The sequence below is a fragment of the Nocardia asteroides genome (genome assembly GCF_021183625.1).
GTDB lineage: Bacteria > Actinomycetota > Actinomycetes > Mycobacteriales > Mycobacteriaceae > Nocardia > Nocardia asteroides_A.
Map to the genome: position 1 here is coordinate 3,441,090 of NZ_CP089214.1, position 111,049 is coordinate 3,552,138.

Here is a 111,049-nt window from a genome sequence, read left to right on the forward strand (position 1 = left end):
GACGGGGTCGGGCGGCGTGCCACAGGCTCCTCTTTCGGTTTCGGGTACGGGCACCACACCTTACGCCGCGGCGACCCCCCGATCGTGGTCGGCGCCGGGCATATCCCCGGCAACCGTGCGGGCAGGCGGAATCGGCGCCGCCCAGGTTCGGGCGGCGCCGATTGCCGCGCGCGCTGGGGTCAGCGCACCGGCCGGCGACCGGTGACGAGCTTGACCAGGAACAGCAGGATGGCCGCGCCGGCGAGGCAGGTCAGGAAGCTGAAGATCAGGCCGCCGCCCTCGACGTCGACGCCGAAGAGCTTGAGCAGGAAGCCACCGAGCAGACCGCCGATGACACCGACGACGATATTGAGCAGGATGCCCTGCTGCGCGTCCGTCTTCATGATCTTGCTGGCGATCCAGCCGGCCAGGCCGCCGATGATGATCCAGCCGATAATCCCGAGACCGAGCATTGTGTCCTCGCATCGTTAGTTGGGTGCGCGCCGCTTCGAGCCATCGTCGCGCTGTCCATCGGATACCCCCGGTCGGGGGGATTACGCGCGCGTGTCAGTGGGGTGGAGATAATATGAGGAAGCCTCATGTCCAGCGTTCCGGACAACACCCGGCAACGCTGGACGGCAACCACCGACGCCACCCGCCGGCTCGGCCGTGGGGACAGGAGACGCACATGGTCGCTCGAATCGCCCAGACGACCGGAGTTGAGCACACCGCCATCCTCGGGCTGGGGGTGTACCGGCCCGCGCGCATCGTCACGAACGACGAGGTCGCGGGGGCGATCGACTCCAGCGACGAATGGATCCGCACCCGCTCCGGCATCCGGACCCGCCGCTTCGCCGACGACACCGAGACGGTGCGGAGCATGAGCGTCGCCGCCGCCGAGGGCGCGCTGGAGTCGGCGGGGGTCGCGGTCGACCAGGTGGACACCGTCATCGTCGCGACTTCGACGCACCTCCTGCTCACCCCAGCCGCCGCGCCGCAGATCGCCACCGAGCTCGGGATGAACGGCGCCGCCGCCTTCGACATCTCGGCGGGCTGCGCCGGCTTCTGTCACGCGCTCGCGCTCGCCTCGGACCTGGTGCGGTCGGGCACCGCGGGGCACGTGCTGGTGATCGGCGTGGAGAAGCTGACCGACACCATCAACAAGAACGACCGCTCCACCGCGTTCCTCTTCGCCGACGGCGCGGGCGCGGTGATCGTCGGCCCGGCCGAAGACCAGGGCATCGGCCCGACGGTGTGGGGCTCGGACGGCACCCAGAGCCACGCCATCCGGCAGGACAAGGACTGGCTGGAGTTCTTCGCCGAGATCGAGGAGAAGGGGCTGGACGCGGTCCGCCCCTACCTGACGATGGAGGGCACCGCGGTCTTCCGCTGGGCCGCGCACTCGCTGGAGAAGGTCTGCCGGGACGCCATCGACCGCGCCGGGCTCGCCACCGACGACCTGGACGCGATGATCCCGCACCAGGCCAACGGCCGGATCATCGAGATCATGGCCAGGGTGCTCAAGCTGCCGGAGAACTGCGCGCTCGCCAACGACATCGAGGAGACCGGCAACACCTCGGCCGCCTCGATCCCGCTGGCCATGGAGCAGCTGCTGCGCACCGGGCAGTCCAAGCCGGGCGACACCGCGCTGCTCATCGCCTTCGGCGCCGGACTGTCCTACGCCGCCCAGGTGGTCCGGCTGCCGAACTGGGTCTGATCGCCGCGCCGCGGCCCGGACCGCGCGTCCGGGCCGCGGTGCGGGTCAGCCGGGCGTCTCGACCGCCGCCTTGATGCCCGCGAGCGTCTGACGCATCCCGTCGACCAGCTTGACCTCGAACGACTCCTCGCCGCCGAGCACCGCGTTGATGGCGTTCCTGGAGAAGGCCGTCGTGCCGTCGGAGACGTCCCTGGTCTGGGTGAGCCGGGTGCCGTTCGCGGTGGGCTCCAGGGTGAAACGCCAGGTGCTGCGGTTCTCGGTGACCTTGAAGGCGAACTCCCGGTTCGGCTCGAAGGCCACGATGCGGGAGGTGGTCGGCCAGTACTTCCAGCCGTCCCGGTTCAGGTTGACGGTCCAGGTGCCCCGCTTCAGCGCGCCGAGCGGCTGCATCCGCACGCACTGCGGGCTGAACTCGGGAATCCGCTTGGGATCGGCCACCACGGCCCACACGCGCTCCGGCGGGGCGATGATGTCGACGGTCGCTTCCAGATTCTTCGGTACCCACTTCGGCAACGTTGCCTCCTGTTCGCGGTACTGCGGGACACACCAATTCTAGTCGGGCGATCTTCCGCTGTTCGCCCTGGGCAGAGCAATGCGACAGGTCGGTTCCCTGCGCGCATACTCGATGGGTGACTTCCCCCGCCGCCGATAAACCGCTCATTCTCAGCGTCGACGACGATCCTGGCGTCTCCCGCGCGGTCGTGCGCGATCTGCGCCGCCGCTACGGCGCCGAGTACCGGATCCTGCGGGCCGAGTCCGGGCCGTCCGCGCTGGAGGCGCTGCGCGAGGTGAAGCTGCGCGGCCAGCAGGTCGCGGTGCTCATCGCCGACTTCCGGATGCCCGGCATGGACGGCATCGAGTTCCTGGAGCAGGCCATGGACCTGCACCCCTTCGCGCGCCGGGTGCTGCTCACCGCCTACGCCGACACCACCGCCGCGATCAACGCCATCAACGTGGTCGACCTCGACCACTACCTGCTCAAGCCGTGGGACCCGCCGGAGGAGAAGCTCTACCCGGTGCTGGACGGCCTGCTCGAGGCGTGGCGCGGCGACGAGCAGCGCCCGGTGCACGGCACCAAGGTGATCGGCACCCGCTGGTCGCCTGCCTGCTCGCAGGTGCGCGAGTTCCTGGCCCGCAACCAGCTGCCGTACCGCTGGTACCCGGCGGACGAGCCGGAGGGCGCGAAGCTGCTCGCCGCGGCGGGCAAGGACATCAGCTGCTGTCCGGTGGTGATCACCGCCGAGGGCGAGCCGCTGGTGCAGCCGACCGATGGCGAGCTGGCCGAGCGGGTCGGGCTGAACACCACGCCCGCGGGCGAGTTCTACGACCTGATCGTGGTCGGCGGCGGCCCGGCCGGGCTCGGCGCCGCGGTGTACGGCGCCTCCGAGGGGCTGCGCACGGTGCTGGTCGAGCGCACCGCTACCGGCGGCCAGGCCGGGCAGAGCTCGCGGATCGAGAACTACCTCGGCTTCCCGGACGGCGTCTCCGGCGGCCAGCTGGCCGACCGGGCCAGGCGCCAGGCCGGGAAGTTCGGCGCGGAGCTGGTGACCACCCGCGAAGTGGTCGGGCTGGAGGTGAACGGCTCGGCGCGCACCGTTCGCTTCGCCGACGGCGGGCGGCTCTGCGCGCACACCGTGATCATCGCGACCGGCGTCGACTACCGCAGGCACCCGGCGCGCGGGGTGGACGAGTTCACCGGCCGCGGCGTCTACTACGGCTCGGCCATGACCGAGGCGGCGGAGTGCGCGGGCCACGAGGTCTACATCGTCGGCGGCGCCAACTCGGCCGGGCAGGCCGCGGTCTTCCTCTCCCGCAATGCCGGGCGGGTGCACCTGGTGGTGCGGGCCGACTCGCTGGACAAGTCCATGTCGCACTACCTGGTCCAGCAGATCGCGGGCATCGAGAACATCGAGGTGCACACCTGCACCGAGGTGATCGCGGCCGACGGCGACGACCACCTGCGCGGCATCGTGCTGCGCGACAACGAGACCGGGCGCGAGGAGAAGGCCGAGACCGAGCGGCTCTTCCTCTTCATCGGCGCCGCGCCGCAGACCGACTGGCTGGACGGCACGATCGCCCGCGACCCGGCCGGGTTCGTGCTGGCCGGGCCGGACCTCACCCCCGATGGCGGCCGTCCGGCGGGCTGGGACATTTCCCGCGCCCCGCACCACCTGGAGACCAGCGTGCCCGGCGTCTTCGTCGCCGGTGACGTGCACGCGGAGTCGGCGAAGCGGGTGGCCTCCGCCGTCGGCGAGGGGGCCATGGCCGTCATGTTCGTGCACCGTTATCTCGCCTGATCGGAAGGATTCATCGTGAGCGAGCTTGTCTGCGATCCGGCGGAGTTGCGTGAGCTCTTCCTGTTCGAGCGGCTGGACGACGAGCAGCTGGCCTGGCTGTGCCGGGACGGGCGGATCGAGCAGCTCGAGCCCGGCATCGCCTTCCGCGAGGGCGAGCCGGCCACCTGCTTCTACGTGCTCATGGACGGCGAGCTGCGGCTCACCAAGCTCTCCGCGGGCACCGAGATCGAGCTGACCCGCACCGACCACCGCGGCTCCTACGTCGGCGCCTGGACCGCGTACCTGGGCGACCGGGCGGACCAGAGCTACGTCTCGACCATGTACCTCACCCGGCCCTCGCGCTTCTTCGTGCTGGACGCCGCGACCTTCTCGGCCATGATGCGCGAGTGGTTCCCGATGGCGGTGCACCTGCTGGAGGGCGCCTTCTTCGGGAACCGGGACAAGCACGAGCGGGTGGCCGAGCGGGAGCGGCTGCTCGCGCTCGGCTCGCTCTCCGCCGGGCTCACGCACGAGCTGAACAACCCCGCCGCCGCCGCCGTGCGCGCCACCTCCGGGCTGCGCGAGCGGGTCGCCGGGATGCGGCACAAGCTCGGCATGATGGCGCAGGGCAAGTTCACCCCCGAGGTGCTGCTCACCCTGGTCCGGCTGCAGGAGGACGCGGCCGAGCTGGTGGCGAAGGCGCCCGAGCTCACCCCGCTGGAGGCCGCGGACCGCGAGGACGCCATCGGCGACTGGTTCGAGGAGCACGAGATCGCCGACGGCTGGAGCCTGGCGCCCAACTTCGTCCAGGCCGGCATCGACATCGACTGGCTGGAGCGGGTGGCGGGCACCCTCGAGGGCTGCACCGAGCAGGTCTTCGAGGGCGCGATCCGGTGGCTGAACTACACCATCGAGACCGAGCTGCTGATGAACGAGATCGCCGACTCCACCGCGCGGATCTCCACCCTGGTCGGCGCGGCCAAGCAGTACTCGCAGATGGACCGGGCCCCGTTCCAGGTGGTCGACGTGCACGAGCTGCTCGACAGCACCCTGGTGATGCTGAACCGCAAGCTCGGCGATGGCATCGCGCTGGTCAAGGAGTACGACCGCACGCTGCCGCCGATTCCGTGCTACGCGGCCGAGCTGAACCAGGTGTGGACCAACCTGATCGACAACGCGGTCTACGCCATGGCCGGCTCCGGCACGCTCACCATCCGCACCTACCGGGACGGCGAGTGCCTCGCGGTGTCGATCGGCGACACCGGCCCCGGCATCCCGGCCGACATCCGGCGCCGCATCTTCGAGCCGTTCTTCACCACCAAACCGGTCGGCGACGGCACCGGGCTCGGCCTCGACATCAGCTTCCGGATCGTGGTGAACAAGCACCACGGCGACATCGAGGTGCAGTCCGAGCCGGGCTCGACGGTGTTCACGGTTCGCATCCCGCTGGAGCGCCCCAGCGCGGCCGAATAGCCCCTCACCTGCAACAGGTTCCACTACACTCCCGACATGGAACGCCTCACCGGACTCGATGCCAGCTTCCTGTATCTGGAGACCGGGACGCAGCACCTGCACGTGTGCGCACTCCTTATGCTCGACCCCGCCGCGGACGGCGGCGGCTACTCGTTCGCCACCTTCAAGGCCGAGCTCGGGCGCAGGCTGGCCTTCGTCCCGCAGATGCGCCGGAAGCTGCGGGCGGTGCCGCTGGAGCTGGACTATCCGTACTGGGTGGAGGCGGGCGATTACGACCTGGACTACCACGTCCGGCGCTACGGCCTGCCCGCGCCGGGCGGCCGCGCGGAGCTGGCCGAGCTGGTCGGCGACATCGCGGGCACGCCGATGGACCGCAACCACCCGCTCTGGCAGGTGCGGGTGGTCGAGGGGGTCGAGGGCGACAAGGTCGCGGTGATCCTCAAGTACCACCACGCCGCGGTGGACGGCGTCACCGGCTCCGAGCTGCTGATGGCGCTGTGCGATGCCGAGCCGGGCAAGCGCGGGAACGAGGAGCAGGCCGCGCCGCTCGGTCGCGAGCCGGAGCCGAGCGACCTGCGGCTGCTCGCCGAGGCGGCGCTGCGCTTCCCGGCCCGCGCCGGGGTGCTGCGGATGGTGCCGAAGACCGTCGGCAGGCTGGCCGGGATGGTGCGCAGGCGCGTCGGGAACCGCTCCGGCATGGCGCTGCCGCTGACCGCGCCGCGCACCCCGTTCAACGGGGCCATCACCCCGCACCGCGCGGTGGCCTTCACCGAGGTCGAGCTGGCCACGGTGAAGCGGATCAAGAACGCCTTCGGGGTGAAGATCAACGACGTGGTGCTCGCGGTGGTCGGCGGCGCGCTCCGCGACTACCTGGCCGAGCGTGGCGAGCTGCCGGAGGAGAAGTCGCTGATCGCGACCATCCCGGTGTCGGTGCACGAGTCGTCGCGGCATACCAGGGGGATCAACAAGGTCTCCTCGATCTTCTGCCTGCTCGGCACCGATATCGCCGACCCCGTGCAGCGGCTGAAGCGGGTGGCGGAGGCGAACCGGGCCGCCAAGGAGGAGCACGAGGAGCTCATCGGCCCCGACTTCCTACAGGACTGGACGCAGTACGCGCCGCCGAACACCTTCCGGGTCGCCATGCGGCTGTACTCCTCGCTCGAGCTCGCGGAGCGCCACCCGGTGGTGCACAACCTGGTGGTCTCCAACGTCGCCGGGCCGCCGCTGCCGCTGTACTTCCTCGGGGTGCGGCTGCTCAGCTCGTACCCCTTCGGCCCGATCTTCCACGGCTCCGGGCTGAACATCACCGCGCTCTCCTACGACGGCAAACTCGACTTCGGGGTGATCGCCTGCCGGGAGCTGGTGCCCGACCTGGCCGAGCTGACCGACCGGATCCCCGGCGTGGTCGACGCACTGGCCGCGGCCGCCGAGCAGACGGCCTGAGCGGCACCCGGTACAGTGCTGCCGACGCGCCGGAGCCGCCGGTGCCGCGAACGACCCACGGGGGATCCATCATGCAGCGACTCTCCGCCGCCGTGCTCGCCGCCGGTGTGCTCGCCCTGGTCGTCAGCGGTTGCGGATCGGATGAATCGACCGACGCCAACGGGCTGCGCAAGGGGAGCACCGGCGCCGCCGCCGGCACCACCACGGCCGGTGCGCCCAGCAGCGCCGCGCCGAGCAGTGCGACGGCCGCGCCCGGCGAGGCCCCGAGCACGACGCCCGCCGCGGCGCCGAGCGGGTCGGGCGCCGACATCACCTGCGCCGAGTTCCGAAAACTCGACACCGAGCAGGAGAAGGCGGTGATCGAGCTGATCCTCGCCGCGAACCCGGACAGCCCGTTCACCGGCAGCCCGAATGTCGCGCTCGGCACCGCGAAGCTGGTCTGCCTCGCGCCCAGCGTCGCCGACGAGCCGGTGGCGACCGCCGCCGGGCTCGTCGCCGAGTAGGGACCCCCCGGGTGCCGTCGGCGCGCAGCGTCTCGCCCACGAGCGCGTGCCTGCGCGGCTGCTCGCCGCCGACAGGCGCCTCGCCACGGCGCCCATGCCCGCGCAGCGGGTAAGAATGGGGCGGTGGCCGAACTTGCGCTGACCGCCCGTCTCAACCCCTCCGCGGCCGATGCCAGGCGGGGGGTGGTTCGGCTGCATCCGGAGGCACTCGCCGCGCTCGGGCTGCGGGAGTGGGACGGGATCGCGCTGACCGGCTCCCGGCGCACCGCGGCGGTGGCCGGGCTGGCCCCGGCGGGCACCCCGGCCGGAGTCGCGCTGCTGGACGACGTCACGCTCTCCAACGCGGGGCTGCGCGAGGACGCCACCGTGGTGATCGCGCCCGCGACGGTGTTCGGGGCCAAGCAGATCCGGGTCAGCGGCTCGCTGCACGCCACCCGCTCGATCCCGGCGAACACGCTGCGCCAGGCGCTGCTCGGCAAGGTGGTGACGGTGGGCGACGCCGTTTCGCTGCTCCCCCGCGACCTCGGCCCCGACATCAGCTCGGCCGCCACCACCCAGGCGCTCTCCAGGACCTTCGGCATCGCCTGGACCACCGAGCTGCTCACCGTCACCGGCACCGAACCGGCCGGCCCGGTCAGCGTGCAGCCCAACTCGGCCGTCGACTGGGGTCCGGGCGTCGTGACCTCGGCCCTTCCGGGCGAGCCCGGCGCGGAGCTGCGACCGGGCGTCCCCGGGACGGAGGCGGCGGGATCTCGGCCGAGCGGATCGGGGCCGAGCTCACAGCCCGCCGACTTCGGGACGGGGTCCCAGCCCGGCGACTTCGGGACGGGGTCCCAGCCCGGCGACTTCGGGACAGGGTCCCAGCCCAGCGACTTCGGGACAGGGTCCCAGCCCAGCGACTTCGGGACAGGGCCACAGCTCGGCAACTTCGGGACGGGGGCGCAGCCGGGCGGGCCGGAGTCTATGTCGACTGCGGCCGGGGGTGACCGGATTCCGCTGCCCGCCACGGTGACCAGGGGCAGACCCGCCCCCGCCGCAGCCGACCTGATCGGCGTCCAGGGCCAGTCCGCCAAACTCGGCGAGTGGCTCGCGCTCGCCATCGACGAGCCGGAACTGCTGCGCACCCTTGGCGCCTCCCCGCACCTCGGGGTGCTGATCACCGGCCCGCACGGGGTCGGGAAGGCCACGCTGGCCAGGGCGGTCGCCGCCCCGCGCCGGGTCACGGAGCTGGACGGCCCCTCGGTCGGCGCGACGGAGAGCGGCACCCGGCTGCGCACGGTGGCCACCGCCGTAGCCGAGGTGAGCTCGGGGCAGGGCGGCATCCTGCTGGTCACCGATATCGACGCACTCCTACCGAGCGCAGCCGAACCGGTCGCCACGCTGATCCTGGACCAGCTCCGCGCCGCCGTCGCCACCCCGTGCGTCGCCTTCCTCGCCACCACCGCGCACCCGGGCGAGATCGACGCCAGGCTGCGCGCCCCCGACCTCTGCGACCGCGAGATCGCGCTCCCGCTGCCCACCGCCGCGGTCCGCGAGGCGCTGCTCGACTTCCTGCTCCGCGCGGTGCCGACCGGCGAGCTCCAGCTGGCCGAGATCGCCGCCCGCACCCCCGGTTTCGTCGTCTCCGACCTGGCCGCGCTCTGCCGCGAGGCCGCGCTGCGCGCCGCCTCCCGCACCGGCCGCGAACACACCGACCCGCGGCTGCTGCAGGCCGACCTGGCAGGCGCGCTCGAGGTGATCCGCCCACTCTCCCGCTCCGGTAGCGAGGAACTGGCGATCGGCAGCCTCGGCCTGGACGACGTCGGCGACATGGTGCAGACCAAGCAGGCACTCACCGAGGCCGTGCTCTGGCCGCTGCGCCACCCCGACTCCTTCGCCCGGCTCGGCATCGAGCCACCGCGCGGCGTGCTGCTCTACGGCCCGCCCGGCTGCGGCAAGACCTTCCTGGTCCGCGCTCTCGCCAGCACGGGGCAGCTCAGCGTGCACGCCGTGAAGGGCGCCGAGCTGATGGACAAGTGGGTCGGCGCGTCGGAGCGCGCGGTACGCGAGCTCTTCCAGCGGGCCAGGGACTCCGCGCCGTCGCTGATCTTCCTGGACGAGGTGGACGCGCTGGCCCCGCGCCGCGGCCAGAGCGGCGACTCCGGGGTCGGCGACCGGGTGGTCGCCGCGCTGCTCACCGAGCTCGACGGGGTCGAGCCGCTGCGCGACGTCGTCGTGCTCGGCGCCACCAACCGCCCGGAGCTGATCGACCCCGCGCTGCTCCGCCCCGGGCGGCTGGAGCGGCTGGTCTTCGTCCCGCCGCCGGACGCCGAGGCGCGGGTGGCGATCCTGCGCACCGCGGGCCGCCCAGTGCCGTTGGCCGCCGACGTCGACCTGGCCGCGCTGGCGAAGGAGCTGGACGGCTACTCCGCCGCCGACTGCGCCGCGCTGCTGCGCGAGGCCGCGCTCACCGCCATGCGCCGGGACATCGACGCCGCCGACGTGTCCGCCGCCGACATCGCCGCCGCGCGCGCCGCGGTGCGCCCCTCGCTCGACCCGGAGCAGGTGGAGGCGCTGCGCCGGTACGCGGAGAACCGCGGCTGACGCGGAGTGTGCCCGGAGCTTGCCGGAGGACCGGTGGAGTGACGAACGCCGCTCCGCCCAGCACCGGCAACGGTCCTGGCCACCCGCCCAAGTAGGATCGACCCGGACGACCGCCCGCCCGAGACGACGGAGCGTAGTTTGCTCGTAATCCTGCTCGCACATGCCCTCGCCGCCGTGGTGGCCCCGCTGTGCGTCCGGATCGCGGGTCGAAAAGCCTTCTATCCGCTCGCGGCGGTCCCGCTCGCCTGCCTCGGCTGGGTGGTGGCCCACTGGGGCACCACCCAGGTGGTCAGCGTGGCGTGGGCCCCCGCGATCGGGATGAACATCGACCTGCGATTCGATTCGCTCGCCGCCGTGATGGCGGTGCTGGTGCTCGGTATCGGCACCCTCATCCTCTGCTACTGCGCCCGCTACTTCGACGACGACGAACCGCGGCTCGGCGCCTTCGCGGCCCAGCTCGTCGGCTTCTCCGGCGCCATGTTCGGCGTCGTGACCAGCGACAACATGCTGCTGCTCTACGTCTTCTGGGAGATCACGACGGTGCTGTCGTTCCTCCTGGTCGGGCACAACGCGGACCGGGCGGCGAGCAGGCGCGCGGCCATCCAGGCGCTGCTCGTCACCGGCGCGGGCGGGCTCACCATGCTCACCGGCATCGTGCTGCTCGGCCACCTCTCCGGCAGCTTCCTGCTCTCCGACCTGCTGGACGGCGGGGCGCCGAGCGGGGTGGCGGCGAGCGTCGCGGTCGGGCTGATCCTGGTCGGCGCGCTGAGCAAGTCCGCCATCGTGCCGCTGCACTTCTGGCTCCCCGGCGCCATGGCCGCCCCGACCCCGGTGAGCGCCTACCTGCACGCGGCCGCCATGGTGAAGGCGGGCGTCTACCTGATCGCGCGGCTCGCGCCCGCCTTCGCCGAGTCGCCGGTCTGGCACCCGCTGGTGCTGACGCTCGGCGCGGTCTCGATGGTGCTGGCGGGCTGGCGCGCGCTGCAGGTGACCGACCTCAAGCTGGTGCTCGCCTTCGGCACCGTGAGCCAGCTCGGCTTCCTGGTCATGCTGGTCGGCATCGGCACCCCGGAGGCCGCGCTGGCAGGCATCGCCATGGTGGTGGCGCACGCGCTGTTCAAGGCCTGCCTGTTCATGGTGGTCGGCATCGTCGACCACGGCGCGGGCACCCGCGAGCTGGGCAGCCTCTCCGGGCTCGGCCGCCGCGAGCCGGTGCTCTTCGGCGCGGCCGCGCTGGCCGCGCTGAGCATGGCGGGCATCCCGCCGCTGCTCGGCTTCGTCGGCAAGGAGAGCGCGCTGGCCGCCGCGCAGCACGCGGAGGTGCTGGCCGGGCCGGTGCGGGTGGCGCTGCTGGCGGTCTTCGTGGTCGGCTCGATGCTGACCGTGGCCTACAGCGCCCGGTTCGTCTGGGGCGCCTTCGCCGACAAGGACGGCGTCGAGCCCCTGAAGCGCTGGCACGGCCCGGATCCCGCCTTCCTCGCTCCACCGGTGCTGCTCGCGCTGGCCGGGCTCGCCGCCGGGCTCGCCGCGCCCTGGGTCGACACGCTGCTCGCGCCCTACGCCCGCACGCTGCCCGGCCCCGCCCCCGAGCACCTGGCGCTCTGGCACGGCTTCACGCTGCCGCTGCTGCTCACCGTGGTCGTGGTGGCGGGCGGGCTCGCGGTCTTCGCGGTGCGGGGCCGGATCCACGAGTCGGCGCACCCGCGGCTCGGCAATGCCGACCGGGTCTACGACGCCACGCTCAAGCAGATGGACCGGCTCTCGCTGCGGATGACCGCCGCGACCCAGCGCGGCTCGCTGCCGCTGAACCAGGCCACCATCCTCGGCACCATGACGCTGCTGCCCGCGATCGCGCTGGCCATCGCCGGGCCGAGCGAATTCCGGATGCGGCTCTGGGACACCCCGATGCAGCTGGTGATCGCGCTGGTCATGATCGCCTCCGCGCTGGCGGCGACGGTGGCGCGGAACCGGCTGGCCGCGGTGCTCGTCGTCGGCGTCACCGGCTACGGCTGCGGCGTCATCTTCGCGCTGCACGGCGCCCCCGACCTCGCGCTCACCCAGTTCCTGGTGGAGACGCTGCTGCTGGTGGTGTTCGTGCTGGTGCTCCGGGCCTTCCCGGCGGAGATCGAGGAGAGCAGGCTGGCCGCCTCGAAGGGCAGCAGGGCGGTGCTCGGCATCGCGGTCGGCTCGGTGGTCGCTGTACTCGGCGCGGTGGCCGTCGCGGCACGCAGCGCGACGCCGATCTGGCAGCTCATCCCGGAGGCCGCCTACACCCTCGGCGGCGGCAAGAACGCGGTGAACGTGCTGCTCGTCGATATCCGCGCCTGGGACACCCTGGGCGAGATCTCGGTGCTGGTCGTCGCCGCGACCGGGGTGGCATCGCTGGTCTTCCGGGTGCGCCGGTTCGGCAGCGCCCCGCGCGCGGCGGACGCCCCCGACTACGACCCGGACCGGGTGGGCTGGCTCTCCGCGGGCCGCCTCATCTCCAGGGAGAACCGGTCGATGATCCTGCAGATCGCGACCAGGCTGGTGTTCCCGACGATCATGGTGCTCTCGGTCTACTTCTTCTTCTCCGGGCACAACGCGCCGGGCGGCGGCTTCGCGGGCGGGCTCACCGCCGGGCTCGCGCTCACCCTGCGCTACCTGGCGGGTGGCCGCTACGAGCTGGGCGAGGCGCTCCCGGTGGACGCCGGGCACATGCTCGGCGCCGGGCTCATCCTCGCGGCCGGCACCGCGGCGGCCTCGCTGCTGGTCGGGGCGCCGCCGCTCTCCTCGGCGATCATCGAGGTGACGCTGCCGCTCTTCGGCGAGATCAAGCTGGTGACGGCGCTCTTCTTCGACCTCGGCGTCTACCTGATCGTGGTCGGGCTGGTCCTCGACGTGCTGCGCTCGCTCGGCGCGCGCCTGGACAGCGAGCTCGACACGGACACGCCGGTCGGCGCGAAGGGAGGCTACGCGTGACCGCCAACCTCACCCTGCTCGTCGTCATCGGCGTGCTGGTGGCCTGCGGCGTCTACCTGATCCTGGAGCGCGCGGTCTCCAAGATGCTGCTCGGCATGATCCTCTTCGGCAACGCGGTGAACCTGCTGATCCTCACCGTCGGCGGCCCGGACGGAAACCCGCCGCTGCGCAACGCGGAGGCGGCCGACCAGGACATGGCCGACCCGCTGGCCCAGGCCATGGTGCTCACCGCCATCGTCATCACCATGGGGCTCACCGCCTTCGTGCTCGCCCTCGCCTACCGCGCGCGGATGCTCACCACCACCGACGACGTGCCCGACGACCCCGAGGACGCCGACGTCGCGGGGCGGCGCGAGCGAGAGGACCCGGAGGATTGAGCCCAGATTCCAGCCTGCTGTCCATACTGGCTCCCCTTCCGGTCCTCATCCCGCTGATCGCCGCCGCCATCACGCTGATCTTCGGCCGCAGGCCGCGGCTGCAGAGCCTGGTCACGCTGATCGCGCTGAGCGCGGTGGTCGCCGTCTGCGCGGCGCTGCTCTACCTGGCCGACCGCGACGGCACCACCGCCGTCCAGGTGGGCGGCTGGGACGTCCCGATCGGCATCACGCTGGTGGTGGACCGGCTCTCCGCGGTGATGATGCTGGTCTCCTCGATCGTGCTGCTCGTCGTCTCCGTCTACGGCGCGGGCCAGAACATCAGGGACGGCGACGAGCGCCAGCCCACCTCGATCTACCGCCCCACCTACCTGGTGCTGACCGCGGGCGTCGGCACCACCTTCCTCGCCGGTGACCTGTTCAACCTGTTCGTCGGCTTCGAGATCCTGCTCGCCGCCTCCTTCGTGCTGCTCACCGTCGGCGCGACCGCCGAGCGGGTGCGCGCCGGCGTCGCCTACGTCATGGTCTCCATGCTCAGCTCGCTGATCTTCCTGGTCGGCATCGCGCTGGCCTATGCGGCGACCGGGACGCTGAACCTGGCCCAGCTGGCGCTGCGGATCGGGGCGGCGCCGGAGGGCGTGCGCAACGCGGTGTACGCGATGCTGCTGGTGGCGTTCGGCATCAAGGCGGCGATCTTCCCGCTCTCCAACTGGCTCCCGGACTCCTACCCGACCGCGCCTGCGCCGGTCACCGCGGTCTTCGCCGGACTGCTCACCAAGGTCGGTGTCTACGCCATCATCCGGACGCACGCGCTCTTCTTCCCGGAGAGCGGCTTCGACACCCTGCTGCTCGTGGCCGGGTTGCTGACCATGCTGGTCGGCATCTTCGGCGCCATCGCGCAGAGCGACATCCGGCGGCTGCTCTCGTTCACCCTGGTCAGCCATATCGGCTACATGCTCTTCGGGATCGGGCTGGCCAGCGAGGCCGGGCTCGGCGGCGCGGTGTACTACGTGGCGCACCACATCCTCGTGCAGACCGCGCTCTTCCTCGTGGTCGGGCTGATCGAGCGGCAGGCCGGGTCGGTCTCGCTGCGCAGGCTCGGCGGGCTCGCCGGAGCGAGCCCGCTGCTGGGGTTGCTGTTCCTGATCCCGGCGCTGAACCTCGGCGGGATCCCGCCGTTCTCGGGGTTCATCGGGAAGGTCGCGCTGCTGCAGGCGGGCGCCGCGGACGGCGGCTGGCTGGCCTGGGTCCTGGTGGCCGGCGCGGTGACCACCAGCCTGCTGACGCTGTACGTGGTGGCGCTGGTCTGGAGCAAGGCGTTCTGGCGGCCGCGCTCCGAGGCGCCGGAGGGGCACCTGGCGATGGCCCGCCCCGCGAACCTGGTGGAGGAGACCACCGACGTGCTCTACGACGAACGCACCGACCCCGGCCGGATGCCCGCGCTCATGGTCGGCGCGACCGCGGCGCTGGTCCTCGTCGGCTTCGCGCTGACCGTGCTGGCCGGGCCGATCCTCGACATCACCGACCGGGCCGCCGCCGAGCTGGACAACCCAGGCGTCTACGTCAGCGCGGTGCTCGGCGACGACCCGGAGGCGTACCGGTGAGCCGGGAGAACCTCGGCCGGGTCGGCGTCGTGCTCTGGCTCGCGCTCGTCTACACGCTGCTCTGGGGCACGCTGACGCTGGGCAACCTGGTCGCCGGGCTGCTGATCGGGATCGTCATCGTAGTGGTGCTCCCGCTGCCGGCCATGCCGGTGACCGGCCGGTTCAACCCGATCGCCTTCGCCGAGCTGGTCGCGGTGAGCACCTACTACGCGCTGCACTCCAGCCTGCAGGTGGCCTGGCTCGGGATCCGGCCGGGGTCGCAGCCGGTCTCCGGGGTGCTGCGGGTGCGGCTGGACATCCAGTCCGAGCTGGTGCTCGCGCTCTGCGTCGACCTGCTCAACCTGATCCCGGGGACCATGGTGCTCGAGATCGACCGGGACCGCCGGGTGGTCTACGTGCACGTGCTGGACGTGGGGAGCGAGGCCGCGGTCGAGCAGTTCTACCGCACCACCCGCAGGCTGGAGCGGCTGCTCGTCTCGTCCTTCGAGCGGCGGCCCGAGCCGGAAACTTCCGCCGAGGAGGCGAAATCATGACCGTCGTCGCCGGTATCGCCGCGGTGCTGCTCTCGGTGGCCGCGCTGCTCACGCTGTTCCGGGTGCTGACCGGGCCGAGCACGCTGGACCGGGTGGTCGGGCTCGACTCGCTCACCGCCATCGCGGCGGCCGCGCTCGCGGTCTACGCGGCCTGGAGCAAGGAGACCTCGGTGGTGCCCGCCATCGTCGCGCTGGCGCTGGTCGGGTTCCTCGGGTCGGCCGCGGTCTCCCGCTTCCGGGTCAGGGACGACCGGTGAGCGCGCTGGAGTGGGTCTCCGCGGTCCTCATCCTCTTCGGCTCCACGCTGGCGCTGACCGCGGCCATCGCGCTGGTCCGCTTCCGGGACACCCTCGCCCGGATGCACGCCGCGACCAAGCCGCAGGTGGTCGGGCTGGTGCTGGTGCTGCTCGGCGCCGCCATCCAGGTGCGCGGTGACGTGAACGCCTGGATGCTCGTGCTGATGATGCTGTTCGTGCTGCTCACCGCACCGGTGATCGCGCACCTCATCGGGCGCACCGCCTACCGGGAGCAGCGCTACCGGGACGGGTTGCTCCAGATCAACGAGCTCGGCGACGAAGAAATGTAGTAGTTCCGGCCCGGCCGGAGGCGCGACCGCTCGCGGGCCTGATCAGCGGGCGGGCTCGGGGATGGCGGGCTCGGGGACGACGGACTTCGGCGCGGCGAACCAGGTCGCGTGGAACGCCGCGGCAACGGCGGCGAGCAGGGCGAGGATCGCCGTCCCGGCGAAGACCGGGTACTCCGCCATCGGCACCGCGAGGAAGCGGTAGGCGAGCAGCAGCGTCAGCAGGACGGCGGCGCCGAAGAGCACGAGGCGCCAGCGGAACCACCCGTACCCGCGCTCGGGATCGCGCAGCGCCGACTCGACGGCGAGGCAGAGCACGGCGCCCGCGACCAGGTCGACCCCGTAGTGGTACCCGAAGCCGAGCGTCGCGGTGAGCGTCGCGCAGAGCCAGAAGGTGCCGCCCCAGCGCAGCCAGCGCGGCGCGGGCGAGCCGTCCATACCCCGCCTGGTGTGCAGGAAGACGGCGAGCGCCCAGGCCGTGTGCATGGACGGCATGCAGTTGCGCGGCGTCACCCGGTCGAACGGGAGCACGCCCGGGCTGCGGTCGATCGGCGGAACGAACTGCGGCCAGTAGTTCCCCACCTGCAGCCCGTTCCCGTCCGCGCCGAAGGCGAACATCGGCCCGACCACGGGGAAGATCAGGTACACCACCGGCCCGGCCAGCCCGAGCACCAGGAAGGTGCGCACCAGGTAGTGCCCCGGCCAGCGCCCGGACGAGACCACCCGGCGCAGCTGCCACACGGCGACGACGATCGCCGCCAGCGGCAGCTCGATGTAGACCCAGTGCAGCACCGCGTAGACCACCGGCCCGAGCGCCTCGACGACCCGCCCGACCACCCAGGACGGATCGCCGAGCGCGTGGTCGGCCAGCATGACGTACTCGTCGAGCACCCCGGGGTGCGCGAGGATGGTGACGTGCAGCCAGACGTCGCCGACCTTGGTGGCCAGGATGAGCAGCGCGCCGAGCGCGACCGCGTGCAGCGCGGTCCGGCGCCGCAGCCCGCTCCAGCGCCACAGCGCGAGCACGGTGATCCCGGCGAGCACCCAGACCGGCCCGTTGCCGACGGTCGGCGGGTCACCGGCGAGCAGCCGCGCGCCCGCGCCGATCAGATCGATGCCGACCGCCGCGCCCGCCGCGACGAACCGGTCCCGCACGCGCAGCCCGACCAGGGCGAGCACCAGCCCGGCCCAGGGCACCGTCATCGACTTCGGGGTGCCGGCGAAGTCTTTCCAGAGGCTGGTCAGCGGCCCCTCGAAGCCCTGCCACAGCGCTACCGCCTGGAGCCCCGCCAGCAGCAGGCCGACCGCCGCGACGAGCACGATCGAGAGCTGCGCCCGGCGGCTGCGCCGGACAGGGTCCTCCACAAGCATCCGCCCATAGTAAACGGCGTGTGAACAGCACCGTCCCCGGTGCTTGAACGGGAGGTCTCCGTCAGGGATTCAGCTCGCGCACCAGCGAATCCACCACCGCGATCAGATCGCCCTGGCTGGCCGCCGCCACCCGGCGTTGCCGCTGGTAGTTGGCGCCGCCGCGCGGGATCTCGGCCACCGCGCGCAGCTCGTCGGCGCAGCCGAGCTTCGCGGCGGTCGGCTCCAGCCGGTTCAGCAGGTCGTCCAGGTCGTCGGTGACCAGCCGCTCGTTGCTGTCCGAGTCGGTGATGACGATGGCGTCCAGCCCGTACCTGGCCGCGCGCCACTTGTTCTCCTGCACATGCCATACCGGCAGTGTGGGCAGCGTCTCACCGGCCTCGACCCGATCGTCCAGGTCGACGATCAGGCAGTGGATGAACGCGGCCAGCGCGCCGAGCTCCCGGTGGGTGGAGACGCCGTCGCAGATCCGCACCTCGATCGTGCCCCACTTCGGCGCCGGCCTGATGTCCCAGTGCATGCCGCCGAGCTGCTCGAAGACCCCGGTCTTGAACTGGTCGTGCACGAACCCCTCGAACTGCGACCACTTCTCGAACTGGAACGGCAGCCCGGCGGTGGGCAGCTGCTGGAACATGAGGGCCCGGTTCGAGGCATAGCCGGTGTCCGAGCCGGACCACATGGGCGAGGAGGCGGAGAGCGCGAGCAGGTGCGGGTAGGAGGGAAGCATCGCGTTCAGGATCGGGAAGACCTTCTCCCGGTGCGACACTCCCACGTGCACGTGCACGCCCCAGATGAGCATCTGCCTGCCCCACCACTGGGTACGCTCGATCAGCTCGTCGTAGTGCTCGGAGCGGGTGAGCTGCTGCGCCGACCACTGCGCGAACGGGTGCGTGCCCGCGCAGAACAGGTCGACCCCGAGCGGGTCGGCGGCCCGGCGCAGCAGGTTCATGGTGCCGGTGAGGTCGTCCAGCGCGGCGCCGACGGTGTCGTGCACCCCGGTGACCAGCTCGACGGTGTTGCGCAGCAACTCCTTCGAGAGCTGCGGGGTGCCGTCGTGCGCGAGCACCTCGCCGACCTCGTCGAAGACCGCGGCGGCGGTGTTGGAGAGATCGCGGGTCACCTTGTCGACCAGCGCGATCTCCCACTCGATGCCGATGGTCGGCCGGGGCGAACCGTGGAACTCGACACTCGTTCCGCTGCCCCTGCGATCAGCCCCGGGCATACCGCTCCCCCTAGTGGACGACGCCACAGGCGACGCGGCCCCCCGCGTCACCGGTGGCGAGGGTGGCCTCGTCCGGCCCGGCGACGCCGTCGGCGCGCTGGTACCGGTTCGGGATGTTGCCGAAGTTGTCGGCGTCGGCGTGCACCACGATCGCCTTGTCCTTGATGTCGGCGAGCGTGACGGTGTCGGAGGTGGTGACCAGCGAGGCGGTGCCGTCGCCGCGCACCTGCAGCGACGTCAGATCGCCGCTGGCCGGGTGGCTGTTCGCGCTGCCGACCTGGAGGTGCCCGCCCGCTGAGAGGAAGTCGCCCGCGGGGCCGCCGGTGGGGGCCACCGAGTTCGCCTCGCACTTGCCGACCGAGTGGATGTGCAGCCCGTGGAAGCCGGGGCGCAGCCCGCGCGCCTCGACGGTGACCTGCAGGTGCCCGCCGACCTCGGCGAAGCTGACGGTGCCGACCGCCTGGCCCGACGCGTCCTTCAGATCGGCGCTCGCGCCCGACTCCGAACCGGAGTGCTCGCCGCCGCCGCCGTGCGCGGACTCGCCCGCGGGGGCGGGGGAGGCGGTGAAGACCGGCGGGGTGGTCCCCGTGACATCGGTCGACTCCTGGCTGTTGGAGCAGCCGGCCAGGCCGAACGCCGCGATCGCGAGTACCGGGGTCACGATCCGCCAGGACGGGCGACGGGACGGGGACGAGGCCATCGGAGTGACTCCTTCACGGATGTGGACGGGGTTCGTGCCGAGCACGATCTTGCCAGGTTCTGATGCGGCACGGCCGGGGGCCCTCCGTGGCTACGCTCCGCTCCCGCCTCCGGGCCTGACCCGGTCGTGCCCGGCGAGAGCAGCCGGATCGAGACAGGGTGACCCGCGTCTATGCCGCTCAGTTACCCGTGACGATGACGATCACACCCGGCTCGGAGCCCGAGATTCCGGCGAAGCGCGGTTCGGCGACCGCGCCGATCTCCGCGGCGATGGCCTCGGCGGCCGCCTGCTCGGCGGGGGAATCGCCGTAGAAGACGGTGGTTTTGGGGAGCGTGCCGCCCGCGTAGTTGCCGGTCCCGACATTGCTCCAGCCGTTCGCGCCCAGCTCGCTCGCGGTGCGCCCGGCCAGCCCGGCCACCAGGCTGTTGTTCAGCACCCGCACCGGCACCGCGCGGTTCACCGACGGCGCGGTGGGCGGGGGCGGAGGCGGCGGGGGCGCGGCGGTGGTGGTCTCGACCGCGGTCGGGGTCTCCGGCACCGTCGAGGTGGTGCTGGTGGCCGCCGCGGCGCTCGTCGTCGCGCGGGGGGCGGTGGTCGTCGGAGCGGCGGTGCTCGTCTCCGCGCCGGGAGCGTCCGCGCTGGAATCGGAGTCCGACAGCGACATCGCACCCAGCCCGGCGAACACGATGGCCAGCGCGATCAACACCATCGCCAGCGCGCGCAGCGGCGGACCGCCGGAGGTGGGATTCGGGTTGCTCACCCGCTCGACCCTAGTCGCTCCGACCGGCGTTCGAGGCCGGTGCCGCCGACACGCGGCACTGCGGGCTCAGACCTGAAAACCGAGGCGCCGCGCGGCCCTTGCCTTCTGCCTGCTCGCGCGCAGCCTGCGCAGCCGCTTCACCAGCATCGGGTCGGCGGCGAGCGCCTCCGGCCGGTCGACGACGGCGTTCAGCACCTGGTAGTAGCGGGTGGGGGACATACCGAACAGTTCGCGGATCGCCTCCTCCTTGGCACCCGCGTACTTCCACCACTGGCGCTCGAAGGCGAGGATCTCCTGATCGCGCCGGGAGAGGCCGCTCGCGTCCTCCAGCACCGGCTCGTCGGCATCATCCGGGGTGCCGGATGGATTCCGAGCAGCTGCGCCGTCCATCTCGCTCCCTCGGCCGAGTTCCCACCACGTGCTGGTCCGACCGGATCATTGAACCACGGGGTGCGGACGGATTCCGGCCGAGCACCCGGCGTGTTCTCTACCTTCCGGTAACCGCAATAATTGCCGCATGGCAATCCTCCCGATCGTGATCGTCGGCGACCCGGTGCTGCACAACCCGACCGAAAAGGTCACCGAGCCGCCGGAGGAGCTGGCGCCGCTGATCGCCGACATGTACGAGACCCTGGACGCCGCGAACGGCGTCGGGCTCGCGGCCAACCAGGTCGGCGTCGCCAAGCGGCTCTTCGTCTACGACTGCCCGGACCTGACCGCCGACGGCACGACCGTGCGGCGCAGGGGCGCCGTGGTGAACCCGATCCTGGAGACCTCCGCGCTGCCCGAGACCATGCCCGATCCGGACGATGACGACGAGGGCTGCCTCTCCGTCCCCGGCGAGCAGTACCCCACCGGCCGCGCCGACTGGGCGAAGGTCACCGGCACCGACGAGAAGGGCGAGCCGGTCGAGCTGGAGGGCACCGGCTTCTTCGCCAGGATGCTGCAGCACGAGGTCGGCCACCTGGACGGCTTCCTCTACGTGGACGTGCTGGTCGGCAGGCACGCCAGGGCCGCGAAGAAGGCGATCAAGCGGAACGGCTGGGGCACACCGGGGCTGAGCTGGCTCCCGGGTACCGTGCCCGACCCGTTCGGGCACGACTGATGAGCATCGAGCCGCCGACGGCCGAGCGGCTGCCCGCCGTCGGCGACCGGGTGGTCATGCGGTACCGGTTGCCCGAGGGGTACCCGCAGCCGCTCACCGACGTGCTCGGCGAGCTGGTCTCGGTCGAGCCACCGACCGTGCGCACCGCGGACGGCGCGCTGGTCGAGGTGGCGCCGGACAAGGTGGTCGCGCTGCGGGTGATTCCGTCCCGGCCCATCCGCACCTCGGAGATCAGGGCGCTGGAGTACGCGGGCGCGGCGGGCTGGCCGGGAGTGCAGCAGACCTGGCTGGACGGCTGGCTGCTGCGCGCGGGCCACGGCTACACGCACCGCGCCAATTCCGCGCTGCCGCTCGGTGATTCGAGCGGTCCGGCGATCGTCGGCCGGGACACGCTCTACCGGATCGGCGCCTGGTACACCGAGCACGGCCTCCCGGTGCAGCTCTGCCTGCCGGACCGGCTGGCCGCGACCCCGCCCGGCTGGCACACCTGGAACGAGACGGTCGTGCTCGGCATCGATATCGAGACCATGGTGTTGCCGCAGGGGCCGTCCATGGTGCGGGTCTCGCCCGCGCCCTCGCAGGCCTGGCTGGAGCTGTACCGGTACCGCGGCGGCATCCCGGACCCGGTCGTTCCCCCGCCGCCGCGGCCCGCGCCGGACGTGCTCAACGCCGTCCGGGACGGTTCGCTCGGGTTCGCCGTGCTCGGCGTCCCGCAGCCGATCGCGGTGGCCCGCGGCGCCGTCACGACCGCGCCGGACGGGCGGGTGTGGGTGGGGCTCTCCTGCGTCGCGGTCGCCACCGAGCACCGGCGGCACGGCCTCGGCGCGCTGGTCTGCGCGGAGCTGCTGCGCTGGGGTCGCGAGCGCGGGGCGGGGTACGCCTACGTGCAGGTGGCCGCGGACAACCCGGACGGGCTCGGGCTCTTCCGGGAGATGGGGTTCGTCGAGCACCACCGCTACCGGTACGCCGCCCCGCGGCACAACTGAAAGGTCACCCGTGCGGATCGCCACCTGGAACGTCAACTCCATTCGCTCCCGGATCGACCGGGTGATCGGCTTCTTGGACCGCAACGACGTCGACGTCCTCGCCATCCAGGAGACCAAGTGCCGGGACGACCAGTTCCCCTTCGAGCGGTTCGACGAGGCCGGATACGAGGTCGCGCACCTGGGCGTGAACCAGTGGAACGGGGTCGCCATCGCCTCCCGGATCGGGCTCGCCGACGTCGAGGCGGCCTTCCCCGGGCAGCCGGGGTTCGACAGGGATGCCGGGGAGTCGCTGCTCGGGGCGCCGGTGGTGGAGTCGCGGGCGCTCGGCGCGACCTGCGGCGGGGTCCGGGTGTGGAGCCTGTACGTGCCGAACGGCCGCGCGCTGGACGACCCGCACTACCGCTACAAGCTGGAGTGGCTCGACGCGCTGCGGCGCACCGGCGAGCGGTGGCTGAGCGCCGACCCGGCGGCGAAGATCGCGCTGGTCGGCGACTGGAATATCGCGCCGACCGACGACGACGTGTGGTCCCCGGAGTACTTCGAGAACAAAACGCACACCTCGCGGCCGGAGCGGGACGCCTTCGCCGCGATCGTCGGCGCCGGGTACACCGATGTCATGCGGCCCTTCGCGCCCGGGCCGGGCGTCTACACCTACTGGGACTACACCCAGCTGCGCTTCGCCAGGAAGGAGGGCATGCGGATCGATTTCGTGCTGGCCTCCCCCGCGCTCGCGGCCGGGGTCACCGACGCGGTGGTCGACCGGCAGGAGCGCAAGGGCAAGGGCGCGAGCGATCATGCCCCGGTGATCGTGGAGTTCACCGACTGAGACGGATCAACGCTGGTAGGAGCGTTTTCCGGTAAAACCATCCATCTGGTCTTGTTCCGCCACGTGACGGGTTCACGCTGCTAGGGTTACCGGCCATGGGTAGTGAGTCGGCCGTCCGGCCGCGGCAGCGGGCACAGCATCTCGGCCCGCAGCGCAGGCGGCCACAGGTGCTCGACACCGCCCTCACCCTCGCGGTCTCCGAGGGGCTCTCCGCCGTCACCATGGCATCCATCGCGGACCGGATGCGGGTCACCCGCCCGGTCGTCTACGCCTGCTTCGCGGACCGGGTGCAGCTGATCGACGCGCTGCGCCGCCGCGAGGAGAACTACCTGATCCACGACCTGCTCTCCACGCTCCCCGGCCGCGACCTCGGCGCGGACGAGACCGCCGTGGTCACCAGCTTCCGCACGCTGCTGCAGCTCACCGCCGCGCGCCCGGAGTCATGGCGCTTCCTCGCCGAGACCCCCGACCCGGTGATCTCCGCGGAGTTCGGCCGGGGCAGGCGGCTCGCGGTGAACCGCTGCACCGCGCTGCTGCGCGGCTCCATGCTCGGCTGGGGCACCACCGCCGCCGACCGCAAGCTGCCGGTCCTGGTCGACCAGTGGTTGGCCGCGGGCGAGGGCGCGGTGCAGACGCTGATGGCGGGCACCGCCGACTGGACACCGGAGGATCTCGGCGATTTCGTCGGGGGTCAGGTGTTCCGGATGCTGCGCGACGCGTAGCGGAATAACGAAGACCGATTCCGTGTAGTATCGGCTGCGAGCAAGGAACCGGTCCTCTGGGCTTCGAGCCCCGACAGCTGGTCTGGCCCTCGGTGTAGCTACGGCAGCCGGGGGCTGCTCTCTTTCCGGGTCAGGCGAGCGGGTCGACGAAGTGCACCCGATCCGCGATCAGGTCGAACAGCCGGTGGGTTCCGTCCCGGTGGGTGATGCGCCGCCGGTAGGCCGACGCGACCAGGTCCGGCAGCCACAGCAGTCGTTCCACGCTCGGGGAGGTCTGCAGGAGGCGGGTCTGCCGCGGCACCAGCCCGGCCGAGACCAGTTCCCGGTGATTGAGCTCGTCCCGCTTGCGAAAGTTGTGCTGATTGCGCTCCTCGAGGACCAGCAGCTCGACCGGGTCCCAGCCACTCTCGCAGCCGCCCGCGAGCGCAATGGCGAGGCTCCGGTAACAGGCCCGTCGGGCCGCCTCCCCGTCGTTGTCGGCCGCTTCGACCGGCACCTGGTAGGCAATGATGCAGGTCTCGGGCCCCTCGGCGAGAAACTCCAGCATGTCTCCGGCTCTTTCTCGACCCCGGGAGTGCTGCAGCGCCTCGGTCGTGTGCCAGAAGGTGTCGTCGGCGATCTTCGACAGCCCATCCCGCAGCTCCGCCATCTCCTTACGCTGCACGATCACCGCCGTGAAGATGTAGAACGTCGAGGTCGGAGCCACCACCGGGTCGGCCGTTTGATACGACTCGTCCAGGTAGGCCACCGGCCCTTTCGCCCGCCGATACGCCTCCTGCAGAACGCCCGATCTCCCCACCTCGCGCATCGGGCCATCCTAGGGCGCACGTCGAGATGGGCTGCGCGCGCTCGCAGATTCGGCCGGGGCAGAATCTGCGGTGACGCCCAGCGAGAGGACGATGCCGTGACCGACGCCTTCTACCTGCCCGATCCGGACGACGAGCAGCGCTACCACTCGACCGAGCTGACCCGCGGCCCGTGGTCCCCGGACGCGCAGCACGCGGGGCCGCCGTCGGCCCTGCTCGGGCACGTGCTGGAGCGGTGCGAGCCGAAGCCGGGGTTCCAGATCGGGCGGGTGGCGGTGGAGATTCTCGGGCCGGTGCCGCTGGCGCCGCTCACCGCGAAGGCGCGGCTGGTGCGGCCGGGGCGCAGTGTCGAGCTGCTGGAGGCCACGCTGGAGTCGGAGCGCGGGCCGGTGCTGCGAGCGAATGCCTGGCGGTTCAAGCTGGCCGAGCCGGAGCTGGACGTGCCCGCCGAGTTCCTGCCGACGGGCTCCCGGCCCGGCCCCGAGCAGGCGCCGGAGCCGGAGCCCTTCCCCTCGACCCAGGCGGTCGGCTTCCACACCGGCATCGAATACCGCTTCGCCAGCGGGTCGTTCGCGACGCCGGGCCCCGCGGTGTGCTGGATCCGGCTCAAATACCCGATCGTCGCGGGCACCACCCCGAGCCCGCTGGAGCGCGCCCTTGCCGCCGCCGACTCCGGCAACGGGGTCAGCGCCGTCCTCGACTGGAACGCCTACCTCTTCATCAACACCGACCTCACCGTCACCCTGCACCGCCACCCGGCGGGCGAATGGGTCTGCCTGGACGCCGTCACGCTCCCGCAGCGGCACGGCATCGGCCTCGCCGAATCCGCCCTCTTCGACGAGAAGGGCCCCCTCGGCCGCAGCACCCAGACCCTCCTCCTCGGCCGCCGCTGAGGCACTCACCGCTTCCCGCGGTACTCCCAGCGCCCGGCGAACTCCCCCGGCGCGGGCGGCGGCCCGGGCAACTCGGGCCCACCGGCTTCCATCCCGGCGATGAGTAGAGCCAATGTGCGCCTGCGTAACTCGACCGTCCGCGCCGGGTCCGGCACCGTGACGGCGGAGCACGCCTCCAGCACCAAACTCAGGTCGGACGCTTCGACGTCGGCGCGCAGCCGCCCGCTCTCGTGCGCCCGCCGCACCAGCGACGTGGCGATCTCCCCGGCCCGCCGCACATCCGGCAGTATCGATTCGTCCGGCGCGAAGGCGCCGGCCAGCCGCACGGTCAGCGAGTGCACATCCGCCTCGACCACGGACTCGAGAAACCGCACCAGCCCGGCCCACCCGTCGGGCACCTCGAGCGCGGCCGAACCGAGCGCGCAGTACTTCCGCAGCCCCTCGTAGCAGAGCGTGCGCAGCAGCACCTCCTTGCTCGGGTAGCGCCGGTACAGCGCGCTGATCCCCACCCCGGCCCGCTCGGCGACCGCCGAGATCGGCGCACCGGGATCGGCGAGGAACACCGCCCGCGCGGCATCGAGGATGAGCCCGTCATTGCGCGCGGCCTGTGCCTTGCGCCCGGGAAGCGATTCGACCATGCCCTCGAGATTACCACTTGAACGGAATGATCCGTTCCGCTAATGTGTGAACGGAACAAACCATTCCGTTCCAGAGATGAGGCACCCGATGAACCGCCCCTTCCGCATCGAGATCCCCCAGGCCGACCTGGACGACCTGCACACCCGCCTGGCCCGCACCCGCTGGGCCGACCAGCTCCCCGATGTCGGCGACTCCTACGGCGTGAGCACCGACCGCGTCCGCCACCTGGTCGAGCAGTGGCAGCGACTGGACTGGCGCGCACTGGAGGCGAAGCTCAACGAGCACCCGCAGTTCAGCACCGAAATCGACGGCCAGGACATCCACTTCCTGCACCTGAGGTCGCGGAGGGACACCGCTTTCCCGCTGCTCCTGCTGCACGGCTGGCCCGGCACCTTCGCCGAGTTCCTCGCCGTCGCGGGCCCGCTCACCGCGGCCGGCTACGACCTGGTGATCCCGTCCCTCCCCGGCTACGCCTTCTCCGGCCCGACCACCTCGACCGGCTGGAACGACCAGCGCACCGCCCGGGCACTCGCCGAGCTCATGAAGCGGCTCGGCTACGACCGCTTCGGCGTCGTCGGCAACGACCACGGCGCGCAGATCGCGCCGGAGCTGGGGCGGATCGCGCCGGTGTCGGGGGTGCACGTGTCGCAGGTGTTCTCGTTCCCCTCCGGCGACCCGGCCGAGTTCGCCGACCTCACCGAGGACGAGCAGGCCGCGCTCGCCACGCTCACCTGGTTCGCGGAGAACAAGATGAGCTTCAACACCCTGCACGCGCAGCAGCCGCAGACCCTCGCGCACGCCATCGTGGACTCACCCGCCGGGCTGGCCGGCTGGAACAGCCAGCTGCTCGGCCCCGACCTGGACGACGAATTCGTGCTCACGCACCTCGCGCTGCACTGGTTCTCCGGCAACGCGGGCTCGGCCATCCGGCAGTACTACGAGAACGCGAAGGCACCGCGGCAGGCCGAGCCGACCACGGTTCCGCTCGCGCTCTCCGGCTCGGTCGGCGACTTCCACGGCATCCGGCGCTTCGCCGAGCGCGACCACACCGCGATCGTCTCCTGGCGGGTGCACGACGTGCCCACCCACTACCTGCACCACGCCGCGCCGGAGCTCGCCGCCGCCGAGATCGCCGAATTCTTCGCCGAGTACCGCTGACCGCGGGCGGTGTCTTAGCTGCCGCTGCCGCGGGCGGAGATCTGCTGCACCGCCCAGCTGTTGCCATCCGGGTCGTCGAAGAAGAAGAAACCGACATTGTCCAGCGGGTCCGGCACCTCGCGCGGGTTCGCCCCGATCACCTGGACGTCGGAGACCGCGACCCCGCGCTCCAGCAGCTCGGCGTGCGCCGCGCGAACATCCGGCACCACCAGCTGCAGCCCCTTGAGCGAGCCGGGAACCATCTCCGGCACCGCCCCGCTGCCGATCACGATCGAGCACCCCGACCCGGGCGGGGTGAGCTGCACGATCCGGATCGCGGCGCCGTCCGGCGCCTGCCCGGTGGTGTCGTGGTCGATGTCGAAACCGACCCCTTCGGAGTAGAAACGCTTGGCCCGGTCGATATCGGACACCGGGACGACGACGACCTCGAGGGTCCACTTCACCGGCGGCACTCCCTTCACGCGATTGGTGCCGCCGACGCTACTGGAGCACCGCGCATGTTTCCGAGACTCCGGGCCATGTTCCGCCCGCGCGTCCGCCGGTGTACTGGAATCACCTCCCGCTCAACCCTTCCGAGCGGGATCGGACGAGGGAGCAGGATATGCGAATCGCGATTTTCGGAGCGACCGGGACGGTGGGCAGGCTGGTGGTCGAGCAGGGGCTGGAGCGCGGGCACGAGATCACCGCCTTCACCAGGAACGCGGCCGGCGTCGGCACCGCGCACCCGAACCTGCGGGTGGTCACCGGCGACGTGCTCGAGGTGGCGGCGGCGCGGCGCGCGGTCGACGGGCAGGACGCGGTGATCGTCGCGCTCGGCAACGGCCGCAAGGGCGTCGTCCGCGCGGAGGGCACCCGCACGGTCATGGAGGCCATGCGCCGGACCGGGGTCGAGCGGCTGGTCTGCCAGACCACGCTGGGGGCGGGCGACAGCAGGGCGAACCTGGATTTCCTCTGGAAGTACGTCATGTTCGGGCTGCTGCTGCGCCCCGCCTACGCCGACCACCAGCTCCAGGAGCGGTACGTCCGGGAGGCCACCGACCTGCGCTGGACCCTGGTCCGGCCGAGCGCCTTCACCGACGGCCCCGCCACCGGCACCTTCCAGCGCGGTTTCGGGGCCGAGGCAGCGGGGCTGGCGCTGAAGATCTCCAGGGCCGATATCGCCGGGTTCCTGCTGGACCAGGTCACCGACGAGACCTACCTGAACCGGGCCGTCGGGATCTCGGACTAGCCGAGCGCGTGGTTCGCCACGAAGGCTGCGCCCGGCGCGACCGCGTCCCTGACCCGGCAGAGCCGGGCCCAGTCCTCACCGTCGTACAGCCTGCCCGACTCCACCCGGTGCTCCGCGAAGGTCGGGACGAGGTTCGGCCGCGACCAGGCCGACATGGCCCGCACCACGCCGAACGCCGCCGCCCGGCCCGCGACCGCGGCCTGCGGGGTCGGCGCGACCGCCATCGTGAGCAGGGCGAACTCGCCGGGCACGTGCGCGAGCGCGCCGCCGTCGACGGCGGGCCTGCCGAGCGCGCCGCCGAGCTGCCGCAGCTCGGCGAAGAGCAGCCCGTGGTCGACCCCGTCGCCGACCCGGTCCAGGAAGGCCGCGACGGCGGCGGCATCGAGCGGGCCGAGCACGCTGTGGTCACCGACGACCGGGGTGGGGGCGGGCGGGTCCATGTGCGTGAAGAGCAGCTGGGCGGCCGGGATGCGGGCGAAGGTGTCGATCTCAGGGGCGAGCGCGCGCAGCGGGGCGATGACCGCGGCGGCCGCGTCGTCGTCGGCCAGGATCGCGCCGTCGACGATCACCAGGTCGCGCCCGGCCAGGAACGGCGGCAGCTCGGGCAGCGGCGGGAAGCTCATGATCCGCAGCGCGGTGGTCGCGGACTCCGGCGCGGTGCGGCTCCACTCGGCGTAGGCGGTGACCACCTCGGCGGCGCGGGCGCGATCCCAGAGCAGCATGCCCGCGAACACGTCGGCGTAGGGCAGCAGGTCGAACTCGACCGCCACCACCACGCCGAAGTTGCCGCCGCCGCCGCGCAGCGCCCAGAACAGGTCGGGGTGCTCGGTCGCGGTCGCCCGCACCAGCGTGCCGTCGTGCAGCACCACCTCGAGCGCGCGCACCGCGGTGGCCGCGACGCCGTGCTTGCGGGCGTAGAAGGAGAGCCCGCCGCCGAGCAGGTAGCCGATCACCCCGACGTCGGGGGCGCTGCCGTGCAGCGCGGTCAGGCCGTGCGCGGCCGCGGCCTCGATCACCGGCAGCCACGGCGTGCCGCCGAGCACCCGCGCCACCCGCGCCTCCGGGTCGATGGTGACGCCGGTGAACTCGGTGAGCCGGAGCAGCAGCACGTCGTCGAGCGGCCGCTCGCCCAGCGGGTTGGCGCCGTGCCCGGTGCTCTGCGGGGCCACCCGCAGCCCGGCCGCGCCCGCCGCGCGGACCAGCCCGGCCACCTCCGCCACGGTGCGCGGCAGCGCGACGGCGGCGGGCCGCAGGTCGACGGCGAGGTTCCACGGGGTGCGGGCCGCGTCGTACCCGGGCTCACCGGGCAGGTGCAGCTCGCCGTTGCCGCGGAGCGAGTCGATCGGGAGGGTGCTGGTCATGGTCGGGCCTTTCGATCGGTGCGATGCGCTCAACTCTGCGAGCCGCAGGCGGCGCGCGACATCCCGAGCCGTCGGGGAAAACCTACCCGTCGGTTCTGGTGGGTGCCGGTCCCCAGAGTTCTGGGATGGCGCAGGTCGGAGCGGTACCGCAGACTGATTTCATGGCCAGAGGACTCACCGCCGCCCGCGTTCGACAGGATGTGGACGTCGTCGCGCGCGCCGGCCTCGACCTGGACACCTTCCTGGCGGAGGCCAGCGCCTCGGTGGCGCGGGCGGTGCCGTGGGTGAGCGCCTGCATCGCCACCCAGGACCCGGTGACGCACATGCTCACCAGCGCCCGCAAATACGGTGACCTGCACAATCGCAACAGCCACGACGTGGAGTTCGGGCTCATCGAGTACGGCACGGTCGAGCCGACCGCCTTCACCGCGCTGGCCCGCGCCGAGGTGCCCGCGGCGGGCGTGCACCTGATGACCGACGGCGAGGTGGAGCGCTCCGGCCGGATGAGCGGCTTCATGAAGCCGCGCTTCGGCTACGCCGACGAGGCCAGGCTCGCCTTCCGCGACGGCACCGAGGTGTGGGGCGCGATGGCGATCTTCCGCGGGGACGAGGACGCCCCGTTCGACGCCGCCGAGATCGACTTCCTTGCCTCGCTGGCGGCGCCCTTCGCGCACGGGGTGCGCACCGGCATGCTGGCCCAGCTGGCCGAGGCGCGTCCGTCGGCCACCGTCACCGGACCGGCCGTGGTGATCGTCGGCGCGGACGACCAGATCGCGCAGATGAGCCTCGGCGCCGAGCAGCGCATCGCGGACCTGGATCAGGGCGCGAACGGCGGCGATCCGCTCTCCCCGATCGGCGCGCTGATCGGCGCGGCCCGCCGCTACGGCCGCGGCGAGACCACGGTGCCCCCGCGCTGCCGGCTGCGCACCGGCTCCGGCATGTGGCTCGTGCTGCACGCGGGCCCGCTGACCACCCGCGACGGCAGGCAGGGCGAGGTGGTGATCACGATCGAGGAGGCCCGCCCGCCGGAGATCGTCGCCATCGTGGTCGCCGCCTACGGCCTCTCGCCGCGCGAGCGCGACGTGGTGCAGCTGGTGCTGCAGGGCGTCGACACGAAGGAGATCGCGGGGACACTGCACCTCTCCACCTACACGGTGCAGGACCACCTGAAGTCGGTCTTCGACAAGGCCGGTGTGCGGTCGCGGCGGGAGCTGATCTCGAAGGTGTACTTCGATCAGTACGTGCCGCGGATGGGCGCGGAGCTCTCACCCAGCGGGTGGTTCGTCGCCTAGGCGCTCTCCAGGAAAGGGCGTGGCCGGTCTCCGTGAGCCGGAAGGGGGCGCGGACCCGCCGAGCGCGGCGAGGCAAGATGAGCACATGCACTTGCTGCCCTTGCCCGGGGACGGGCAGACCCCGGTCCGCGTTCTCACCATCGCGGGCACCGACTCCGGCGGCGGCGCCGGGATCCAGGCCGATTCCCGCACCATGGCGCTCTGCGGGGTGCACGCCTGCGTGGCGGTGGCCGCGGTGACGGTGCAGAACACGCTCGGGGTCAGCGGGTTCCACGAGATTCCGGCAGACGTGGTGGCGGCGCAGGTACGCACGGTTGTCGCCGATATCGGGGTCGGGGCGGCCAAGACCGGGATGCTCGCCTCCACCGCGATCATCGAGGCGGTGGCCGGGGTCTGCCGCGAGGTCGGGATCGGGCGGGACGCGGCGGTGCCGCTGGTGGTCGATCCGGTCGCGGCCTCCATGCACGGCGATCCGCTGCTGCACGCCGAGGCGCTGGATGCCGTGCGGCACACGTTGATTCCGATCGCCACGCTGGTCACCCCGAACCTGGACGAGGTGCGGCTGCTCACCGGCATAGCGGTGGTGGACGATGCCACCGCGCGCGCGGCCGCCGAGGCGCTGCACGCGCTCGGGCCGCGGTGGGCCATCGTCAAGGGCGGGCATCTGCGCTCGTCGGCGATCAGCAAGGATCTGCTCTTCGACGGGGAGCGGTTCCACGAGTTCAGCGCGGCGCGGATTCCGACCGCGAACGATCACGGGGGTGGGGACACGCTGGCGGCGGCGGTCGCCTGCGCGCTCGCGCACGGGTATTCGGTGCCGGAGGCGGTGGAGTTCGCCAAGGAGTGGACTCGGCGCTGCCTCGAAGCCGCCTACGATCTCGGCGCCGGGCACGGGCCGGTTTCGCCGCTCTGGAGGTTGGGAGTCGCGCCCGGCGCATAGGCCGCACGAGCGCGGCCGATCCCGCCCACGGCGGGCGGGTGGGCCGCCGCGCGGCGGGGCACCACGGCGGGCGGGTGGGCCGCCGCGCGGCGGGGCGTCGCCCGGCGGCGGGGCGGCCGCAGTGCGGAGCCGCGGCCACGCGGGTGCGGTCCGGCGACCGTGATTCAGCCGGGTTCGACGGCGCCGCCGAGAGCGGCCTCGAGATCCAGCACGATCCCGTGCAGTCGCGAACCCGCCTCGATCAGCGCCGTGACCATCGTCCCGAGATAGCTCACGAACCGCTCGACCGGCATGGGCGCGGGCTCGGCGCGATCGGCACCCAACCACCAGTCGGTGGCCGAGGCGACCGCCCCGAACACGGAGTAGTTCACCAGCTCCAGCCCGGAGACGTCGATCCCTGGATCGCCGACGACGGCGGCGACCAGCTCCGCCGCCCAGCGGGCGGAGCGCCGGGCCGAGCGCAGCGCGCGCTCGGATTCGCCCGCGTTCCTGGTGAAGTGGCTGTGCAGCAGGAACCGGAAGACATTCGGGTGCTGGTCGACCACGAGCACGTACTCGGTGACGGCGCGGCCGATCAGCACCCGGACCGGGTCGGCGGTCAGGTCGGCGCCTGCCGCGATCCTGGTCCAGAGCAGCTCGCGCATCCGGTCGACGACGGCGTCGTAGAGGTCGGTCTTGTCCTCGAAGTGCCGGTACAGCTTGGGCTTGGCCGCCCCCGCCTCGCGGGCGATATCGCCCATGCTGACGCCGGGGCCGAGCGCGTCCAGCGCGCGGATCGCCGCGTCGACGAACTCCTCGCGCATGCGCACCCGATGCGCCCGCCAGCGTTCGGTGCGGGCGTCGACCCGGATGCTGCGCGTCATCCCCGCAGCCTACTTTTTTGCCGGTTCGGCACGGAAAGTGGCGGGAGCGGAGCGGGCGGCGGCAGCATGCGACCATGCACGATCACCACGCGGCCCCGCCCGCCGAGATTTCCACCCGGGAGCACTGGGACACCTTCTACCGGGATCGTGACCAGGTCTGGAGCGGCAACCCGAACCCGATCCTGGTCCGCGAGGCCGGTGCGCTGCCGCCGGGCACCGCGCTCGACCTCGGCTCCGGCGAGGGCGGCGACGCCATCTGGCTGGCCGGGCTCGGCTGGCGGGTGACCGCGGTCGACGTCTCGCAGGTCGCGCTGGATCGCGCCGCCGGGCACGCCGCCGCGGCCGGGGTCGGGGACCGCATCACCTGGGCCGCGCACGACCTGCACACCGACTTCCCCGCCGGAGAGTTCGACCTGGTCTCCGCGCAGTTCCTGCACTCGCAGACGGCGCGGCCGGGGGAGCGCGATGCCATCCTGCGCCGGGCGGCATCCGCGGTCGCCGTCGGCGGCGCCCTCGTGATCGGCTCGCACCAGGGCTGGCCCAGCTGGATGGCGGAGCCGCCCTTCGCGCACGAGTTCCCCACCCTGGAGCAGGTGCGGCATGGTCTCGCGCTCGGCGACGACTGGCACGTGGTCACCGCCGACCTGATCGAGCGCGACGCCCCCGGCCCCGAGGGGCAGCCCGGCACCCGCGCCGACAGCGTGCTGCACCTCCGCCGCCTGCGTTAACCGGCGGCGCCCGCCCGCCGCGGGGCTGCGCGCTCGCAGGAACCTCACAGCCACAGCCCAGCCCGGTGGCAGCGGCGGCCGCGAGTCTCGAACCCATGACCGAGACCGTGACCGTCGCGCTGCCGGCGGATCGAAGCGTGACCACGGCGCACCCACCCGTGCTGGACGTGGTCGTCCCCGTCTACAACGAGGAGGCCGACCTCGGCCGCTGCGTCCGCCGCCTGCACGCCCACCTGCGCGCCGGCTTCCCCTTCCCGGCCCGCATCACCATCGCCGACAACGCCAGCACCGACGCCACGCTCGCGGTGGCCGAGGCGCTCGCGGGCGACCTGGACGGCGTCCGCGTCGTGCACCTGGACCGCAGGGGCCGCGGCCGCGCCCTGCGCACGGTGTGGGAGAACTCCGACGCCCGCGTGGTCGCCTACCTGGACGTCGACCTCTCCACCGACCTGAACGCCCTGCTCCCCCTGGTGGCCCCGCTGCTCTCCGGCCACTCCGACCTGGCCATCGGCACCCGCCTGGCCGGATCGTCCCGGGTGGTGCGCGGCCCGAAGCGCGAGTTCATCTCCCGCAGCTACAACCTGATCCTGCGCGCCTCGCTGCGCGCCCGCTTCTCCGACGCCCAGTGCGGCTTCAAGGCCATGCGCACCGAGGTCGCGCGCAGGCTGCTTCCCCTGGTCGAGGACGGCGAGTGGTTCTTCGACACCGAACTGCTCGTGCTCGCCGAGCGCGCCGGGCTGCGCATCCACGAGGTCCCGGTGGACTGGATCGACGACCCGGACTCCCGGGTCGACATCGTCGACACCGCCCGCAAGGACCTGCTCGGCGTCTGGCGGGTCGGCCGCGGCCTCGCCTCCGGCGCGCTGCCGATCGACGAGCTGCGCCTGGCCATCGGGCGCGAGCCGCTGGTGCCGGGGGTGCCGCTGGGCATGGTCGGCCAGCTGGTGCGGTTCGCCGTGATCGGTGTGCTCAGCACCGCCGCCTACCTGGTGCTCTACCTGCTGCTGCAACCCGCCGTCGGCCCGCAGGGCGCCAACTTCGCCGCCCTGCTGCTCACCGCGGTCGGCAATACCGCCGCCAACCGCGCCTGGACCTTCGGCGTGCGCGGCTCGACCGGCATGGCGGCGCACCAGTTCCAGGGGTTGCTGATCTTCGCGCTCGGCCTCGCGCTGACCAGCGGCTCGCTCTTCGCCCTGCACCACTGGGCGCCCGGCGCCCCGATCGCGCTCGAACTCTTCGTCCTCGTGCCTGCCAACCTGCTCGCGACGCTGAGCAGGTTCGTCGGCCTGCGCTGGGTGTTCCGCAATGCCGGCGCCCGCCCGAGCACCACCGGAGGAACCCGGTGACCGCCACCCTCGCCCCGCCCGCCGCCGAGGCACCACCCGCTGCTGCTCGCCGATCTCGTTGGGAGCGGCCCGCGCTGGGCGCACTGCTGCTCGGCACCCTCGTCGCCTATCTGATCAACCTCAACGCCAACGGCTGGGCCAACAGCTTCTACTCCGCGGCCGTGCAGGCCGGTTCGGAGTCCTGGACCGCGTTCTTCTTCGGCTCCTCGGACGCCGCCAACTCGATCACCGTCGACAAGCCGCCCGCCTCGCTGTGGCTGATGGAGCTCTCGGTGCGGCTGTTCGGGTTGCACAGCTGGAGCATTCTGGTGCCGCAGGTGCTGCTCGGCGTCGGCACCGTCACGGTGGTGTACGCGGCGGTGCGCAGGCCGTTCGGGGCGGGGGCCGGGTTGCTCGCCGGGCTGGTGCTCGCGGTGACGCCGGTGGCGGTGCTCATGTTCCGGTTCAACAATCCGGATGCGCTGCTCGTCTTTCTGATGGCGGGGGCGGCGTATGCCGTCGTGCGGGCGGTCGAGGACGGGCGGACGCGGTGGCTGGTGCTGTGCGGTGCGCTGATCGGGTTCGGGTTCCTGGCGAAGCAGTTGCAGGTGTTGCTGGTGGTGCCCGGGTTGGCTCTCGTCTATCTGTTCGCGGGGCCGCCGCGGCTCGGCAAGCGGGTGGCGCAGCTCTTCGCCGCGGGTGCGGCCATGGTTGTCGCCGCGGGGTGGTGGCTGCTGGCCGTCGAGCTGTGGCCGGCGGACTCGCGGCCGTGGATCGGGGGGTCGCAGCAGAATTCGATCCTGGAGCTGACGCTCGGGTACAACGGGCTCGGACGGTTGAACGGGGAGGAGACCGGGAGTGTCGGAGGCGGCGGTGGGGAGTTGCCCGCCGGGGGGAACGGGATGTGGGGCAGTACCGGTATCGGGCGGCTGTTCGAGGCGGCGCAGGGTGGGCAGATCGCGTGGCTCATTCCCGCTGCGCTGGTAGCCCTCGTCGTCGGAGTGTGGTTGCGCGGCAGGGCCGGTCGCGGGGATCGGCAGCGGGCCTCGCTGCTGCTGTGGGGTAGCTGGTTGCTGGTCACCGGGTTGGTGTTCAGCTTCATGGCGGGGATTTTTCACCAGTACTACACGGTGGCGCTGGCGCCCGCGGTCGCGGCGCTGGCCGGGATCGGGGCGGTGCTCGCCTGGCGGAATCGTTCCAGTGTCTGGGTCCGCCTCGCGACCGCGCTCGGTCTCGCCCTCACCACCGCGACCGCCTGGATGCTGCTCTCGCGCAGCGCGGAGTTCCTCCCCTGGCTCCGCTGGGCGGTGCTCGTCGCCGGTGCGCTCGCGACCGTCCTCGCGCTCTTCGCCCTCCCCCGCCGCGCCGCCGTCGGCTCCGCCCTGATCGCCGCCTTCGTCGCCCTTTCCGGGCCGGTCGCCTACAGCGTGCAGACGATCGGGAGCGCGCACACGGGTTCGATTCCGTCGGCCGGGCCGAATGTCGGGCGTGGCATGGGCGGTCCGGGCGGAATGCGCGACGGGCGCGATGGTGGAGGGGGCCCGGCCACCCTCCCCGGCGGAACGGGTCAGGGCACCGGACCCAATGGGTCGATACCGGGCGGAACCGCACCCGGCTCCGCTCCGGATGGCAGCGCGACGGGCACTGGCCCCGGCGGCACCGCTCAGGGCGGGAGCGTGAACGGCGGCCCCGCCACCACCGGCACCGACGGCGCCCGCACGGGCGGCGGCATGATGGGCGGCCTCCTCGGCAGCTCCGCCCCGACCCAGCAGGTCGTCGCCCTCCTGGAGAGCGACGCCGACTCCTACACCTGGGTCGCGGCAGCGGTCGGCTCGAACAGCGCCGCCGGCTTCCAGCTCGCCACCGAACTCCCGGTCATGCCCATCGGCGGCTTCAACGGCAGCGACCCGTCGCCCACGCTGGAGCGGTTCCAGGAGTACGTCCGGGACGGAAAGATCCACTACTTCATCGGCGGTAGCCGCGGCGGCCCCGGCGGCTCGAGCACCTCGTCCAGCTCCGCGATCGCCACCTGGGTGGAGCAGAACTTCACCGCCACCGAGGTCGACGGCGTCACCCTCTACGACCTCACGGCCGAGTAGCGACACCCCGGCGCGGCTCCCCGATGCGGCTCCCCCGGACGATGGACCTGCACAACCGTCCACATCCGTCCCCAGGAGAGCCCGTGACCCCCTACCTCTTCCTCGCAGGCGCGATCCTCGCCGAGGTCTTCGCCACCAGCCTCCTCGGCAGCACCCAGGGCTTCTCCCGGCTGTGGCCGACGGTGGCGGTGCTGACCGGCTACGGGATCGCGTTCGCGATGCTCGCCCAGGCCATCGCCAGGGACATGCAGGTGGGGATCGCGTACGCGCTGTGGTCGGGGGTCGGCACGATCCTGATCGTCGGGATCGGGATCCTGTTCCTGAAGGAGCCGCTCACGGCGGCGAAGGTGGCCGGGGTGGCGCTGGTGGTGGCGGGGGTGGTGATCCTCAACCTGGCCGGGAGCCACTGAGGTAGTCGGCGCCGCCGATGTAGACGGTGTGCCCGTCGGGGTGGCCTGCGTGCACCGCGTCCGCGACGGCGGCGCCGAACTCCTCGACGGTGGGCAGCGGCCCGCCGGAGCGCCGGGTGGCGACGGCGTCCGGATCACGGCGTTCGAGGAGCCGCACGATGATGGTGCCGTCGATCATGTCGCCGGATACCACGGTGAACCCGACCCCGCGCGCGGCGAACGCGGGAATCAACGCGCGCAGCGCGTCCTCCCCGGCCCGCTTGCTCGCCGCCACCGGCGCATAGTCGTCCGGCAGCGGGTGCCCGTCGCGCGCGAAGTGCGCCTGGTGACTGGTCACGAACACGATCCGCGACCCCGCCGGCATGAGCGGCAGCGCCGAGGTCGCCAGGTGAACCTGCGCATCCCGGTTCAACCGCATGGCATAGCCCGGATCGGCCCCGCGCTCCATCCCGCCGGAGGCGTTCAGCACCAGCCCGTCCAACCGCCCGGCCCGCGCCAGCAGCGCCTCGACGGCGGCCGGGTCGGCGAGATCGGCGCACTCGGCCGCCGCACTCCCACCCGCGGCGCGGATCTCGCCGACCACGCCCTCCGCGCGCTTCCGCTTCTCCCGGTAGTTCACCAGCACATGCGCACCGGCGCGGCCGAGTTGCCGGGCGGTCTCCGCCCCGATCCCCCTGGACGCCCCGGTCACCAGCACCACGCGCTTCGCCATCACTACCTCCGCTTCTGATTTCGAAGCAACTATGGTGCTTCGAAATGCGAAGCGCAAACCACGACGCCATCCTGGCCGCCATCGACCTGCTCGGTCAGCGCTGGATGCTGCGCGTGCTCTGGGAGCTGGAGCCGGGCCCGCTCGGCTTCCTCGAGCTGCGCAGACGCATGGGGAACTGCTCGTCGAGCGTGCTCTCCACCCGGCTGCAGCAACTGCAGGCCGCCGGGCTGGTGGAGAAGCACGGGACGCGCGGCAGCTACGGGCTCACACCGACCGCGGGGCGGCGGCTCGGCGAGGCGCTGCAGCCGGTGTGGGACTGGGCCGAGGCCGAGGGCTGATCAGGCCAGTACCCACTGCGGCTCGGCGGCGGGTCGATACCGGTCGGTGACGTCACCGACCAGCCCCGGTTCGACGGTCAGCTTCCGGCACTCGTCGAAATCGAGCTCCGTGAGCCGGGTCCAGATGATGTCCGGGCTGAACGAGGACTCGTAGGCGTACACCCCGCGGCCGAGGTCGGCGAGGGTGCGCCAGATCGTCGGCGCGATGTACGGGCGCTGCGGGTCCGGCGTGCCGAACGGCTGCGCGGCATTGCGCATGACGCTGAGCAGCGCGGCGTAGCCGCGGCCGGGGGTGCTGGCGGGGGGCAGCCGGTCCAGGTAGTACTCGGCCCGGACGAAGCGGTCGGCCGCCTCGGTGGTGCCCGGCAGCGGCTGGGTGCCACCGAACCCGGCGTAGCGGTTGCGCAGCTCGAGCTGCTGATCGAAGGGCGGCGAGTTGGTCATCACGGTGTAGGCGCGATCGTGGTGCAGCCGGGGCTTGCCGTCCAGGTGCTCGATGACGAGCGAATCACCGCTCGCGTCGTCCAGCGCGAGGTGCACGGTGCCGAGCCGCCCCGAGCGCGGCTCGACCAGCGGAATCACCTGCATCGGCTCCTCGTCCAGCAGCCGCACGCATTCGGCGACCGTGGCGCAGCGGTCGAGGAAGAGCTGCGGCCAGAGCGAGACGGCGAGCGCCGGCAACTCCGGAGCACGCTCCCCGAAGTCGGACTCGGCCAGCCAGAGCACATGCGCCGCGAGCCCACGCTCGTTGATGCCGTCGGTGCTCGCGCCATCCCAGACGGTGGTCACCACGCTCCCGTAGGTTGCCTTCCAGCGCAGCGGATTCGGGTCGCTGCCATGGCCGGTCCGCACGGCCCCCCGCGGCAGCGACCAGAGGTTGGTGTCCATCTCCTCGGGCCAGTCCATATTCCGCCCGACCAGTACGCCCTGCTCGCCAGCCGTCCACAACGCCCGTGTGCACATGCGCTCTCCTCGCGCTCAGCTATCGGTGAGTTACCTGGAGCACATGGTACTGCCGATCAGCCGTGCAGCGCGGTATGCAGGGTGGCGGCCCACTGCTGCACGATCAGCTTCCGCCGCACCGAATCGTCGGTGAGCACGTCGGCGAGCCCGAGCCCGCGGGCCAGATCCAGGGTGGCCTGGACCAGGTGGTGCGCCACCGGGTCGGAGTCGTCGACGCCGAGCGCCTCGACCGCGCGCCGGTGCGACACCCGGCCGAACTTGGCCTCCAGCGGGACGATGCGCTGGCTGAGCGCCGGGTCGGCGGCGGCGTGCGTCCAGACCTGCAGCGCCGCTTTGAAGAGCGGGCTGGTGTAGGACTCGACCAGCCCGGAGACCACCGCCTCGGTGCGCGCGACGCCGGAGGTGGCGGCGAGCGACGCCGCCTCCTCCGTCGCCTGGCCGTTGCGCACGTCGAACATGTACTCGAGCGCGGCGGTGATCAGGTCCTCGCGGGTCGGGAAGTGGTGCTGGGCGGCCCCGCGGGAGACCCCGGCGCGCTCCGCGACCACCGCGACCGTCGCCGCGGCCCAGCCGAATTCGGCCAGGCAGTCGATGGTCGCCTCGAGCAGCCGCTGCCGGGTGGCGCGGCTGCGGTCCTGCTTGGGTTCGTGCGGAGTCACCATGTGCTCATTCTGCCCAGGAGGGCGGGCGGCGCTGCAGGAAGGCCGTCATCCCCTCGCGCACCTCGGCGGTGCCGAAGAAGCTCGCCGAGCGCTCCGCGAGCTCCTCCGCGGTGCGGTCGAAACCGGCCAGGATATCGGCGTTGACCAGTCGTTTCGCCTCGGCCAGGCCCTGCGGTGCGCCCTTGCGCAGCTCGGCGCGCAAGCGGGCGATCTCGGCGCCGGGATCCTCGGCGGCAACGGTCACCAATCCGATCGCCGCCGCGACCTCCGGACCGAATTTCTCGCCGGTCAGGTAGTACCGGCTCGCGGCGCGCTGGTCCAGCCTGGGTAGCAGGGTCAGCGAGATCATGAACGGCGCGAGCCCGATTCGCACCTCGGTGAGCGCGAAGCTGCTGCCCGGGCCAGCCACCGCGAGGTCGCAGCCTGCCACGATGCCCATGCCGCCTGCCCGGACATTGCCGTCGATCCTGGCCAGCACCGGCTTGGGGATCTCGACCAGCCTGCGCAGCACCCCGATCATGCTCCGGGTGCGCTGATCCGCCGCGATAGCCGGATCGGCGTCGCTCGCCTCGCTGAGATCCGCACCGGCGCAGAAGGTGTTGCCGGTGTGCGCGAGCACGATGCCGCGCACGGCGTCGTCGGCGGCGGCGGCGTCCAGCCCGGCGAGCAGCTCGGCGACGAGCCTGCTGGAGAGCGCGTTCCGGTTGTGCGGCGAGTCGAGGGTGAGCGTGGCGAAACCCGCGGCCACCTCGTAGCGCACCAGCGGCTCGGCCATCAGTACGACTTCGGCAGGCCAAGCGAGTGCTGGGCGACGAAGTTGAGCACCATCTCCCGGCTCACCGGCGCGATCCGCGCGATCCTGGCCGCGGCCAGCATGGCGGCGAGCCCGACCTCCTTGGTGAGGCCGGCCCCGCCGTGCGTCTGCACCGCCTGGTCCAGCGCCTTGATGCTGGCCTCGCCCGCGGCGTACTTGGCCATGTTGGCGGCCTCGGCGGCGCCCATCTCGTCGCCGGTGTCGTAGAGCACGGCGGCCTTCTGCATCATCAGCTTGGCCAGCTCGACCTCGACCTTGGCCTGCGCCAGCGGGTGCGCGATGCCCTGGTGCGCGCCGATCGGGGTCTTCCACACGGTGCGCTCGCGGGCGTACGCGACGGCCCGGTCCAGCGCGTAGCGGCCCATGCCGACGGCCATGGCCGCGCCCATGATGCGCTCCGGGTTGAGCCCGGCGAAGAGCTGCATGAGCGCGGCGTCCTCGCTGCCGACCAGCGCGGTCGCGGGCAGCCGGACGTCGTCGAGGAAGAGCGTGAACTGGGTGTCCGGCTCGATGATGTCCATCTCCTGCGCCGTCTTCTCGAAGCCGGGGGCGTCGGTGGGCACGATGAAGAGCGCGGGCTTGAGCTTGCCGGTCTTGTGATCCTCGGTGCGGGCGACGATCAGCACCGCCTCGGCCTGGTCGACGCCGGAGATGTAGACCTTGCGGCCGTTCAGGATCCAGTCGCCGCCGTCCCTGCGGGCGGTGGTGGTGATCTGGTGCGAGTTGGAGCCCGCGTCCGGCTCGGTGATGCCGAAGACCATCGTCGCCGAGCCGTCGGCGAGCTTGGTCAGCCACTCCCGCTTCTGCTCCTCGGTGCCGTACCGGGTGATGATGGTGCCGCAGATGGCGGGCGAGACCACCATGAGCAGCAGCCCGGCGCCCTGCGCGGCGAGCTCCTCCATCACCAGCGCCAGCTCGTACATGCCCGCGCCGCCGCCGCCGTACTCCTCCGGCAGGTTCACGCCGAGGAAGCCGAGCTTGCCCGCCTCGTCCCAGAGTTCGCGCAGCGGTTCGTGGTTGCGCGCCTTCGGCAGGACGTAGTCCAGGTACGGGTACTTGCTCGCGAGCGCGGCGACGGCCTTGCGCAGCGACTTCTGCTCGTCGGTCTCGATGAAACTCATGCGTTCTCCTCGTGTTCCGCGGGGTCGACCACCGCGAGGACGGTGCCGACGTCGACCTGATCGCCGACGCCGACGTGCACGGCGCTGAGCACGCCGTCGGCCGGGGCCGCGATGGTGTGCTCCATCTTCATGGCCTCCAGCCAGAGAATCGGGGTGCCCGCGGTGACGGCGGCACCCACCTCGGCGCCGAGCCGGATCACGGTGCCCGGCATGGGGGCGAGCAGTGAGCCGGTGGCGACCAGGTCGGCGGGGTCGGTGAAGCGCGGCAGTTTGCGCAGTGCCACCGGGCCGAGCGGGGAGTCCACCGCGACCAGGTCGCCGTATCTCGCGATGGCGAACTGCCTGCGCACCGGGCCGCGTTCGCCGGGCACCGCGAGCACCACCCGGTCCGGGGCGGCTTCCAGCACCTCCAGCCCGTCGTGGCCGTCCACCGCGATCACCCCGCGGGTGACCAGGTAGCCGATCTCGTGCACGGCGCCGTCCCTGCCCTCGAACCGCTTGACCGTCGACTGCGAGGGCAGGTTGCGCCAGCCGCTCGGCAGCCCGGGCACCACCCGCGCCGCCGCGCGATTGGCGGCGGCGTCGGCGAGCGCGGCGGCGACGGCGGAGAGCTCGGTGCCGTCGGCGTCGGTGAGCGGGGCCGCGAGCGCGGCGAGGCCGTGCGTGGCGAAGAAGGCGGTGTCGGTGTCGCCTGCCAGGAAGGCGGGGTGCCGCAGCACCCGGACCAGCAGGTCGCGGTTGGTCACCAGGCCGTGCAGCTGCGCGCGCTGCAGGGCGTTCGCGAGCAGCCGGGCCGCCTCGGCGCGGGTCTCGCCGACCGAGATGACCTTGGCCAGCATGGGGTCGTAGTGCACGCCGACCACCGAGCCGTCGACCACGCCGGTGTCCAGCCGGATTCCGGAGCGGGCGGGCAGGTCGAACTCGGCGAGCACGCCGGGGATCGCGATCCGGTGCACGGTGCCGCTCTGCGGCTGCCAGTCCTGCGCCGGGTCCTCGGCGTAGAGCCGGACCTCGATCGAGTGGCCGACCTGGGCGGGCGGCCGCGCGGGCAGCGCGGCGCCGTCGGCGATCTCCAGCTGCCACCGGACCAGGTCCAGCCCGGTGGTGCACTCGGTGACCGGGTGCTCCACCTGCAGCCGGGTGTTCATCTCCAGGAAGAAGAAGTCGCCGCGCTCGTCGGCGAGGAACTCGACGGTGCCCGCGCCGGTGTAGCCGATCGCCTCGGCAGCGAGCACGGCCGCCGCGAAGAGCCGCGCGCGCATCCCGTCCACCCGCTCGACCAGCGGCGACGGTGCCTCCTCGATCACCTTCTGGTGCCTGCGCTGGATCGAGCACTCGCGCTCGCCGACCGCCCACACGGTGCCGTGCGTGTCGGCCAGCACCTGCACCTCGATGTGCCTGCCGGTCTCCAGGTAGCGCTCGCAGAAGACGGTGGGGTCGCCGAAGGCGGACTGCGCCTCGCGGCGGGCGCCCGCCAGCTGCGGCTCCAGCTCGGCGAGCTCGCGGACGACGCGCATGCCGCGGCCGCCGCCGCCCGCCGACGCCTTGATCAGCACCGGCAGCATGTCGGCGGTGACCTGCGCTGGGTCCAGCTCGGCCAGCACGGGGACCCCGGCGGCGTCCATCATCTTCTTGGCCGCGACCTTGGAGCCCATCTGCTCGATCGACTCGACCGGCGGGCCGATCCAGGTGAGGCCCGCCTGCTCGACCGCGCGGGCGAATTCGGCGTTCTCCGAGAGGAATCCGTAGCCGGGGTGTACCGCGTCGGCGCCCGCGGCGAGCGCGGCCTCGATGATGAGGTCGCCGCGCAGGTACGTCTCACCGGGGGTGCTTCCCGGAAGTCGCACGGCGGCATCGGCCTCCGCCACGTGCGGTGCGGCCGCGTCCGCGTCGGAGTACACCGCGACGGTGCCGAGCCCCATCCTCCGGCAGGTCGCGAAGACCCGCCGCGCGATCTCGCCCCGATTCGCTACCAGGACGCTGCTGACACTCATGCCGACCTCACAATCGTGCGCGCGACGGCGCTCAGGACGGTCCTGATCATTTCGCCCCCTACATCCGGAAGACGCCGAAGCCCGCGGCGCCCTCGATCGGTGCGGTGTGCACGGCGGAGAGCGCCATGCCGAGCACGGTGCGGGTATCGCGCGGGTCGATCACGCCGTCGTCGTAGAGCCGCCCGGACATGAACATGGCCAGCGACTCCGCCTCGATCTGCGCCTCGATCATGGCCCGCATCCCGGCATCGGCCTCCTCGTCGAAGCCCTGCCCGCGCGCCTCGGCGGCGGCCCTGCCCACGATGGAGATGACCCCGGCCAGCTGCGCCCCGCCCATGACCGCGGATTTCGCACTCGGCCAGGCGAAGACGAAGCGCGGGTCGTAGGCGCGCCCGCACATGCCGTAGTGCCCGGCCCCGTAGGAGGCGCCCATGAGCAGCGAGATGTGCGGCACCGTCGAGTTGGAGACGGCGTTGATCATCATCGAGCCGTGCTTGATGATGCCCTTCTGCTCGTACTCCTTGCCGACCATGTAGCCGGTGGTGTTGTGCAGGAACAGCAGCGGCGTGTTGCTCCGATTGGCCAGCTGGATGAACTGGGTCGCCTTCTGCGACTCCTCGGAGAAGAGCACGCCACGCGCGTTCGCCAGGATGCCGACCGGGTAGCCGTGCAGCTCGGCCCAGCCGGTGACCAGGCTGGAGCCGTAGAGCGGCTTGAACTCGTCGAATTCGGAGCCGTCCACGATCCGGGCGATCACCTCGCGCGGGTCGAACGGGATCTTGAGGTCGGGCGGGACGATGCCGAGCAGTTCTTCGGCGTCGAAGAGCGGTTCGAGCACCGCGGCGCGCGGCGCGGGCCCCCGCTTGCGCCAGTTCAGCCGCCGGACGATGGCGCGGCCGATCCGGATGGCGTCCTGCTCGTCCACCGCGTAGTAGTCGGCGAGCCCGGAGACCCTGGCGTGCATATCCGCGCCGCCGAGCGATTCGTCGTCGGACTCCTCGCCGGTCGCCATCTTGACCAGCGGCGGGCCGCCGAGGAAGACCTTGGAGCGCTCCTTGATCATGACCACGTGGTCGGACATGCCGGGGATGTACGCCCCGCCCGCCGTCGAGTTGCCGAAGACCAGCGCGATGGTGGGGATGCCTGCCGCGGAGGCGCGGGTGAGGTCGCGGAACATGCGCCCGCCGGGGACGAAGACCTCCTTCTGCGTCGGCAGGTCCGCGCCGCCGGACTCGACCAGCGAGATCACCGGCAGCCGGTTCTCCCGCACGATGTCGTTGACGCGCAGCGTCTTCCGCAGCGTCCAGGGGTTGGAGGTGCCGCCGCGCACGGTCGGGTCCGGGGCGACGATCATGCACTCGACGCCCTCGACCACGCCGATCCCGCAGACGGTGCTGCCGCCCACGTGGAACTCGCTGCCCCAGCCCGCCAGCGCGCAGAGCTCGAGGAACGGCGAGTCCTCGTCGATGAGCAGCTCGATGCGCTCGCGGGCGGTCAGCTTGCCGCGCCTGCGGTGCCTGGCCAGCTTGTCCGGCCCGCCGCCCGCGACGGCCTTGGCGAACTCCGCGCCGACCTCGAGCAGCTTCTCGCTCATGGCCGCGGCGGCCGCCTCGTACTCCGGCGCGGCGGTGTCGACGGTGCTGCGCAGCACGGTCATGACTGGTACCCCAATCGCTTCGCGGCCAGTGCGGTGAGGATCTCGGTGGTGCCTCCGCCGATACCGAGGATGCGGATATCACGGTACTGCCGCTCGACCTCGGCCTCGCGCATGTAGCCGAGCCCGCCGAAGAGCTGAACGGCCTGGTTGGCGACCCACTCGCCGGCCTCGACGGCGGTGTTCTTGGCGAAGCAGACCTCGGCGATCAGGTCGGTCTCGCCCGCCGCGGCCCGCTCGACCACGTGCCGGGTGTAGACCCGGGCGACGTCGGTCCGGCGGGCCATCTCGGCCAGCGTGTTCTGCACCGCCTGCCTGCTGATCAGCGGCCGGCCGAAGGTCTCCCGGTCGCGGCACCACCGCAGGGTCAGGTCGAGGCAGCGCTGTGCCTGGCTGTAGGCCTGGGCCGCCAGCCCGGCCCGCTCGCTCACGAAGGCCTGCGCGATCTGCGCGAAGCCGCTGTTCTCCCGGCCGACCAGGTTGCCGACCGGTACCCGGACGTCCACGTAGGAGAGCTCGGCGGTGTCCGAGGCGCGCCAGCCCATCTTGTCCAGCTTGCGGCTCACCGTGAAGCCGGGCGTCCCCTTCTCCACGACCAGCAGCGAGACGCCGCCCGCGCCCGGCCCGCCGGTGCGCACCGCGGTGACGACGAAGTCGGCGCGGCAGCCGGAGGTGATGTAGGTCTTGGCACCGTTGACGACGTAGTGGTCGCCGTCCCTGACCGCGGTGGTGGTCAGGTGCCCGACGTCGGAGCCGCCGCCCGGCTCGGTGATGGCGAGCGAGCCGATCAGCTCACCGGCCAGCGTCGGCCGCACCCAGCGTTCGAGCTGCTCCGGGTCGCCGGCCGCGGCCAGGTGCGGCACCGCGATGCCGCAGGTGAAGAGCGAGGCGAAGAGCCCGCCGGAGCCGCCCGCGTAGTGCATCTCCTCGCAGACCAGCGCGGCGTCGATGCCGTCGCCGCCCGCGCCGCCGACCGCCTCGGGGAACTGGATGCCGAGCAGCCCGAGCGCGCCCGCTTTCTTGTGCAGCTCGCGCGGGATCTCGCCGTCCCGCTCCCACTCGTCGAGGAACGGGAGCACCTCGCGCTCCACGAAACCGCGGACGGTGGCGCGCAGCTCGCGCCGCTCCGGGGTGGACCAGGGATTGTTCACAGCAGCTCCGTGGGGATCTCGACGTGCCGGGACCGCAGCCATTCGCCGAGTCCCTTCGCCTGGGGGTCGAATCGGGCCTGGTAGGCGACGCCCTTGCCGAGCAGGCCGTGGATGACGAAGTTCAGCGCGCGCAGGTTGGGCAGGACGGTCCTGGTGATCGGCAGCTCCGCCGCCTCCGGGAGCAGGGTGCGCAGCGCGTCGACGGTGAGGGTGTGCGCCAGCCAGCGCCACTGCTCGTCGGTGCGCACCCAGACGCCGACATTGGCATTGCCGCCCTTGTCGCCGCTGCGCGCCAGCGCGATGGTGCCGAGCGGGTGCGTCTCGGTGTCGGTTGCCTCGAGCGGCTCCGGCAGCTCGGGTTCGGCGAGCTCGAGCAGGTCGCGGGTGGCTCTCGGGGCACCGATCCGCACCACCGCGCCGTCCGGCAGGACCGCGGTGTGGCCGACCGCGTCGGCGGGCACGTACCCCGGCGTGAAGACGCCGTAGGGCGCGCCGTTTCCGGGCGGCGAGGTGAGCGTGAAGCCGGGGTAGCTCGCCAGCGCCAGCTCCACCGCGACGGCGGAGAAGGCGCGGCCGACCTTGTTCGGGTCGGGGTCACGGACCACGCAGCGCAGCAGCGCGGAGGCGCGCTCCTCGGTGTCGGCGTCCGGGCGGTCCAGCCGGGCCAGCGACCACTCCAGCTCGGCCGGGCGGACCGGCAGCCAGGTCTCCAGCTGCTTCCTGGTGAGCTCCGCCTTGGCCTCGATCTCCAGGCCGGTGAGGACGAAGGTCATCTCGTTGCGGAAGCCGTCCAGGGTGTTCAGCGAGACCTTGGTGGTCGGCGGCGGCGCCTCGCCGCGCACGTTGTCGATCCGCACCCGGTCCCGGCCGTCCGCGCTGAGCCGGATGCTGTCCAGCCGGGTGGTGACGTCCGGCCCGGCGTAGCGGGCGCCCTGGATCTCGTACACGAGCTGCGCCGCGACGGTGTCGACGGTGACGGCGCCGCCGGTCCCGGGGTGCTTGGTGATCACGCTGCTCCCGTCCCGGCGCAGCTCCGCGATCGGGAAGCCGGGGCGGCTCAGGTCCGCGATCTCGGTGAAGAAGGCGAAGTTGCCCCCGGTCGCCTGGGTGCCGCACTCGATGACGTGCCCGGCCACCACCGCGCCTGCCAGCGCGTCGTAGTCGTCGTCGGCCCAGCCGAAGTGCGCCGCCGCCGGGCCCGCCACCAGCGCGGCGTCGGTGACCCGGCCGGTGACCACGATGTCGGCGCCCGCCACCAGGCACTCGGCGATACCCTGGGCGCCCAGGTAGGCGTTGGCGGTGAGCGGGGTGCCGAGGCCGAGCTCGGCGGCGCGGCCGAGCAGGTCGTCGCCGGTGACGTAGGCGATCTTCGGCCGCAAGCCCAGCTGCTCCGCGACCGCGCGCAGCTTCTCGGCGAGCCCGGCCGGGTTCAGCCCGCCTGCGTTGGCGACCAGCTTCACGTGCCGGTCCATGGCGAGGCCGAGGCAGTCCTCGACCTGGCGCAGGAAGGTCTTGGCGTAGCCGAGCGCGGGGTCCTTCATCCGGTCCCTGCCCAGGATGAGCATGGTGAGCTCGGCCAGGTAGTCGCCGGTGAGGACGTCGAGTTCACCGCCCTCGAGCATCTCCCGCATGGCGACGGCGCGGTCACCGTAGAAGCCGGAACAGTTGCCGATCCGGAGCAGCTCCGGGTCGGCCGCGAGACTGGTCACGCGGGTGCCCTCCTGTGCAAGCGTCGTAGCGGTTACAGGGTCACACCGGGGCGATAAAAAAGCAAGCCCGCGTGCTTGTTAATGGGTTGGGTAGGCTGCGGGCGTGTCCTCCAACCTCACCGTACTTCTGCTTCTCGCGCTGGCCGGGTTCCTGCTCGGCGGGGCGATCACCCTGTGGAAGACCACGCGGTGGATGGCTGTTTCGCTCGGGGTTTGCGCGGTGCTCGCGGGGGTCGGGGCGTTCGTCTGGGGGCAGTAGTGCCCTCTCGGTTCGACGACGGCCACCTCCGTATACCAAGCGTCGCCAAAGCCTACGCTGGCTCGATGGCGTGGCATGTGGGAAAATCCCACATATGGACGGCAAGGTTCTAGGCGCGCGCATCGCGGCCGCGCGGACAAGCCTCGAACTCACGCAGGACAACCTCGCGAATCGCGCCGGTATCGAGCGGACCGCGCTCGTCCGGATCGAGAAGGGCGAGCGGAAGGTATCCGCGGTCGAACTCATATCCCTGGCCGCGGTACTCGAGACTCCGCTGGCATGGTTCGTTCGCGACCCGTTGCCCGCGGTGGTCAGCCGACGCTCCGAGACGGTGCCGACCCACGAGGTCACCGCTCGGCTGGACCGCGAACTCGAACTATTCGCCGGCGACGTCGCGGCGTTGCTGAGCAGAGGCGTGCTCGAGCGAGCCGCGGATCGCCCGACCTGGCCGACCCCACGCTCGCACGCGGAAAGCGAGCAGGTCGCGGGGGCAGTACGCAAACACCTCAGAGCAGGGCTGGATCCGCTGCGCGAACTCGGGCGGGTCGCTGAGGTCTTCGGTTTGTACTCGTGCTCGCTGCCGCTCGGCGCCGGTGGGGCGGACGGCGCGCTCGTCGAGGTCGCGGAGGGCTGTGGTGCGGCCGTCATCGACGGCGACGCCCAGTCGGGGCGACGCCGAATGTCCCTGGCGCACGAACTCGGGCACTGGCTGTTCGGAGACGCTTACGATGTGACAGCCGGCGATGCCGAGCGGATGATCAACTCCTTCGCCGCGTACCTTCTCGCCCCGCGAGCAGGTGTCGCCAAGTTACGGCGGGACAACCCCGGGGATTCCGTGCGCGACCGAGCGATCAGGGTCGCCGGCACGTACCGAATGTCATGGTCGGCCGTGATTCTGCACCTCCGGAACCTCAGCGAGATCACCGAAGACGACTATCGCGGCATGGAAGGGCGCATACCGGTGCCGGGCGAGTTCGCAAAGCTGGCGATCGTTCTCGATACCGACGAACTTCGCCCCCCATCGGTGTCCCCCGGCCTGACCGCCGCGATAGTCGCCGCGTACGTCGATCGGAAGATGACCGCAGCGCGCGCAGTGGAACTTCTGCGGGGCACGCTCGCCGACGAGCACGACCTACCACCGCAGCGTCAGGAAACGGCCGCCGATTACGCCAGCCTGTGACCGCACCGACCGAGGGCCGCTGGGTGATGGACACCTCGACCTTCACCCACTTCTGCCGAGCCGGCCGTGAAGATCTCCTCCGGCGACTGGCACCGCAGGGAGTCATCCTGCTTCCCGACACCGTCCTGACCGAGGTGGAAGCCGGGCGTGACCGCGGGTACGACATCCCGGCAATCGCGAGCTTCCCCTGGGTCGAGCGGGGGATTCTGACGCTCGCGGAGGAGTACACCCAACTTCTCATCAAGGTCGACATGCCGTCCAAGAAGTCGGACCCACCACGCAAACACCTCGGCGAGTGCGCGGTCCTGGCCTGCGCCAAGCATCGGGCGATGGTGGCCGTGATCGATGACGGCGACGCCCGGACCCAAGCCAGACAGCGTGAACTGCCCTACATCACGACGATGTGGATCGTCGCCGAGGCGCACAAGACTCTCGAAGACATCGACTGCGAAGCCACCGAGCAGATCTATCAGGATCTTCTGGACACGGAGATGAAACTGCCCGCAGCCGGCGCTTTCCACCCGTGGGCGACCCGGTTCGGCATGCTCGCCTGCACTCCGGAACCCTCCGCTGAGCAGAGCTGAGGTTCTCGACGCAACCCAGCGGCCAGCGGCGCGGCCCGTGACCACACGGACCGCGCCGGGCGGCTTCTACCCCGCCGGGGCGAGCTCCAGCAAGCGCCGGGCGCCGGTGACCTCCGCACCGGCCCAGAACGTCTCCGTACAACCGTCTCCCGACACCCGCGCACCGGACGCGCGCACCGCGCAGGACTTGAAGGCCCGTCCCGCGACGCTCACCCGGTGCCGGGCGGGGCGCATGCGGTACCCGAGTTCCTCGGGCGGCAGCCCGCCCCACAGCACCGTCTCCGAGTGGCCACCGCCGAGCGGCGGCACCAGATCGGAGCGGTAGCTGTCGACCGCGATGGCGAGTACGTCGGGCCGGATCTCGCGGACGGCGGCGGCGGGCCAGTGCTCCAGGTCGAGCGGGACGGCGCCGAGGATCTCCAGCGGGCGGACGGCGGCGGGGTCGGAGACGGGGACGATCACCTCCCACCCGGAGGCCCGCATGTCGAAGAGCCAGCCGCCGAGGTGGTGCACCACCTCGGTTACGTCGGGCGCGACGACCACTAATCGATAGCGCAGTTCGTAGCGGCGGGCGTGTGCCCGCCATTCGATCGGTGAGTAGGTGCCGAAACCACGTTCGGGCAGGTCCGCGGATCGTACTGCCATGTTCCATCCGTTCTCGATGCCACACCGGCGGCAGCTCGCCCGACCACGACCGCGCGGCACGAAGGCGCGCGCGATTCGCCTCGACGAGGTAAGGGCGACGACGCACCGGGACTGGGGGCTGGGGCGTCGCGCTCGGACGAAAGCGTGCCGCGTCCACGGTAACGGGGTTACTGCGATCGGATCGCGAAACGGCGGATTCCGACCGGTCCGCTGGATCCGGGACCCCGAGCGGTCACCAGGCGCACTGACCGATTGCGCCAATGAACTGCGGAAACCTTCCCCCTCGGCGATCCCGGCGAGCTGACACCGCGAGGGCTCACTTGCCGATAACCATGTTACTGTCCAGTTGGGTCTCTTCCGTGACCGGTCGCACTCGACCGGGCCCGGAGTGATCGACGACATTCCGGCGAAGGGGCCGGGGTGGTGGCCAGGGAGAATTCGGATGGATCGACAGCAGCGGCGCTCGCGGTGGCAGGGCCGGATGACGGCGGCGGCACTCGCGCTCGCCTGCGCCGCCGGGCTCACGGCGGCCGTGGCGGCACCGGCGACGGCCGAGCCGGTCAGCGCCTTCTACGTCCCGCCCGCGCAGGTCCCGGCCCAGCCGGGGACCGTCATCAAGACCCAGCCACTGTCGCTGTTCGCCACCCTGCCGACCGAGCAGGGCTGGCCGGGCAAGGGCGAGCTGATCATGTACACCAGCACGCTGCAGGACGGCTCACCGGTCGCCACCACCGGCACCTACATCGCCGCCGCCGGGCCGTGGCTCGGCCCCGGACCCCGCCCCACCGTGGTGATCGCGCCCGGCACCTCCGGGCAGGCCGATCGCTGCGCGATGTCGGTGGCCTTCTCCACCGGGCTGACCGCCTTCATGGACCCGTCGCCGAGCATCTCGGCCAACCAGGAGCTGCCCTCGTCGGCGGCCTGGGCCGGGCTCGGCGCGAACGTGGTGATCCCGGACTACATCGGGCTCGGCACCCCGGGCATGCACACCTACGGCAACCGGTTCGAGCAGGGCCACGCCGTGCTCGACGCCGCGCGCGCCGCCAACAGCCTCGCCGGCGTCGGCCCGGAGACCCCGCTGGTGTTCTGGGGCTACTCGCAGGGCGGCGGCGCCACCGCGGCCGCCAACGAGCTGCTGCCCGAGTACGCACCGGAGCTGAACCTCAAGGGCACCTGGGCGGGCGGCCCGACCGCCGACCTCTCCGCCATCCTGGACAAGATCGACGGCGCGCTGATCGGCGGCGCCATCGGCTACGCCATCAACGGCATGCTCGCCCGCTTCCCCGACCTGGAGCGGGCGCTGGTGCGGGTGAGCAGCCCGGCGGGCCAGAACATGCTCGCCACGCTCGGCGAGACCTGCATCGGCGACCTGATCTTCCGGCACCCGTTCCTGCGCACCAACTCGCTCACCGTCGACGGGCGCTCGCTGAGCGTGCACCTCGCCGACATGCCGGAGGCCGCCCCGGTGCTGGCCGAGCTGAAGGTCGGCAACCTGAAGCCGCACGCGCCGGTGCTGATCACCAGCGGGCGCAACGACGACACCGTGCCGTACGGCCAGGCCAAGCAGCTCGCGCACGACTGGTGCGGCCTCGGCGGCACCGTCGAGTTCCGGACCAACGAGCTGCCGCCGATCCTGCCGGGCTTCACCATCCCGAACCACTTCGGCCCCGAGCTGATCGACGGTTTCAGCCCGAACAGCGTGATCGCGTACCTGATCGACCGGCTCGCGGACAAGCCGATCTCCGGCTGCTCCATCGACTGATCGGAAACATCGTTCTAACATTCCGAGAATCAGAGTCTCGGATCGAGGGCGCAACATGAGAACGAGCCGAAGTCGCAGGGTCGCGGCGGTGCTGGCGGGGGCGATCCTGCTGCCGGTCGGGGTGGTGGCGGCGCAGCCGCCGCCCTCCGGGGTCAGGCACATCGCGACGGTCGCGGATGTCGCGGCCGCCCCGGCGGCCTGCGGCCCCGGCTCGGCGCCGGAGACCGGGCTGCAGGGCGAGGTGCCCGCCGCGGATCGCGCGAGCGGGCGCAGCGCAGCCGGGTACCGGTGCAACATCAGCCGGATCGGCGGCTTCGACGGGCCGGGCGGCGGCATCGTCTCGGCCGCCTTCGAGCACTGCGTCTACGTCGGCAGCTTCTTCCCCGGCAGCCTCACCGGACCGAGCCCGGGCGTGCAGGTGCTCGACGTCTCCGATCCGGCGAACCCGGTGCCGACCACCACCCTGACCGAACCGGCCATGCTGGCGGGCACCTGGGAGTCGCTCAAGGTGCACGAGGGGCGCAAGCTCCTGGTCGGTGCCGGGGTCCCGCTGCTCACCGGGGCCGGGCTGCTCTCGGTCTACGACCTCACCGACTGCGCGCACCCCCGGCTGCTCAACCCGGGGCCGGGCACCGCCGTCGACCAGCCGCTGCCGATCATCGCGCACGAGGGCGGCTTCTCCCCCGACGGCCGCACCTACTGGTCGTCGGGGACCGCGCCCGGCCTGCTCAGCGCCGTCGACCTCACCGACCCGGCGCAGCCGCGGATCGTCTGGCAGGGGATGCCGGGGCTCTCCGTGCACGGCATCGGCTTCAGCCCGGACGGCGACCGGCTCTACCTCGCCAACAACTTCGGCGGGCTCACCGTGCTCGACACCTCCGCGGTGCAGCGCCGCGACCCCGACCCGCGGGTGCCGACGCTCTCGGCCACCAGCTGGACCGACGGGTTCGCCAGCCAGCACGCCGTCCCGGTCACCTACGGCGGGGTACCGCACCTGTTCGTGGTGGACGAGGCCGGGTCCGGCGGGGTCAAGATCTTCGACGTCGCCGATCCGGCGCAGCCCCGGCAGCTCAACTCGATCAAGCTCGAGATCAACCTGCAGTCCAACCAGGACACCGCGCTCGGCTCCAGCTTCGGCGGTTCGCTGTTCGCCTACGACGCGCACTACTGCACCGCCGACCGGCCGCGCGACCCGACCGCGCTGGCCTGCGGGTGGCTCGCCTCCGGGATCCGGGTGTTCGACGTCCGCGACCCGGGCGCGGTCCGGGAGATCGCCTACTACAACCCGCCCGCGCGCATCGGGCAGCCGGCCGGGGCGAACTCGCCGCAGTCGCTCTTCTCGATCGCGGGGGTTCCGCTGCTGAACGCGGGCGCGCTCACCCAGGCGCTGGCCGCCGGGGTCTTCGATCCCGCGCAAGCGCTCGGCGGGGTGCGCGGCGACAAGCTCATCGGGGATCAATCCGCCGACCTGTGCTTCTCGCCGCCCACCTGGCGCGGCGACCAGCTCTGGGTGACTTGCTCGGACAACACCTTCCAGACGCTGCGGCTCGACCCGGCGGTGTACACACCGCCCGCGGACCAGCAGACGACGGTCGGCTCCTAGTCCCCGGCGGGGTCCCGCTTGCGGCCGGATCTCGGCCGCCGCGGGGTCGCCGCCGCGGCGGGATCACGCTGCGCGGCAGCGCCGTCGGGCGGGGTCGCGCGGTCGTCCCCCGCCGCGGCGTTCCGCGACCGCCTGCCGTTCGTCGCCCGCGCCTCGCTCCCGGTGACGGCCTTGCCCGCTTCCGGCGCGTCCTGCCCCCTACCCGGCCGCGGCTCCGCGCCCTTGCGCTCCTTCGACACCTTCGGCGCGGCGCCCGGCCGCGCACCCGGTTCACCGACGCTCAGCACGAAGAGCCGCAGATCCTCCGGCACCCCGCTGAGCGGCGCCGCGAAGAGGCCGCGGCGATACGGCTTGACCCGCCCGCCGAGCAACTCCAGCGTCTCCGGTCGCAGCGCGCGCAGGGTGGCCTCGGAGAGCATGGTGTTCCCGTTGCCGCCCGCCTCCATCACCCTGGCCGCGATGGTGACGTCGACGCCGAGCCAGTCACCGCCGATCTCGCGCGGCGAGCCGGTGTGCAGCCCCATCCGCATGCGCGGGCGGTAGTCGCCGAAGTCGACCGCGCCGAGCGCGCGCTTCATGGCGACGGCGGCGGCGAGCGCGTGGTCGGGGGAGTCGAAGACGGCCATGAGCCCGTCGCCCATCCGCTTCACCACGGTGCCGCCGCGCTCCACCACCGGCGGCTCGATGGCCAGCGCGACCCGGCGCAGCAGGTCGAGCGTGGCCTGGTCACCGGCGGTGAGCGACCAGCGGGAGAAGGCGACCAGGTCGGTGAAGAGCACCGTGACCTCTTCGCTGCCGCGGCCGCGGCCGACCCGCTCCAGCATGGCCTGCCACACCTGCAGCGCGCCGAAGCCGACCTCGCGGGCCGCGCTCGGGGTGTCGCCGACGAGCCGGTCGGCGGCGCGGGCGACGGCGCGCGGGCCACCGGGGCCGGTGACCGAGAGCGGATCCCCGAACGCCGGATCGCCGGGCAGCCGGTGCCTGGCCCGGCGCAGCGCGCCGATGATCTCCTGGCGCCGGTTCGCGGAGTGCATCAGCTCGGCCAGCCGCGCGCGGCGGCCGAACGCGGAGGCGTCGGTAACCGCCTCCGGCTCCGGCTCGGGATCGGCACCGCCGGATGTCGGTCTCACGGTGCGAGGGTATCGCAGGGCATCGGCGGAGAGCGGGGCCGAAGGTCACAGGTATCCGGGAAACGGCAGCGCGACGGCGGAAAACGGCGATGAACGCACCGGGCCCGGTGTGGCTGGTGCCACACCGGGCCGGCGGCGACGACCACCGGGCAGTGGTGGCCGATGCGGGGCCGCGACCTCGGGGAGATCACGGCCGCACCCGAGCGGCGAGGGACGTGGGCTCGGGTGGCTCGGAGGTTGCTCCCATTCGGGGAGTAACCGATTATGCGCGGTTCAGGCGTCCCTGCGGTCCGCGTACACCAGGGCGGCGACGTAGACCACCGCGACGAACGCGATGAAGTAGAGCAGGCTGCCCCACACGCCCCAGTGCCAATTGCCGCCGACCTCGGTGACGGTCAGGAACCGGTTGATGTTCTGGAAGGGCAGGAAGGGTCCCACATTACGCCCGAAGTTGCCGAACGCACTCAGCAGCGGCTCCAGCAGCAGCGACCAGAGCACGATCAGCGAGATCGCCGCGGCCGACTGCCGAACCAGCACGCCGACACCGACCGCGAGCACCACCGCGAGGAAGGCGTAGATCGGGATTCCGTAGATAGCCCGCCATTGGCCGTCGAAGGTCAGCGCGACCGTGGCCTCGGCACCGCCGACCACCTTGGCCACCGCGACCGCGCCGAGCGCGACCAGGGTGCTCAGCGCCGCCCCGTACAGCCCGACCAGCCCGGCCTTGGTGAGCAGCACGGTGTACCGGTTCGGCACCGCCTGGAAGGTGGTCCGCATGACGCCGAAGCGGTACTCGCTGGTGACGGTGAGCGCCGCCAGGATCATCAGCACCATGATCCCGAAGCCGGTGACGCCCGAGGTCGCGGTGCTGATGTCGAGCGCGGGCATGCCGACCTCCGGGTCATCGGCCGAGGTCCGCACCACGAGCGCGAAGAGCGCGGCGAGGCCGAGGCCGAGCGCCACGATCACCGCGGAGCACCACCAGGGCGACCTGGTCGAGGTGAGTTTGATCCGTTCCGCTGCCAGCACGCCCATCAGAGCGCACCTCCCATCACCTGGTCGACTCCGCTGCCGTGGTATTCGACCGCGCCACCGGTCATCCGCATGAAGGCGTCCTCCAGCGAGGCGCGCTGCGGCGCCAGCTCCAGGAGGGTGATGGCGTTCTGCCCGGCCAGCGTGCCGACGGCATCGCTGGTGACCCCGGCGACCACGAGCGCGGGGCCGTCCTGGCCCGCGCCGTCCTCGCGCACGGTCATCCCCGCCGAGGTGAGCAGGCTGCGCAGCTGGTCCAGCTGCGGGCTGCGCACCCGGACGGTCGCCTCCGAGGCCCGCTCGATGAACTCCTGCGTGCTGGAGTAGGAGATCAGCTCGCCGCGGCCGATCACGACCAGGTGGTCGGCGGTCTGCGCCATCTCGGAGAGCAGGTGGCTGGAGACCAGCACGGTCCGGCCCTCGCCTGCCAGCCGCTGCATGAAGCGGCGGATCCAGAGGATGCCCTCGGGGTCGAGGCCGTTCACCGGCTCGTCGAAGAGCAGCACCTCGGGGTCGCCGAGCAGCGCACCCGCCAGGCCGAGCCGCTGCGACATGCCGAGCGAGAAGCCGCCCGCCGCCTTGTTCGCCACCTCGGAGAGGCCGACCAGCCGCAGCACCTCCTCCACCCGGTCCTTGCCGATGCCGTTGGAGGCGGCCATCCAGTGCAGGTGCGAGCGGGCGGAGCGGTTCGGGTGCACCCACTTGGCGTCGAGCAGCGCGCCGACGGTGCGCAGCGGGTTCTTCAGCTGCCGGTACGGCACCCCTTTCACCAGCGCGGTCCCGGAGGTGGGGGTGTCCAGTCCGAGGATCATCCGCATGGTGGTGGATTTACCCGCACCGTTCGGCCCGAGGAACCCGGTCACCTGCCCGGGCCGGACGGTGAACGTCAGATCCCGTACCGCGACCGTCTGGCCGTACCGCTTGGTCAGACCCTTCAGTTCGATCATGCCGCCAAGCATTCCGCACCGGGGGTGCTCCGCGCGTCGGCAGCAAGTCGCGGCGCGCGTCATCCTCGCGGAGGACCCGCCCGGACTACAGCTCCGGGGAGGAGGCCTGCGCCCAGAAGCGCTTGGGGATCCGCCCGGCCAGCCGGGCGGCGTGCCCGGCGCGCACCGCGTCGGCCATGGCGGCGGCCATCAGCGCCGGTTTGCGGGCCCTGGTGACGGCGGTGGCGAGCAGCACGGCTGAGCAGCCGAGCTCCATGGCGAGCGCGGCGTCGCTCGCGGTGCCGATACCGGCGTCCAGGATGACCGGGACCTCGGCTCCGGCCACGATCATCTCGATATTGTGCGGGTTGCCGATGCCGAGGCCGGTGCCGATCGGCGAGCCGAGCGGCATCACCGCGGCGCAGCCCGCCTCCTCGAGCCTGCGCGCCAGGATCGGGTCGTCGTTGGTGTAGGGCAGCACGGTGAAGCCGGCGTCGACCAGCTGCTCGGCGGCGCTGAGCAGCTCGACCGGGTCCGGGAGCAGGGTGCGCTCGTCGGCGACCACCTCCAGCTTCACCCAGTCGGTCTCCAGCGCCTCGGCGGCGAGCTGCGCGGTGAGCACCGCCTCGGCGGCGGTGCGGCAGCCCGCGGTGTTCGGCAGCGGCGCGATGCCGAGCCGCTTCAGCAGGTCGAGCACGCCGGTGCCGCCCGCGGCGTCGATCCGGCGCATGGCGACCGTGGTGAGTTCGGTGCCCGAGGCGAGCAGCGCCTCCTCCAGCACGGTCAGGTTCTCGGCGCCGCCGGTGCCCATCACCAGCCGGGAGCCGAACTCCCGGCCTGCGATGCGCAGCGGCTCGAACTCGGCGGCCTGGACCGCGGTGGCCTCGGGTGTGGCGAGTTCAGCCACCCTGGACCGCCGTCAGAACCTCGATGGTCCAGCCGCGGCCGACCGGCTCGTCCCAGCGCGACTTGGCGAACACCGCGCCGTCGACGGCGAGCGCGATCCCCTTCGTCGGCAGCTCCAGCCGGTCGAGCAGCTCGCGCACCGAGAGCGGCTCGGCGAACTCGTGATCGGCGCCGTTCACGGTCACCCCGATCGGGATGGATGTCGTCATCCGATTCCTCCTGTGTCTGTGCGGGGCCCGTCGCCGGGCCGATCAGCGGCCGCCGCAGCGCCGGTCGCCGCCCGGGCCAGGAACCGCCCCGGGTCGGCCACCTCGGCCGCGGGCAGCGAATCACCGTCGAGCAGCGCGAGTACGGCCTCCGCGGTGAGCGGAACGGCGAGCATGCCGTTGCGGCCGTGCCCGGTGGCGGCGATCACCCGGTCGTCGAGCGCGCCGATGAGCGGCAGGTTGTCCGGGCTGCCCGGGCGGGAACCGGCGCTCGCCTCGGCGAACTCGTACTCGGCGATGGCCGGGAACACCGCCTCGGCGTCGGCGATCAGATCGCGCACCCCGCCGACGGTGACCGCGGTGTCGAAGCCAGCCTCGTACTGGGTGGCGCCGACCACGATCCCGTCGCCGCGCGGCACCAGGTAGAGCGCGCGTCCGTGCACCCTGGCCCGGATCACCCGGCCGGGCGCGGGCGCGGCGCCCGGCCGGTGCCGCAGCCGCAGGATCTCGCCCTTGACCGGCCGCACCGGCAGCCCGGGCCAGAGCCGGGCGGAGGCGGCGCCCGCGGCGAGCACCACCCGGTCGGCGTCGAGCGCGGCGAGGTCGTCCACCCGGTCGGCGTCGACCCGGACCCCGGCCATCTCGGCGGCGGCGCGCAGCGCGGTGATCAGCGCCCGGTTGTCGATGGCGGGCTCGTCGGCGAGCAGCCCGGCGCGCACCGTGCGGGCCAGCCCGGACTCCCGCTCGCGCACCCCGGCGCGGTCGAGCAGCCGGAGGTCGTGGCCGTACCCGGCGACGAAGTCGGCGATCGTGCGCAGGTCGGCGGCGTCGGCCTGGTCCAGCGCGACGGTCAGCGTCTGGTCGGCGACGAAGAGCGGGATGCCGGTGCGCGCGGTGAGCCGCTCGGCGAAGCCGGGCCAGCGGGCGAGCGCGGCGGCGCCGAAGCCGAGCACCAGCTCCTCGCCCGGCCAGCCCTCGGAGAGCGGGGCGAGCATGCCGCCGGCCACCCAGGATGCCCCCGCGGCGATCTCCGGGTCGGAGATGGTGACAGACCACCCGGCCTCGGCGGCCCGCCATGCCACGGCGAGCCCGATGGCGCCGCCACCGACGACGGCCAGAGTCCGCATCCGCTCCACCTGCCTCCTTGTCCGTATCCACGGTAGCGCGGGGAGCGCCCCCCGCTGCCGGGTGCCCGGTACCGGTCGACGGGCGGGATCGGGGTGACTACCGTCCTCTCCATGCAACCCGGCCACCCGGTTCCGCCGATCACCCCAGCCCGGCCCGTTCCGCCGCGGGACCGGCTCCGCACCGCCCGGCTCTACCTCTGCACCGACGCCCGCCGCGAGCGCGGCGACCTGGCGAGCTTCGCCGAGGCCGCGCTGGCGGGCGGGGTCGACATCATCCAGCTGCGGGACAAGGGCTCGCCGGGCGAGGCGCGGTTCGGTCCGCTGGAGGCCAAGCAGGAGCTCGGCGCGCTGGCCGAGCTGAAGGCCGCCGCGCGCAGGCACGGCGCGCTGCTCGCGGTGAACGACCGCGCCGACATCGCGCTGGCCGCGGGCGCCGACGTGCTGCACCTGGGCCAGGACGACCTGCCGCCCTGGTACGCGCGCAAGATCCTCGGCCCGGACGTGGTGCTCGGCCGCTCCACCCACGACCGCGACCAGGCACGGCTGGCCGCGCTGGACGAGCACATCGACTACTTCTGCACCGGCCCGCTGTGGGCAACCCCGACCAAGCCGGGCAGGGAGGCCGCCGGGCTCGAGCTGGTGCGCGAGACCGCTGCCGCCGCGCCGGTGCGGCCCTGGTTCGCGATCGGCGGGATCGACGCGGAGCGGCTGCCCGAGGTGCTCGCCGCGGGGGCATCGCGGGTGGTCGTGGTGCGTGCGATCACCGCGGCCGACGACCCGGAGTCCGCCGCCCGTGCGCTCAAATCCGCGCTGCTGGCGGATGTCTGAGCCGTGCGATCAGGAGAGCACCTGGCAGCGGGTGAACGAGAGAACAGCGGTGTCCGGCGGCGGCGCGGCTCCGGCGGATTCGCGCGCCGCGGCCAGGTCGACGATCTCGGCGAACTCGCCGGGGCCGGCGGGCTCGGCGTGCAGCCAGACGAAGCCGCGATCGGCCAGGTCGAGGGTGCGCGGCAGCGCCTTCGCGAGCCGGTCGTCGGCGGCGAGCCCGGCCGGGTCGATCCGCGCGGGGGCGGCCCGCAGCCCGGGCCAGGACAGGGCGAAGCCGGGGTGCAGCGGGTGGTCGGCGACCTCGTCCTCCGGCACCCAGGCCAGCTCGGTGCTCTCCCTGTTGCCGACGGTGACCAGCGGGGACGGCGCGTCCGCGACGACGGTGGTGTAGGTCCAGCCGCTGGCCGCCGCCGCGGTCACCCGCTCGGCGCGGACCCGGACGTCATCGGCGCGGATGCCCGCCTCCTCCCACGCCTCGCGCACCGCCGCGTGCACATTCGTCTCGTGGCTGTCCCTGGCTCCGCCGGGCAGCGCCCAGGTGCCGCCCTGGTGGCTCCAGAGCGCCCGGTGCTGCAGCAGCACCGCCGAACCGCCACCGGCCAGCGGCGCCCGCAGCAGCAGCCCGGCCGCCCCGAAGCGGCCCCAGTGCTTCGAGCCGTCCGGGCCGAGCGACCAACCGTCCCCGTCACCACGCATCCGCACAACCCGCTCTCGTCCGGCCGCGGTGCTCCCGCCGGGGGCGATTCACACACCGCGACTTCCGTACGACCACAATAAACTCCGAAGGCGGGCAGGTGCGCACCGCGAAACTGGAGGTGAAGATGACGCCGGTCGATACCGACGTGCGGATCTTCGCGGCCTCCTCCCCAGGCAAGCTGCTCGCGATGGGCATGCTGGTCGTGCTGATCTGCCTCACCGCGGGGCTCACGACCTCCGACGAGGTCGGCGGCAGGCAGGACGCGCTGCGCACGCTGCTCGCCGACTCCGAACCCGACGCGTACTCCGCGCACAGCCTCTACACCGCGCTCTCGGTGGCCGACGCCGCCGCCGGAACCGCCTTCATCGCGGGCGGCATCGAGCCGCAGCCGGTGCGCGACCGGTACAGCCAGGCGGTCGGCGAGGCCGCCGCCGAGCTGGTCGCCCGCTCCGGGCACAGCGGCGAGCCCGCGGACGGCCCGGACACCACGCTGCGCACCGGGATCGCCACCGGGCTCCCGGTCTACACCGGGCTGGTGGAGACCGCGCGCACCGCGAACCGCAGCGGCTACCCGGTCGGCGCCGCGTACCTCAGCGAGGCATCCAACCAGATGCAGACCGTGCTGCTGCCGATGGCGGGCGACCTGCACGAGCACCGCTCGGCCGCGGTCGTGCAGGCCCAGCGCGACCACGTGCGCCCGCCGTGGAAGGCGATCCTGCTGCTCACCGTCGCGCTGCTGGCGCTGCTCTGGGCGCAGCGCGAGCTCGCGCACCGCTGGCACCGCACGCTGAACCCGGGGCTGCTCACGGCCAGCGTGCTGCTGCTCGCGCTCTTCGCCTGGACCGTGCTGGCCGGCTCGATCTCCGCGGTGGCCATGGTGCACGGCCGCGACCAGGGCGCGGTGCCCGGCTCCCGGCTCACCGAGAGCCGGATCCTGGTGCAGCAGGCGCGCGCCGCCGAGACGGTGAAGCTGGTTCGCCGCGACGCCACCGGCGACTACGACCGCACGTACGCGGCCGCGGTCACCCGGCTCGGCGAGCTGCTCGACGGCTACCCGCCCCCCGCCCCCGCCGCCGACGACATCGCCGCCGCCCGCGCCGCGCTGGAGCGCTGGCGGGCCGCGCACCAGCGGATGAACGACACGCTGAACCGCGGCGACTGGGTCGGCGCCGCCGTCGTGGCGACCGGACCCGCCGCGGCGGACTCGGCGGCCCAGGTGGAGGCGCTTGACACCGCGCTGGAGCACGCCGTCACCGAGACCAGGGACCGGCTGCGCGGCGAGGTCGCGACGGCGCTGCGGGTGCTGGACCTGCTCGCGCCGGGGGCGTACATCATCGGCATCATGGCGGCGGTCTGCACCGTCCTCGGATTGTGGCCGCGGCTGCGGGAGTACCGATGAGAGCGACGATTCCGCTGCTGCTGCTCCTCGCGCTGACCGCCGTCGCCGGCTGTGCGGAGCCGACGGCACCGGGGGTGATCACCCGCACCGCCGCGTACACCGCACCGCCGCTGCCCGCCCAGGCGGTGCCGATCACGCCGGGCGCTCCGCTGCCGACCGCCGCCCCCGAGGACTGCGGCGACCCGACCGCGAGCCTGCGCCCGACCGGCGCGCTCACCGGCCCCGCGGTGGATGCCATCCGCAGGCGCGGGCGGCTGATCGTCGGGCTGGACGCGGGCAGCAACCTGCTGAGCTTCCGTGATCCGGTCTCCGGCAGCATCGTCGGCTTCGACGCCGATATCGCGCGGGAGGTCGCGCGGGACCTGCTCGGCGACCCGAACGCGGTCGAGTTCCGCAGCCTCGGCTCGGCCGATCGGGAGCGCGCGCTGGTCGACCGCACCGTCGACATGGTCGCCAAGACCATGACCGTCACCTGCGAGCGGCGCCGCACCGTCACCTTCTCCAGCGTGTACCTGCGGGCGCAGCAGCGGGTGCTGGCGCTGGAGAACTCCGGGATCAACGGGATCGGCGACCTGGCCGGGCGCCGGGTCTGCGTGGTGCGCGGCACCACCTCGCTGGACCGGATCCGGCTACAGCAGCCGGCCGCCACCGTGCTCACCGTCCCCACCTGGGCCGACTGCCTTGTGGTGCTGCAGCAGCGGCAGGTGGACGCGGCCAGCACCGACGACACCATCCTGGCCGGGCTGGCCGCGCAGGACCCGTACACCCGGGTGGTCGGGCCCGGCATCGCCGACGAGCCGTACGGGATCGGCATCCCCAAGGGCGACGACGACCTGGTGCGCGCGGTCAACGCCACGCTGGAGCGGATCCGCGCCGACGGCACCTGGACCGCGATCCACCGCCGCTGGCTGGCCGTCCTCGGCCCCTCCCCCGCCCCGCCCGCTCCGACCTACCAGGACTGAGCGCTGTGCCCGAAGCCGCTGTGCCGCCGCCGGACGCCGCGTGCCCCGAGACGCAGCGGGTGCCGTTCGCCGGTGCGGCGGATGCGGGTTCCGCGCCGGAGACCAGCCGGGTCCCCGCTCCCGACGACGAGCACGAGCCCGGCACGCAGCGCGCCGACGGCCAGGCGACCGGGGCGCTCGCCCCGACCGGCCGCACCAACTCCGGGCGCAGCACCAGGACCACCCGCACCCGCCCGACCGTGCGCAAACTCGGCGCGGGGCTGGTCACCATCCCGCCGGTGCTCCCGGCCGACCCGCTCGCGGCGGTGCTCGACGACCCCGTCGTCGCCGAGGCCAAACGCTTCTGCTGGCGCTGCGGCGCCCCGGTCGGCCGCGCCGACGGCGGCACGCCGGGCAGCACCGCGGGCACCTGCCCGAAGTGCGGGGCCCACTACGACTTCCGCCCCGCCCTGCACCGCGGCGACGTTGTCGGCGGTCAGTACGAGATCCAGGGCTGCCTCGCGCACGGCGGCCTCGGCTGGATCTACCTCGCGGTCGACCGCAACGTCGACGACCGCTGGGTGGTGCTCAAGGGGCTGCTGCACGCGGGCGACGCCGAGGCGCAGGCGGTCGCCATGGCCGAGCGCCGGTTCCTGGCCGAGGTGGCGCACCCGAGCATCGTCAAGATCCACAACTTCGTCGAGCACACCGCGGCCGACGGCGAGAGCATCGGCTACATCGTCATGGAGTACGTCGGCGGCCACTCGCTGCGCGAGGTGCTCGACGACGGCCCGCGCCCGGAGCGCATGCCGGTCGCCGAGGCGATCGCCTACGTGCTGGAGATCATGCCCGCGCTGGAGCACCTGCACTCCACCGGGCTCACCTACAACGACCTCAAGCCGGACAACATCATGATCACCGAGGACCAGGTCAAGCTGATCGACCTCGGCGCCGTCGCCCCCATCGAGGCGTACGGGAACCTGTACGGCACCAAGGGATTCCAGGCGCCGGAGATCGCGAACACCGGCCCGACCGCCGCCTCCGACGTCTACACCGTCGGCCGCACCCTGGCCGTGCTCACCCTCCGGCTGCCCACCGACGGCGGCCGCTACCTCGACGGCATCCCGGACCCGGCCGAGCACGAGGTGCTGCGCCGCTACCCGTCGTTCCACCGCCTCCTGCGCTGCGCCACCGCCCCGGAGCCGGAGCACCGCTTCCCCTCCGCGCGGACGATGGCGGCACAGCTCACCGGCGTGCTGCGGGAGATCCTCGCGCTGGACACCGGCGCCGAGCATCCCCAGCTCTCCACCGTGTTCAGCCCGCCGCGCGCGGCCTTCGGCACCGAGGGCATCGTCCGCCGCACCGACGCCTACCTGGACGGCATCGCCAGGAACGAGACGCTGGCGGCCGCCGAGATCGCGGCCGCGCTCCCGGTCCCGCTGCTCGACCCCGCCGACCCCTCAGCCCCGCTGCTCGCCGCCACCGTGCACCCGGACCCGGAGCAGACCGTCCGCGCCCTGCACGACGCCCGCGAACGCGCCGCCACCGACCCGGCGAACGCCCCGGAGACGCTGGACCTGGAGCTCACGCTCGCCGAGGTCAAGGTCTGGCTCGACCGCGGGGAGGCCGCGCGGGCGCGCGAGCTGCTCGCCCACCTCGACGGCGAGGACGACTGGCGAATCCCGTGGTTCCACGGCGTCGCCCAGCTCCTCGACGCCGAGCACACCGCCGCCTACCGCGATTTCGACCGCGTGCTCGGCCTGCTCCCCGGCGAGATCGCCCCCAAACTCGCCCTCGCCGCCACCGCCGAGCTCCAGGCCCGCGATACGCGGCGCGGCGGGACCACGGGCCGGGCGCCCGCGGGCAAGGCCGCCGAACCGCCCACCGCGGCCCCTGTGCCCCTGCCGGTCGGCCCGACCGCCGAGCCGACGCCGCCCGCGGGACAACCGCCCGCGGCGAACACCGAGGTCCCGGCGCTCGATGACCGGCCGGGCGCCGACCCCGGCGACTACGCGACCCGCGCCCGCCGCTACTACGAAACCGTCTGGCGCACGGACCGCGCCGTGGTCAGCGCCGCCTTCGGCCTGGCACGGCAGTGGTCGGCCCGCGGCCGGACCGCGGAGGCGGTGCGCGCCCTCGACGAGGTTCCGCCCACCTCCCGGCACTACGCCACCGCGCGCACCACCGCGGTGGTCCTGCTGCTCACCGCGCACCCGCCCGCCGACCTGGACGAGGACACCCTGCAGCGCGCCGCCGACCGGGTGCGGTCGCTCCCGGAGGGCGAACCCCGCGCCACCCAGCTCCGGGTCCTCGTCCTCGGCGCCGCCCTCACCTGGCTGCAGGCCGGGAACGAGCCGGAGCACCGCACCCTCTTCGGCGCCCCCTTCACCGAGCGCGCCCTCCGCGACGGCACCGAGACCGGGCTGCGCTCCCTGGCCCGCGCCGCCCCCACCCGCGCCCACCGCTACGCCCTGGTCGACCTCGCGAACACCGTCCGCGCCAAGACCTGGTTCTGACCGCTACCCATCCACCACCGCGACGGCCGCCCGCGCGATGGCCAGCTCCTCGTTCGTCGGCACCACGAGCACCGCCACCTCGGCCCCGTCCGGCGAGATCACCCGCGCCCCGCGCTCCTTCGCGATATTGCGCTCCGGATCGACCGCGATCCCGTACCGCTCCAGCCCGGCCAGCGCATCGGCCCGCACCCCGGAATCGTTCTCCCCGACCCCGGCGGTGAAGGTGATGGCCTGCACCGCACCGAGCTCCACCAGGTACGCCCCGAGATACCGCCGCAGCCGGTGCACGTACACCTCGTAGGCCAGCCGCGCCCCGGCATCCTCCGCCTCGACGAGTTTCCGCAGCTCCCGGAAGTCGTTCACCCCGGCGAGCCCCTTCAACCCGGACTCCCGATTGAGCAGCCGATCCACCTCGTCCACCGCGACCCCGTTGCGCAGCAGGTGGGTGAGCACCCCCGGGTCGATGTCGCCGCCGCGGGTGCCCATGACCAGCCCCTCCAGCGGCGTCAGCCCCATGCTGGTGTCCACCGCCCTTCCCCCTCGGATGGCCGAGGCCGACGCTCCGTTTCCCAGGTGGAAGACGATCTGGTTCAGCTCCGCCTGCTCCCGCCCGAGCAGCAGCGCCACCTGCCCGGAGACGTACTCGTGCGACGTCCCGTGAAACCCGTAGCGCCGGATCCCGTACCGCTCCGCGGTGGCGGTGTCCAACGCGTAGGTGCGGGCCGCGGGCGGAAGCCCGTGGAAGAAGGCGGTGTCGAAGACAGCGACCTGCGGCACCTCGGGCAAAAGCCTGCGCGCGCTCTCGATCCCGGTGCGGTTGGCCGGATTGTGCAGCGGCGCCAGCTCGGCGAGTTCGGCGATGGTGGCCAATACCTCGTCGTCCACCAGCGTCGGCCGGTAGAACACCTCGCCGCCGTGCACGACCCGGTGCCCGACCGCGGTGAGCCCGGCCCCCGCCAGGTCGTACCCGGTCTCCGCGAACAGGTCGAAGGCCACCTTCAGCCCGGCCTCGTGATCGGGAATCGCGAGCTCGCGCCGCACCTCCCGATCCCCGGCGCGGTGCTCGACCCTGCCGTCCCCCTCGCCGATCCGCTCGACCAGCCCGGAGGCAAGCACTTCCCCGGAATCCGGGTGCAGCAGCTGGTATTTCAGCGAGGATGACCCCGAGTTGAGGACCAGAACCGTCGACATCGCTCTCCCACCTATCCCTGCGCCTGGATGGCGGTGATCGCCACCGTGTTCACGATGTCGGCCACCAGCGCACCCCGCGACAGGTCGTTCACCGGCTTGTTCAGCCCCTGCAGCACCGGGCCGATGGCGACCGCGCCCGCACTGCGCTGCACCGCCTTGTAGGTGTTGTTGCCCGTATTCAGGTCCGGGAACACGAAAACCGTCGCCTTTCCCGCCACCTGGGAATCCGGCAGCTTGGCGTCGGCCACCGTCGGCTCGATCGCCGCGTCGTACTGGATCGGCCCCTCGACCGGGAGCTCCGGGGCGCGCTGCCGCACCAGGTCGGTGCCGATCCGCACCTTGTCCACGTCGGCGCCGCTGCCGGATTCGCCGGTGGAGTAGGAGAGCATCGCCACCCGGGGCTCGATGCCGAAGCGCTGCGCGGTGGCCGCGGAGGAGACGGCGATGTCGGCGAGCTGCTCGGAGGTCGGGTCGGGCACTACCGCGCAGTCGCCGTAGGCGAGCACCCGGTCGGCCAGGCACATGAGGAAGACGCTGGAGACCGTCGCCACGCCCGGCACCGTCTTCACGATCTCCAGCGCGGGCCGGATGGTGTGCGCGGTGGTGTGCGCGGCGCCGGAGACCATCCCGTCGGCGATCCCCTCGTACACCATCAGGGTGCCGAAATAGGAGATGTCGGTGACGGTTTCGCGGGCCCGCTCCAGCGTCATCCCCTTGTGCTTGCGCAGCTCGGTGTAGATCTCGGCGAAACGCTCCAGGTGCTCGGAGCCGAGCGGGTCGAGCACCTCGGCGGCGGCGATGTCGACGCCGAGCTCGGCGGCGCGGGCCCGGATCTTCTGCTCGTCGCCGAGGATCACCAGGTCTGCGATCCGGCGCTGCAACACCCGCCCGGCCGCGCGCAGAATGCGGTCGTCGCTGCCCTCGGGCAGCACGATGCGCTTGCGGTCGGCCCGCGCCCGCTCGATGAGCTGGTACTCGAACATCTGCGGCGTCACGATCTCGGTGCGCGGCAGGTCGATCCGGGCCAGCAGCGCGGCCGCGTCGACGTGCTCCTCCATCAGCGCGAGCGCGTTGTCGACCTTGCGCGAGTTGCCCGACGACATCCGGCCCCGCGTGCCGTGCGCGGCGCCCGCGGCGTCGTAGGTGCCGAGCTTCGTGGTCAGGATGGGCAGCCGGGGCCGCAGCCCGGTGATCAGCCGGGAGATCGCCGGGTGCGGCAGCATCCCGCCGTTCATGATGATCCCGGCCAGCGACGGGAAGCCGTCGGCCTCGTGCGCGGCGACCACGCCGAGCAGCACGTCCGAGCGGTCGCCGGGGGCGATCACCACCACGCCCTCGGTGAGCCGCTCCAGGATGTGCTCGGCGGTCATGCCGCCGACCATCACCGCGAGCGCCTCCCGATGCAGCAGCTCGGGATCGCCGCTCCACAGCTCGCCGTCGACGGCTGTGCACAGCTCGGCCATGGTCGGCGCGATCAGCAGCGGCACCTCGGGCAGCGTCCAGCACGGGACGTCGAAACCGGCCAGCTCGGCGCGGATCTCACCGAGTGCCTCCGGGTCGCAGCGGTTCGCCACGATCGCGACCGACTCCGCGTGCTCGGCGTGCAGCTCGCTGGTGCACAGCTCGACCAGCTGCCGCACCTCGTCCGGGGTGCGCTCAGCGCCGCGCACGACGAGCAGCACCGGGGCGCCGAGATTCACCGCGATCCTGGCGTTGAAGCGCAGCTCGCTCGGGCTGGCGACGTCGGTGTAGTCGCTGCCGACCACCACCACCGCGTCGCAGGCCGCGGCCACCTCGTGGAACCGCATGACGATCTCGCTGATCGCGGAGTCCGGGTCGGCGTGCACCTGGTCGTAGGTGACGCCGACCGCCTGCGCGTAGTCGATGTCGGCGGTGCTGTGCTCGAGCAGCAGCTCCAGGATGTAGTCCGGCTCGGTGGTGGAGCGGGTGATCGGCCGGAAGACGCCGACCCTGGCCGCGGTGGCGCACAGCATCTGCAGCACCCCGAGCGCCACCGTCGATTTCCCGGTGTCGCCCTCCGGGGAGGCGATGTAGACGGTGGACGGAGCGTGATCGGCCATGGCGACGAGCTTAGTGAAGGAACCGGACGGATCGCCCGGCGCGAGCGGCCCCGGCATGAACTGTCGGCAACCACACCGCGAACGACCCTATTCGTCGAACGGAGTGCGGGTCCGGTGCACCAGATCGGCCACCGAATCGATCACCGCGGTCGGCCGGTACGGGTACGCCTCCACCGAAGCCCGGGTGGAGATCCCCGAGGTCACCAGGATGGTGCGCATGCCCGCCTCCAGCCCGGAGATGACGTCGGTGTCCATCCGGTCGCCGATCATCACCGTCGACTGCGAGTGCGCGCCGAGCCTGCGCAGCGCCGAGCGCATCATGAGCGGGTTCGGCTTGCCGACGTAGTACGGGTCGCGGCCGGTGGCCCTGGTGATCAGCGCGGCCACCGACCCCGTCGCGGGGAGCACGCCGTCGCGCGAGGGGCCGGTGGCGTCCGGGTTCGTCGCGATGAAGCGCGCACCCCGCTCGACCAGGCGGATCGCGGTGGTGATCGCCTCGAAGGAGTAGGTGCGGGTCTCGCCGAGCACCACGTAGTCCGGGTCGCTGTCGGTGAGCACGTAGCCGATCTCGTGCAGCGCCGTCGTCAGCCCGGACTCGCCGACCACGTACGCGGTGCCGTTCGGCCGCTGGTCGTCAAGGAAGGTCGCGGTGGCCAGCGCCGAGGTCCAGATCGCCTCCTGCGGAATGTCGAGCCCCGAGTGCCGCAGCCGCGCCTGCAGGTCGCGCGGCGTGCGGATCGAGTTGTTGGTGAGCACGAGGAACGGGATCTCGTTGTCCCGCAGCTCGCGCAGGAACACGTCCGCCCCCGGGATGAGGTGGTCCTCGTGCACCAGGACACCGTCCATGTCGGTCAGGTAGGACAGGATCGGTTCGTCGTTGGCCATCACGGAGCAATTATCGCGCGTTCTTCCCCCCCGCGCGGCGCGCCGCCCTGGTGGCGCGTGCCATCCGGAACAGATAGGCCGGGGTCGGCGGCACCCAGCCGAGCTGCTTGGCGGTGCCGAGGTCGTCCCGGTTGGCCCAGTGCTCGATCACCAGCCCGTCCGCGATCCGGAACCAGTGCGTCTGGGTGGTGGCGAAGGTCTGCCGGGTGGGCGGGAACGCCTGCTCGACCTTGCCCTCGGCGTCGTAGGTGACGAACGGGCCGGTGTGCCGGCCGGACATGGTGGTGCGCAGGACGACGAGGTCGCCTTCGACCACCACCTCGTGCACCTCCCAGCGCAGGTCGGAGTAGGCGGCGCGGAGCCAGAGCGCGGTCGCGTAGAAGCCGGAGGGGCCGGGCACGCGGCAGGCGGGCGGCTCGTCGACGGCCTCGCGGTTGGTGGCCTCGGGGTGCACGACGGCGGGGAAGTCGGCCTCGGTGCCGGTCGCCATGATCTCGATGCTGCGCAGGGCGAGCGCGCGGGCGTCGATGGAAGTGGTCATTCGGGGATCCTCGCTGATCGAAGGGGTCGCGGAGGTTGATCGCCCCCGGCGGCCCCGATGTCAACGCTGCGGCGCCCCCGATTTCCCGGAAATCGGCTGGCCGACCGCGGCGCGCTGCGTCAGGATGTGACCGCCGCGGTGGCGGCCGACGACAAGGAGCCCCCGGCGATGACCGACCCGACGCACCCCAGCTTCCCGCGCTCGGCGCGCTACCACCCGGACTGGCTCCGGGCCGCCGTGAGCGGCGGCGCCAATCCGCTGTGGCTCACCGAGTGGCTCACCGAGGCGGTCGAGCTGCGGCCGGGCATGCGGGTGCTCGACCTCGGCTGCGGCCGCGGCGCCTCCTCGGTGTTCCTGCACACCGAGTTCGGCGTCGAGGTGTGGGCGGTCGATCTCTGGTTCGACGCCGCCGAGCGGGCGCAGCGCTTCCGCGACGCGGGCGTCGCCGACGCGGTCTACGCCCTGCACGCCGACGCCCGCGCGCTCCCGTTCGCCCCCGGCTTCTTCGATGCCGTGCTCAGCATCGACTCCTTCGTCTACTACGGCACCGACGACCTCTACGCCCAGTACCTGACCCGCTTCCTGCGCCCCGGCGGCCAGCTCGGCATCGCCGGCGCGGGGCTCGCCGCCGACCCCGGGTGGCCGGTCCCGGCACACCTCGCTGCCTGGTGGGAGCCGGGGCTGGCCTGCCTGCACACGGCGCAGTGGTGGCAGGCGCACTGGGAGCGCAGCGGCCTGCTCGAGGTCGAGCTCGCCGACACCATGCCGGACGGCTGGCAGCGCTGGCTGGACTGGCAGCGCGCCGTCGCCCCGGACAACGCCCCCGAGATCGCGGCGCTGGAGGCCGACCGCGGCCGCCACCTCGGCTACGTGCGCGCCGTCGCCCGCCGCCGCGCCGACGTCGAGCCGGACGAGCCGATCACGACCGTCCCCGCCACCTACACCCCGCACCCGCTGCTGCGCGACCCCGCGCCGGGGGCCGAGTAGCACCGCTCCTCTATGGTCGATGAAGGCGGGCGCCCGGCACGAAGTGCCCGCGGCAACGTGGCGACAGGAGCGGCGCACATGGCAGACCTCAAGCTCGGGTACAAGGCCTCGGCCGAGCAGTTCGGACCGCGGGAACTGGTGGAGATCGCCGTCCTCGCCGAGGAGCACGGCCTCGACAGCGCGACCGTCAGCGATCACTTCCAGCCCTGGCGGCACAAGGGCGGCCACGCCCCCTTCTCCCTGGCCTGGATGGCCGCGGTCGGCGAACGCACCAAGCGGATCGAGCTCGGCACCTCGGTACTCACCCCGACCTTCCGCTACAACCCCGCGGTGATCGCCCAGGCGTTCGCCACGATGGGCGTGCTCTACCCCGGCCGGGTGTTCCTCGGCGTCGGCACCGGCGAGGCGCTGAACGAGATCGCCACCGGCTACAAGGGCGAGTGGCCCGACTTCAAGGAGCGCTTCGCCCGCCTGCGCGAATCGGTGGCGCTCATGCGCGAGCTGTGGACCGGTGACCGGGTCGATTACGACGGCGAGTTCTACCACACCGTCGGCGCCTCGATCTATGACGTCCCCGAGGGCGGCATCCCGGTCTACATCGCCGCGGGCGGCCCGGTCGTGGCCCGCTACGCCGGCCGCGCGGGCGACGGCTTCATCTGCACCTCCGGCAAGGGCATGGAGCTCTACACCGACAAGCTGCTGCCCGCCGTCGCCGAAGGCGCGGCCAAGGCCGAACGCGACCTCGACCCCATCGACAAGATGATCGAGATCAAGATCTCCTACGACACCGACCCCGAACTGGCCCTGGAGAACACCCGCTTCTGGGCCCCGCTCTCGCTCACCCCCGAGCAGAAGCACTCCATCACCGACCCGATCGAGATGGAGGCCGCCGCCGACGCGCTGCCGATCGAGCAGATCGCCAAGCGCTGGATCGTCGCCAGCGATCCGGACCAGGCCGTCGAGCAGGTCAAGCCGTACCTCGACGCCGGGCTGAACCACCTGGTCTTCCACGCCCCCGGCCACGACCAGCGCCGCTTCCTCGACCTCTTCCAGCGGGACCTGGGGCCGCGGCTGCGCAAGCTGGGCTAGGCATCCAGCTCGAGCCGATCCATCGTCGCCGCGAGTTCGGTGAGCGCGGCGACGATCTCGGCGAACCGCTCGGCGCCGAGCTCGGCGGCGAGCCGGTGCGCCACCCGCGCGTGCTGCGGGCTGATCCGGCGCACCGCCGCCAGCCCCTCGTCGGTGACGGCGACCAGCTTGGCGCGCCGGTGCGCCGGATTCTCCCGGTACTCGGCGAGCCCCTTGCCGACCAGCAGGTCGGCGATGCGCTGCACGCTCTGCCTGGTGATCCCCATCGCGCGCGCGATGCCCGCCACCGGGAGCGGCTCGGGCAGCACCGCGCCGAGCACCTGCCACCAGGCGGCGGTGAGCCCGGCCGGGGCGGCGAGCTTCTCGGCGACCGCCAAAAAGCGGCCGTTCAACGCGAACGAGGTGACGGCCGCGGTGCTGAACAGCTCCTGCTCGGTCACGCCCCGTGCTCCGCGAGCACGGCGTAGGCGCTCGGGTCGCGCTCGGCGAAGAGCCGGAACCAGGCGTCGAGCACCTGCGGCTCGTAGACGTCGAGCGCCGCGAAGATCTGGTGCGCGAAGTGGAACGGCGCGAGCGAGGTCGCGGTGATCACGTTGCCGTCGGTGACCGCGGGCTCGTTCCGATAGTGCGCGCTGCCCGCGTAGCCGCTGGACGCGAGGTAGCCGGGGTCGTTGCTGGTGTGCGCCCTGGTGTCGAGCAGCCCGGCCCTGGCGAGCCCGAAGGTGGCGCCGCAGATGGCCGCGACCGGGCGCCCGGCGTCGAGGAAGTCGCGGGCGAGTTCGGCGAAGCCCGCCAGCTCGTCGCCCTGATCCCAGAGGTTCGCCCCCGGCAGGATGAGCGCCGCCGCCCGGTCGAGATCGACCTCGGCCAGATCGACGTCGGGCAGGACGCGCATGCCGCCGCCGGTGGTCACCGGCTCGGTACCGCGGCCGACCGTGCGCACCGCGAGCGAGCCCGGCTCGCGCTGCAGCTCGGGGTTGTTGAGGTAGGCGATGGCGGCCCCGACCTCCCAGTCGGCCAGGGTGTCGTAGACCGCCGTGTACACGATGCGAGGTTCCGAAGTCATGACAGCATCCTGTCAAACTTGACAGTATGCTGTCAATAGCTCAGCCCAGCGCGTGGTCCAGGTCCGCGATCAGGTCCTCGACGTCCTCCAGGCCGACCGAGATGCGGACGACGCCGTCGGTGAGCCCGATCCCGGCCCGCCCCTCCGCGCCCATCGCCCGGTGCGTGGTGGTGGCCGGGTGTGTGATCAGCGTCTTGGCGTCGCCGAGGTTGTTCGAGATGTCGACCACCCGCAGCCGGTTCAGCACCTCGAAGGCGCGCTTCTTGCCCTCGCCGTCGCCGGCGGCGAGCTCGAAGGTGACCACGGTGCCGCCGCCGCTCATCTGCGCGGTGGCGAGCTCGTGCTGCGGGTGCGTCTCCAGGAACGGGTAGCGCACCCAGCCGACCGCCGGGTGGCCCTCCAGGAAGCGGGCGACCTTGAGCGCCGACTCGGTGGAGTGCTTCACCCGCAGCGGCATGGTCTCCAGCCCCTTGAGCAGGGTCCAGGCATTGAACGGGCTGAGCGCGGGGCCGGTGTGCCGCATGAGCGTCTTCACCGGGCCGTCGATGTACTCCCGGTCGCCGAGGATGGCGCCGCCGAGCACCCGGCCCTGGCCGTCGATGTGCTTGGTGCCGGAGTAGACCACCACGTCGGCGCCGAGCTCGAGGCTGCGCTGCAGCAGCGGGGTGGCGAAGACATTGTCCAGCACCACCTTCGCGCCCGCCGCGTGCGCGAGCTCGCTCACCCGCCGCACGTCGACCAGGTTCTGCATGGGGTTGGCCGGGGTCTCGAAGAAGACCGCCTGGGTCGGCACCGAGAGCGCCTGCTCCCACTGGTCCAGGTCCTCGCCGTCGACGAAGACGGTCTGCACGCCCCAGCGCGGCAGGATCTCGTTGGCCACCACGAAGCAGGAGCCGAAGAGGCTGCGCGCGGCGACCAGCCGGTCGCCCGCCTTCAGCAGCGCGCCGAGCGCGGTGAAGACCGCCGCCATGCCGCTCGCGGTGGCGAAACACGCCTCCGCGCCGTCGATCAGCCGCATCCGCTCCTCGAAGACGGCGACCGTCGGGTTGCCGTAGCGGGAGTAGACGAAGTGCTCGACATCGCCGGTGAAGGCGGCCTCGGCCGCCTCGGCGCTCTCGTAGACGAAGCCGGAGGTGAGGTAGAGCGCCTCGGAGGTCTCCTCGAACCCCGAGCGGCGCAGCCCGCCGCGCACGCCGAGCGTGGCCGGGCCGACATTCTCCGGCAGCGGCCGCTCGAAGGAGCCGCCGGTGATCACGACTGCCGCCAGGGCAGGCCGTCGGCGCGCCAGCCCGCGGTGCCGCGGCGGCCTGCGCCGTCCAGCGGGCCCTCGAAGCCGTCGATCACGTTGTAGGAGGGGGCGATTCCGGCGCCGGTCGCCAGGGCGGCGGCGTTCGCCGAGCGCTGGCCGGAGCGGCACAGGAACACGACGGGCGCCTCCGGATCACGCCCGGCCAGCGCCTGGTTCAGCTGCTCCAGGAAGGCCGGGTTCGGTGTGCCGGTGCCGTCCACCCACTCGATCAGCGCCGTCGGCCGCTCCACCTCGGCGGTGTCCGGGACCCCGACCCAGCGCCACTCCGCCTCGGTGCGCACGTCGACCAGCACCGCGGACGGATTGTCGCGCAGCAGCTCCCACGCCTGCTTGGGGGTGATGTCACCGGCATAACTCATGTCGAACCTCCTGTGGATCCACGCTTGCCGCACGGGAACGCCGCATACGGCCAGGTCGTCACCCGGAGCACCCCGCCGCGGAGGAGGGTTGCCGACCAGCCGAGCCGGGGCTTGACGCTGGTTCTCATGACCTTGCGATCCGAGATTGCCCCGGGAAAGCGGGTGCTGTCAACACGAGTTCTCCCGCGTCCGGGCGCGTCATCCGCAGACCAGCCAGCGGTCGCCTTCCTTCGCCAGGTTCCAGGTTGCGGTGGCCGTGCGGCCGTCCACCCGCGTGGTCACCGTGATCCGGCCGCGCTCGCCGTCGACCACCGGGTTCGCCAGCTCGGCGACCTCGATATCGGTGCTCGTTTCCGGCCCGCCCAGCTGCTCGGCGAGCGGCGAGGCGGCCTCGTCGAAGCCGGGGCAGGCGGTGCCGGGCGGGGGCACCAGGTCGCTGCGGCCGCGCGCGTCGGCGTAGTTGCGCACCGCGGCCGCCAATTTGTCCGCCTCTGTGACATTTTTCTCAGCGGGCGAGAGCACCCCGGCGATCACGATCCCCACCAGGACCAGCACCGCGAGCAGGCCCGCCGCCACGAACGGCACGATCGATCGGACTTCCGGCTCGTCGCCGCCGGGCTGCTGCTCACTCATCCCTCGATGATCACCGATGACCTGGGCCGTCGGCGCACCGGCCCCGCACGATACGCGCTGCGTACCCGGGTCGCGGACCGAGCGGAGCAGGGCCGATAGAATGGTTGCTTGCGACTCGTGCCGGAGCCGCCGTCCGATGCTCCGGGGAGAATGGGAGCGCGGTTCCGGACCGATCTCAGGTTAGCCTGGGCTAAGTAGACGCCAGATGAACGTATCGACCGAAGGTGCGCGTGAACATGACCGAACAGAGTGAGGCGGCCCGGCCGCTCCGCATTGCGATCGTGGGTGCAGGCCCGGCCGGGATCTATGCCGCCGACGCGCTGATGAAGTCCGACGCGGACGTCTCCATCGATCTGTACGAGCGGATGCCTGCGCCGTTCGGCCTGATCCGCTACGGCGTCGCGCCGGACCACCCGCGGATCAAGGGCATCATCACCGCGCTGCACAAGGTGCTGGACAAGGAGCAGGTGCGGCTGCTCGGCAACATCGACTACGGCACCGACATCACCCTGGACGATCTGCGCCGCTTCTACGACGCCGTGATCTTCTCCACCGGCGCCAACGCCGACCGCGCGCTCACCATCCCCGGCATCGAGCTGGACGGCTCCTACGGCGCCGCCGACTTCGTCTCCTGGTACGACGGCCACCCGGACGTCCCGCGCAGCTGGCCGCTGGAGGCCGAGAAGGTCGCGGTGCTCGGCGTCGGCAACGTCGCGCTGGACATCGCCCGCGTGCTCGCCAAGACCGGCGACGAGCTGCTGCCGACCGAGATCCCGCCGAACGTCTACGAGGGCCTCAAGCAGAACAAGGCCGTCGAGGTGCACGTCTTCGGCCGCCGCGGCCCCGCGCAGGCCAAGTTCACCCCGCTGGAGCTGCGCGAGCTCGACCACTCGCCGACCATCGAGGTCATCGTCGATCCGCAGGACATCGACTACGACGAGGGCTCCGAGGCCGCGCGCAGGCACTCCAAGCAGGTCGACATGGTCGCCAACACGCTGGAGCAGTGGGCCATCCGCGACCAGGGCGACCGCCCGCACAAGCTCTTCCTGCACTTCTTCGAGGCGCCGACCGAGGTGGTCGGCGACGCCGACGGCAAGGTCGTCGGGCTGCGCACCGAGCGCACCCAGCTGGACGGCACCGGCAACGTCAAGGGCACCGGTGAGTACCGCGACTGGGAGGTGCAGGCCGTGTACCGCGCCGTCGGCTACCTGTCGCAGAACGTCACCCAGCTGCCCTTCGACGACCAGGCGGGCACCGTGCCGAACGAGGCGGGCCGCGTCCTGATCGACGAGAACGCCGACGGCCAGGCCCGCTACCTGCCCGGCACCTACGTGACCGGCTGGATCAAGCGCGGCCCGGTCGGCCTGATCGGCCACACCAAGGGCGACGCCAACGAGACCGTCGCCTGCCTGCTCGACGACAGCAAGAACTTCCCGCGCGCCGAGAACCCGGACCCGGCGGCCGTTGTCGAGTTCCTCGAGGGCAAGGGCGTGCCCTACACCACCTGGCAGGGCTGGTACCGCCTGGACGCGCACGAGCGCTCGCTGGGCGAGCCGGAGGGCCGCGAGCGGGTCAAGGTCGTGGAGCGCGAGGACATGCTGCGCGCCAGCGAGCCGAACAAGGTCTAGCCCGCGGCCGGGCGCGACGCCTGCCGGAACGCAGGAGTCCGGCAGGCGACAGCCGCACCCACCTCGAGGCATTCTGTACACGTGTTCGATGCCCACGTCCACATCTTCGACCCGCGGTTCCCGCTGGCCGAGAACGAGGGACACCTGCCCTCCTCCTACACCGTCGCCGACTATCGAAAGCGGATGGCGCGCTTCGACATCAGCGGCGGCGCCGTGGTCAGCGGCTCCTTCCAGGGGACCGACCAGAGCTACCTGAAAGCCGCGCTCGCCGAGCTCGGTTCGGGCTGGGTCGGCGTCACCCGGCTCGACCTGGACGCCTCCGACGGGGAGATCCAGGAGCTGAACAAGATCGGCGTGCGCGCGCTGCGCTTCAATCTGAAACGCGCGGCGGGCGACATCACCCAGCTCACCCAGCAGGCGGTGCGGGCACACGACATCGCGGGCTGGCACGTCGAGCTGTATATCGACGGTCAGATGCTGGCCTCGCTGCAACCCGTCGTCACCAAGCTGCCCGCGCTCTCCGTCGACCACCTCGGCATGTCCGCCGAAGCCGTGCCGTACCTCCTCGACCTGGTCGACCGCGGCGCCCGCGTGAAGGCCACCGGCTTCGGCCGCGTCCAGATGCGCGTCCCCGACACCCTGCGCCGCATCCACGCCGTGAACCCGCAGGCCCTCATGTTCGGCACCGACCTGCCCGGCACCCGCGCGGGCCGCCCCTTCCGCGACTCCGACGTCGACCTGCTCTGCGACGTCGTCGGCACCGACATGCACGCCGTCCTGGAAGACAACGCCCGCGCCTTCTACAAACTCCCGCCCCGCCGCCGCCCCGCGGGCTCCGACCCCCGCCCCGGCCGCTGGCAGGCCGTTCCCGAGGACCCGCCGACCCTCCCCCTGCGCCGCGACCAGCTCGACCCCAACGCCACACTCCCCCTACCGGTCATCGAGTAGCAGGCTCAGGCCACGAACGCCCCGATCACCCACACCCCGGTAGCGAGCAGCGCCCCGAACAGCTCGATCAGAATCGACAGCCCAACGCCCTTCAACGCGTGCCCCGTCGACCTGCGCGCCTGCTCCTCGTCGGGCAGCCGCTGCCACTCCGACAGGTACACCCCCAGCACGAACCCGAGCACCAGCCCGATCACCGGCACCACGAAGAACCCGACGATCCCGAGCACCGCCCCGATCAGCAACGTCCGGTTCGGCACCCCCGCCGCCTTGATGTTCTTCCCCGGCCACGTGTACTTCACCACGCCCGAGATCACCAGCAGCACAGTCGCTATCGCCAGAACCGTCCACGCCGTCGCCCCGCCGGTCAGGAACGCCCAGACGGCGATCGCTCCGAAGATCAGGATCACACCCGGCATGATCGGCACGATGATGCCGACGAGTCCCACCAGGATCACCAGTCCGACCAGGACCTCGCCCCATACGCTCACGGGGGCATTGTCGCCGATGTCCGGGTCGAGTGCAGCACCTACCGGAGTATGGTGATAAGTATGGCGACCAAGAAGATCACCGTCACCATCCCGGAGGAGCTCCTGGACGAGGTCCGTGCGGAGATCGCCGAACGCGGCCTGTCGGCGTACATCACCGAGGCGGTTCGAGCGCAACGGGATCGCGACCTCATCGGCGAGTTGGCGGACTGGCTGGAGCAGGAGCACGGAGCCGTCACCGCCGAGGAAGCCGCGATAGCCGACCGGGAACTCGACGACCTGCACGCCGAGCACATCCGCCGCCGGGCGGCCCAGGGCGGCCAGGGCGCCGCGTGACACCCACCCGCCGACTCCAGCCGATACCGCAGACCTTCGTCCTCGACAGCGAGGCACTGGCGCTGGCCGTCCGCGGCGACCGCGCCATGCTGGCCCGCCTGGCCAATGCGCGCGACGGCCACGTCGACGTGATCACCTCCCCGATGACGCTCATCGAGGCACACGATCCCCGAACTCCCGCTGCGCGATGGAACTGGGTGGTCTCCAGGATGCGGGTCGCCACGATCGGTAAGGACGAGGCGCGGGCGGCCCGCGAACTGCTCACCGCCGCCGGGCTGCACGGGCACAAATACGCGATCGACGCCGTGCTGGCGGTGGTCGCCATGCAACAGCCGGGGTTCGTCACCGTCTTCACCTCGGACGTCGACGATCTGGAGCGACTGCTGCCACCCACCGTGCTCGTCCGTAAGGTCTGATCGCACCACCCCGGCAGGGGCGCATAGACCCGCAACCCCTTGTTGTCATACTGTCAATACGAACGGCTGCGACGACGAACCGAGGTAGGGCGTGAGCACAGAAACCACCGGCAAGCAGGGCCCGCTCGCGGGCATCAAGGTGATCGAACTGGCCGGGATCGGCCCGGGCCCGCACGCGGCACTGCTGCTCGCCGACCTCGGCGCCGACGTGGTGCGCGTGCAGCGCCCCCACCAGCTGCCCGGGCACATGGAGCGCCCGCAGTGGCGCGGCCGCACGATCGTGGAGGCCAACCTCAAGGATCCTGCCGACATCGCGAAGGTGCTCGACTTGGTCGAGAAGGCCGACGTGCTGATCGAGGGCTTCCGGCCGGGCGTCACCGAGCGCATGGGCCTCGGCCCGGACGATGTGCTGGCCCGCAACCCGCGCGTCGTCTACGGCCGGATGACCGGCTGGGGCCAGCACGGCCCGCTCGCGGACCGCGCCGGCCACGACATCAACTACATCTCCATCACCGGCGTGCTGCACGCCATCGGCCGCAAGGGTGAGCGCCCGGTGCCGCCGCTGAACCTGGCGGGCGACTTCGGCGGCGGCTCGATGTACCTGGTCTTCGGCATCCTGGCCGCGCTGGTCGAGCGGCAGAGCTCCGGTAAGGGTCAGGTCATCGACGCGGCCATGGTGGACGGCGCGATCTCGCTCTCGCACATGATCTGGGGCATGCGCGGCGTCGGGCTGTGGTCGGAGGAGCGCGGCACCAACCTGCTCGACACCGGCATGGCGTTCTACGACACCTACGAGACCTCCGACGGCAAGTACATGGCCGTCGGCGCGATCGAGCCCCAGTTCTACGCCGAGCTGCTGAAGGGGTTGGAGATCGACCCCGCCGGGCTCCCGCACCAGATCGACCCGAACGGGCAGGACGAGCTCAGGAAGCTCTTCACCGAGAAGTTCAAGTCCAAGACCCGCGACGAGTGGGCCGCGGTCTTCGAGGGCACCGACGCCTGCACCAGCCCGGTGCTCACCTTCACCGAGGCCGAGCAGAACCCGCACCTGGTGGCGCGGAACAGCCTGGTCGACATCGACGGGGTGGTGCAGCACGCGCCCGCGCCGCGGTTCTCGCGGACGCCGCCCGAGGTGCCGAGTGCGCCGCCCACCGAGGCGACGCCGATCGACAAGGTCTGGGCGGAGTAGGTTCTCGACCGGTGGTGCGGGCGTGTCCGCGCCACCGGTTATCGTTCCCGCTGTGGCACAACCGAATACGTACGCGCTGTACGCGTGGGGCAACTTCATCCGGGAGACCGAACTGGACCGGCTCGGCGGCTGGCTCGCGCCCGATGTACTCAACGGCACACTGAGCTTCGAGAATCCGTTCCTGGTGTTCCACGACGATCTCGCCCTCCGCGTGGACGCGAGCCGGAGCTGGTATCTGGTCGATGGCGACTATGTCCTCGGGCGTGACGTCGCCTCGCCCGGAGACGATTGGCGGATCGGCTATCTGCGTCTCGCCACAGACGGCACCGAGGATGCGGCGCTGCGCTGGATCAATGGCATCGAGGAGGGTGCGGAGCTCGACCGCGTCGACAGCGCGGACGGTGGGGTCGGACCGCTCGGCGAGGTCGTCGCGGTGTGGGAAGATCCGCACGGGCAGTGGGATCTGGCGATGGTGAAGCAGTAGAACCGGCGACCGCCCGCCCCGGCTGGTGCCGAGGCGGGCAGTGTGACCGAATGCCGCCGCCGGCGTATTACCTGCTGGCCCAGATCACCTGGCAGCCGTTGCCGGTGGCGGTGACGCGGGCACTGATGCCCTGCTTGTTCAGCTCCGCGGCACGCCGGTCACACTGGGACTTGTTCGAGTAGTTCTCGGTCTCCACCCGTCCCACCGGCTTCTCCGCGTGCGCGACGGCGCCCCCGAAGATCCCGAAGGCCATGGCGACCGCTGCCGCGGCAGCCATCCTCGACCGTGCTTTCATGTTTCCTCCCCTGTCGAATCTCCTCGTCAGCCGCGGGCTGCGCGGCCTGACAGGAATCCTGGCCCACCCGCGCGGTGCCGCCAAGGAGGCACTTTGTCGTCCGCTCGGCACATGGAGGTAACCGCCCAGGTAGCCACCGGCGCCGGCGCGGTGTTCGCTGCCGGTGCGCGGTCAGTAGGTCAATGGCTGGAGAGGGTCGGCGGCGCGCGGGGTGAGGGCTTCGTAGGCGCTGGCGATCGACTTGACCGCCAGCCGCAGGTCCGCCTCCTGATGCGTATACGGGAGACGAAGGAACCGCTCGAAGGCGCCCTGGACGCCGAAGCGCGGTCCCGCGGTCAGCAGGACGCCGTGGTTCGGGGCCGTAGCGGCAAGAGCGGTGGAGACGGGTGCGGGGAGCTGTGCCCAGACGGACATGCCGCCGGTGTTCGGCGCGACACGCCAGTCGGGGAGCTCCTCGGCGAGTGCGTCCAGCAGCGCTGCCCGCTGGTCGCGGAGGTGGCTCCGGCGGCGGTCGAGCAGCACGTCGGAGATGCCGAGCAGGTGGACGAGGGCGAGCTGGTCCATGACGGGGGTGCCGAGGTCGACGGTGGAGCGGATGCCGAGCAGCTTGGTGATGAGCGCCTGGTTGGTGCGGATCCAGCCGACGCGCAGCCCGCCCCAGAACGATTTCGAGGCCGAGCCGATCGTGACGATCTCCGATCCCTTCGCGAAAGCCGCTGCGGGGGGCGGGGCTTGGGAGCCACTGAGGTCGAGTTCGCCCATGGACTCGTCGACGACGACGGTCATCCGGGTTTCGCGGGCGATGGCGGCGAGTTCGGCGCGGTCCTCGGCGTCCATCCGGAGGCCGGTGGGGTTGTTGAAGTCGGGGACCAGGTAGGCGAGGGTGGCGGCGGTTTGCCTGGCGGCGCTGCGGATGCCGTCCAGGTCCCATGCCTTGCCGGGCTCGTCGGGGCGCAGCGGGACGGGGACCGGGCGGGCGCCGACGTCGCGGATGGCCTCGATGCCGTTGGGGTAGGTGGGGTGGTCGATGAGAACCCGCGCCGTCGGCGAGGTGAGGACGTTGAGCAGCAGGCGGAGGCCGTGCTGGGCGCCGAGGGTGACCAGGATCTGGTCCGGGCCGGTGGGGAGGCCGCGTTCGGTGTAGCGGCGGGCGATGGCCTCGCGGAGGGCGAGCACGCCGACCGGGTCCATGCCGTGGGTGCCGAGGAAGGACGGGATGCCCTCCAGGGCGGCGGCGTAGGCCTCGCGCATCTCCGGGGGAGCGGTCATGGCGGCGTAGGTGAGGTCGATGGTGGGTTGCTCGGGCTGGGTCATCATGGCGAGGATGCTGCGGGACGGTTTGCTGCCGTCGTGCTGGACGGCGGGGGGCAGCGCGACGGTGCTGCGCGAACCCTGCCTGCTGATCAGGTAGCCGTGCTCGCGGAGCAGCGCGTACGTGGAGGTGATCGTGGTGCGGCTGACGCCGAGCGTGGTCGCCAGGTCGCGTTCGCTGGGCAGCGCGACGCCGAGCGGGGCGCGGCCGTCGTGGATGAGCAGCCGGATGCCCTCGGCCAGGGCCAGGTAGGCGGGGCGGGAGCCGCGCTTGGCCTCGGACTCGTCGCCGGCGCTGCGCCAGCTGCCCAGATCGCGGGTGAGGCTGGTCGCACCGATCACTCTTGTCGCCATAAGTGTCCAGTATTCGGCAAGTGGCTATGTATCGGCAAGTCCAGTTAGCGGATTCTCATTCCTATGACCGCACTGCTCACCCTCTTCGCCCTGACCACCTTCGGCCTGCTGGCCTACTACTACGCGCCCCGGGACGGGGAACCGCCCTGGTATCCGGAGCGATTCCGCTCGTTCCCGAGCAACGATCCGGGCCCGTCCGCCTACGACATGCATCGGCAGATCGCGGATCTGGAGGCGTTGCGGGCCAGGGAGGAGAAGTACCAGGCCAGTTCGACGGAGACGTCGGACAGCCGAACCGAAAGGTCCACCCACCGGAAAGTGGCCTGATTTCCGTCGGGCCGGTCCGCGCCGAAGGTGTCGGTGCGTACCGGCAGACTGAGGGCATGGCGACCGTCGTCTTCGATACGGAACTGGGTGCGTGCGCGCTCAGCTGGGTTGGCGACGCGGTGACCGGGTTCGCGCTGCCGGAGTCCGATCCGGAACAGTTGCGGGCTCGGTTCGCCGAGCGCGACGGCACTCCCCCGCTGACCGAGGCCCCGGCTGGAGCGATCGCGGCCGCGGTCACCGCGATCCGTGCCCACCTCGCCGGGGAACTCGACGATCTGCGCTGGATCGCGCTGGATCTGTCCGGGGTTCCGCAGTTCCATCGGGAGATCTATCGGATCATCCGGGAGGTGCGGCCGGGGCGGACCATCGGGTACGGGGAGGTTGCCGCTTTGGCCGGGGCGCCGCGCGGCGCGCAGGCTGTCGGGCGGGCGATGGGGCGGAATCCGATTCCGCTGATCATTCCGTGCCATCGGGTGCTCGCCGCCGACCATGCGCTGCACGGGTTTTCGGCGCCGGGTGGGATCGATACCAAGCAGCGGATGCTCGCTATCGAGCGGACGTCGGGGTTCGGGGAGCCGACGCTGTTCTAGACACCGCGGAACTCGATGTGCACGAACAACGTGTTCTCGTCGCGCATGTCGACGGTGACGTCACGAATCATCACCTCACCCGCTGCCGAGGTGAACCAGGCTTCCTGCGCCTGTTCCACCCGAGGCGACGAGGCCAACGGCGGTCCTGCGATGGTTTCTATCAGGCCGAATCGTGTGCGGGGGTTGAACTGGGCAGGGAACCGCGATTGTTCGAGCATTGCCGCGAAGCCGTCATGAGTTGTTCGTACCGCGATCTGGTACTTCCGGTCCCGGATTGTCTCCCGCTTGACGAGCAGCACCGAGGAATCGGATGGCAGGACCCAATCGCCGTAGTCGGTGGCTTCCTGCAACAATTCCGGGCTCAGCGACTCCTCGACATCGGGCACCTTCATCTGGTCGACCGCGTAGTAAGTCGCACGCTGGCACCCGTACAGACCGAGTGCAACCAACACACTCAGGCCGAGGAACCACGCCACCCATACCCGCCACCGGCGAGCACCACCATTGCGCGCGCTACGTTTCATCGCGGTGTCCCGGTTCCACTCGGTGGCGGAAGATTCAGGTCACTCCCTGAGATCCGTGGCGAAACCGTTGAGGCTCGGCAACGCTGCCGACAGATCACTCACGCCGCCCCCTGCATGCCGGAGGGGGCAACGTGCTGTTGAGAACGAACACGTCCGAGCGCGTAGTGCACGATCGGCCGGGGCGGATTAGGAGTGTATCCCGTCAGGGCAGCGGGTGCTCCCGGTAGAAGAGGCAGGGATCGCCGGTGAGGGCGCCTTCCTGGCAGGCGAAGTAGGTCTGCAGGCAGGCGTTCGTGGTGCAGCCGAGCCGGAGTAGTTGCTCGCGGACGCGGAGGTTGCGGTCCTGCACCGACTCGGTCGGGGCCGAGGTTTCGGATGTCACCGTGACGGAGGTTTCCTGCGCGCCGCAACCGAGCAGGAGCAGGGCTGACACCAGCAGCGGGAGCGCCCATCGGGCTCCCGTTCGTCGCGCTGCGGTCATGGTCTTCCTCCTGCGTGGGCGCTACACCGTAGCGCTACTCTCCCGGCCCGCCGCAGTCGACGACGCCCCACTCCTCCTCGATCGCGCGCAGCTCATCGAAGGCCGCGCTCTGCCGTTCGAGCTGCCCGCGCCGGTAGGCCAGTACGTCGCTGGTGCGCAGCCGCGTGTGCGACCCGACGTCGCGGGAGGGGATCTGGCCGCTCCGAACGAGTTTCATCAGCGCGGGCCGCGACATGCGCAGGATGTCCGCGGCCTCCGTGGTGGTGATCTCGGATGCATTCACCGTCGGCCCACTTCCGTAGCGGTACGCGGCCAAACTAGGCCGCCGCGCATCGGCTGTGCAACCGACTTACAGGTGGAGGAGTGGCGTCAGCTCAGAACGTCGTGCCGGACGATCGTCTGATCGCGCCCGGGCCCGACCCCGATGCACGAGATCCGAGCCCCCGACAACTCCTCCAACCGCAGCACATACGCCTGCGCGTTGGCGGGCAACTCCTCGAAGGTCCGCGCGTGCGAGATGTCCTCCCACCACCCCGGCATCTCCTCGAAGATCGGCTTGGCGTGGTGGAACCCGGTCTGCGTGGTCGGCATCTGCTCGACCCGCTCACCATCCACCTCGTAGGCGACGCAGATCGGGACGCGGTCCAGGCTGGAGAGGACGTCGAGCTTGGTGAGGAAGTAGTCGGTGATGCCGTTGACGCGGGTGGCGTAGCGGGCGATCACGGCGTCGAACCAGCCGCAGCGGCGGGCGCGGCCGGTGGTGACGCCGACCTCGCCGCCCTGCTTGGCGAGGAATTCGCCGTACTGGTCGAAGAGCTCGGTCGGGAAGGGGCCGGAGCCGACGCGGGTGGTGTAGCACTTGAGGATGCCGAGCACCGTGTCGATCTTGTTCGGCCCGATCCCGGCGCCGACGGCTGCGCCGCCCGCCGTGGGGTTGGACGAGGTGACGTACGGGTAGGTGCCGTGGTCGACGTCGAGCAGGGTGCCCTGCGAGCCCTCCAACAGCACGGTCTCGCCGCGCTCCAGCGCCTCGTTCAGCTGCAGCCTGGTGTCGGCGATGCGGTGCGTGAAGCCGGCGGCCTGCGCGAGGACCTCGTCCACCACCTGCTGCGGGTCGAGCGCGCGGCGATTGTAGATCTTGACCAGCACCTGGTTCTTGAATTCCAGTGCTGCCTCGACCTTCTGGGTGAGGATCTTCTCGTCGAGCACGTCCGCAACCCGGACGCCGACGCGGGCCACCTTGTCCTGGTAGCAGGGGCCGATGCCGCGGCCGGTGGTGCCGATCTTCTTGTTGCCGAGGAAGCGTTCGGTCACTTTGTCGATGGCGACGTGGTACGGCATGATCAGGTGCGCGTCGGCCGAGAGCAGCAGCCCGGAGGTATCGACGTCGCGCTGTTCCAGTCCGGCCAGCTCGTCGAGGAGCACACCGGGATCGACCACGACCCCGTTGCCGATCACGTTGGTGACGCCGGGGGTCAGGATGCCGGACGGAATGAGGTGCAGCGCGAACTTGTCACCGTTGGGAAGCACCACGGTGTGGCCGGCATTGTTGCCGCCCTGGTACCGAACCACCCACTGCAACCGCTCACCGAGCAGATCGGTCGCTTTGCCCTTTCCCTCGTCGCCCCACTGGGCGCCGATCAGGACGATTGCCGGCATGGTGCTGACTCCTACGGTTCGAGGCGCAGCACCCTCTGTGCTGCAGCTACCTGCCGTACTGGGGCGGTGGCCGGGAGGACAGTCTAGCCGACCGGCCGCGCACGGCCGGGAACCGCTGTTCTCCACGCTGTGCCGCGCGCGGCTAAGCTCGCACGGTGCGGACCGGCGAGTGGCCGGTCGCGGCGGGCGGAGCGCGGCGGTCGTTCGGACCGAGGAAGGTGTGCGGCCACGGTGAGTACCCACGTTCTCCGTTGTGCGGACGCGCCCGTCCCGATCGCGCTCGCCTCGCAGCCGACCACGCAGACCGATCCCGTTCCGGCCGAATCGCTGGTGGACGAGCTGCTTCCGGTGCTCGCCACGGACAGCAAGCCACGCCTGATCGTGCTCGGCGCCGACGCGGCGCTGGCCGCCGTCCTCACGCACCTCATGCGGACCGAGCGGTTGCACGTCGAGATCGGCTACGTGCCGGTGGAGAAGACCTACGGCTCTCGCGCCTACCAGACCGGCACCGGCAACGCCGCGGCCAAGCGCGCGCTGGAGGGCAGGGCCGCCGAGACCCCGCTGATCCGGGACGACACCGGCACCGTGCTGGTCGGGCGCGCCACGCTCACCGGCCCGGACGGCGGGGCGCTGGAGGGCGAGGTCTACGTGGACGAGCAGCGGCTGTTCACCGGGGCGGTCCCGGCGCTGCTGGTCTCGCCGTCGATCGAGGAGCCGGGGGTGCGCGCCTGCGTGCGGCGCCGGTTCCGCAGGCGGCGCTGGCTGGAGGGGAGGGCCGCGCAGCTCGGCACGCCGGGCGCGGTGGTGACCAGGGACGGCATCGCGAACGACCGGGTGGTCAAGCGCGCCAGCTTCTACCGGCACCACGAGCCCTGGCTGCTGGTGCGATGAGCCTGCCGACGGCGCGGCGCGCGGTGCGCCCGAGCCCGATCTTCCTGCTGGTGCTCGCGGTCGCGATCGGCGGCGGGGTGCTGGCCTGGACCGCCGAGCTCGACTCGGTGCGGGCCAAGGCTGGTGTCTTCACGCTGGTGGTGGCGGGCTGGGTGGTGACGCTCTGCGTGCACGAGTTCGCGCACGCCTACGCCGCGTGGCGGGCGGGCGACCGGGAGGTCGAGATCCGCGGCTACCTGACGCTGAACCCGCTCAAGTACAGCCACCCGCTGCTCTCGATCGGGCTGCCGATCGTCTTCATCGCGCTCGGCGGGATCGGGCTGCCCGGCGGGGCGGTGTACGTGCGGACCGACTTCGCCTCCAAGCATGTGCAGCGGCTGATCTCGGCGGCCGGGCCGCTGGTCAACCTGGTTTTCGCGGTGCTGCTGCTGGCGATCGTCCGGGTGTTCGGCAGTTCGAGCGAGCACGCGGCGTTCTGGTTCGGGTTGAGTTTCCTGGCGTTTCTCCAGGTCACCGCCGCGCTGCTGAACAGCCTGCCGATTCCGGGGCTGGACGGGTACGGGGTGCTCAAGCCATCGCTCAGCTACCGGACGAGGCGCGGGCTGGAGCAGTTCGAACCGTTCGGCATGCTGCTGGTCTTCGCGCTGCTCTTCACGCCCGCGATCAACGCGGTCTTCTTCGACGTCGTCTACTGGCTCTTCGAGCTCTCCGGCGTGCCGGACGTGTGGTCCCGCTACGGCGGCTACCTCACCCGGTTCTGGACCTGAGGGTGGGTCGCCCGGCTCACCGGGGAGGAGCCGGGCGACCACATTCGGCCGACGGGATCCCACCGGAGTGGGAGCGCGGCCCCGCCGACCGAAGTATCGGGCCGCGCACCCCTCGTGGCTCGGCCCGACCTGAACGCTAGGGTTCCGGCGCCGCCGGGACGCGAGTAGCGGACTACTCGACTACTCCGCCGGGCGCACGTACGGGTTCTCCACCGTCGGCGGCAGCAGCGCGATGGCCGAGATCCGCTTCATCCCGCAGACCTGCATGAGATCCACGACGGCCGACCTGAGCTGCGCGAACACCACGTGCGCCGACAGCCCGGCACCCGCGACCAGCTCCGGCCGGGCGGCCTTGGCGATGCTGCGCAGCACCCGGGCGGCCTCGGCCTGGTCGGGTTGCTCGCCCGGGTCGGCGAGCATCATCGCGCGCATGACCTCGACGGCGTGGCCGAGCTGCTCGATCGCGTCGATCAGCCGCTGGTCCAGGATCTCGTCGTCGCGGATCAGGGTGAGCGAGCGGCGCAGCAGGACGCGGACGTTGCGGACCGCGTTGTCCAGCGGGTCGGCGGTGGCGCCGACGCGCTCCAGCCGGGTGCGGGAGTTCCAGTAGAGCGGGGAGATGCGGCTGATCTCGCGGCCGCCCTCCAGGGTGGAGCGCAGCGCGTCGATCTGCGGCTGCGTGGCGCGCATGGCGGTGAGCGCGGCGCGCACTTTCTCCTGGTCCTGCTCCAGCAGCCCCTCGGCGCCCTGCAGCAGCGCGTCGCGGGTGACGGCGAGGACGTCGGCGGCGTGGTTGCGGGCCCGGCGCACCGGGTGCAGCGGGATCGCGGCGACCACGACCACCCCGACCAGCCCGCCGACCAGGGCGTCGACCATCCGGGAGAGGTCGCCGCCGGAGGCGGGCGGCAGCAGCGTCGCCACCAGCACCGCCGAGCCCGCGGCCTGGATCGAGATGATCGAGCCGCCGTCGAGGAAGATCGCCAGCGCCATCGCGACCGCGACCACCAGCGCGATCTGCCAGACCCCGGTCCCGACCCGGGAGATGAAGACGTCGCCGATGCCGATGCCGACCGCGACGCCGACCACCAGCTCCACCGAGCGGCGCACCCGCGCGCCGAACGAGATGCCGATCGAGACCACCGCCGCCGTCGGCGCGAAGAACGGCTGCGGGTGGCCGATCACGGTGTGCGCGATGAACCAGGCCAGCGCGGCGCCGACCGAGCACTGCAGGATCGGCAGCGCCGAGGTGCGCAGCCGCTGGGCGGAGCGGCGGAAGCGGTCGGCGCCGCTCTGCCCCGCCGCCCTGACCCGATCGCGCGTCGCCGCCAAAGCCGGGTCAGTCCAGGCCGAGCTCGGCCGCCGCCCGCGGATCGCAGTCCTCGAGCAGGTCGAGGCAGCGGGCGTACTCGTCGCTCTCACCGACCGCTTTGGCGGCCCTGGCCAGCGCGCCGACGCTGCGCAGGAAGCCGCGATTCGGCTCGTGGCTCCACGGGACCGGGCCGAAGCCCTTCCAGCCGTTGCGGCGCAGCAGGTCGAGGCCGCGGTGGTAGCCGGTGCGGGCGAAGGCGTAGGCGGCGACCACGTCGTGGTTCACCTCGCCCTCGCCTGCCCGGTCCAGCGCCGCCTCGGCCAGGAGCGCCCAGGCGATGGAGGCCGACGGGTGCGCGGCCGCGACGACGACCGGATCGGCGCCGCCGTCCAGCGCGTCCTCCGCGTCGTGGAGTTCCGGAAGCAGGACCGGCTGGGGGCCGAGCAGATCACCGAACGAGGTCATGGGGATCATTGTGCACCGCTCCCGGAAATGCTCGATAGGCTGGCGCGCAACTCACAAGACCCGGCCTGGAACGAGGGGTAGTAGGTGTCCCACCCGAACGACGAGACGAACTCGGTATCCGGAGATTCCGCGCCAACGGAGGCTATTGCTGCGCAGGGGGGTGATGCGGTGACCGAGAAGGTGGGGTTGCAGGGTTCTGCTGCGGGGCAGGGGGATTCGAGTTCCCCGCAGGGGCAGGGTGTTCGGCCGGGGCAGGTGGACGCGGCGGCGAGCGGGCAGGAAGTGGGGGGTGCTGGAGCTGCTTCGGCGGTTCGGAAGCCGGGAGTGGCGCCTGAGCAGGCGTCCGGTGGGGGGCAGGGTGGCGGCGGTAGTGCGCCGCACTCGGCACCCGGTGCCGGCGAAGCTGGTGGCCCTGCGCAGGCGTCCGGTGGGGCGGGAGGGCCGGGCGGCGCTCCCGCGAAGACCGAATCGCCGCAGGAGCCGGGCAGCGCTGGTTCGTCCCGCGTACCAGGCGCCGACAAGCAGCCGCGGACTCCCGCGGGGGTGCAACCTCCGCAGGGCTCGGGTACCGCGGGCTCTGCGCAGCAGACCGACGGGGACAAGACCGCGCAGGCACCGGCGGCGGACGCACCCTCTCAAGCGTCGGGCGGGCCAGGCTCGCCGCAGGGGTCGAGTGGTACCGAGCCACCGCAAGCACCGGCAGCTGCCCAGCCGCCGCAAGGTCGGGGTGAGCCCGGCCCCGCTCAGGGCGCCGGAGGGAGCAGGTCGGCGCAGGCACCCGCGGGAGCCCAGCCAGCGCAAAATCCGAGCCGGCCCGGCCCGCCCCAGGGGCCCGGTGGCACCGGTTCGCCGCAGGCACCCGCAGGAGCCCAGCCGGCGCAAAATCCGGCCCGGCCCGGCCCGGCCCAGGGACCCGGCGGCACCGGGTCGCCGCAGGCACCAGCGGGCGCCAAGCCGCCACAGGGCCATGGCGGGGCCGGCGCGCCCCAGGCACCCGCCGGGAACAAGCTGCCGCAGACACCTGCGGGAACTCAGCCACCGCAGACACCTGCAGGAACTCAGCCGCCGCGAGGCACGGGTGGGCCCGGCTCGGCGCCGCAAGCAACCAAGCCGCCGCAGAGCCCTGCCGGGCTCGGCTCGCCTCAGGGACCTGGCGGCGCCAAGCCGCCCCAGGCACCCGGCGGGACTCCCCCTGCACAAGCGCCAAGCGGAACTCCGCCACGGTCTGGTGGCGCGACACCTCCGCAGGCACCTGGCGGAGCTCCGCCGCAAGCAGCAGGCGCGACACCGCCACAGGCACCCGGCGAGACGAAGTCACAAGCCCACGGCGCGACCCCTCCGCAGGCCCCCGGTGGAACTCCGCCGCAAGCAGCAGGCGCGACACCGCCCCGGGCACCCGGCGAGGCGAAGTCACAGGCCCCCGGCGCGACCCCGCCGAAAACGCCAGGCGGAAACGCGCCGCAGCAGACGCCCCCTGCCGAGACCCCTGCGGACGGGCAGGCGGACAAGACCGAGAAGATCGCTCGCCCGGGGGCGGCGGACAACTCGGCGGACGAGACCGTCGCCATGCGCACTGTCCCGGCTCCGGGCAACGCCGACGCGCCGACCCAGGCATTCTCCGTGCAGCAGCAGGGGGACCCCGACGGGGTGACGCAGCGGATCCAGCGCACCGACCGGGTGCCGGGCGCGGTCCCGCTGAGCAAACCGCCGACCACCCCGCGCCCGGCCCCCGGCCCGAAGCAGGCGGGGGCGCAGCGCCCGACCGGCCCGGCCCAGATCGAGGAGGGCCGCCCGGGCCCCGGCCCGCAGCGCCCGGCCGAACCGCGCCAGGTGTCATCCGCCCCCTCCCCCGCCGACATCCAGCCGACCCGCCCGGCCCAGCAGCAACAGCGCCCGATCGCGCCACCGCAGCGGATCGAACCGCAGCAGCAGCCGCAACCGGCCGCACCGGGTAGGAGCCAGAAGAAACTGCTGCTGATCGGCGGCGCGGTGATCGTCGTGATCGTGGCCCTCGTCGCGATCATCGCCGCACTGGCGGGCGGCGGCACGGACTCCCCGGAGACCCAGGTGCGCGCCGCGATCTCCCAGTACACGTCGGCGCTGGACCGGGGCAACCTGGCGGGGCTGCGCGAATCCACCTGCGGCGCCCTGCACGACTACTACCAGGGCATCTCGGAACAGGATTTCGCCGGCGTGCACCAGCTCTCCCGGCAGTCGGGCAGCATCCCGGTGGTGGAGAAGGTGGACGCGGTGCGGGTCACCGACGCCACCGCGCTGGCCCAGGCGACCGTCTTCATCCCCTCCGAACCGAACGCCAAGACCGAGCGCACCTTCGACCTGCAGCGCACCGACGCCGGTTGGAAGGTCTGCGAGCCGCCCACCGGCACGCCCTGAACCCCGAACGGTCACCGTCCGTTCACGCCAGTAGCATTTCCGCATCATGCGCGATCAGACGACGACGCTTTCGGGGGTTAAGGACGTGGCGCAGACACAGACGCTCACCGGGCAGCGGTTCCGGGTACGGGACCGCTACGAGGTGGGGCGCGAGAAGATCAGGGAGTTCGCCAGGGCGGTACAGAACGGGCACGGCGCGCACCACCGGGAGGCGGACGCCGCGGCGCTTGGCTACGACCGGGTGCTCGCGCCGCCGACCTTCGCGTCGGTGATCGGGCTCGCGGCCACCCGCGCGCTGCTCGACTCGGTGCTCACCGAGTACGACATCTCGCAGATCCTGCAGACCGACCAGGTCTTCGAGATCCACCGCCCGCTGCTCGCGGGTGACTCGATGTCCAGCGAGATGCTGATCGAATCGATCCGCAACTTCGGCGACAACGACTTCGTCAATGTGCGGTTCGCGCTGCGCAACGATCGGGACGAGGTCGCGATCTCCGGGACGAGCACGATCGTGGCGCGCCGGGGCGCCGAGGTGGACGCCGACCTGGTGGAGGCGGTGGAGAACATCGTCATGCACTCGCGCCCGGTGGAACAGGTCGGCACGCTGGACGAGAGCGACCTGCTGATCCCGCTCGGCGTCGGCCCCGCACCGGCGAACCCGCCGCGCCGGGAGCGGGCGCCGCGCACCGTCCCGGATTTCGCGGCACTGACCAAGGGCGACGAGCTGCCGACCCGCACCGCCCGGCTCACCCGCGGCGACCTGGCGAACTACGCGGGCGTCGCGGGCGACCCGAACCCGATCCACTTCAGCGAGCACGCGGCCAAGCTGGCCGGGCTGCCGACGGTGGTGGCGCACGGCCTGCTCACCATGGGGCTGGCCGCCGGCTACCTGACCGACTGGCTCGGCGACCCGACCGCGATCGAGAAGTTCAGCGTGCGGTTCTCCGGGTTCGTGCCGGTGCACACGACGACGGCGAGCACGGTCGAGTTCGGCGGCCGGATCAAGTCGCTGGATCCGGAGCGGCGCAGCGCGACGGTGCTGCTCTCCGGCACCTCCGAGGGGCGCAAGCTCTTCGGGCGCGCCGTCGCGGAGGTCCGGCTCGGCTGATCAGCCGAGTTCGGCGTGCATCAGGTAGACGTTGTAGTCGCTCCAGGTGGTGATCGTGAAGTAGAGGTCACCGCCGCGCGACCACGGGTGGATGAAGCCGCCGTAGAGCTCCGGGTAGTCGAGGACGCTGACCGTCGGCGTACTCGGTGACCAGACGCCCTGCGGCGAGCTCGCCTCGCGCACGACGATGGCTGCCTTGGCGGTGTCCAGGTAGCTCACCTGCCAGACCCCGCGCTCGGCGTCGAACCGCACCGAGAGCTCCCCCGCGGGTGCCTCGACCACCGGGGACACCGCGGCGGAGCCGCTCGTCGGAACCCACGCGCCGTCCTTCCAGTATTGGTAGGCGGTGGTGTTGAGCACCTGGTCCTTCGGCACGCGGGCCAGCCCGACCGCGCCGAGCCTGGTGTTGGGCGTGCCGAAGAGGTAGACGTGGTCGCCCTGCGGCACCATCGCGCTCACCTGGAAATTCGAGACGCCGAAGATGTTGTCCCAGCGGGCGTGCGGGTCCTCGGTCCAGGTGCTGCCGCCGTCGTCGCTGTAGGCGATGCCGCCGTAGTTGGTGTAGAAGGTGCCGGGCGCGCTGTGCCAGGTGCGGATCGACATATAGCTCAGGAACTGCCTGGAGCCGATGGCAAAGCCCGAGGTGGGGATGGTGGTGATCTCCACATTGTCCATTTTGCGGCTGGAGAGGATCTCGGCGGCGTGGCAGCGGCCGTCGGTGACCATGCGGTCGAAGGTGACGCCGTCGCTCAGCTCCCGGTCGGTGCTGAAGGCGAGGACGTTGCTGCGCCAGTCGCCGCCCATGCCGCCCGGCGGGTGGAAGTTGTTGCCGACGGTGTCGCCGAAGGCCATGGCGATCTCGCCGGGGGCGCTCTCCCACATGATGCCGAGGTCGGTGCCCTGCACCTGCCAGCGCTTGTCGGTGCGGTTGATCGAGGAGGCGCCGGTCTGCTTGGCGACCTCGCGCACCTCGCCCACCCGCGGGGCCGCCGGGGCGGGTGCCTGCGGGGCCGGGTCGACCGGCGGCCGCACCGGTTCCGGCGGGGGCGGCGGCGGGACCGCGCCGGGCGCGGGGAGCGCGAAGTAGAACGGCTGCGGATTCAGCAGCAGCTCCGGGATGCCGAGGCGGCGGGCGACGCTCGGCGGTGGGTCCGGCCGGTCGGTGAGGTCGGGGCACGGGTTGCGGCAGGGGTCCTCCGGCAGGACCACTTCCTCGCGGACCGGTTGCGGTGCGGGCGGTTCCGGGGGAAGCACGGTGACCACCGGGTACGGGATCGGCAACTCGAGCGTCTTCGGGACCAGCGGCTCGTGCACCGGCGGCGGGTCGGTGACGCAGGGGCCGGTGCCCGGCGCCGGGGCGGGCTCGTCGGCGGCGGCCGGGCCGCTCGCCAGCACCCCCGCGGCGCAGAGCACCGCGCCGAGCACCGCCATCGTCCGCATCCCCGCAGACCCCGTCATCAGCGCAGTTCCCCTCGTCGGCAGACCAACCGGACCCGATCGCGTGCGACCCTACCGGCCGCACCGGCCCGGCATCCCGCGGATCCCGCGATCCGCGCCCGATCCCAGGCGGCCGTACCGCACTCGGCCGACCGGCATTCGGCCGACCGGCATTCGGCCGAACCGCTCAGCGGTCGGCGTGGAAGGTCAGCACCGTCGCGCCGATCCGGATGCTGTCGCCGTCCGCCAGCGGCGCGTCCTCGTCGATCGCCTCCTCGTTGATGAAGACGCCGTTCGCCGAGTTCAGGTCCTTGATCAGCAGCCCGACCCTGGTCGGGGTGATCGCGGCGTGGTAGCGGCTGGCCTTGGGGTCGTCCAGGACCAGGTCGTTGTCGGTCATCCGGCCGATCCGGATGCCGCTCGGCGGGATCAGCACGGCGCGGCCGTCGGCGAGCCGCAGCTGCCCGCTGCGCACGGTGCGCGGGGTCTCGGTGACCGTCTCGGTCATGGCAGCGGCGAGCTGGTCGGTGCGCTTGAGCTCGCTGGTGTGCAGCGGCTCCTGGCGCAGCACCCGCTGCTCCAGTTCGATCAGCGCGGGGCCCGGGTCGATGCCGAGCTCGTCGGCGAGCACGGCGCGCACCCGGCGGCAGGCGTCGAGCGCGTCGGCCTGGCGGCCGGAGAGGTAGAGCGCGGTGATGAGCTGGCCCCAGAGCGGCTCGCGCAGCGGGTGCTCGCCGGTCACCGCGACCAGCTCACCGATCACCGACGAGGCGCGGCCGCAGGCGATCTCGGCGTCGAACCGGGCCGAGGCGGCGAGCAGCCGCTCCTCCTCCATGGCTGTGGCGAAGCTGTCGGCGAACTGCAGCCCGGCCAGGTCGGCGAGCGCCCGGCCGCGCCACTCGCGCAGCGCGGCGGCGAAGTGCTGGGCGGCGCTCGCGTGATCACCAGCCTCGGCCGCCCGCGTGCCCGCCTCCCGCGCCGCCTGGAAGCGGCCGAGATCGCAGGCCTCCTCGGACACCTCGAGCCGGTACCCGGACGCCTCGGTGCGCAGCACCCGCGCCGGGTCGATGCCGGAGTTGCGCAGCGCCTTGCGGAGATTCGAGACGAAGACCTGCAGGCTCGCGGAGTAGGAGTCCGGCGGGTCCTCGTTCCACACCATCTCGGCGAGCGCCGACGACGAGACGGCCCGTCGCCGGTTCACCGCGAGCGCGGCAAGCAAGGCCCGTGGCTTGGGCCCGCCGAACGCCACCGGCACACCGCCGACGAGCAGTTCGACGGACCCGAGCACGCGCACATCGAGACTCATCTGCTCGAGCCCTCGTGGAGTCAAGGGGTCAGGCGCTGATCGACTTCCCCGCGGACTTCAGATCATTGCACGCCTCGACCACGCGCGCCGCCATCGAGGTCTCCGCCTTCTTCAGGTAGCCGCGCGGGTCGTAGACCTTCTTGTTGCCGACCTCGCCGTCGATCTTCAGCACGCCGTCGTAGTTGGCGAACATGTGCCCGGCCACCGGGCGGGTGAAGGCGTACTGGGTGTCGGTGTCGACGTTCATCTTGACCACGCCGTAGTTCAGCGCCGCCTCGATCTCGGACTTGAGCGAGCCGGAGCCGCCGTGGAAGACGAAGTCGAAGGGCTGCGCGTCGGCACCGAGGCCGAGCTTGGCCGCGGCCACCTGCTGCCCCTCGGCGAGCACCTCGGGGCGCAGCTTGACGTTGCCCGGCTTGTAGACGCCGTGCACGTTGCCGAAGGTGGCGGCGAGCAGGTACTTGCCGTTCTCCCCCGCGCCGAGCGCCGCGATGGTCTTCTCGAAGTCATCGGCGGTGGTGTAGAGCTTGTCGTTGATCTCGGCCTCGACGCCGTCCTCCTCGCCGCCGACGACGCCGATCTCGACCTCGAGGATGATGTTGGCCGCGGCCGTCGCCTTCAGCAGCTCCTGCGCGATCTCCAGGTTCTCGTCGATCGGCACCGCCGAGCCGTCCCACATGTGCGACTGGAAGAGCGGGTGCTGCCCGGCGTTCACGCGCTCCTGGGAGATCGCGATCAGCGGGCGGACGAAGCCGTCGAGCTTGTCCTTCGGGCAGTGGTCGGTGTGCAGCGCGATGGTCACGCCGTACTTCGCGGCCACCACGTGCGCGAACTCCGCCAGCGCCACCGCGCCGGTCACCATGTCCTTGACGCCGAGGCCGGAGCCGAATTCCGCGCCGCCGGTCGAGAACTGGATGATGCCGTCGCTGCCCGCGTCCGCGAAGCCCTTGATGGCCGCGTTGATCGTCTCCGAGGACGTGCAGTTGATGGCGGGGAATGCGAAGGAGTTCGCCTTGGCCCGGCCGAGCATCTCGGCGTAGACCTCCGGAGTCGCGATAGGCACTGGTGAGACCTCCGTGTTGAGCGGCACTGGCTAGTGCGGCGAAAGAGACACATATGTCGCTCACCACCCTAGGCCAGCGCATGTTCCCGGCCCACCAGGGGAGGGCCGCCGCTGCGCGAGCGAAACTCCGGGAAACCGGTACTGTTGTCAAGGTGATTTCGCTGGTGGCTCTCGGCACGATGAGGACTCGGTACGCCGAGACGAGTTCTCGGACGCTGAGCGAGCGGATTCGCTAGCAGGTGTCCGGAGTGCAGCAAGTTCTCGCGGTCGGCACCTTCGATCCGCTCGTCTCCGCAGGTCCGGCCGTCGTGTGGGCGGTCGTGCTCACCTTCGTCTTCCTGGAGTGCGCGGTCCTGCTCGGGCTCTTCCTGCCCGGCGACTCCATGCTGGTCACAGCGGGAATCGTGATGGCATCGCACGCCTCGGGCGAGGCGCACGTCTGGGCGCTCTCCGGCGGGGCCATGCTGGCCGCCATCGCGGGCAACCAGGTCGGGTACGTGATCGGCCGGCGCACCGGGCACCACATGGTGGCGCGGAAGAACGGCCGCTACATCAATGCCAAGAATTTGCAGCGCGTCGGCGACCTGCTCCACAAACACGGCTTCCTCGCGGTGCTCGTCGCCCGCTGGATCCCCTGGGTGCGCACGCTCTGCCCGATGGTGGCGGGCGCGGCCGGGATGGACCACCGCAAGTACACGATCGCCAGCACCATCGGCGCCGTCATCTGGGCGCCGGTGCTGTTGCTGATCGGCTACTACGCGGGCGGGTTCCTGCAGCGGCTGCCCTGGCTCATGCCGGTGGTCATCGTCGGGCTGGTGCTCGCGCTCGTCGTCGGCACGGTCTTCGGGATCAGGCAGTATCGCCAGGAGATGGCGCGCCCGATCGAGGACTACGACCTGGACACCATGCCGATCCAGGTGATCAGGGAGCGCTAGAGCCCGGCGGCGGCGACCTGGTAGGCCGCCTCCATGAGCATCCAGCCGGAGAGCTGGACGGCCAGGTCGCGTTCAGGGACGGCGGAGGCGGTGACCGAGCCGCCGCTGGTGAAGCGGCCGGCGCCGACGCTGGTGCCGGGCAGTTGCGCCGGCTTGCTCCAGTCGTTGCCGAAGAGCGGCTCACCCTCGACGTCGAGCCGGTTCGCCCACGCCGCCTCGGCCGACTCCCTGACCAGCGCGGCCGCGATCCTGCGGTCCTCCTCCTGCACCGGGTCGTCGCCGGGCAGCAGCACCGCGACCACCGCGAGGTAGCGCGTCAGGATGCCGTTGAAGAGCCCGCCGTCGCCGCCACCGCCGCCGTTGATCACGTCGTTGGTGGACATGGCCCGGCGGACCGCGCCGAGCAGGTTGTGCACCCGGTCCAGGTGCCGCTGGTCGCCGGTGTGCGCGGCGAGCTCGGCGTCCAGGCCGAGGACGACGCCCTGGCAGTAGCTGAAGACCGGCCGCTCGATCTCGCCGGACGGCAGGTGGATGCCGTCCAGGATGAGCCCGGACTCCGGGTCGCGGAGGTTGGCGTCGAGCCAGTCCGACATCTCCTGCGCGCGGGCCCGGTAGCCGAGCCGGGAGAGCGCGATGGCGGCCGGGCCGTTGGCCGGGGCGTTGAAGAAGTCGGAGCCGATGCGCCAGGGCAGGCCGCCGCCGACGGCCGGGTTCCAGCCGTCGTGCAGCGCCTTCGCCAGCGCGGTGAGGGCGCGGCGGGCGGGCAGCTCCTGGGTGCGCTCGGCGCGCTCGAGCGCGATGGCGAGCCAGGCCATGTCGTCGTAGTACTTGTTGGTCCAGCCGGTGAGGTTGCGCAGCCGGTGGCTGCGGGCCAGTGCGCCGACCCGGCGGCGGCGGGCCGGGGTCGGCACCCGGTTGGCGGCGTCCACCGCGCAGTCGATGAGGTGCGCCTGCCACCAGTAGTGCCAGTTGAAGAAGGCGCGCTCGCGCCGGGTCGGCGGCCAGCCGACCACGCCGAGCGCGGTGCGCGGAAGCACCCAGACCGAGCGCAGGTGCCGGGAGAGGATCGCCGATTCGGCCATGTCCGCCCGCTCGGACCACAGCGCGGGGGTCGCCGCGCCGCTCGATTCGGACTGGGGGCGGCCGCTCCGCGAGGTCATACCCTCCATGGTGCCAGGTCGGCGCGCGGAATCGCGGCCCATCCGTGACCGTTCCAGCCGTGTCTCGCCGCGGCGCGCCGGGCGGACATGTTTGCGGCTCTCGTCACCAGGCGGTGCCGAGGTCGGCGTGCTGGCGGATCCAGGAGTGCATGGCGATGCCGGCCGCGACGCCCGCGTTGATGCTCCTGGTCGAGCCGAACTGGGCGATCGAGACGGTCAGCGCGGCCGCCGCTCTGGCGGAGTCGGTGACGCCGGGGCCCTCCTGGCCGAAGAGCAGCAGGCAGTCGCGCGGCAGGGCGGCGGTCTCCAGCGGGACCGCGCCGGGAACGTTGTCCACCGCGACCACCCGCAGGCCGTTGCGCTCGGCGTAGTCCGCGAGCTCCGCGGTGCTGTCGTGGTGCTCCAGGTGCTGGTAGCGGTCGGTCACCATGGCGCCGCGGCGATTCCAGCGCCGCCTGCCGACGATGTGCACCGCGGCCGCGGCGAAGGCGTTGGCGGTGCGCACGACGGTGCCGATGTTCGCGTCGTGCCCGAAGTTCTCGATCGCCACGTGGAACGGGTGCCTGCGCGCGTCGATGTCGGCGACGATCGCCTCCCGCCGCCAGTACCGGTACGCGTCCACCACGTTCCGCCGGTCCCCCGCCGCCAGCAGCTCCGGATCCAGCCGCGGATCCTCCGGCGGCGCAGTGCCGTACTCCGCCCGCCACGGCCCCACCCCGTGCGGATGCTCCCCCCATTCCGTGGGTCCCACCGGCTCGGGTGTCTCGGGGTCGGGCACCCGGACATGCTAGTACGTCGAGGTGGTCGAGCTTCCCGCGACGATGGCGATGATGACGGCGACGACGATCACCAGGATGGTGAGGACCAGGATCACGGTGCCGATGATGCCGCAGATGTAGCCGGCCAGGACGGTGCTGCGGCCGCCGATGGCGCCGCCGGAGTTGTCGATCTCCTTGAGCGCCCTGCCGCCCATGACGAAGGCCACCGGGCCGAGGAACTGGCAGAGCACGAGGCCGAGTACGCCGACGATGACGATGGTGGTGGCCTGCGGGTGGTCCGGCGGCCGGAAGTAGGGCTGCTGCGGGTACCCGGGCGGGGGGTAGGTCATGCGCAGATCGTACGGGGTGGTGCTGGCTACACCGGGAATCCGGCGGCTCGCCTCCTCGCCCGCGCCGGGCCGGGCGGCGAGCATGGAGGCATGACCGAGAACCCGGCCCGCGCCGTCCTGCTCGCCCCCTTCCGCGCCCGCACCTGGCGCGATCTGGCCTTCGTCGTGCTCGCGGTGCCGCTGGGCGGCCTGGTCGGGCTGTATCTGCTGATCGGGTTCGGGATCGGCCTCTCGTTGACGGTGCTGCTGGTCGGCGTGCCGCTGGTTGCGCTGGTACTGCTCGGCGGGCGGGTGTGGGGGCGGGTGTACCTGACACTCGCCGCGGCGCTGCTCGGGGTCGCGGTGCCGGAGCCGCCGCCGTTCACGCCGAAGCCGGGGCTCTTCGGCTTCCTCGCGGGGGCGTTCGGCGACCGGACCTCATGGCGGGCCCTGCTCTTCCTGCTGCTGCAGGTGGCGCTCGGCGCGGTGCTCGGCTGGAACGTGCTGCTCGCGGTGGGGCTGGCGGGGATGCTCGCGCTCTCGCCGCTGATCTGGCTGCTCACCGAGCCGGTCAACGTGGACGCGCGGGGGGTCGAGCACCGCTCGTTCATCCAGTTCGGCGAGTTCTACGTGGACTCCTGGCCGCGGGTGCTGCTGGTCGGGGCGGTCGGCGTGCTCTGCTGCCTGGCGGCGCCGTGGCTGCTGCGGGTGACCGCGCTGCTGCACGGGCTGCTGGTGCGCGGGCTGCTCGCGCCGACCGGGCGCGATCGGGAGGTGGCCGAGCTGGCCGCGAAACGGCGTGCGGCGGTCGACGATTCGACGGTGACGCTGCGCCGGCTCGAGCGTGACCTGCACGATGGGACGCAGGCGCGGCTGGTGACCATCGCCATGGCGCTCGGCCGCGCCGAGCAGCGGCTGCACTCCGGCGGCGATCCAAGCGAGCTCGTCACCGCGGCGCACGCCGGGACCAAGGAGGCACTGGTGGAGCTGCGCGAGCTGGTGCGCGGGATCCATCCACCGGCGCTGGAGCTCGGGCTGGAGCCCGCGCTGGAGACCCTGGTCGCCCGGTGCGCGGTTCCGGTAGAGCTGCGCTGCGTGCTTCCGGTGCGGCCGAGTCCGGCGATCGAGGCGATCGCCTACTTCTCGGTGGCCGAGCTGCTCACCAACGTCGTGAAGCACTCCGGGGCGCAGGCGGCGGAGGTGCGGGTGCGCGGCGATGCGGAACGGCTGACGCTCACCGTCCGGGACGAGGGCCGCGGCGGGGTGCTGCCGCCCGCCGTCTCCGAGCAGCCGGTCGGCGGGCTGGCCGGGCTCGCGGCGCGGGCCCGCTCGGTGGACGGCGAGCTCACCGTGGCGAGCCCCGATGGCGGGCCGACGGCGGTCACGGTCGCCCTGCCCGTGGCCGTGCCGGAGTGAGCGGCTCGGACCGGCCCGACGCCGCGGTCGGGCACGATGCCGACCGGATAGCCCGGCACCCGCTCGCCGCCGGGTCTGCCACGCGGTCGCGGACCGTGATCACTCCCCCGGCGGGGCTGCCGTGACCCCGCCGCTGCGGGTGGTGATCGCCGAGGACTCCGCGATCCTGCGCGACGGCCTCGCCGCGCTGCTCGCCGACCACGGCCACGAGGTGGTCGCCATGGCGGGCGACGCGCAGGCGCTGATCCGAGCCGTCACCGAGCACCGCCCCGACGTCGCGGTGGTCGACATCCGCATGCCGCCCACCTTCACCGACGAGGGGCTGCTCGCCGCGCTGCAACTGCGCCGCGGCCACCCGGGCCTCGGCGTGCTGGTGTTCTCGCAGTGGATCGAGACCCGCTACGCCACCGAGCTGCTCGCGGCGGGCGCGGCGGGGGTCGGGTACCTGCTCAAGGACCGGGTCGCCGACGTCGGTGAGTTCGTGGACGCGCTCACCCGGGTGGCGGCAGGCGGCACCGCGCTCGACCCCGAGGTGGTGCGCCAGCTGATGAACGCGGGCCGGGACGGCCTGGACCGGCTCACCCCGCGCGAGCGCGAGGTGCTGGAGCGGATGGCCCAGGGGCTGAGCAATGTCGCCATCGCGGCCGCGCTGCACGTCACCGAGCGGGCGGTGGAGAAGCACATCGGCAATATCTTCACCAAGCTCGACCTGCCGCCGTCGGACACGCACCACCGCCGCGTGCTCGCGGTGCTCCGGCTACGGGGTTGAGGCGGCTACCGGATTGAGGCGGCTACCGGGTCGAGGCGTGCGCGGCCGGGTCGGCGAGCAGGTACTGCGCCGCCGCGTAGGTCGCCAGGATGACGCCCTCGGCCAGCCGCCGCGAGCGCTCGCCGCGCAGCAGCAGCCTGCGGAGCACGATGAGCCCGTCCGAGACGGTGAAGAGCAGCGCGCCGAGCCCGAGCCTGCTGCGCGGGTCGTCGTCCGGTAGCGCGATGCCGCCGACGGTGGGCGAGTTCGGCGCCAGATCGGGATCCGAGGCGAGCACCCCGGCCGCTCCGAGCGCGAGGCCGTACCCGGTGAGCGGCGCCGCCACGGCAGGCGCCTGCCTGCGCAGCAGCGCGGCGGCACCGGCCCAGGCCAGCAGCCGCGGCACCGCGACGGCGGCGGTCGGCCGGGCCCCGCGCCGCCACCAGAGCGCCGCGTAGCAGCCCTGCATGACCCCGAACGCCGAGGCGCCCGCGACCAGCCTGCGGTCGTCGTCCGGGTCGATGAGCAGCACGTCGCCGACGGTGGCGGCACCGAGCGCCGCGAGCAGCGTGCTCCGCCCGGCCGGGTCGATCGCCTTCCCCGCCACCGCGACGTCCGCCGCGAGCAGCGGCATGAGCAGCGGCTTGCCGACCCACTGCCAGCGCTCCCGCCCGGTGACCGCCCCGGCGACGGTGAGCGCCGCCGCGGCGAGGAACCCGGCCCGGAACGGCCGCATCAGAAGCTCGGCTCCTTCGGCGCGGGCGGCAGCGTGACCACCTGGCCCGCGTAGCTCAACCCGGCGCCGAAGCCTAGCAGCAGCGCGGTCTGGCCGCCCTTGGCCTTCCCGGATACCAGCATCTCCTCGATGGCGAGCGGGATGGAGGCGGCCGAGGTGTTGCCGGTGTTCTCCACGTCGTTCGCCATCGGGATCTCGTCGGCGAGGCCGAGGTTCTTCTTCATGAGCTCGTTGATCCTGGCGTTCGCCTGGTGCGGGATGAAGACCTCCAGCTCGTCCTTGGAGACCCCGGAGACCTCGAGCGCGGTGGAGAGCGCGCGCGGCAGCGTCACCGCGGCCCAGCGGAAGACCCGCGGCCCCTCCATCCGGATCACCATGCGGCCCACCGGATCCGCGGCCGGGTCGGTGCCCTGCAGCTGCTCCGCGCGGTCCTCGTAGGCGAGGATGTCGTAGTTCTGCGAGATGGCGAGCGCGTTCTCGCCGTCACTGCCCCAGACGGTCGGCGAGATGCCGTTCTCCTCGCTCGGGCCGATCACCACCGCGCCCGCGCCGTCGCCGAAGATGAAGGCGGTGCCGCGATCGTGCGGGTCCATCCCGACCGACATGGTCTCGACCCCGATGAGCAGCACGTACTTCGCCGACCCGGCCCGGATCAGATCCGCGCCGACCCCGAGGCCGTAGCAGAACCCGCCGCAGCCGCTCTCCAGGTCGAAGGCCGCCACCCCGTTGATGCCGAGGTCGTAGGCGATCGACGGCGCGCCGTGCGGGGTCTTGTAGGGCCAGGTGCCGGTGGCCAGGATGACGGTGCCGATCTCGGCGCGGTCGATCCCGCTGCTCGCGATCGCCCGCTCGGCGGCGGCGACGGCGATCGTCCTGACCGTCTCGTCGCCGCTGATCCAGCGCCGGTTGCGGATCCCGCTGCGCTCGAAGATCCACTGATCGGTGGAGTCGAGTACCTCGCAGACCTCGTCGTTGCTCACGAGGCGGGTAGGTCGATAGGCACCGATACCGAGCATCGCCACATTCTCTCGACCCTTGTTGACAGCAATGCTCACCACGGGTGACTCACACGACCCTTCGAAACGCAGGACAAACCGCCTATCAGGCTATCCCAGCTCGAGATCGGCCAATCCGAGGATGGAGCGGTAGCCGAGCCCCTCGGCGGCGATCACCTGGTCGGCGCCGGTCTCCCGGTCGACGACGGTGGCGACGCCGACCACGTCGGCGCCCGCCTCGCGCAGCGCGCGCACCGCGGTGAGCGGGGAGTTTCCGGTGGTGGTTGTGTCCTCGACCACGAGCACCCGGCGCCCGACCACGTCGGGGCCCTCGATCCGGCGCTGCATGCCGTGCTCCTTGGCGGCCTTGCGTACCACGAAGGCGTTGATCGGGCGGCCGGGGGCGTGCATGACGGCGAGCGCGACCGGGTCGGCGCCCATGGTGAGGCCGCCGACGGCCTCGAAGTCCCAATCCGCGACCAGCTCGCGCAGCAGGCTGCCGATCAGCGGGGCCGCCCGGTGGTGCAGGGTGGCGCGGCGCAGGTCGACGTAGTACTCGGCGTGCTTGCCGGAGGACAGGGTCACCGGGCCGTGCACGACGGCCAGCTCGCGCACGAGGCGCGCCAGTTCACCCCGGTCGGCGGAGCCGGAGCGGTGCTGAGCCGTCTCGATGGCGTGGTCGATCATCTGGTCTCGCGTCCTTTCGCGTGCGTCGGACAAAATCCGGCGCGCCTGTCGCACGAGCGTCCGCCGGTCGCGGTCTCCGGTACGCGCGCGCAGCCTGCTGCGTCGGCACGATCCGGCTGTCGTCGCGATCCGGCTGCGGCCGGACCACGGACCAACCCTCGGTTGCAGAATACGGGTCGGGCGGGTGTACCGGTTACTGCGGGACCGGGCCCTGGTAGGGGCGGAAGCCGGGGTGGAAGGGACCGCCGGGGCGGTCGCCATCCTCGTCGCCGTCCTGGTCCGGCTCGGAGCCCGCCTGCCGCTCCTGGCGGCGCGGCTCGTCCCGCTTGCCGGGCACGACGGCCAGGCTCGGCCTGCGCTGCGCGGGCTCGGCGCCCGCCTCACCGGCCTGCCGCTCGTCGGCACGCGGCCGATCGGCGGATTCACCTGCGGCGTCGCGGGTTCCGGCCGGCTCGTCGGGTTCGTCGTCGTGGCGCGGCTTGGCCCGGCCGCCCGGGCGGCCGAAGTCACCCTCGCCGTAGGTGTCGCTCTCCGGCGGAAGCACGTGCAGCAGACCGGAAAGGCGAAGGACGGCGTCGATCGAGGTCTCCCAGTCGCGGGAGCCGGTGCCGATGGAGAGCATGCCGAGGGTCCAGTTGCCCTCGCTCCACAGCATCTGCACGATGTCGGGCAGCGACTCGATGAACGCGACCATCCGCTGATCGACGGCGTGCCTGGCGATCTCGGGGTTGGTCGCGAAGACCACCCGGTCGCCGATCGCGCCGAGCAGCTCCAGGTCGGCGTCCTTCGGCGGGGACGCGGTCTTCAGCCGCATGTCCACGTCGATGTCCGAGCCGATCTGCCTGCGCACCGCGATCAGCGTCGCCGAGTCCTCCAGGTCGAAGAGCACGAACTTCTCGCCCTTGCGGATACCGGAGACCACGTCGACCGCGGAGAGGTAGCCGAGCTTGGCCAGCGCCCCGCGGCGCCAGGTCGAAGGTAGCGCCGGCTCCACCGACACATAGGTGTATCCCTGGGCCTTGGCCCACACCTGGCGCGCGTGACCGGTCCGCTGCCGTTGCGCCCGGTCGAAATACAGCAGGACGACCGCACCGACCAGGGCGATCGCCGCCAACCCGAACCACATCTCCGTCATCGCCGCACAGCCTAACCAGCCGATCCCGTGATTGCCCCGCACCCTCGGCTCGTGGCGGCCCGGGTCGCTTCCCGCGCGGTCACCGGCCACCCCCGGAAAGCCCGGTGCTGATGATGATCTCGGCGAGGATATTGCCGTCCGCGCCCTTGTCGCCCTGCACCACGACCATCTCGCCGACCGGCAGGTCGGCGGCGGTGGTGACGCCGAGCGAGATCACCTGGGTGCGGGCGTCGGTGCGGACGGTGACGGTCTTGCCGTCCAGGGTGCGCAGGGTCAGCGTGCCGCCGTTGTTCGCGGTGATCGAGCCCATGGCGCTGCCGAGATCCTCCAGGCCGGGCAGGCCGGGGAGCTCGCTCGGCAGGGCCGGGAAGGACGGGGTGGTCTGGTTGCCCGATGGCGGCGCGGTGGTGCGGCCGGGCTGGCGGGTGGCGGTGGTCGTCGTGCCCGCGGCGGTCGACTCGTCGTCGCTGCCGGTGAAGTACAGCCCGGCGAAGACGCCGAGCACCGCGATCAGCAGCACGGCGGCGAGGCCGAGGCCGATCCACAGCCCGGTGTTGCGCCTGGGTGGCCGCGGCGGGATACCGCTGCCCCGGTACCCCGGCGGCGGCTGGCCGTTGCCCCAATCCTGCTGCTGCGGCTGAACGTAGCCCGGCGGTTGCTGCTGGTAGGGCTGCTGCGGCTGCACGTACCCCGGCGGCGGTTGCTGCTGGTAAGGCTGCTGTGTGGTGCCGCCCTGGCCGTCGTACGGGCCCCACTGGCTGTCGTACGAGGGGAATTCGCGGGTGGCGTCCGGGGGTGGCGGCGGCGTCCACTCGCCGTACCCGCCCGCCGAGCCACCGAAGACGTTCGTTGGCGGTGCGCCCGACGCACCCGGCGCGCCGAGGTGTTGGGTCGGACTGTCGTCCGGCCGCTGCCCCCAGGGGTCCTTCGGGTTCGTCATAGCTACAGGGTACGAACTACGAGAGGCGCGGTCACCTGTATGGGTGACCGCGCCGCTCGAGTTCTCTCAGTGACCGACCAGGAGGCCGTCGCCGTCCGGGCTGACCGAGACCTTGACGGTGTCGCCGTCGGCGACCTCGCCCGCGAGCAGCTCCTTGGCGAGCGTGTCGCCGATGGCCTGCTGGATCAGCCTGCGCAGCGGCCGCGCGCCGTAGACGGGGTCGTAGCCGCGCACCGCGAGCCAGAAGCGGGCGGAGTCGGTGACCTCGAGCGTGAGCCTGCGCTGGGCCAGCCGCTTCTGCAGCTGCTCCAGCTGGATGTCGACGATGTGCTGCAGCTGCACCTCGTCGAGCGCGTGGAACATGACCACGTCGTCCAGCCGGTTCAGGAACTCCGGCTTGAACGCGGAGCGCACCGCGTTCATGACGAACTCCCGCTCGCCACCGGCACCCAGGTTGGAGGTGAGGATGAGGATGGTGTTGCGGAAGTCGACCGTGCGGCCCTGGCCGTCGGTGAGCCTGCCCTCGTCCAGCACCTGCAGCAGGATGTCGAAGACGTCCGGGTGTGCCTTCTCGATCTCGTCGAAGAGCACCACCGTGTACGGCCGCCTGCGCACCGCCTCGGTGAGCTGGCCGCCCTGGTCGTACCCGACGTAGCCGGGCGGCGCGCCGACCAGCCTGGCCACCGCGTGCTTCTCGCTGTACTCGCTCATGTCGATCCGGATCATCGCCCGCTCGTCGTCGAACAGGAAGTCCGCCAGCGCCTTCGCGAGCTCGGTCTTGCCGACGCCGGTGGGGCCGACGAACAGGAACGAGCCGGTCGGGCGGTCCGGGTCGGCGACGCCGGCCCTGGCCCGGCGCACGGCGTCGGAGACGGCCTGCACCGCGTCCAGCTGGCCGACGACCCGCCTGCCGAGCTCGTCCTCCATCCGGAGCAGCTTCTGGGTCTCGCCCTCCAGCATCTTCCCGACCGGGATGCCGGTCCACGCGGAGACCACCTCGGCGATGTCGTCCGGGCCGACCTCCTCCTTGAGCATCAGCTCACCGGTGCCCGCCGCGGAGCTCTGCTCGGCCTCGACCAGCTGCTTCTCCAGCGCCGGGATCCGGCCGTAGCGCAGCTCGGCGGCCTTGCCGAGGTCGCCGTCGCGCTCGGCCCGCTCGGACTCGCCGCGCAGCGACTCCAGCTCCTCCTTGAGCGTGCGCACCTTGTCGATGGCGTTCTTCTCGTTCTGCCACCGGGTGGTGAGCTGGTTGAGCTTCTCCCGGTCGTCGGCGAGCTCGGAGCGCAGCTTCTCCAGCCGCTGCTTGGAGGCCTCGTCGGTCTCCTTGCCCAGCGCGACCTCCTCGATCTCGAGGCGCCGCACCGCGCGCTCCACCTCGTCGATCTCCACCGGGCGCGAGTCGATCTCCATGCGCAGCCGGGATGCCGACTCGTCGACCAGGTCGATCGCCTTGTCCGGGAGGAACCGGGAGGTGATGTAGCGGTCGCTCAGGGTCGCCGCCGCCACCAGGGCGGAGTCGGTGATCCGGACGCCGTGGTGCACCTCGTAGCGCTCCTTGATGCCGCGCAGGATGCCGACGGTGTCCTGCACCGACGGCTCACCGACCAGCACCTGCTGGAAGCGCCGCTCCAGCGCGGCGTCCTTCTCGATGTGCTTGCGGTACTCCTCCAGCGTGGTCGCGCCGACCAGCCGCAGCTCGCCGCGGGCCAGCATGGGCTTGATCATGTTGCCTGCGTCCATGGCGGACTCGCCGGTCGCGCCCGCGCCGACGATGGTGTGCAGCTCGTCGATGAAGGTGATGATCTGGCCCGCGCTGTTCTTGATGTCCTCCAGCACGGCCTTGAGCCGCTCCTCGAACTCGCCGCGGTACTTCGCGCCCGCGACCATGGCGCCGAGGTCGAGCGAGACCACGGACTTGCCGCGCAGCGACTCGGGGACATCGCCCGCGATGATCCGCTGGGCCAGCCCCTCGACGATGGCGGTCTTGCCGACGCCGGGCTCGCCGATCAGCACCGGGTTGTTCTTGGTGCGGCGGCTGAGCACCTGGACGACGCGCCGGATCTCGGTGTCCCTGCCGATCACCGGGTCGAGCGTGCCGGAGCGGGCCAGCGCGGTGAGGTCGGTGGAGTACTTCTCCAGCGCCTGGTAGGTGCCCTCCGGGTCCGGGCTGGTGACGCGGGCACTGCCGCGCACGGCGGTGAAGGCCTCGCGCAGCGCCTCCGGGGTTGCGCCGCGGCCGGTGAGCAGCCTGCTCACCTCGGAGTCGCCCGCGGCGAGCCCGACCAGTACGTGCTCGGTGGAGACGTACTCGTCGCCGAGCTCGGTGGCGAGCCGCTGCGCCGCGGTGATCGCGGCCAGCGCCTCCCGCCCGAGCTGCGGCGCGGTGGTGGCGCCGGTGGCGCGCGGCAGCCGGTCGACGATCTGCTGCGCCTTGCGCCGCACACCGGCCGGGTCGACCCCGACCGCCTGCAGCAGCGGGGCGGCGATACCGTCGGTCTGGTCGAGCAAAGCCACCAGCAGATGCCCCGGACGGATCTCCGGGTTGCCCGCGGTCGACGCGGACTGCAGCGCGGCGGTCAGCGCGGCCTGGGTCTTGGTGGTGGGATTGAACGAGTCCACGGTCACCTTCCTGCCTTGTAGTTCTGAGGTTGCCTGGTTCAACGCGCAAAAGGTTGAGTCTGTTCCGCTCAACTCTAGTTTTTTCGGCGGCTGCGCGCATCCCCCGGTGGCCGCATCCGCCTGCCGCTGCCCGCCCGGCACACCGATGACCGATTTTCGGGGATACTCGTGGCGAGACAGTTCGAAGAAAGGACTCCCCACGTCGTGGATGCGCGTTCTGCTGCGCTGGTCCGCGCGAACTTCCGGGCGGTGCTCGACGCACCGCACGGTGCCGAGCGGTTGATCAGCGCGTTCTACGGTCACCTGTTCGCGGAGAACACCGCTCTTCGAGAACTGTTCCCGCCGACGATGGAGATGCAGGCCA

112 protein-coding genes, 1 pseudogene and 1 riboswitch (2 of these 114 only partly in view) are annotated in these 111,049 nt (G+C 72.1%); of the genes and pseudogenes, 53 read left to right on the plus strand and 60 right to left on the minus strand.

All coding sequences use genetic code 11. The annotated features are described in order from the left end of the window. Together LTT61_RS16395 and LTT61_RS16400 are read right to left on the minus strand one after the other, a co-directional pair. A protein-coding gene (locus tag LTT61_RS16395; protein WP_233020821.1) for a phosphatidylserine decarboxylase crosses the window boundary here: on the minus strand, positions 1-23 show its 5' end (the start). Its footprint begins 691 nt before the window's first position; the window shows 23 of its 714 coding nt (coding positions 1-23); it begins with the start codon at positions 21-23; its stop codon lies off the left edge, out of view. A gap of 156 nt (positions 24-179) precedes the next feature. Further along, on the minus strand, positions 180-452 hold the full coding sequence (locus tag LTT61_RS16400; protein ID WP_233020822.1) for a GlsB/YeaQ/YmgE family stress response membrane protein: 273 nt from the start codon (positions 450-452) through the stop codon (positions 180-182). Positions 453-667: 215 nt separating this feature from the next. On the opposite strand from LTT61_RS16400, the gene LTT61_RS16405 reads away from it, so the two are divergent. Beyond that, positions 668-1,696 (plus strand): beta-ketoacyl-ACP synthase III, encoded by a 1,029-nt coding sequence (locus tag LTT61_RS16405; RefSeq protein WP_233020823.1) that lies wholly within the window; start codon positions 668-670, stop codon positions 1,694-1,696. A gap of 45 nt (positions 1,697-1,741) precedes the next feature. Here LTT61_RS16405 and LTT61_RS16410 read toward each other — a convergent pair whose 3' ends face one another. Beyond that, a complete protein-coding gene (locus LTT61_RS16410) occupies positions 1,742-2,209 on the minus strand; it encodes an SRPBCC family protein (protein ID WP_233020824.1) in 468 nt (155 codons plus the stop codon). Between the two features lie 116 nt (positions 2,210-2,325). Between LTT61_RS16410 and LTT61_RS16415 the strand changes: the two genes are divergently transcribed. The 11 genes from LTT61_RS16415 (at position 2,326) to mnhG (ending at position 16,032) form a co-directional block, all read left to right on the plus strand. Beyond that, on the plus strand, positions 2,326-3,993 hold the full coding sequence (locus LTT61_RS16415; RefSeq protein ID WP_233020825.1) for an FAD-dependent oxidoreductase: 1,668 nt from the start codon (positions 2,326-2,328) through the stop codon (positions 3,991-3,993). Positions 3,994-4,008: 15 nt separating this feature from the next. Next, complete coding sequence (locus LTT61_RS16420) at positions 4,009-5,445, plus strand: sensor histidine kinase (protein ID WP_233020826.1); 1,437 nt, start codon at positions 4,009-4,011, stop codon at positions 5,443-5,445. A gap of 36 nt (positions 5,446-5,481) precedes the next feature. Beyond that, positions 5,482-6,888 (plus strand): WS/DGAT/MGAT family O-acyltransferase, encoded by a 1,407-nt coding sequence (locus LTT61_RS16425; RefSeq protein ID WP_233020827.1) that lies wholly within the window; start codon positions 5,482-5,484, stop codon positions 6,886-6,888. A 71-nt stretch (positions 6,889-6,959) separates the two neighbouring features. Beyond that, a complete protein-coding gene (locus tag LTT61_RS16430) occupies positions 6,960-7,391 on the plus strand; it encodes a hypothetical protein (protein WP_233020828.1) in 432 nt (143 codons plus the stop codon). 123 nt (positions 7,392-7,514) lie between these two features. Further along, positions 7,515-9,974, plus strand: coding sequence for an AAA family ATPase (locus LTT61_RS16435; RefSeq protein WP_233020829.1), 2,460 nt, complete (start codon positions 7,515-7,517; stop codon positions 9,972-9,974). Between the two features lie 138 nt (positions 9,975-10,112). Then, on the plus strand, positions 10,113-12,935 hold the full coding sequence (locus LTT61_RS16440) for a Na+/H+ antiporter subunit A (RefSeq protein WP_233020830.1): 2,823 nt from the start codon (positions 10,113-10,115) through the stop codon (positions 12,933-12,935). After that, positions 12,932-13,312: a Na(+)/H(+) antiporter subunit C gene (locus LTT61_RS16445; RefSeq protein ID WP_233020831.1), complete on the plus strand. Its 381-nt coding sequence runs from the start codon at positions 12,932-12,934 to the stop codon at positions 13,310-13,312. The genes LTT61_RS16440 and LTT61_RS16445 overlap by 4 nt, the downstream gene beginning before the upstream one ends. Then, complete coding sequence (locus LTT61_RS16450; protein WP_233020832.1) at positions 13,309-14,913, plus strand: Na+/H+ antiporter subunit D; 1,605 nt, start codon at positions 13,309-13,311, stop codon at positions 14,911-14,913. Before LTT61_RS16445 ends, LTT61_RS16450 begins: the two co-directional genes overlap by 4 nt. Continuing rightward, the gene (locus LTT61_RS16455) at positions 14,910-15,446 is read left to right on the plus strand and encodes a Na+/H+ antiporter subunit E (protein ID WP_233020833.1); all 537 of its coding nucleotides are present in this window, start codon (positions 14,910-14,912) and stop codon (positions 15,444-15,446) included. Before LTT61_RS16450 ends, LTT61_RS16455 begins: the two co-directional genes overlap by 4 nt. After that, positions 15,443-15,703 (plus strand): monovalent cation/H+ antiporter complex subunit F, encoded by a 261-nt coding sequence (locus LTT61_RS16460; RefSeq protein WP_233020834.1) that lies wholly within the window; start codon positions 15,443-15,445, stop codon positions 15,701-15,703. The genes LTT61_RS16455 and LTT61_RS16460 overlap by 4 nt, the downstream gene beginning before the upstream one ends. Beyond that, positions 15,700-16,032: a monovalent cation/H(+) antiporter subunit G gene (gene mnhG, locus LTT61_RS16465; RefSeq protein WP_233020835.1), complete on the plus strand. Its 333-nt coding sequence runs from the start codon at positions 15,700-15,702 to the stop codon at positions 16,030-16,032. The genes LTT61_RS16460 and mnhG overlap by 4 nt, the downstream gene beginning before the upstream one ends. Positions 16,033-16,074: 42 nt before the next feature. Here the strand turns inward: mnhG and LTT61_RS16470 are convergent, their stop codons facing one another. The 5 genes from LTT61_RS16470 to LTT61_RS16490 all read right to left on the minus strand — a co-directional run bounded on the left by LTT61_RS16470 (position 16,075) and on the right by LTT61_RS16490 (position 20,469). Continuing rightward, a complete protein-coding gene (locus LTT61_RS16470; RefSeq protein WP_233020836.1) occupies positions 16,075-17,400 on the minus strand; it encodes a phosphatase PAP2 family protein in 1,326 nt (441 codons plus the stop codon). A 61-nt stretch (positions 17,401-17,461) separates the two neighbouring features. After that, positions 17,462-18,619 (minus strand): glutamate--cysteine ligase, encoded by a 1,158-nt coding sequence (locus tag LTT61_RS16475; RefSeq protein ID WP_233020837.1) that lies wholly within the window; start codon positions 18,617-18,619, stop codon positions 17,462-17,464. A gap of 10 nt (positions 18,620-18,629) precedes the next feature. Continuing rightward, positions 18,630-19,319 (minus strand): superoxide dismutase[Cu-Zn], encoded by a 690-nt coding sequence (gene sodC / locus LTT61_RS16480; protein ID WP_233020838.1) that lies wholly within the window; start codon positions 19,317-19,319, stop codon positions 18,630-18,632. 178 nt (positions 19,320-19,497) lie between these two features. Further along, positions 19,498-20,079, minus strand: a complete 582-nt coding sequence (locus LTT61_RS16485; protein ID WP_233020839.1) for a LytR C-terminal domain-containing protein — start codon at positions 20,077-20,079, stop codon at positions 19,498-19,500. Positions 20,080-20,145: 66 nt separating this feature from the next. Next, a complete protein-coding gene (locus tag LTT61_RS16490; protein WP_233020840.1) occupies positions 20,146-20,469 on the minus strand; it encodes a DUF3263 domain-containing protein in 324 nt (107 codons plus the stop codon). Positions 20,470-20,596: 127 nt separating this feature from the next. On the opposite strand from LTT61_RS16490, the gene LTT61_RS16495 reads away from it, so the two are divergent. From LTT61_RS16495 to LTT61_RS16510, 4 genes are all read left to right on the plus strand, one after another. Continuing rightward, positions 20,597-21,184, plus strand: coding sequence for a peptide deformylase (locus LTT61_RS16495; RefSeq protein ID WP_233020841.1), 588 nt, complete (start codon positions 20,597-20,599; stop codon positions 21,182-21,184). After that, positions 21,184-22,170, plus strand: a complete 987-nt coding sequence (locus tag LTT61_RS16500) for a GNAT family N-acetyltransferase (RefSeq protein WP_233020842.1) — start codon at positions 21,184-21,186, stop codon at positions 22,168-22,170. Before LTT61_RS16495 ends, LTT61_RS16500 begins: the two co-directional genes overlap by 1 nt. A gap of 10 nt (positions 22,171-22,180) precedes the next feature. Then, positions 22,181-22,996, plus strand: a complete 816-nt coding sequence (locus LTT61_RS16505; protein WP_233020843.1) for an exodeoxyribonuclease III — start codon at positions 22,181-22,183, stop codon at positions 22,994-22,996. A gap of 95 nt (positions 22,997-23,091) precedes the next feature. Next, complete coding sequence (locus LTT61_RS16510; protein ID WP_233020844.1) at positions 23,092-23,718, plus strand: TetR/AcrR family transcriptional regulator; 627 nt, start codon at positions 23,092-23,094, stop codon at positions 23,716-23,718. Between the two features lie 130 nt (positions 23,719-23,848). Here the strand turns inward: LTT61_RS16510 and LTT61_RS16515 are convergent, their stop codons facing one another. Beyond that, positions 23,849-24,526 carry a hypothetical protein gene (locus LTT61_RS16515; protein ID WP_233020845.1) on the minus strand — a complete coding sequence of 226 codons (678 nt, stop codon included), beginning with the start codon at positions 24,524-24,526 and terminating at the stop codon, positions 23,849-23,851. Positions 24,527-24,622: 96 nt separating this feature from the next. Here LTT61_RS16515 and LTT61_RS16520 point away from each other — a divergent pair, with 96 nt between their 5' ends. After that, positions 24,623-25,417 carry a thioesterase family protein gene (locus LTT61_RS16520; RefSeq protein ID WP_233020846.1) on the plus strand — a complete coding sequence of 265 codons (795 nt, stop codon included), beginning with the start codon at positions 24,623-24,625 and terminating at the stop codon, positions 25,415-25,417. 5 nt (positions 25,418-25,422) lie between these two features. Here LTT61_RS16520 and LTT61_RS16525 read toward each other — a convergent pair whose 3' ends face one another. After that, positions 25,423-26,055: a TetR/AcrR family transcriptional regulator gene (locus tag LTT61_RS16525; protein WP_233020847.1), complete on the minus strand. Its 633-nt coding sequence runs from the start codon at positions 26,053-26,055 to the stop codon at positions 25,423-25,425. 88 nt (positions 26,056-26,143) lie between these two features. On the opposite strand from LTT61_RS16525, the gene LTT61_RS16530 reads away from it, so the two are divergent. Continuing rightward, positions 26,144-27,214: an epoxide hydrolase family protein gene (locus LTT61_RS16530; RefSeq protein WP_233020848.1), complete on the plus strand. Its 1,071-nt coding sequence runs from the start codon at positions 26,144-26,146 to the stop codon at positions 27,212-27,214. A gap of 14 nt (positions 27,215-27,228) precedes the next feature. Here LTT61_RS16530 and LTT61_RS16535 read toward each other — a convergent pair whose 3' ends face one another. Continuing rightward, positions 27,229-27,657, minus strand: a complete 429-nt coding sequence (locus LTT61_RS16535; RefSeq protein WP_233020849.1) for a VOC family protein — start codon at positions 27,655-27,657, stop codon at positions 27,229-27,231. 158 nt (positions 27,658-27,815) lie between these two features. Here LTT61_RS16535 and LTT61_RS16540 point away from each other — a divergent pair, with 158 nt between their 5' ends. Further along, complete coding sequence (locus tag LTT61_RS16540; protein ID WP_233020850.1) at positions 27,816-28,442, plus strand: NAD(P)-dependent oxidoreductase; 627 nt, start codon at positions 27,816-27,818, stop codon at positions 28,440-28,442. On the opposite strand, the gene LTT61_RS16545 is transcribed toward LTT61_RS16540, so the two are convergent. Next, positions 28,439-29,803, minus strand: coding sequence for an FAD-binding oxidoreductase (locus tag LTT61_RS16545; RefSeq protein ID WP_233020851.1), 1,365 nt, complete (start codon positions 29,801-29,803; stop codon positions 28,439-28,441). The genes LTT61_RS16540 and LTT61_RS16545 overlap by 4 nt on opposite strands. Positions 29,804-29,964: 161 nt before the next feature. On the opposite strand from LTT61_RS16545, the gene LTT61_RS16550 reads away from it, so the two are divergent. Next, positions 29,965-31,095, plus strand: coding sequence for a response regulator transcription factor (locus LTT61_RS16550; protein WP_233020852.1), 1,131 nt, complete (start codon positions 29,965-29,967; stop codon positions 31,093-31,095). Positions 31,096-31,180: 85 nt separating this feature from the next. After that, positions 31,181-32,035, plus strand: coding sequence for a bifunctional hydroxymethylpyrimidine kinase/phosphomethylpyrimidine kinase (gene thiD / locus LTT61_RS16555; protein ID WP_233020853.1), 855 nt, complete (start codon positions 31,181-31,183; stop codon positions 32,033-32,035). Between the two features lie 164 nt (positions 32,036-32,199). Here thiD and LTT61_RS16560 read toward each other — a convergent pair whose 3' ends face one another. Further along, on the minus strand, positions 32,200-32,898 hold the full coding sequence (locus tag LTT61_RS16560; RefSeq protein ID WP_233020854.1) for a TetR/AcrR family transcriptional regulator: 699 nt from the start codon (positions 32,896-32,898) through the stop codon (positions 32,200-32,202). 74 nt (positions 32,899-32,972) lie between these two features. On the opposite strand from LTT61_RS16560, the gene LTT61_RS16565 reads away from it, so the two are divergent. The 4 genes from LTT61_RS16565 (at position 32,973) to LTT61_RS16580 (ending at position 37,460) form a co-directional block, all read left to right on the plus strand. After that, positions 32,973-33,626: a class I SAM-dependent methyltransferase gene (locus LTT61_RS16565; protein ID WP_233020855.1), complete on the plus strand. Its 654-nt coding sequence runs from the start codon at positions 32,973-32,975 to the stop codon at positions 33,624-33,626. A gap of 95 nt (positions 33,627-33,721) precedes the next feature. Beyond that, complete coding sequence (locus tag LTT61_RS16570; RefSeq protein ID WP_233020856.1) at positions 33,722-34,972, plus strand: glycosyltransferase; 1,251 nt, start codon at positions 33,722-33,724, stop codon at positions 34,970-34,972. Further along, a complete protein-coding gene (locus LTT61_RS16575) occupies positions 34,969-37,050 on the plus strand; it encodes a glycosyltransferase family 39 protein (protein WP_233020857.1) in 2,082 nt (693 codons plus the stop codon). The genes LTT61_RS16570 and LTT61_RS16575 overlap by 4 nt, the downstream gene beginning before the upstream one ends. A gap of 41 nt (positions 37,051-37,091) precedes the next feature. Next, positions 37,092-37,460, plus strand: coding sequence for a DMT family transporter (locus tag LTT61_RS16580; protein ID WP_233021043.1), 369 nt, complete (start codon positions 37,092-37,094; stop codon positions 37,458-37,460). Here the strand turns inward: LTT61_RS16580 and LTT61_RS16585 are convergent. After that, positions 37,438-38,172, minus strand: coding sequence for an SDR family oxidoreductase (locus LTT61_RS16585; protein ID WP_233020858.1), 735 nt, complete (start codon positions 38,170-38,172; stop codon positions 37,438-37,440). The genes LTT61_RS16580 and LTT61_RS16585 overlap by 23 nt on opposite strands. A 44-nt stretch (positions 38,173-38,216) precedes the next feature. On the opposite strand from LTT61_RS16585, the gene LTT61_RS16590 reads away from it, so the two are divergent. Then, positions 38,217-38,510 carry a winged helix-turn-helix transcriptional regulator gene (locus LTT61_RS16590; RefSeq protein ID WP_233020859.1) on the plus strand — a complete coding sequence of 98 codons (294 nt, stop codon included), beginning with the start codon at positions 38,217-38,219 and terminating at the stop codon, positions 38,508-38,510. Here LTT61_RS16590 and LTT61_RS16595 read toward each other — a convergent pair whose 3' ends face one another. The 8 genes from LTT61_RS16595 to LTT61_RS16630 are packed head-to-tail and all read right to left on the minus strand — an operon-like array spanning position 38,511 to position 48,578. Continuing rightward, positions 38,511-39,473 (minus strand): linear amide C-N hydrolase, encoded by a 963-nt coding sequence (locus LTT61_RS16595; RefSeq protein ID WP_233020860.1) that lies wholly within the window; start codon positions 39,471-39,473, stop codon positions 38,511-38,513. A 56-nt stretch (positions 39,474-39,529) separates the two neighbouring features. Next, positions 39,530-40,135, minus strand: coding sequence for a TetR/AcrR family transcriptional regulator (locus tag LTT61_RS16600; protein WP_233020861.1), 606 nt, complete (start codon positions 40,133-40,135; stop codon positions 39,530-39,532). Positions 40,136-40,139: 4 nt separating this feature from the next. Next, the gene (locus LTT61_RS16605) at positions 40,140-40,910 is read right to left on the minus strand and encodes an enoyl-CoA hydratase family protein (protein ID WP_233020862.1); all 771 of its coding nucleotides are present in this window, start codon (positions 40,908-40,910) and stop codon (positions 40,140-40,142) included. Then, positions 40,910-42,070, minus strand: a complete 1,161-nt coding sequence (locus LTT61_RS16610) for an acyl-CoA dehydrogenase family protein (RefSeq protein ID WP_233020863.1) — start codon at positions 42,068-42,070, stop codon at positions 40,910-40,912. Before LTT61_RS16610 ends, LTT61_RS16605 begins: the two co-directional genes overlap by 1 nt. Continuing rightward, complete coding sequence (locus LTT61_RS16615) at positions 42,067-44,064, minus strand: acetyl/propionyl/methylcrotonyl-CoA carboxylase subunit alpha (RefSeq protein WP_233020864.1); 1,998 nt, start codon at positions 44,062-44,064, stop codon at positions 42,067-42,069. Before LTT61_RS16615 ends, LTT61_RS16610 begins: the two co-directional genes overlap by 4 nt. 58 nt (positions 44,065-44,122) lie before the next feature. Further along, complete coding sequence (locus LTT61_RS16620; RefSeq protein ID WP_233020865.1) at positions 44,123-45,721, minus strand: acyl-CoA carboxylase subunit beta; 1,599 nt, start codon at positions 45,719-45,721, stop codon at positions 44,123-44,125. Continuing rightward, the gene (locus LTT61_RS16625) at positions 45,718-46,869 is read right to left on the minus strand and encodes an acyl-CoA dehydrogenase family protein (RefSeq protein WP_233020866.1); all 1,152 of its coding nucleotides are present in this window, start codon (positions 46,867-46,869) and stop codon (positions 45,718-45,720) included. The genes LTT61_RS16620 and LTT61_RS16625 overlap by 4 nt, the downstream gene beginning before the upstream one ends. After that, the gene (locus LTT61_RS16630; protein WP_269821894.1) at positions 46,866-48,578 is read right to left on the minus strand and encodes an acyclic terpene utilization AtuA family protein; all 1,713 of its coding nucleotides are present in this window, start codon (positions 48,576-48,578) and stop codon (positions 46,866-46,868) included. Before LTT61_RS16630 ends, LTT61_RS16625 begins: the two co-directional genes overlap by 4 nt. 103 nt (positions 48,579-48,681) lie before the next feature. On the opposite strand from LTT61_RS16630, the gene LTT61_RS16635 reads away from it, so the two are divergent. The 3 genes from LTT61_RS16635 (at position 48,682) to LTT61_RS16645 (ending at position 50,601) form a co-directional block, all read left to right on the plus strand. After that, the gene (locus LTT61_RS16635; protein ID WP_233020867.1) at positions 48,682-48,837 is read left to right on the plus strand and encodes a hypothetical protein; all 156 of its coding nucleotides are present in this window, start codon (positions 48,682-48,684) and stop codon (positions 48,835-48,837) included. 94 nt (positions 48,838-48,931) lie between these two features. Next, complete coding sequence (locus tag LTT61_RS16640; protein ID WP_233020868.1) at positions 48,932-50,017, plus strand: helix-turn-helix domain-containing protein; 1,086 nt, start codon at positions 48,932-48,934, stop codon at positions 50,015-50,017. After that, on the plus strand, positions 50,014-50,601 hold the full coding sequence (locus LTT61_RS16645; RefSeq protein ID WP_233020869.1) for a hypothetical protein: 588 nt from the start codon (positions 50,014-50,016) through the stop codon (positions 50,599-50,601). The genes LTT61_RS16640 and LTT61_RS16645 overlap by 4 nt, the downstream gene beginning before the upstream one ends. Positions 50,602-50,667: 66 nt before the next feature. Here LTT61_RS16645 and LTT61_RS16650 read toward each other — a convergent pair whose 3' ends face one another. Further along, positions 50,668-51,246 carry a hypothetical protein gene (locus LTT61_RS16650; RefSeq protein ID WP_233020870.1) on the minus strand — a complete coding sequence of 193 codons (579 nt, stop codon included), beginning with the start codon at positions 51,244-51,246 and terminating at the stop codon, positions 50,668-50,670. Between the two features lie 442 nt (positions 51,247-51,688). On the opposite strand from LTT61_RS16650, the gene LTT61_RS16655 reads away from it, so the two are divergent. Together LTT61_RS16655 and LTT61_RS16660 are read left to right on the plus strand one after the other, a co-directional pair. After that, positions 51,689-53,008, plus strand: coding sequence for a lipase family protein (locus LTT61_RS16655; protein WP_233020871.1), 1,320 nt, complete (start codon positions 51,689-51,691; stop codon positions 53,006-53,008). Positions 53,009-53,063: 55 nt separating this feature from the next. After that, positions 53,064-54,611 carry an LVIVD repeat-containing protein gene (locus LTT61_RS16660; RefSeq protein WP_233014716.1) on the plus strand — a complete coding sequence of 516 codons (1,548 nt, stop codon included), beginning with the start codon at positions 53,064-53,066 and terminating at the stop codon, positions 54,609-54,611. A gap of 278 nt (positions 54,612-54,889) precedes the next feature. On the opposite strand, the pseudogene LTT61_RS16665 reads toward LTT61_RS16660, so the two are convergent. From LTT61_RS16665 to thiO, 6 genes and pseudogenes are all read right to left on the minus strand, one after another. Next, positions 54,890-55,645 (minus strand): annotated as a pseudogene (locus LTT61_RS16665) (adenylate/guanylate cyclase domain-containing protein); the annotation flags it as partial. Positions 55,646-56,014: 369 nt separating this feature from the next. Continuing rightward, on the minus strand, positions 56,015-56,776 hold the full coding sequence (locus LTT61_RS16670) for an ABC transporter permease (protein WP_233014725.1): 762 nt from the start codon (positions 56,774-56,776) through the stop codon (positions 56,015-56,017). After that, complete coding sequence (locus LTT61_RS16675; protein WP_233014727.1) at positions 56,776-57,720, minus strand: ABC transporter ATP-binding protein; 945 nt, start codon at positions 57,718-57,720, stop codon at positions 56,776-56,778. Before LTT61_RS16675 ends, LTT61_RS16670 begins: the two co-directional genes overlap by 1 nt. Positions 57,721-57,805: 85 nt before the next feature. Further along, positions 57,806-58,510 carry a thiazole synthase gene (locus tag LTT61_RS16680; RefSeq protein ID WP_233021045.1) on the minus strand — a complete coding sequence of 235 codons (705 nt, stop codon included), beginning with the start codon at positions 58,508-58,510 and terminating at the stop codon, positions 57,806-57,808. An 88-nt stretch (positions 58,511-58,598) separates the two neighbouring features. After that, positions 58,599-58,814 carry a sulfur carrier protein ThiS gene (gene thiS, locus LTT61_RS16685; protein WP_233014737.1) on the minus strand — a complete coding sequence of 72 codons (216 nt, stop codon included), beginning with the start codon at positions 58,812-58,814 and terminating at the stop codon, positions 58,599-58,601. After that, entirely contained in the window at positions 58,811-59,938 is a 1,128-nt protein-coding gene (thiO, locus tag LTT61_RS16690) for a glycine oxidase ThiO (protein ID WP_233014739.1), read from the minus strand. Before thiO ends, thiS begins: the two co-directional genes overlap by 4 nt. 111 nt (positions 59,939-60,049) lie before the next feature. Here thiO and thiE point away from each other — a divergent pair, with 111 nt between their 5' ends. After that, on the plus strand, positions 60,050-60,766 hold the full coding sequence (thiE, locus tag LTT61_RS16695) for a thiamine phosphate synthase (protein WP_233014741.1): 717 nt from the start codon (positions 60,050-60,052) through the stop codon (positions 60,764-60,766). A gap of 9 nt (positions 60,767-60,775) precedes the next feature. Here the strand turns inward: thiE and LTT61_RS16700 are convergent, their stop codons facing one another. Further along, positions 60,776-61,462 carry an NUDIX hydrolase gene (locus LTT61_RS16700; RefSeq protein ID WP_233014759.1) on the minus strand — a complete coding sequence of 229 codons (687 nt, stop codon included), beginning with the start codon at positions 61,460-61,462 and terminating at the stop codon, positions 60,776-60,778. Between the two features lie 98 nt (positions 61,463-61,560). Here LTT61_RS16700 and LTT61_RS16705 point away from each other — a divergent pair, with 98 nt between their 5' ends. The 3 genes from LTT61_RS16705 to LTT61_RS16715 are packed head-to-tail and all read left to right on the plus strand — an operon-like array spanning position 61,561 to position 66,319. Beyond that, a complete protein-coding gene (locus LTT61_RS16705; protein ID WP_233014761.1) occupies positions 61,561-62,862 on the plus strand; it encodes a hypothetical protein in 1,302 nt (433 codons plus the stop codon). Continuing rightward, positions 62,859-63,824, plus strand: coding sequence for a glutamate ABC transporter substrate-binding protein (locus LTT61_RS16710; protein ID WP_233014763.1), 966 nt, complete (start codon positions 62,859-62,861; stop codon positions 63,822-63,824). The genes LTT61_RS16705 and LTT61_RS16710 overlap by 4 nt, the downstream gene beginning before the upstream one ends. Next, positions 63,821-66,319 carry a tetratricopeptide repeat protein gene (locus LTT61_RS16715; protein ID WP_420094817.1) on the plus strand — a complete coding sequence of 833 codons (2,499 nt, stop codon included), beginning with the start codon at positions 63,821-63,823 and terminating at the stop codon, positions 66,317-66,319. Before LTT61_RS16710 ends, LTT61_RS16715 begins: the two co-directional genes overlap by 4 nt. Before the next feature lie 3 nt (positions 66,320-66,322). Here the strand turns inward: LTT61_RS16715 and LTT61_RS16720 are convergent, their stop codons facing one another. The 4 genes from LTT61_RS16720 to LTT61_RS16735 all read right to left on the minus strand — a co-directional run bounded on the left by LTT61_RS16720 (position 66,323) and on the right by LTT61_RS16735 (position 71,017). Beyond that, on the minus strand, positions 66,323-67,510 hold the full coding sequence (locus LTT61_RS16720) for an acetate kinase (protein WP_233014774.1): 1,188 nt from the start codon (positions 67,508-67,510) through the stop codon (positions 66,323-66,325). Between the two features lie 11 nt (positions 67,511-67,521). Beyond that, entirely contained in the window at positions 67,522-69,591 is a 2,070-nt protein-coding gene (gene pta / locus LTT61_RS16725; RefSeq protein WP_233014776.1) for a phosphate acetyltransferase, read from the minus strand. A gap of 87 nt (positions 69,592-69,678) precedes the next feature. Beyond that, positions 69,679-70,476: an HAD-IIA family hydrolase gene (locus LTT61_RS16730; protein ID WP_233014778.1), complete on the minus strand. Its 798-nt coding sequence runs from the start codon at positions 70,474-70,476 to the stop codon at positions 69,679-69,681. A gap of 10 nt (positions 70,477-70,486) precedes the next feature. Then, positions 70,487-71,017, minus strand: coding sequence for an ester cyclase (locus tag LTT61_RS16735; RefSeq protein ID WP_233014779.1), 531 nt, complete (start codon positions 71,015-71,017; stop codon positions 70,487-70,489). Between the two features lie 57 nt (positions 71,018-71,074). Between LTT61_RS16735 and LTT61_RS16740 the strand changes: the two genes are divergently transcribed. Next, entirely contained in the window at positions 71,075-72,004 is a 930-nt protein-coding gene (locus LTT61_RS16740) for an SAM-dependent methyltransferase (protein ID WP_233014781.1), read from the plus strand. A 78-nt stretch (positions 72,005-72,082) separates the two neighbouring features. Beyond that, positions 72,083-73,093 (plus strand): glucose-6-phosphate dehydrogenase (coenzyme-F420), encoded by a 1,011-nt coding sequence (fgd, locus tag LTT61_RS16745; RefSeq protein ID WP_233014783.1) that lies wholly within the window; start codon positions 72,083-72,085, stop codon positions 73,091-73,093. On the opposite strand, the gene LTT61_RS16750 is transcribed toward fgd, so the two are convergent. From LTT61_RS16750 to LTT61_RS16770, 5 genes are all read right to left on the minus strand, one after another. After that, a complete protein-coding gene (locus LTT61_RS16750; RefSeq protein ID WP_233014785.1) occupies positions 73,090-73,533 on the minus strand; it encodes a MarR family winged helix-turn-helix transcriptional regulator in 444 nt (147 codons plus the stop codon). The two genes, fgd and LTT61_RS16750, sit on opposite strands and share 4 nt — an antisense overlap. Further along, positions 73,530-74,159, minus strand: coding sequence for a DJ-1/PfpI family protein (locus tag LTT61_RS16755; RefSeq protein ID WP_233014787.1), 630 nt, complete (start codon positions 74,157-74,159; stop codon positions 73,530-73,532). Before LTT61_RS16755 ends, LTT61_RS16750 begins: the two co-directional genes overlap by 4 nt. A 40-nt stretch (positions 74,160-74,199) precedes the next feature. After that, on the minus strand, positions 74,200-75,414 hold the full coding sequence (locus tag LTT61_RS16760) for an O-succinylhomoserine sulfhydrylase (protein ID WP_233014789.1): 1,215 nt from the start codon (positions 75,412-75,414) through the stop codon (positions 74,200-74,202). Further along, positions 75,411-75,827: a rhodanese-like domain-containing protein gene (locus tag LTT61_RS16765; protein WP_233014791.1), complete on the minus strand. Its 417-nt coding sequence runs from the start codon at positions 75,825-75,827 to the stop codon at positions 75,411-75,413. The genes LTT61_RS16760 and LTT61_RS16765 overlap by 4 nt, the downstream gene beginning before the upstream one ends. Before the next feature lie 15 nt (positions 75,828-75,842). Next, positions 75,843-75,959: riboswitch (SAM riboswitch) on the minus strand. A 66-nt stretch (positions 75,960-76,025) separates the two neighbouring features. After that, the gene (locus LTT61_RS16770; RefSeq protein ID WP_233014793.1) at positions 76,026-76,460 is read right to left on the minus strand and encodes a hypothetical protein; all 435 of its coding nucleotides are present in this window, start codon (positions 76,458-76,460) and stop codon (positions 76,026-76,028) included. Between the two features lie 236 nt (positions 76,461-76,696). On the opposite strand from LTT61_RS16770, the gene LTT61_RS16775 reads away from it, so the two are divergent. Both LTT61_RS16775 and LTT61_RS16780 read left to right on the plus strand, forming a co-directional pair. Beyond that, positions 76,697-78,088 (plus strand): FAD-dependent oxidoreductase, encoded by a 1,392-nt coding sequence (locus tag LTT61_RS16775; protein ID WP_233014795.1) that lies wholly within the window; start codon positions 76,697-76,699, stop codon positions 78,086-78,088. A gap of 81 nt (positions 78,089-78,169) precedes the next feature. Then, positions 78,170-79,036, plus strand: a complete 867-nt coding sequence (locus tag LTT61_RS16780) for an amidohydrolase family protein (RefSeq protein WP_233014805.1) — start codon at positions 78,170-78,172, stop codon at positions 79,034-79,036. Positions 79,037-79,041: 5 nt separating this feature from the next. On the opposite strand, the gene LTT61_RS16785 is transcribed toward LTT61_RS16780, so the two are convergent. Further along, positions 79,042-79,524 carry a DUF456 domain-containing protein gene (locus tag LTT61_RS16785; protein WP_233014807.1) on the minus strand — a complete coding sequence of 161 codons (483 nt, stop codon included), beginning with the start codon at positions 79,522-79,524 and terminating at the stop codon, positions 79,042-79,044. Positions 79,525-79,584: 60 nt separating this feature from the next. On the opposite strand from LTT61_RS16785, the gene LTT61_RS16790 reads away from it, so the two are divergent. From LTT61_RS16790 to LTT61_RS16805, 4 genes are all read left to right on the plus strand, one after another. Further along, positions 79,585-79,857, plus strand: coding sequence for a ribbon-helix-helix domain-containing protein (locus LTT61_RS16790; protein WP_233014809.1), 273 nt, complete (start codon positions 79,585-79,587; stop codon positions 79,855-79,857). Then, the gene (locus LTT61_RS16795; RefSeq protein ID WP_233014811.1) at positions 79,854-80,273 is read left to right on the plus strand and encodes a DNA-binding protein; all 420 of its coding nucleotides are present in this window, start codon (positions 79,854-79,856) and stop codon (positions 80,271-80,273) included. The genes LTT61_RS16790 and LTT61_RS16795 overlap by 4 nt, the downstream gene beginning before the upstream one ends. Positions 80,274-80,364: 91 nt before the next feature. Further along, a complete protein-coding gene (locus LTT61_RS16800; protein WP_233014813.1) occupies positions 80,365-81,462 on the plus strand; it encodes a CaiB/BaiF CoA transferase family protein in 1,098 nt (365 codons plus the stop codon). A 52-nt stretch (positions 81,463-81,514) separates the two neighbouring features. Beyond that, on the plus strand, positions 81,515-81,946 hold the full coding sequence (locus tag LTT61_RS16805; RefSeq protein ID WP_233014815.1) for a hypothetical protein: 432 nt from the start codon (positions 81,515-81,517) through the stop codon (positions 81,944-81,946). Between the two features lie 67 nt (positions 81,947-82,013). Here LTT61_RS16805 and LTT61_RS16810 read toward each other — a convergent pair whose 3' ends face one another. Together LTT61_RS16810 and LTT61_RS16815 are read right to left on the minus strand one after the other, a co-directional pair. After that, positions 82,014-82,241: a hypothetical protein gene (locus LTT61_RS16810; protein WP_233014817.1), complete on the minus strand. Its 228-nt coding sequence runs from the start codon at positions 82,239-82,241 to the stop codon at positions 82,014-82,016. A 171-nt stretch (positions 82,242-82,412) separates the two neighbouring features. Continuing rightward, the gene (locus LTT61_RS16815) at positions 82,413-83,906 is read right to left on the minus strand and encodes a PLP-dependent aminotransferase family protein (RefSeq protein ID WP_233014827.1); all 1,494 of its coding nucleotides are present in this window, start codon (positions 83,904-83,906) and stop codon (positions 82,413-82,415) included. 63 nt (positions 83,907-83,969) lie between these two features. Here LTT61_RS16815 and LTT61_RS16820 point away from each other — a divergent pair, with 63 nt between their 5' ends. Both LTT61_RS16820 and LTT61_RS16825 read left to right on the plus strand, forming a co-directional pair. Then, positions 83,970-84,233 (plus strand): hypothetical protein, encoded by a 264-nt coding sequence (locus LTT61_RS16820; protein ID WP_233014828.1) that lies wholly within the window; start codon positions 83,970-83,972, stop codon positions 84,231-84,233. A gap of 56 nt (positions 84,234-84,289) precedes the next feature. Next, positions 84,290-84,823 carry a methylated-DNA--[protein]-cysteine S-methyltransferase gene (locus LTT61_RS16825; RefSeq protein ID WP_233014830.1) on the plus strand — a complete coding sequence of 178 codons (534 nt, stop codon included), beginning with the start codon at positions 84,290-84,292 and terminating at the stop codon, positions 84,821-84,823. On the opposite strand, the gene LTT61_RS16830 is transcribed toward LTT61_RS16825, so the two are convergent. The 4 genes from LTT61_RS16830 to LTT61_RS16845 form a co-directional block, all read right to left on the minus strand. Continuing rightward, positions 84,820-85,299: a hypothetical protein gene (locus LTT61_RS16830; RefSeq protein WP_233014832.1), complete on the minus strand. Its 480-nt coding sequence runs from the start codon at positions 85,297-85,299 to the stop codon at positions 84,820-84,822. The two genes, LTT61_RS16825 and LTT61_RS16830, sit on opposite strands and share 4 nt — an antisense overlap. 250 nt (positions 85,300-85,549) lie before the next feature. Then, positions 85,550-85,729: a hypothetical protein gene (locus LTT61_RS16835; RefSeq protein ID WP_233014834.1), complete on the minus strand. Its 180-nt coding sequence runs from the start codon at positions 85,727-85,729 to the stop codon at positions 85,550-85,552. A gap of 133 nt (positions 85,730-85,862) precedes the next feature. After that, positions 85,863-86,111 (minus strand): helix-turn-helix domain-containing protein, encoded by a 249-nt coding sequence (locus LTT61_RS16840; protein ID WP_233014836.1) that lies wholly within the window; start codon positions 86,109-86,111, stop codon positions 85,863-85,865. An 86-nt stretch (positions 86,112-86,197) separates the two neighbouring features. Next, positions 86,198-87,487: an adenylosuccinate synthase gene (locus LTT61_RS16845; protein WP_233014838.1), complete on the minus strand. Its 1,290-nt coding sequence runs from the start codon at positions 87,485-87,487 to the stop codon at positions 86,198-86,200. A gap of 231 nt (positions 87,488-87,718) precedes the next feature. On the opposite strand from LTT61_RS16845, the gene LTT61_RS16850 reads away from it, so the two are divergent. Together LTT61_RS16850 and LTT61_RS16855 are read left to right on the plus strand one after the other, a co-directional pair. Further along, on the plus strand, positions 87,719-88,378 hold the full coding sequence (locus LTT61_RS16850) for a hypothetical protein (protein WP_233014840.1): 660 nt from the start codon (positions 87,719-87,721) through the stop codon (positions 88,376-88,378). Beyond that, positions 88,375-89,145 carry a site-2 protease family protein gene (locus LTT61_RS16855; RefSeq protein ID WP_233014842.1) on the plus strand — a complete coding sequence of 257 codons (771 nt, stop codon included), beginning with the start codon at positions 88,375-88,377 and terminating at the stop codon, positions 89,143-89,145. The genes LTT61_RS16850 and LTT61_RS16855 overlap by 4 nt, the downstream gene beginning before the upstream one ends. Before the next feature lie 180 nt (positions 89,146-89,325). Here LTT61_RS16855 and LTT61_RS16860 read toward each other — a convergent pair whose 3' ends face one another. Next, positions 89,326-90,474, minus strand: coding sequence for an FUSC family protein (locus LTT61_RS16860; protein ID WP_420094648.1), 1,149 nt, complete (start codon positions 90,472-90,474; stop codon positions 89,326-89,328). 7 nt (positions 90,475-90,481) lie between these two features. Then, positions 90,482-90,919, minus strand: a complete 438-nt coding sequence (locus LTT61_RS16865; RefSeq protein WP_233014844.1) for a DUF3151 domain-containing protein — start codon at positions 90,917-90,919, stop codon at positions 90,482-90,484. Between the two features lie 1,566 nt (positions 90,920-92,485). Here LTT61_RS16865 and LTT61_RS16870 point away from each other — a divergent pair. Further along, positions 92,486-93,313 (plus strand): hypothetical protein, encoded by an 828-nt coding sequence (locus tag LTT61_RS16870; RefSeq protein WP_233014846.1) that lies wholly within the window; start codon positions 92,486-92,488, stop codon positions 93,311-93,313. A gap of 46 nt (positions 93,314-93,359) precedes the next feature. Continuing rightward, entirely contained in the window at positions 93,360-94,421 is a 1,062-nt protein-coding gene (locus LTT61_RS16875) for a fused (3R)-hydroxyacyl-ACP dehydratase subunits HadA/HadB (protein WP_233014849.1), read from the plus strand. On the opposite strand, the gene LTT61_RS16880 is transcribed toward LTT61_RS16875, so the two are convergent. The 3 genes from LTT61_RS16880 to fbaA form a co-directional block, all read right to left on the minus strand. Beyond that, positions 94,422-95,879 (minus strand): DUF4185 domain-containing protein, encoded by a 1,458-nt coding sequence (locus LTT61_RS16880; RefSeq protein ID WP_233014850.1) that lies wholly within the window; start codon positions 95,877-95,879, stop codon positions 94,422-94,424. It abuts the gene before it with no gap. A gap of 166 nt (positions 95,880-96,045) precedes the next feature. Next, positions 96,046-97,164, minus strand: coding sequence for a BTAD domain-containing putative transcriptional regulator (locus LTT61_RS16885; protein ID WP_233014852.1), 1,119 nt, complete (start codon positions 97,162-97,164; stop codon positions 96,046-96,048). 28 nt (positions 97,165-97,192) lie between these two features. Beyond that, entirely contained in the window at positions 97,193-98,227 is a 1,035-nt protein-coding gene (gene fbaA, locus LTT61_RS16890) for a class II fructose-bisphosphate aldolase (protein ID WP_233014854.1), read from the minus strand. A gap of 248 nt (positions 98,228-98,475) precedes the next feature. Here fbaA and LTT61_RS16895 point away from each other — a divergent pair, with 248 nt between their 5' ends. Next, positions 98,476-99,162 carry a DedA family protein gene (locus LTT61_RS16895; RefSeq protein WP_233014856.1) on the plus strand — a complete coding sequence of 229 codons (687 nt, stop codon included), beginning with the start codon at positions 98,476-98,478 and terminating at the stop codon, positions 99,160-99,162. Here LTT61_RS16895 and LTT61_RS16900 read toward each other — a convergent pair. The 3 genes from LTT61_RS16900 to LTT61_RS16910 all read right to left on the minus strand — a co-directional run bounded on the left by LTT61_RS16900 (position 99,159) and on the right by LTT61_RS16910 (position 101,430). Then, positions 99,159-100,244 carry a glycoside hydrolase family 76 protein gene (locus LTT61_RS16900; protein ID WP_233021047.1) on the minus strand — a complete coding sequence of 362 codons (1,086 nt, stop codon included), beginning with the start codon at positions 100,242-100,244 and terminating at the stop codon, positions 99,159-99,161. The two genes, LTT61_RS16895 and LTT61_RS16900, sit on opposite strands and share 4 nt — an antisense overlap. A gap of 181 nt (positions 100,245-100,425) precedes the next feature. Further along, entirely contained in the window at positions 100,426-101,100 is a 675-nt protein-coding gene (locus LTT61_RS16905) for a TrmH family RNA methyltransferase (protein WP_233014858.1), read from the minus strand. Between the two features lie 9 nt (positions 101,101-101,109). Beyond that, positions 101,110-101,430, minus strand: a complete 321-nt coding sequence (locus LTT61_RS16910; protein WP_233014860.1) for a DUF4190 domain-containing protein — start codon at positions 101,428-101,430, stop codon at positions 101,110-101,112. Between the two features lie 90 nt (positions 101,431-101,520). Here LTT61_RS16910 and LTT61_RS16915 point away from each other — a divergent pair, with 90 nt between their 5' ends. Next, positions 101,521-102,825: a sensor histidine kinase gene (locus LTT61_RS16915; protein WP_233014870.1), complete on the plus strand. Its 1,305-nt coding sequence runs from the start codon at positions 101,521-101,523 to the stop codon at positions 102,823-102,825. Between the two features lie 133 nt (positions 102,826-102,958). After that, entirely contained in the window at positions 102,959-103,594 is a 636-nt protein-coding gene (locus LTT61_RS16920) for a response regulator transcription factor (protein ID WP_332909251.1), read from the plus strand. 22 nt (positions 103,595-103,616) lie between these two features. Here LTT61_RS16920 and LTT61_RS16925 read toward each other — a convergent pair whose 3' ends face one another. The 6 genes from LTT61_RS16925 to clpB form a co-directional block, all read right to left on the minus strand. Next, positions 103,617-104,309: a lysoplasmalogenase gene (locus LTT61_RS16925; protein WP_233014874.1), complete on the minus strand. Its 693-nt coding sequence runs from the start codon at positions 104,307-104,309 to the stop codon at positions 103,617-103,619. Beyond that, the gene (locus LTT61_RS16930; RefSeq protein ID WP_233014876.1) at positions 104,309-105,367 is read right to left on the minus strand and encodes a beta-ketoacyl-ACP synthase 3; all 1,059 of its coding nucleotides are present in this window, start codon (positions 105,365-105,367) and stop codon (positions 104,309-104,311) included. Before LTT61_RS16930 ends, LTT61_RS16925 begins: the two co-directional genes overlap by 1 nt. 48 nt (positions 105,368-105,415) lie before the next feature. Further along, positions 105,416-105,991, minus strand: a complete 576-nt coding sequence (pyrE, locus tag LTT61_RS16935) for an orotate phosphoribosyltransferase (protein ID WP_233014878.1) — start codon at positions 105,989-105,991, stop codon at positions 105,416-105,418. A 193-nt stretch (positions 105,992-106,184) separates the two neighbouring features. Then, on the minus strand, positions 106,185-107,126 hold the full coding sequence (locus tag LTT61_RS16940; protein WP_420094649.1) for a hypothetical protein: 942 nt from the start codon (positions 107,124-107,126) through the stop codon (positions 106,185-106,187). A gap of 79 nt (positions 107,127-107,205) precedes the next feature. Continuing rightward, positions 107,206-108,066: a DUF5666 domain-containing protein gene (locus LTT61_RS16945; protein WP_233014880.1), complete on the minus strand. Its 861-nt coding sequence runs from the start codon at positions 108,064-108,066 to the stop codon at positions 107,206-107,208. A gap of 66 nt (positions 108,067-108,132) precedes the next feature. Next, complete coding sequence (gene clpB, locus LTT61_RS16950) at positions 108,133-110,685, minus strand: ATP-dependent chaperone ClpB (RefSeq protein ID WP_233014882.1); 2,553 nt, start codon at positions 110,683-110,685, stop codon at positions 108,133-108,135. 204 nt (positions 110,686-110,889) lie between these two features. Here clpB and LTT61_RS16955 point away from each other — a divergent pair, with 204 nt between their 5' ends. Further along, positions 110,890-111,049 carry the 5' end (the start) of an FAD-binding oxidoreductase gene (locus tag LTT61_RS16955; RefSeq protein WP_233014884.1) on the plus strand. The gene runs 1,001 nt beyond the window's last position, so the window shows 160 of its 1,161 coding nt (coding positions 1-160); it begins with the start codon at positions 110,890-110,892; the stop codon falls past the right edge of the window.

What these genes read in the sequence shown, in the direction of transcription:
- LTT61_RS16400 (WP_233020822.1), bottom strand. Translation starts at nt 452, where the DNA reads ATGCTCGGTCTCGGGATTATCGGCTGGATCATCATCGGCGGCCTGGCC.
- LTT61_RS16405 (WP_233020823.1), top strand. Translation starts at nt 668, where the DNA reads ATGGTCGCTCGAATCGCCCAGACGACCGGAGTTGAGCACACCGCCATC.
- LTT61_RS16425 (WP_233020827.1), top strand. Translation starts at nt 5,482, where the DNA reads ATGGAACGCCTCACCGGACTCGATGCCAGCTTCCTGTATCTGGAGACC.
- LTT61_RS16430 (WP_233020828.1), top strand. Translation starts at nt 6,960, where the DNA reads ATGCAGCGACTCTCCGCCGCCGTGCTCGCCGCCGGTGTGCTCGCCCTG.
- LTT61_RS16460 (WP_233020834.1), top strand. Translation starts at nt 15,443, where the DNA reads ATGACCGTCGTCGCCGGTATCGCCGCGGTGCTGCTCTCGGTGGCCGCG.
- LTT61_RS16470 (WP_233020836.1), bottom strand. Translation starts at nt 17,400, where the DNA reads ATGCTTGTGGAGGACCCTGTCCGGCGCAGCCGCCGGGCGCAGCTCTCG.
- LTT61_RS16475 (WP_233020837.1), bottom strand. Translation starts at nt 18,619, where the DNA reads ATGCCCGGGGCTGATCGCAGGGGCAGCGGAACGAGTGTCGAGTTCCAC.
- sodC (WP_233020838.1), bottom strand. Translation starts at nt 19,319, where the DNA reads ATGGCCTCGTCCCCGTCCCGTCGCCCGTCCTGGCGGATCGTGACCCCG.
- LTT61_RS16490 (WP_233020840.1), bottom strand. Translation starts at nt 20,469, where the DNA reads ATGGACGGCGCAGCTGCTCGGAATCCATCCGGCACCCCGGATGATGCC.
- LTT61_RS16495 (WP_233020841.1), top strand. Translation starts at nt 20,597, where the DNA reads ATGGCAATCCTCCCGATCGTGATCGTCGGCGACCCGGTGCTGCACAAC.
- LTT61_RS16500 (WP_233020842.1), top strand. Translation starts at nt 21,184, where the DNA reads ATGAGCATCGAGCCGCCGACGGCCGAGCGGCTGCCCGCCGTCGGCGAC.
- LTT61_RS16510 (WP_233020844.1), top strand. Translation starts at nt 23,092, where the DNA reads ATGGGTAGTGAGTCGGCCGTCCGGCCGCGGCAGCGGGCACAGCATCTC.
- LTT61_RS16515 (WP_233020845.1), bottom strand. Translation starts at nt 24,526, where the DNA reads ATGCGCGAGGTGGGGAGATCGGGCGTTCTGCAGGAGGCGTATCGGCGG.
- LTT61_RS16525 (WP_233020847.1), bottom strand. Translation starts at nt 26,055, where the DNA reads ATGGTCGAATCGCTTCCCGGGCGCAAGGCACAGGCCGCGCGCAATGAC.
- LTT61_RS16530 (WP_233020848.1), top strand. Translation starts at nt 26,144, where the DNA reads ATGAACCGCCCCTTCCGCATCGAGATCCCCCAGGCCGACCTGGACGAC.
- LTT61_RS16540 (WP_233020850.1), top strand. Translation starts at nt 27,816, where the DNA reads ATGCGAATCGCGATTTTCGGAGCGACCGGGACGGTGGGCAGGCTGGTG.
- LTT61_RS16545 (WP_233020851.1), bottom strand. Translation starts at nt 29,803, where the DNA reads ATGACCAGCACCCTCCCGATCGACTCGCTCCGCGGCAACGGCGAGCTG.
- LTT61_RS16550 (WP_233020852.1), top strand. Translation starts at nt 29,965, where the DNA reads ATGGCCAGAGGACTCACCGCCGCCCGCGTTCGACAGGATGTGGACGTC.
- thiD (WP_233020853.1), top strand. Translation starts at nt 31,181, where the DNA reads ATGCACTTGCTGCCCTTGCCCGGGGACGGGCAGACCCCGGTCCGCGTT.
- LTT61_RS16560 (WP_233020854.1), bottom strand. Translation starts at nt 32,898, where the DNA reads ATGACGCGCAGCATCCGGGTCGACGCCCGCACCGAACGCTGGCGGGCG.
- LTT61_RS16565 (WP_233020855.1), top strand. Translation starts at nt 32,973, where the DNA reads ATGCACGATCACCACGCGGCCCCGCCCGCCGAGATTTCCACCCGGGAG.
- LTT61_RS16570 (WP_233020856.1), top strand. Translation starts at nt 33,722, where the DNA reads ATGACCGAGACCGTGACCGTCGCGCTGCCGGCGGATCGAAGCGTGACC.
- LTT61_RS16580 (WP_233021043.1), top strand. Translation starts at nt 37,092, where the DNA reads ATGGACCTGCACAACCGTCCACATCCGTCCCCAGGAGAGCCCGTGACC.
- LTT61_RS16585 (WP_233020858.1), bottom strand. Translation starts at nt 38,172, where the DNA reads ATGGCGAAGCGCGTGGTGCTGGTGACCGGGGCGTCCAGGGGGATCGGG.
- LTT61_RS16590 (WP_233020859.1), top strand. Translation starts at nt 38,217, where the DNA reads ATGCGAAGCGCAAACCACGACGCCATCCTGGCCGCCATCGACCTGCTC.
- LTT61_RS16595 (WP_233020860.1), bottom strand. Translation starts at nt 39,473, where the DNA reads ATGTGCACACGGGCGTTGTGGACGGCTGGCGAGCAGGGCGTACTGGTC.
- LTT61_RS16600 (WP_233020861.1), bottom strand. Translation starts at nt 40,135, where the DNA reads ATGGTGACTCCGCACGAACCCAAGCAGGACCGCAGCCGCGCCACCCGG.
- LTT61_RS16605 (WP_233020862.1), bottom strand. Translation starts at nt 40,910, where the DNA reads ATGGCCGAGCCGCTGGTGCGCTACGAGGTGGCCGCGGGTTTCGCCACG.
- LTT61_RS16610 (WP_233020863.1), bottom strand. Translation starts at nt 42,070, where the DNA reads ATGAGTTTCATCGAGACCGACGAGCAGAAGTCGCTGCGCAAGGCCGTC.
- LTT61_RS16615 (WP_233020864.1), bottom strand. Translation starts at nt 44,064, where the DNA reads ATGAGTGTCAGCAGCGTCCTGGTAGCGAATCGGGGCGAGATCGCGCGG.
- LTT61_RS16620 (WP_233020865.1), bottom strand. Translation starts at nt 45,721, where the DNA reads ATGACCGTGCTGCGCAGCACCGTCGACACCGCCGCGCCGGAGTACGAG.
- LTT61_RS16640 (WP_233020868.1), top strand. Translation starts at nt 48,932, where the DNA reads ATGGACGGCAAGGTTCTAGGCGCGCGCATCGCGGCCGCGCGGACAAGC.
- LTT61_RS16650 (WP_233020870.1), bottom strand. Translation starts at nt 51,246, where the DNA reads ATGGCAGTACGATCCGCGGACCTGCCCGAACGTGGTTTCGGCACCTAC.
- LTT61_RS16655 (WP_233020871.1), top strand. Translation starts at nt 51,689, where the DNA reads ATGGATCGACAGCAGCGGCGCTCGCGGTGGCAGGGCCGGATGACGGCG.
- LTT61_RS16660 (WP_233014716.1), top strand. Translation starts at nt 53,064, where the DNA reads ATGAGAACGAGCCGAAGTCGCAGGGTCGCGGCGGTGCTGGCGGGGGCG.
- LTT61_RS16670 (WP_233014725.1), bottom strand. Translation starts at nt 56,776, where the DNA reads ATGGGCGTGCTGGCAGCGGAACGGATCAAACTCACCTCGACCAGGTCG.
- LTT61_RS16675 (WP_233014727.1), bottom strand. Translation starts at nt 57,720, where the DNA reads ATGATCGAACTGAAGGGTCTGACCAAGCGGTACGGCCAGACGGTCGCG.
- LTT61_RS16680 (WP_233021045.1), bottom strand. Translation starts at nt 58,510, where the DNA reads ATGGGCACCGGCGGCGCCGAGAACCTGACCGTGCTGGAGGAGGCGCTG.
- thiS (WP_233014737.1), bottom strand. Translation starts at nt 58,814, where the DNA reads ATGACGACATCCATCCCGATCGGGGTGACCGTGAACGGCGCCGATCAC.
- thiO (WP_233014739.1), bottom strand. Translation starts at nt 59,938, where the DNA reads ATGCGGACTCTGGCCGTCGTCGGTGGCGGCGCCATCGGGCTCGCCGTG.
- thiE (WP_233014741.1), top strand. Translation starts at nt 60,050, where the DNA reads ATGCAACCCGGCCACCCGGTTCCGCCGATCACCCCAGCCCGGCCCGTT.
- LTT61_RS16700 (WP_233014759.1), bottom strand. Translation starts at nt 61,462, where the DNA reads ATGCGTGGTGACGGGGACGGTTGGTCGCTCGGCCCGGACGGCTCGAAG.
- LTT61_RS16710 (WP_233014763.1), top strand. Translation starts at nt 62,859, where the DNA reads ATGAGAGCGACGATTCCGCTGCTGCTGCTCCTCGCGCTGACCGCCGTC.
- LTT61_RS16720 (WP_233014774.1), bottom strand. Translation starts at nt 67,510, where the DNA reads ATGTCGACGGTTCTGGTCCTCAACTCGGGGTCATCCTCGCTGAAATAC.
- pta (WP_233014776.1), bottom strand. Translation starts at nt 69,591, where the DNA reads ATGGCCGATCACGCTCCGTCCACCGTCTACATCGCCTCCCCGGAGGGC.
- LTT61_RS16730 (WP_233014778.1), bottom strand. Translation starts at nt 70,476, where the DNA reads ATGGCCAACGACGAACCGATCCTGTCCTACCTGACCGACATGGACGGT.
- LTT61_RS16735 (WP_233014779.1), bottom strand. Translation starts at nt 71,017, where the DNA reads ATGACCACTTCCATCGACGCCCGCGCGCTCGCCCTGCGCAGCATCGAG.
- LTT61_RS16740 (WP_233014781.1), top strand. Translation starts at nt 71,075, where the DNA reads ATGTCAACGCTGCGGCGCCCCCGATTTCCCGGAAATCGGCTGGCCGAC.
- fgd (WP_233014783.1), top strand. Translation starts at nt 72,083, where the DNA reads ATGGCAGACCTCAAGCTCGGGTACAAGGCCTCGGCCGAGCAGTTCGGA.
- LTT61_RS16755 (WP_233014787.1), bottom strand. Translation starts at nt 74,159, where the DNA reads ATGACTTCGGAACCTCGCATCGTGTACACGGCGGTCTACGACACCCTG.
- LTT61_RS16765 (WP_233014791.1), bottom strand. Translation starts at nt 75,827, where the DNA reads ATGAGTTATGCCGGTGACATCACCCCCAAGCAGGCGTGGGAGCTGCTG.
- LTT61_RS16770 (WP_233014793.1), bottom strand. Translation starts at nt 76,460, where the DNA reads ATGAGTGAGCAGCAGCCCGGCGGCGACGAGCCGGAAGTCCGATCGATC.
- LTT61_RS16775 (WP_233014795.1), top strand. Translation starts at nt 76,697, where the DNA reads ATGACCGAACAGAGTGAGGCGGCCCGGCCGCTCCGCATTGCGATCGTG.
- LTT61_RS16790 (WP_233014809.1), top strand. Translation starts at nt 79,585, where the DNA reads ATGGCGACCAAGAAGATCACCGTCACCATCCCGGAGGAGCTCCTGGAC.
- LTT61_RS16810 (WP_233014817.1), bottom strand. Translation starts at nt 82,241, where the DNA reads ATGAAAGCACGGTCGAGGATGGCTGCCGCGGCAGCGGTCGCCATGGCC.
- LTT61_RS16815 (WP_233014827.1), bottom strand. Translation starts at nt 83,906, where the DNA reads ATGGCGACAAGAGTGATCGGTGCGACCAGCCTCACCCGCGATCTGGGC.
- LTT61_RS16820 (WP_233014828.1), top strand. Translation starts at nt 83,970, where the DNA reads ATGACCGCACTGCTCACCCTCTTCGCCCTGACCACCTTCGGCCTGCTG.
- LTT61_RS16825 (WP_233014830.1), top strand. Translation starts at nt 84,290, where the DNA reads ATGGCGACCGTCGTCTTCGATACGGAACTGGGTGCGTGCGCGCTCAGC.
- LTT61_RS16845 (WP_233014838.1), bottom strand. Translation starts at nt 87,487, where the DNA reads ATGCCGGCAATCGTCCTGATCGGCGCCCAGTGGGGCGACGAGGGAAAG.
- LTT61_RS16855 (WP_233014842.1), top strand. Translation starts at nt 88,375, where the DNA reads ATGAGCCTGCCGACGGCGCGGCGCGCGGTGCGCCCGAGCCCGATCTTC.
- LTT61_RS16865 (WP_233014844.1), bottom strand. Translation starts at nt 90,919, where the DNA reads ATGACCTCGTTCGGTGATCTGCTCGGCCCCCAGCCGGTCCTGCTTCCG.
- LTT61_RS16870 (WP_233014846.1), top strand. Translation starts at nt 92,486, where the DNA reads ATGCGCACTGTCCCGGCTCCGGGCAACGCCGACGCGCCGACCCAGGCA.
- LTT61_RS16875 (WP_233014849.1), top strand. Translation starts at nt 93,360, where the DNA reads ATGCGCGATCAGACGACGACGCTTTCGGGGGTTAAGGACGTGGCGCAG.
- LTT61_RS16880 (WP_233014850.1), bottom strand. Translation starts at nt 95,879, where the DNA reads ATGACGGGGTCTGCGGGGATGCGGACGATGGCGGTGCTCGGCGCGGTG.
- LTT61_RS16885 (WP_233014852.1), bottom strand. Translation starts at nt 97,164, where the DNA reads ATGAGTCTCGATGTGCGCGTGCTCGGGTCCGTCGAACTGCTCGTCGGC.
- LTT61_RS16900 (WP_233021047.1), bottom strand. Translation starts at nt 100,244, where the DNA reads ATGGCCGAATCGGCGATCCTCTCCCGGCACCTGCGCTCGGTCTGGGTG.
- LTT61_RS16910 (WP_233014860.1), bottom strand. Translation starts at nt 101,430, where the DNA reads ATGACCTACCCCCCGCCCGGGTACCCGCAGCAGCCCTACTTCCGGCCG.
- LTT61_RS16915 (WP_233014870.1), top strand. Translation starts at nt 101,521, where the DNA reads ATGACCGAGAACCCGGCCCGCGCCGTCCTGCTCGCCCCCTTCCGCGCC.
- LTT61_RS16925 (WP_233014874.1), bottom strand. Translation starts at nt 104,309, where the DNA reads ATGCGGCCGTTCCGGGCCGGGTTCCTCGCCGCGGCGGCGCTCACCGTC.
- pyrE (WP_233014878.1), bottom strand. Translation starts at nt 105,991, where the DNA reads ATGATCGACCACGCCATCGAGACGGCTCAGCACCGCTCCGGCTCCGCC.
- LTT61_RS16940 (WP_420094649.1), bottom strand. Translation starts at nt 107,126, where the DNA reads ATGACGGAGATGTGGTTCGGGTTGGCGGCGATCGCCCTGGTCGGTGCG.
- LTT61_RS16945 (WP_233014880.1), bottom strand. Translation starts at nt 108,066, where the DNA reads ATGACGAACCCGAAGGACCCCTGGGGGCAGCGGCCGGACGACAGTCCG.